Origin of the sequence: Bdellovibrio sp. NC01 (assembly GCF_006874625.1) — a bacterium.
GTDB lineage: Bacteria > Bdellovibrionota > Bdellovibrionia > Bdellovibrionales > Bdellovibrionaceae > Bdellovibrio.
Genome location: NZ_CP030034.1, coordinates 3,224,076 through 3,339,418, shown reverse-complemented (window position 1 = coordinate 3,339,418; position 115,343 = coordinate 3,224,076). Strand labels below are relative to the sequence as shown.

Here is a 115,343-nt window from a genome sequence, read left to right as displayed (position 1 = left end):
AGTATGAAGAAAAAATTAAAGCCGCTGGAATGCCCCAAGAAGCGTTGGAATTGGCAACAAGCCAGTTACGTCGTTTGGAAAGTATGAATTCGGCTTCGCCAGAATATCAAATCATTCGTACTCACTTGGATTTAATGGTGGGCTTGCCTTGGAATAAATCTTCCGAAGAGCAAGAGATCGATTTGGATGCTGCTGAAAGAATTCTGAACGAAGATCATTTCGGCATGGATAAAATTAAAAAACGTATTCTGCAACATTTGGCCGTGATGAAACTGCGTAAGTCGCATCAAGGTTCAATCTTGTTGTTCGTGGGTCCGCCAGGGGTTGGTAAAACATCTCTTGGTAAGAGTATCGCTCGTGCGCTTGGTAAAAAATATGTTCGTGCTGCCTTAGGTGGTGTGCGTGACGATGCGGAAATCCGTGGTCACAGAAGAACATATATTGGTGCCTTGCCTGGTCGAATTATTTCAGGAATTAAGAAAGCAGGCGAAAACGATCCTGTGTTCATCCTGGACGAGATCGATAAACTTTCTCGCAGCTACAATGGCGATCCTGCCAGTGCGTTGCTTGAAACTTTAGATCCAGAGCAAAACAACAGTTTCCAAGATCATTACTTGGATACACCGTTCGATCTTTCGAAAGTGTTGTTCATTGCGACAGCCAACAGCTTGGAAACAATTCCAGGTCCGTTGTTAGATCGTATGGAAGTGATCGAGCTTACGGGATATACGGTTGAAGAGAAAAAACAAATTGCTCGTCGCCACTTGTGGCCTAAGCAATTAAAAGAACATGGTATCGAAGAATCGCAGTTGGAAATCACTGACGAAGCTTTAACGAAAATCTTAACGGATTATACTCGTGAAGCGGGTGTACGTGAATTGCAGCGTAAGATTGCGACAGTTTGTAAATTTATGTCCTTGAAGATCGTTAAAGCTCAAGGTCAGAAATTAACAGTTACGATTGCAGATCTTGACGATATCTTTGGTGCAGAAAGATTCTCTGCTGACATGATTGAAAGTGTCTTGCCTCCAGGAGTAGTGACAGGCCTTGCTTGGACTCCAGTCGGTGGTGACATCTTATTCATTGAAACAGAAGAAATGCCTGGTACAGGTCAACTGCAATTGACGGGTCAATTGGGTGACGTGATGAAAGAATCAGCGAAGATTGCATTAAGTTTGCTTCGTGCAAGATTGCCGCTTCTTGATCCAAGCATTGATTTCTCGAAAAAAGAACTGCATGTGCACGTGCCAGCGGGCGCGATCCCTAAAGATGGTCCTTCCGCAGGTGTCACGATGTTGAGTTCGATTGCTTCGAAACTTTTGAAGAAACCAGTCAGTCCTAAGTTGGCCATGACCGGAGAAATTTCTTTAAGAGGTAGCGTCCTTCCAGTGGGCGGTATCAAAGAAAAAGTAATCGCCGCTCACAGAGCAGGTGTTCGCGAGATCATCTTGTGTAAGAAAAATCAGAAGGATCTTAGAGAGGTCCCTGAAGAAATTAAAAAAGATTTGGAATTCCACTTTGTGGAAAACGTCAATGAAGTACTGAAACTTGTTCTTGATGTTGATCTTCCAGATTTTGCGAAAACGAGTTACGGAAATTCAACTCCATTCGCTTCAGGTGCAGTAAACTAACTTTGACTCCTGCTCCGGTTTTCCCTCCGGAGTTCCCTTCCCGAAAAGCCAGGTAGAAATGCCTGGCTTTTTTTATTGTGCAAGAGTGCGCAGAGCATTCACGAACACATGCCAGAACGACGAATCACGAACGTTCGCAGTTTGACCGTAGCGGTTGCCACCCCAACAGTTGATTTTGCCGTTTTGTAGTAAGCCGCACGAAAAATCATTTCCGACAGTGACATCGATATAAACATTCGCACCATCGACAACGATCGGTGATGAGCTGCCAGTCAAGGCGCCGTTGCCTAATTGTCCGGAAGTATTTCCACCCCAGCATTTCAATGCGCCGGCTGTGGTAATGCCGCATGAATGGGTTGTGCCCATAGCGATGTAATTATATTTCGTTGAGCCATCGACATACGTAGGAACAATGCGACCTGTGTTGTCGCCGGTACCTAGTTGTCCTGAATCGTTTGCGCCCCAACACTTCAAATAATTGTTTGAAGTGATTGCGCACGAAGAGCGTAAGCCCGAGCTGACTTTAATGAATGTATCCGCTGTATCGATTTGCAGTGGAACGTAAGAATCCGATGTGCCGTTATCATTGTTACCCAATTTACCGTCGGCACTGTCACCCCAGCATTTTAAAATACCTGACGTCGTAACACCGCAAGAGAACAAGTAACCGGCCGAAACAGATTTGTACGTGTTGCCGTCAGAAACCGAAGTCGGCGTAATGACGTTTGCACCTGAACCGCCATTGCCAACAGCGCCATAGATATTGTTGCCCCAGCATCGAACGATGTTCGAAGAAGTGATCGCGCAAGTGTGATTGAAACCAGGGCGTACTTGAGAATAACTGACACCTGAATCGACTATAGTTGGAGACAGCATTTGTGGGTAAGTTGTTGGATCTAAAGATACCTGACCCGAATCATTTTTTCCCCAACATCTAAGTTGTCCCGAAGAAGTCAAAATACCGCACATGTGGAACTGTCCACTGGCGATGCTCGAGTAAGCGGAAGTTTTTTGCACATACTGAAGACCCGCGACAGATACCGAATCATTGTTACCAAATTGTCCAAACGTATTGTAACCGGAACAAGACATGGCACTATTGCTAGTGTTCAACGCACACATGTGACCAAAACCAGATGTGATAGAGGTGTATGTCATCGTCCCAAGCACAGATGTTGGTGCTCGCTTGTACGTCCAATTGATGTTACCCATTTGTGCTGACGAGTTACTACCAGCACAGCTTAATTCGCCAGTTGCAGTGACCATACAGACATGGGCACCACCTGCAGAGCCCGCCGCATACGTGTTTGAATTGACTTGAGTTGGAATTATTTTTTTATCAACAGTGCCGTCACCAAATTGTCCGTCTGAGTTTGAGCCCCAACATTTCAAATTATTAGAATTAGTCAGACCGCAGGCGAAGTTAGGTCCGACAAAAACGCTTAAATACGGATTGCTACCGTCAATGACCGTTGGCGTGGTTACGTTTGCCGTCGAATTATTTCCGACTTGTCCGTAATCATTTTGCCCCCAACATTTCAGATATTTGCTATTGGCTACGATACCGCATGTGAAGCCATTGCCTGCCGCAACTGCCGAATAAGCAATGCCGCCGTCAATTGTGACAAAGGTTGATGAATTTACTGTTGAACCATTACCAAGCTGGCCTTTGTCGTTAGTGCCCATGCATTTTAAAATATTTGATGTCGTGATGCCGCAGATATGATTTGCACCAACAGATACCGATGAATAATTCGTACCAGAATCAAGGACCGCTGGCGCAACGACTGAAGAAATTAAACCCCAACAGCGAAGTATTCCCGCTGTCGTGATACCGCATGTGGCACTTGGGCCCGCAGAAATAGAAGAGTATAAAATCGTACCGCTATCGACTGCGACCTGGGTGTTTGAAAGATTAGTTGAGCCTAACTGTCCGCTTTCGTTAGAACCCCAGCAATAAGCAACGCCACCCGTTGTGATACCACAGGTATGTTTTTGTCCAGCCGTGACCTTACTGAAATTCGCAGCTATCGGAGCGGTTGCGACGGCAGTGATTTTCTCTGTTGTCGTTGTCGACTGATTGAAGTCGTTCGCGCCCCAGCATTTCAGTGCACCGGTGTTAAGAACGGCACACGTATGCTGGCCTCCGGCAGCGATGGAACTGACGACAGGTTGTGTGCCTGCATAACGGATCAACATCGAAGAGCTATCGAAACTTGGATCAATTTGCAGAAGGCCGCCGCTAGGGAATGGGGAGCCATTCAAAACAAAACTTAAAAGGCCAAGGCCCGTGCGCGAGTTATTCTGCAAAATATTGACGCCGATCAAGGATGAAGTTGTACCCGCATTTATGGTTTGAATTGCTGATGAAGAATAGCCATGGTCGACATTATAGATAGTGTCACCACCGACATCCATTAAGAAGGAAACCGGATAGGCTTTCGCCGGTGTTAATATGACGTTCACGTATTGCACACCTGCACCGGTATTGACGGTTTGTTCAACACTTTCAAAACGTAAAGTCGAAAGGACCGTATCTTTCCACCATGTCGAGCTAACAGATTTAGTGTAGTCAATATTGCCGGCATTGTCTTTACCGACAACACAAAGAGTGATCTTGCCATCGGAGCCTAAGGAGACAGGGGTTGTTGTGCCGACAGCAATCCATGCGCCATAACCAGAAGCATTGTTACAAACCGTAGAACCGGCAGGGCCTAGTTTATAAGAGTAATAAACGGCGTCACCAGCGTTAACGGCGATGTTAATGGAATTTAAATTTGAAATAGAGTTCGCAGCCGGAAGGCCCGTGGCAACGATTGTTGGTGCGATCGTATCTTTATTTAAGCCAGTGCTTGTTGAAGTGGATTGATTACCCGCAGGATCCGTTTGATAAATTTCAAAAGCAAGATTGCCTTCTGGTAGCGAAGTTAAATCGACATAGTTATTGAAAGCTCCACCCGAGCACGAAAGAGTTCCAACAAAACTTCCGAATTTATAAGTGATCGTCGCACCAGTTTCGCAGGTGCCACTTAGATTAAATGCGCTTTGATTGTATGAGTTGATCCAACTTGATGCGAATGTCAAAGAACCAATGCTTGCAGGGGCAATTGTGTCTTTAATTAAAGTCGTCGTTGTTGTTGGTCCCGTATTCCCAGCAGCATCGACTTGATAAGCATTCAGAGTAACTGTGCCCTCAGCAAACGAGCTGACAGAAACAGAAAGGGACCACGCACTGTTCACGCAAGTCGTGGACTGCCCACTGAAGTAGACTGTCGCTCCAGATTCGCAGGTTCCCGAAAAAAGCATAGACGGTAATTTTGCAGCATTGATGTAACTGTTGTTTGCAGGCGAAGTGACAACCACGGCATCAGGTGGCACAGTATCGCGAATGAAGTTGTACTGAATGTTCGAAGAAACATTTCCAACTTGATCTTTCGCGAAGATGGTCAGGACGCCACCGTTACTGTATTTCGTTAAATCGAGCGTGTACGCCGCAACCGAATTTGCGCAACTAAAATCCCAAGAGGCCGAGCCATCCTGAAGTGTTAGAGTACTTCCGCTTTCACATGAAAAATTGATGACTGTACTTGTCGTCGCGGCATTATAAACAGTTCCCGCCGGTGGCGAGGTCACCATCGGAATCATGGGCGGAATGTTGTCGTGCAAAATATTCCGCGCCATGCAGTCCGTTTCATTCAAAGCGGCATCACGGAATTTGGCGTAAACCGTGTTCATCGCATTTTCGTGCTGCAAAGTGATTTGCTTTGATTGAGTGAAAGTTTCCCATGTGCCACCCGTGCTGCACGTGTCATCGGTTTGCGTGATATAAACTTCGGATGCTCCCGTCGATGTTAAATCGACTTGCACCGACACGCCGGTTGTCCAACCGATGTCGTGATTAATGACCAATGAATTATTCTCGGGCGCAGTTCTGTCGACTTGCAGAATTTTTGAAGTGGACGCTTCTGAAGCATCTTGCCAGGTTCCTGTGGCAGCAACTCGGGCAAGAGCACACACAACCCACGAGCCTTCCGATGGGGCCGGGAATGTAAAATTGCCGGAAGTGTTTTCTGTTGCTTTGGAAAAATCAGCGTTGGCGCAGTTTTGTAGTGAAGACTCCAAAGTCATCTTGTAAGCAGAAAAGCCCGAGCCATACGCTGTTATCGAAATGTCATCAACGCTGTTTGTGGGATTTTGCGCGGGAACGAAAGAATCAAAAATGACTTTGTTTGAAACCGTGGGAATTTCACGAAGCATAGCAACCTGTGGCACCACATCGGTACAACCGACAAGCGCCAAACCTGTGACCAAAACGATCACAGTGAACAACGTGCTAGCAAAACTCCCCTTAAGCATGTTTAACTTTTCGGAAATTTACTACGAAAGCTCGATGATTTTAGATCAGAAAATGTTTAGTAATTGCTGGAATGTCTCTGGATGAGACGGGAACCTTGCCAGAGCGGTAGGTTCCAAGCTTATTCCGGCGAAGCCGGAGTGTAGAACGGACTGGACCTACTCTGCAGAGCCTTTTTTCTTATCTTCAGACGTCTCTGAAAACTCAACAACGTTCACAGTGCGTTCACGTTTGATTTCATTCAGGCGCCCATTGATTTGTTCAGCCAACTCTTCAAGATGACGGAACTCATCGCCCGTGCGTAATTTCAAAGGCTTCGCAACACCGGCCAAGGCTTCATCCAGAAATCTTTCAAACGCATACAACGGACCCGCAATGCGATGAGAAATCAGTCTACCAACCGCGAATAAAATCGCACAGAAAGCGACACAAATTACGCTGAAGGTGATAATGAACGGGACTAAGAATTTGTTCATCAGGAATTGATTGTTACCAACCAGTTCTTGAATCGTCACACGCAAATAAGTGTACGAAAAAACCATGCTGATCACAGTTAAACTCAAACCAACTGCCATCAACATGAAACAATATTTCAATTGGAATGACATGTTGACCCAGTATTGTTTGCGCACATTGTTTTCAGGCCACAACAATTCACCTTCGCGAATGATGGCGTAGACAATTAAACCATAACCGACCCATTGTAACGCATCGGCCATATTGAAAGCGGGTGACGACAATGATGGAGTTCCAATCACGATGAAGTCGACAACATAACCCCACAAGATACGATCCGTGACGTTACCGATGATACCGCCAATCAGAATCGACAAACCCGAACGTAATGTCAGAGATTTAATCGGCAATAAATATTGAATCAATGCATACGTGCACAGAAGAAAAGCACCACCTGTTGAAAGCGACACAATTCTCAACACGGATGGTAAATCTGAAAACAGGCCTAGCATTGCACCGTGATTGTGGTGCAATACAAAATGAAGTGGGCCAAAAGATAAAATTTGTTTTAGATCTGCTGCCCACATTTTGGTGACGCGGTCCACGAACCAAGTTGCCAGAAGAGGAAGAATCACGATCAGCCATTCGCGTTTTTTCATGCTCTAAAGTCTATCAAGGGGCACCTTCTGTTGCGAACTGAATTTTTGATCGCTACTATCGTCCAGACGGAGGTTTTTTCAGGATGAGATTTCTAGTTCTTACGACAGCAATTCTTTGGATGTTCAATGCTCACGCCAATATCGAACCGAAAGCGGTCGAAAGCGAATTAGAAAGCTTGGCGAAAAAGCACGGGGTCCAGTTAAAAGATGTGGGAATGTATGCAACATCTGGTGAAGGGGAAAGTCTTAGAACCATCATCGACGTGAACGGTAAGATCAGAATGACGCCTGCTTCGATCACAAAAGTGGTGACAGCTTCAGCAGTTTTGGCGAATTTTCCTCCGGGTCATAAATTTAAAACGCAGCTTCTTGGCAGCGGCGATATTAAAAACGGCGTGTTGAAAGGTAACATCTATCTTAAAGGCGGCGGTGACCCGTCGTTTGTTTCTGAAAACATGTGGTTCTTGGTTAATGCGTTCCTAAGAAACCAAGTAAAAAAGATCGAAGGCGATATCGTTGTCGATGATTCGTTATTTGATAAAATGCGTTACGACGTTAGTCGCCAAAAAGAGCGTGTTGATCGCGCTTACGATGCTCCAGTGGGTGCGATGTCATTCAATTGGAACTCGGCAAATATTTTTGTTCGCCCGGGCAAGGTTGGTGAAGAAGCGAAAGTCTTTTCAGATCCAGAAAATGACTATATCCGTCTAGTCGCCAAAGCAAAAACCACAAGTGGAAACGAAAACAAACTTCTTGCCGATCGTAAAGAGGACTCGAAGTTTGATGGTGATGTCATTCACGTCGGTGGCAGTATCGGTCGCGGTAACAAAGAAATTGCGATCTTCAAAAATATCACTCAGCCAGATCTTTGGTCTGGATACAATTTGAAATCATTTCTTGCACAACGTGGTGTTCAAGTAACCGGTTCAATCAAAACCGGTGTCACACCAGAGAGTGCGGAGGTGATGGCCGAATCAGAAAGTAAAGCGATTGAACAAATTCTTGCCGACATGAACAAGTTCTCGAACAACTACGTGGCAGAAATGCTGACAAAAAATTTGGGCACGTTCAAAAAACCAAAAGGTGCAAGCTTGGCAGATGGTGTGGTGCTGATCAATGAACACTTGAAAAGTCTAGCCCTTCCCGAAGATCAGTATCATATCGAGAGTCCGTCTGGCTTAACTCGAGAAAACAAGATGTCCTCATATGTGATGTGGCGAGTGCTGCAACATCTGCGCAATGACTTTAGAGTCCAGCCAGAGTTCCTCAGCTCTTTACCAATCGCGGGTATTGATGGGACACTCAAAAAGCGCATGAAAGATTCTGAGGCCGAGCGTTGGGTCCGTGCTAAAACGGGATATATCAATAACGTCGTGTCTTTGGCTGGCTATGCGGGTTTGGCAGATGGTCGCGTGGTAACTTTTAGTTTTGTTTACAATGGTTCTACAGATGAAACAAAGGTTCGCCAATTTTTTGATAAATTGCTTATCTTCTTAGTAAAATAAGCCGAATGAGATCCATGATAGGAGCACGTTCGATGAAAGTAATGAGTGTCTCAGTATTAAGCATTTCTTTGCTTACTTCTTTTGCTGCTAATTCAGCTGAAGTTGCAACTACGACTAACACGGCAGCCGCGCCGGCGGTGGTCGCTGCGCCGGCAGCCCCAGCTCCTGTGTTAGAAGCTGCACCTGTTGTATCGACAGTTGTGCCACAAGTAGCTCCTGTCTTAACGGCAGAGAGTCGTCTTTGGCGTCAACCGAACTTTAAAGATCAAAAGAATTTCTTAGGTTATTCAGAAGGTGCGTTTGCTGTTCCTAAAGGAATGGAAAAACAAGTGCAGTTCTGGGTTGATGTTTATTCAAAGTATTCAACAACTCAAGGTGTGATCCACGATATGGATGACGTCGGTATTGTTTATGAAGTTGTTGATTTGAAAGACTTCAAAACGGACCGCGAAAAACAAAAGAAAATCGATGCGGTGAAAAAAGAAATCGCAGCGAAATTGAAATTGAATAAAGAGCAAGAAGGCCGTTTGCGTTTCCAACTTGGTCAAAAAGACCGTATGCAAGCAGCGATCTTCTATTCAGGTCGTTATATTGAAGACATGGAAAAAATCTTCCGTGATGCAAAAGTTCCAACAGAGCTGACTCGTTTGGCTTTTGTTGAATCTTCTTTCAATATCATGGCGCGCTCTAAAGTAGGTGCGAGTGGTATCTGGCAGATCATGCCGTACACAGCTCGTCCTTATAAAATGATTTCTGCGAGTGTTGATAAACGCAATCATCCGTTGGAAGCGACAAAGCTTGCGGCGAAGTTGCTTCGTCAAAACTATACAATGCTCGAATCATGGCCATTGGCTGTGACTGGTTACAATCACGGTCCAACAGGCGTGAAGAAAATGTCGAATGAGTACAAAACGAAAGATTTGGCTCACTTGATTGAAAACGTCGATTCAAGAAAGAGCTTCGGTTTTGCTTCAAGAAACTTCTATGCCTGTTTCTTAGCGGCACTTGAAGTTGAAAAGAACGCGAATGTTTACTTCGGTTCAGTGGTTTGGTCAAAACCATTGGAAGCCCAAGATTTAAAATTGCCAGTGTCAGTGAAATACAAAGACCTAGTAAAGTGGTTCGATGGTGACACAGATAAGGCCCAAATGTTTAACCCACATTTGACGTCTCTAGTAACAAGAAGAGGCTACGCAATCCCAGCTCACACAGTGATTGCAGTACCAAAAGACAAATACAACATCGCCCTTATCACTCTAGCGCACAAAGACCGCTCAATAGCAGCAGACGACAAACGCACAAGATAAAGGGTGTCTGTCGTTTTTTTGGGTCTACATCGCGTTAAAAACAAAAAGCCCGCTTCAACAGCGGGCTTTTTTATTTTCCATAATGCTACTAACGCACTATGGACCCAAAAAAGTGACAGACACCTTTTAGATGAAGTCGCCTTTTGATGGGTTGTGTTTTGTTTCGGCGTTTGGATTGATGTCCAAGTACTTGAAGAACATTTGTGTGATCTCTGCAAGCAATGTGTTGTCGTTAATGTAGTTTGGATTATCGATTGCCATTGTGTTTACAAGGCCGATGAATGCATTCACTAGCAAGTACGACACTTTCTCCATATCTTTTCCTGGGATTGGAGGAAGATTGTAACGAACAACTTCTTGGAAGAAGCGGATGAATTCAGAAATGTAAGCAGCCTCTGCTACGTAGTACTGAATCGTTGTAAGCTTCGCGCGCAATTCATAGTTACGACGGCAAATTTCGAAAGCAAGTTCGATCATTGCTTTCACACGTTGCTCTGGAGGAAGTGGAGAGATCGCACGCATTTTCTCTGTCATGATGCGCTTGTCTTCTTCCATTAAGTTTTTAACTACGGCTTGAACAACGGACTCTTTGTTACCAAAGAATTGATACAAAGAACCGATAGAAACGCCGGCTTCCTTTGCAATCTTGTCTGTAGTGATTGAATAAAAACCTTCCGAAACCAACAGGCGAGAACAAGCGTCTAAAATTGTAGAGACAGTTTGACGGGAACGTTCCTGAGTTGGTGCTTTAACAATAATCTTAGTTTTTTTCGCTTTTTCTTTTTCCATAGACTGAATCATGTTGAGTGATTCTCCCTTTCCTTGGGAATTATACGAGGCCCCATGAGGACAGATTAGGCCTCGCAGGACATGTACGCAAGTCTGGTTTTTTGCAAAGTTGTAATGAACATTACAGCTAGACCTTGGCCTAGCCGCACAGGAATTTGAAGCTATTGAAGTTCGCCCGAGCAGTATTGTTCCGCACGTTGTGCGTTCGCTGGATAAGACATCGCTTTCGCAAATACGCGGCACTGTTTTGTCGACAAGGATTTATTGAAACGACGAATACATTCCCAACGAGCTTCGTCACCCGAATCAGGATATTCGATGGCTTTAGTAATTGCTAAGCACTCTTTTGCAGAAACGCGTGAACCTAAATCATAAAGACAAACCATGCGCGCTTCATCGCCGTTTGTTGTGTACTCCATAGAAGCCGCAACACCCAAACATTGAGCAACCGAAAGCTGCGCTTTTTTCTGCTTCAAACAAGCCATGCGTGCATCGTCTCTTTGATCCATCGCAAGTTTGCTGTTCTTAGAAACCGCACAAGTGGCAGAAGATGAAGACGAACGGGGAGCCTGCGCGAAAGCATTTGCTACCGTCATCATCGCCAAGACTACTAATACTATATGTAACCAACGTGTACCCATCGTATCCCCATTGTGCAAAACGAAAACCCCGCAAAAGTACCCTAATTTCAATTTGAGACCAAGTGCCCTGTAGAGCTTTTTGACAGAGAACATACTTCGCCGTTCAAGGCATCTTGCGCACGCGTCCTGTTCCTGCGGCAAAGAGTTGAACGCGGAGAACATTTTTTTTCAAGATTTCGTTGGGAGGTCTTCAGCTTTTTTTTCCGTCACCGAAAATGAGTGCGCTCAACACAAACAATCAACAATGAGGTACAACATGTTTTCAACAACTAAAGTGAAGACTCTAATTCTGGCAGCAACTGCAATGATGGGATTGGCTGCGTGTTCTCCGGGTTCAACTCAAGTTATTAAAGGTGCGGATCTTAAAGCAGAAGCTCAATCAAACGGTGATATCTATATTAATTTGACGACACACCTTGATTCAAACAACGTTCAGATCTTGGCAGCGCAATTGCCAATCATGAATCCAAATAATCCAGCAGAGCAATTGGGTTTGATCAACATCAACACGTCAGCTCCTGGTATTACTGATATCGCTTTGGGTTTGAACTTATCTGCGGTAGCGAAACTTCCGGTTTTGACTCCAGAAACAACTTTGCCAAACGGTACTTCATTCCCGGTATGGAATACGACAGCGAAATGGTATTCACTTCCTTTGAACAACAGCAAAACATCTAAGTTGTATGTGAACATCGATTGGACCGCGCAAAAATCAATCGTTGGTTACGCGTTAACTTCAGACAGCTTGAGTGCTGGTATCGTTGCGAACATCTTCTCTGTATTTAATGCGAACGGTGTGACTGGTTACGGTGGTGTATTCAGCGGTACAACTCCAGGTACAAGCGGTCTTGCAGTATTTGCTGATGTTAGCAGCGTATTGACTGCTTTGAACCCAACGTTCTCTCCAGTTGTTACGAAGAAAATTGTTTTCGCTGACCACACGTCAGAAGTGAAACAAAAAATGTTCACGAAAAAGTTGATCGACTTGAACGTGAAAAAAGCAAAAATCAAATTTAAGTAGTCTTTTAAGATTTCTTGCCCTGACTACCCTCGGGGCAAGCTACCAACGCACGGGTTCCGGTTCGATTTCAACACCGAATCGGGACCTTACATCGTCACAGACTTGCGCCGCTAATTTCCAAACATCATCAGCATTTGCGCCGCCGTGATTTACAAGGACCAAAGCTTGTTTTTCAAACATCCCAACGGGACCAAGCTTTTTACCTTTCCAACCACATTGATCAATCAACCAGCCAGCAGCCAATTTGTGTTTTCCTTCCGTCGCAGGGAAGCTTACAAGGTTGGGATATTTTTTTAGAAGATCATCACGCAATGACGATGCAACAATCGGGTTCTTAAAGAAGCTGCCCGCATTGCCGATCACTTTTGGATCAGGAAGTTTGCTTGTACGAATAGCAATAACCGCTTTTGAAACATTCGGAGCTGTTTCAGTAAGGCCCTGACGATCTAATTCTTTACGAATGTCACCGTAGTCTAAATTCAGGTGCACGCGTTTAGGCAGACGGAAGGTTACTTCCCAGATCAAATATTTACCGGCACCGCCTTGTTTGAAATAACTGTCGCGATAGGAAAAGCAGCATTCTTGATTGTTGAATGTTTTAAGCTCGCCCGTCTTTAAATCAACGGCCGTAACTTCATGAAGAAAGTCTTTCACTTCCACACCATAAGCACCAATATTTTGAATCGGAGCCGCACCCACAGTGCCAGGAATCAACGAGAGGTTTTCAAGACCATAGTAACCATGTTGCAAAGTCCATTGCACAAACTCGTCCCACACTTCGCCGGCCGCAGCTTTAACAAAGTAATGATCCGCTTCCTCATGCAGAAGTTGTTTGCCCGTGTTGGCAACTTTGATCACAAGGCCTTCCACATTGTGGGGGAGCACAAGATTGCTGCCGCCACCTAGCACATGCCATTTGAGATTTTTAATGGATTCGTCGTTGATCAGACCATGCAAGTCGATGATGTTATGAAGCTCGGTGAAAAGTTTCGCAGAAGAGCGAAGCCCCAAAGTATTGTACTGGCTAAGATCGACGTTGGTGTGCAGTTGCATGACTGCAGACTATATTAGAACGCTCCGGCTTTGGCCATCATTCTTTCTAATACTTCTTCTTTGTTAATAAAGCAGATTCCCATGCCCATGCCTTTTGACCACACAACTTCCGCCGCTAGATTGTAGGTTTTCTTTAGGGAATCTAACGTCACTGTAAGGTTAAGCAGGTCGCCTTTTTGCGGAACGTAATCGCCGCTAGAAACTTCAAGGAAGGCCCCAGTTTCAGACAGATTGCGAAGCTGAGCACCAAGCTTACCGATGTGTCCGTACACTTCGATATCGGCTTTCTCTTTCGTCGTAAATCTCTTGGCAGAGTTGATGGCCTCATTGCTCATACTGATATTCTCGGAAAATTTTTCGGATTCTCTGAGTTAAAAAAGTATGATTCTCAAAATGAGATCGAGTTCTAGACCTTAGTTTTTGATGTACGTCAGAAACGAAAAAGGAATAGGCGTTTGGACATCTCGACGTGCAACCTGTCTGAAAACTTTTTCGTCGATTTGCGGATAAAAGGTATCGCCTTCAAAATGACGATGCACAAGTGTTAGAAGGATTTTGTCGGTTAAACCCTTCTCTAGAGCTTGCTTGTAAATCTCTCCGCCACCGATGATGAAGACTTCGTCGCCCCATTTATCAGTGTGAAGTTTCGCGTGTTCAACCGCCTCTTCCAGACTTGCGACAAAAACCACAGGGCTTTTTTCAGTTGAGGCGAAATGCTTCTGTGATGGATCACGAGTGATGACGATGTGGTAGCGATTAGGTAAGGCTTTGCCTTTGAAAGAATCAAAAGTCTTGCGACCCATGATCATGATGTGACCCTTTGTAGTGTCTCTGAAAAACTTCATGTCTTCATCAAGATGCCACGGTGGAATATCACCAGCGGCACCGATAACACGGTTTTCAGAACATGCTACAACATGGGTCAAAATCATACTGCCACCTCAGCTTTGATAGCAGGGTGCGGATCGTAACCTACGATTTCGATATCTTCGTAAGTGAAGTCGAAAATATTTTTAATATTTGGATTCAATTTCAATTGTGGAAGCGGACGGAAATCACGAGTCAATTGCAACTGCGCTTGTTCCAAGTGATTTGAATACAAATGCGCATCACCCAACGTGTGAACGAAATCGCCAACACCTAAACCGCAAACTTGTGCAATCATATGAGTCAGCAAAGCGTAGCTTGCAATATTGAACGGCACGCCCAAAAAGATGTCGGCGCTACGTTGATAAAGCTGGCAAGAAAGTTTTCCGTTCGCCACGTAGAATTGGAAGAACGCATGACATGGAGGCAAAGCCATCTTATCAACGTCACCCGGATTGAACGCCACAACCAAAAGGCGGCGTGAATCTGGATTCTTTTTGATTTGTTCAATCACGTTTGTGATTTGGTCAATCGTTCTGCCATCAGCAGTTTCCCACGAACGCCATTGTTTACCATACACCGGGCCCAAGTTGCCGTTTTCATCAGCCCATTCGTCCCAGATAGAAACTTTGTTTTCTTTTAGATAGCTGATGTTTGTGTCGCCCTTTAAGAACCACAAAAGTTCGTGAAAGATCGAGCGCGTGTGAAGCTTCTTCGTTGTTACTAGCGGAAAACCTTCTTCAAGGTTGTAGCGCATTTGATAACCGAAAACAGAAACGGTGCCAGTACCTGTACGGTCTGATTTTTTGTTGCCGTTTTCTAGAACGAATTTAATGAGATCATGATATTGCTTCATCGAGGAACCTCCGGGAGTAGTCGCCTGGATTCACTCGACAGAGTGAAGGACCTTGGCGCTCATAGATTCAGTTTATTTCGTCGCTTTTTTTTGTCTATTCGAAAAGTAGTTCCATACGAATTTGCCGCAGGGGCCTAACTCTTTCGCAGAGTGACGAACGAGTGATAATTGGGCAACCGCCGGTTTTGCGACGAGTTGGACTAAGCTTTTCTTCTTGATTTCTTCCTTAACCAAATGATCTGGCATAAGACCCCAACCTAAACCGGCCTCAAGAAAGCTTTTTTTAGTTAGGAAATCCTGAACAGCGATCACTTTGTGAGGGTTCACGATGCCCCCAGAACGATCGGACCCTTTCAATGTACTTGAAAGAATCACCTGTGGATATTGACCGAATTGTTCATCCTTAGGCTTTTTCAATTTCGCCAAGGGATGAGAGGCAGAGCACACTGGCACCATGTTCACGGTGAACAGCGGTTCGGATTGCAAAAGTCCTTTGTCGTTGAAGACATCGCCAAGCGCGATATCCGCATGATCGTCAGTCAATTGTTCATCAAGACTTAAAACGTCGTTGATGATTTTGATTTCCGTTTGCGGAAACTTAAGCGTGAACTCTTTCAGCATGGCTATGAGTTTCGGGAGGGGCCATAGCACACTGACAGCAATTCGGATTTGTGGTTCGTATCCACGTTTTAAAAATTCAGCGGTTTCTTTGACTTGATCGAATTGGACGATCAAGTCGTCAGACTTCTTCAAGAACGCGCGGCCTTGCAAAGTCAGTTCGGGGCGATAGTTATCGCGATTAAAAATTGGAAAACCCAACTCGTCTTCAAGAGTGCGAACCGCATAGCTGACGGCACTTTGTGCGCGATGCAGTTCCTGTGAAGCTGCGCGAAAGCTTCCAGTGCGAACGATTGTTTGAAGAACTTGCAGTTGATCCAATGTCATCGAAAATCATTATATCTAAAAATTAGATCATGTTAATCAAAAAATTATAATTTTTTTAGATCATTTCCTGGACCATAATAGATCTGTCGTTTTTAACGAAAAAGGAGAACGTCTCTATGAAAAAAGCAGCTCTTGCAGCGCGAATTATTTTTGGTTTATTGTGGGTCATCTTTGGATTGAATTTCTTTTTCCACTTTTTGCCACAACCACCGCCACCAGAAGCAGGTTTGAAATTCTTAAGCGGCCTTATGGCAGCCCCTTACTTCTTCCCACTTTTGAAAGTAACGGAAATTGTTGTGGGTTTGATGTTGCTAGCTAACATCGCTGTCCCATTGGCTTTGGTAGTGATTTCACCAGTTGTGATCCAGATTCTTTTGTATCACACGATTTTGGATCCGTCGGGTGCGGCACTTGCCATTGTTATGACGGCTTTGAATCTGTTCCTCGGCATCGCTTATCTGAACAGCTTTAAGCCTTTGTTCAAAAAGGTGTAGTCTTAAATCATAACAAGGAGATTGGTATGATGCTCAAACGTCCTTCCGATGATCGCGGTTTTGCTGAATTCGGTGGTTGGCTGAAGTCGTATCATACCTTCTCTTTTAGTGATTATTACGATCCGCGCTTCATGGGCTTCCGTGATTTGCGCGTGATCAATCAAGATTGGATCGGTAAGGACTCGGGCTTTCCCGCTCATCCCCATAAAGACATGGAAATCATCACTTACGTTTTAAAAGGCAGCGTTGAACATCGCGACAGCCTTGGTAACGTCGGCACAATTCACGCCGGTGAAATCCAAACCATGCACGCGGGCACAGGCGTTCGCCATGCCGAATACAATCCTTCAAAAACTGATGACCTGCAGCTGTTCCAAATTTGGATCATGCCCGATACTAATGGGGTGGCACCAGGATATACGCAGCAATCTTTTCGTCGTGAAGAAAAATTAAATACGATGCGTTTGATGGTTTCTAAAAATGGTCGTGAAGACAGTCAGAAGATTCATCAAGACGTCGACCTTTATGCTTCGATTTTAGAGCCGGGTAAAACTTTGGAATTCAAATTGCGACCTGAACGAGCCGTATGGGTGCAATTGGCCGAAGGGGAGCTTGAAATCAACGGCGAGATTTTGAAGTCGGGCGACGGCATGGCCATTCAAGATGAAAGCCTTCTGAAAATGAAAGCCAATAAAGAGACCGAGTTCCTGTTCTTCGATCTTCACTAGCTGGTCTGTCTACACTCCGGCTTCGCCGGAGCCTGGACGAATTTCCTAATTTGCTGCGCCATTGGGCTTTATAATCTAGCTCAGCTGCAAGCAATGCTACCATAAACAGATAAACCTAAATCAAAGGGTCCTATGAAAACTCTGTTTATTCTAGCGTTGTTATTTAGTTTCAAAGTTCATGCAGACGCATTGGGATATGGTGATAAGAACTGTAAAACCGATAAAGAGATTCGTGGGGTCTTGTTCGGTAAAGAGATCTGCGTGCTGAACGTAACGTGTGATCATTATCCTTTGAATAATCCAGATGAAACAACGAAGAATCAGCAAACAGTGTATTGCATGCTAGATAAATCAAACGCATGCCCTGCGGCTGATGCTTGTTATTCTGAAAAGAAAATCGATCCATCGCAGGCACCGATGATTTTGCCTAAATATACAGGCGATAGTGTTGGTCCGATTAAAAGCACGGGTTCAACAGACGGTGACGATTCTAAGACTTGCGATTGCAGCGCCGGTAAAACGGAAGGCCAATTAAAAATCGACAGACAGCAGGGTGGCAGTCGCGGCAAACCCGCAGCACCAGCACCAAGGACGCCAGAGCAAAAAACAGGTCGTGACGCTACGACAGGCCGAGGAGTTCAATAATGAAAGCACTATTTCTTGCGACGGCATTAGCGGTGAGTGGACAGGCGCACGCAACAGCGACGGATACGATGGCGATCACAGGCAAAGTGATTTCGTTGGAAGAGAAAACTCTGACTTTGAAAACGGAAGAAGGCAAAGTGCAGATTCCGAAAAAGTTCGCGGGTGCTAAATATGCAGTCGGCGAAGTGGTGACAATCGCTTTCCCGAAGTCTGAATTCAAAAATCTGGTCATCGTTCGAACGAAATAGTTCAAACCAAAACCGAGACAAATAAAAAAGGGAGCTTGTAAGCTCCCTTTTTCTTTTTCAAATGTGCTTCCGGATTATTGGAAGTTTTGAACTTGTGCGATGTATGGAAGGTTGCGGTAGTAACCTTGGTAATCCAAGCCGTAACCAACTACGAAATCATTTGGAATTTTGAAACCAACGTAATCAAGGTCGCATTTCACTTTCAAAGCTTCTGGCTTTTCAAGCAACGCAACAGTCGTTAAAGATTTTGGTTTGCGTGAAAGGATCGCGTTTTTCAGGTAATTCATTGTCAAACCAGTATCAACGATGTCTTCAACCAGGATAACGTGAACACCTTCAACCGGGCTTGCAAGATCCAAAGTCACTTTCACTTCGCCAGAAGATGAAGTGCCACCGTGGTAGCTAGCAACACCGAAGAATTCGCAAGTGATGTCAGTTTCCATGTTGCGAATCAAATCAGAGTAGAACATGAACGAGCCCTTCAAAACGCAAACAGCGACAACTTTTTCGCCTTTGAATTTCTTAGTCAGAGTCGCACCCAACTCTTTTACTTTAGCTTGAAGCTTTTCTTCAGTGATATACGGTTTAAGAGTTAAGTTTGTCATTCGAAGCCTTCCCTTACACGAAAGAGTTATTCATGATCTCGCCGAAACCGCCGCCACCGGGAACGATGTATTGCTTGTCGTTCAACCCGCGTTCTTGATCCCAATATTGGCCTGGAGTTGCCTCTAAAACTGCCTTAGGGGAAAGCCCGCGGTCAAGTCTTAAGGCATAGATTACGACCTCTGGATGCGCCCCGAGAACATTCTTCAAATACTCTGGTGTTACAATAAGATTTAAACAGATGAATTTCTTAGCGGGACCTTCAATATGCTGCTTATAGTGATTAATGGCGGTCACCATTGTGTTCCCAGTGGCCCCCATTGGATCTGGGAAGATCACATGCGCATTCTTGACGTCGCCACCGATTTTCATCCCACCTAGGTTGGCGCCTGTCACATGATCCTTGTTGTCTGTCATACGGGCCGCAAAGATGTGGTCCTGGCGAACATTTTGTGCCGCCAAAGAGTAATGCAAGAAGTTGTAACAGATGTGACTTGGATAAGTTCCGGCGCGAGCCAAATTCACGCTCACGGCTTTTTGATTTTGTGACAGGCGATGGCCATGGAGTTTTTGCTCGGGATGCATCGCAGTCATGCGCGTTTCCTGCGTGAACTGCTCACGATCGAATTCATTATTCATCGTTAAAGAAATGAGGTGAGTATAAAGCACTTCAACGATGCGATTGATTTCAGGTTGAAAGCAATCAGGGTGGCAAACTTTTGCTAATAAACCATTCAAGAAGGGGCTATCGATAATATGAACTTGGGGGCCATAATGATGGCTAAGTTCTTGTTGAAATTGTGCCATATGATTTCCTTGCGTTGGAGCCATCTTAGTTAGCCCAGGACGGTCAGGCAAGCAAGGAAGTTTGAAAGGTCTTAGTTGCCTTTTACAAATTCGATAAAGATCACGAATTCGCTGTCGCCCGCTCTGAAACGCGGTGAGTGCAAGATCTTATAGACGTCAATAGAAGTCAGTTCGTCTTCATTCTCTAGATTTGATTGAGTTGGCATAACGCCTGACATGAAAAAGCCCGTGCCCGAACCGATTTCAAAAATAGCAGGGAAGGATTTGCGTTGCACGTCAGAAGAGCCCGGAGGACCTTCGCGCCATGTTCTTTGGATTTCCAAATTACCGCGAAGATTGCCGTTTTCATCAACATCGTTCAATTCAAAAAACGTTGTGAAGCCGATTTCAACGGATGGATTTCTGCGATCTTTTAAACCGTAAAACCATTGTAAAGTTTTAGATGAATCAATCGGGCGATCTTCTTTATGAAGAAGTAAAACACCAGCACCTTTGATGCGTTTATCAACGCCTGGAAGAATGCCGGCCGTATAGTCTTTGAAAGACATAAACTGACCCGTTCCCTGGCTGGCTTCGAAAACACTATTCAAAGTTCCGCGACTGACTTCCGCATAATAAACCACTAAGTGCGGAGCAGAAACTTTCGCCGCATCTTTGCCGTCTTTTTTATCTTTATCAGTCAAAGATTTCGCATCGTCAGTCGATGCAGGAGATTTTGTCGAAGCCGCAGCACTTGCGTTTGTAACAGCAGCGCTTTCACCACCAGCTTGTTGCGAGGCCAGATCTTGAGCGTCAGTCACGCCTTCTTGACCTTGAAATCCAGCGACTTCCGGCGGCGGTGGAGGAGGAGGATTTAATTGCGACGACGCAGAATTAATTTGCACTGTCGATTTCAAATACGTCACCCGTTGTTGCAGAGTCTCTTGGCCACGTTGATAGATGTAGTAACCAACGCCACTGGCTGTGACAACTAACACGCTTAATTGAACAAGGGGATTGCCAACGACTTTTTTAAAGAATGGCTGTGCCGGCGGGCGAAAGCTTTCCATGTCGACACCGCATTGGGCGCAGTATCTATCGATAGGTTGTTGAAAGCCACATTTGGGGCACTTAATAAGCATCGAAATTCAAATCCTTTTAAATATTCGATTAGTCGCTCATTCTAGGTTAAGGCAAAGCGACTTGACCCACAATAGAATTATTCATACCTTGGAATTCTCTAGGAAATTTTCACACTGACCACTCACAGGTAAAGACTCGCAATGAAAAAGTACAAGCCGAAATCAGGCGAACGAATTGAACATCACGAAGAGATCATCCCGCCAAAGGTCGAGCTTCCAATTCAGTTTTCTCCTGAACATTATCCGGTGATGTTGCAAGAAGTGTTGGCAGCGTTTTATCCCTACCGTGAAAAGAGTGACGTAAAATATTTCGACGGGACTTTCGGCCGGGGCGGTCACTACATGTCAGTGAAATACACGGTTCCCCAGATGAAAGCCGTGGTCATGGACCAAGATCTAGCTGCGATCGCTTACGCCAAAGAGCGCTTCAAGACGGAAGTCGAGAAAGGCGAGTTAGAGGTAATTCATGGAAATTTCTCGCAGTTTTCAGATCACAATCTGCAAAACTTTGATATGATGCTCTTAGATCTAGGTGTGAGTTCTCCGCAGTTAGACCAGGCGGAGCGAGGCTTTAGTTTTTATAACGATGGTCCACTAGATATGCGAATGAATCAGCAGCAAGGTTTGACGGCTGAGGTGCTTGTGAATACGGCAACAGAGGAAGATCTCATTCGAATCTTTAAAGAGTATGGCGAAGTTTATCGTCCTTCTCGTGTTGTACGTGCGATCGTGAACGATCGTAAAACCAAGGCATTCCAGTCGACTCATCAACTTGCAAGTTTGATTGAACGCGTGGATGGATGGCAGGTGAAAGGTCATCATCCAGCGACGAAGTATTTCATGGCTCTGCGTTTAGCAGTGAATTCAGAGCTGGAAGTCGTCGGTGAAACGCTACCAAAAATGATGAAGGCCTTAAAGCCTGGCGGTCGTTTGGCAGTGATCACGTTCCATTCGCTTGAAGATCGTATTGTGAAAAATATCTTCCGAGATGCAGAAGCGCTTGGCAGACCAGTGTACAAAAAAGTAGTCGTCCCATCTCAGGAAGAGTTGGATATAAATTCTCGCTCGCGTTCAGCGAAGTTGAGAGTTTTCGAGAGGAGTGCTCAGGATGAGCTCAGAGAACTTTAGACAACTAAAACCTTTCTTTAGCATCTTACTTATCATTTCTACTTTATTTGCCATCGTGTTCTTGCAAATGGAAGAGCGCCGCATGGGTTATTCTGTTTTGAAGCTGACACGCGAATATAAAAAAGTTCTGGAAGAAAAAAGAGTGAAAGAGATCTCTTTAGCGAAGATCACTCGTCCACAACTTTTGGATCACATGGCTCAGCAAAAGTTCACACTTAAAAAAGTGCAAGCAAACCAAATCATTCACTTAACTGGTGTTGAAGCGCCTGTGAAAGTCGATGAAAAAGCGGTTGTGAATCCTGTGAATAAAGTGGCTAAAAAGGATTTGTAATTTGAAATCACGTATTGTCTTTATCTTTGTTGGTATTCTTGCGTTGTGGTCGATGTTGGTAATGCGTGCGGCTTATCTACAGTTCTTGCCGAATGATCGTTTGAACGCTCTTCAAAACCGTCAATTCCAAACGAAAGTAACATTGCAAGCGCGCCGTGGTGCGATCGTAGATCGTAATGGTCGTGATCTTGCGATGTCGGCGACTGCATATTCTTTGTATGCCGATCCCAAACTTTTGGAAAATCGCAAAGCTGTTGCAAAGAAGCTTGGTAAAATCTTAGGACAAAACCCCGATGCCGTTTACGCAAAAATTAAAGACGGTTCGAAACGCTTCGTATGGATTCAACGTATGCTTGAACAAGACAAAGCAGACGAAATCAAAGCTATGGATCTGCGTGGTTTATCGTTCGTAGAAGAATGGCGTCGTGTTTATCCAAATGAAACGTTACTGGCGCAAACTTTGGGTTTCATGGGTAGCGAAGGACAAGGCCTTGAAGGACTTGAACTTGGTTACAACCAAGCACTTTTGGGAAATCAAAAGAAGGTTATGGTGAAACGTGATGCGCGCGGCAGACCGTTGATCAATGATGGTTTGATGTTCACGGAAAATCCAGATGGTAACGAACTTCGTTTGACTGTCGATGCGGATCTTCAGTACTCGCTTGAAAGTGAACTGCAAAGTGTCGTTTCAACTTTTGAAGCGGATCACGCTGTCGCTGTTGTTCTTGATGCAAAAACTTCTGCGATCTTAGCGATGTCGTCTGCTCCGTCATATGATGTGAACAAAGCGATGTCGACGGCAGCAAATTATCGCCGTAACAAAGTGATCACAGATAGTTTTGAACCTGGTTCAACAATGAAGACGATCCTTATCGCCTCAGCGTTGCGTGATGGTGTGGTTCAGCCGAATACAAAGTTCTTCTGTGAAAACGGCAGCTTTAGAGTTGGCGATAAAATCATTAAAGAAGCTGAAGCAAAAGAAAAGTTCGGCGACATGACGGTGGGTGAAATCCTTGCGGTGTCTTCGAATATCGGTTCAACAAAGATTGCCTTCAAAATGGGTCAAGAACGTCTGCGCCAAGGTCTTTTGGATTTTGGTTTCGGACAAAAAATTGGTGTCGATTTCCCAGGTGAAGCGCGCGGTATGGTGCAAGCATTGCCATGGCGTCCACACTTATTAAGTAATATTTCTTTCGGTCACGGTGTTTCAGCGACTCCGCTTCAGATGGCGAATGCTTACGCAGCGATTGCGAATGGCGGTGTATTGAATACGCCGTTCATCGTGCAATCGGTTCGCGACGGTGACACAGGTGAAGTTACTGAAACAAAAGTAAAACCAATTCGCCGAGTTCTGACAACTGAGCAAGCCGCACAAATGCGCGCGATGCTTTTGGGTGTGACGACATTGCCGATCGGTTCAGGTAAGAATGCACGCGTTGATGGTTTCATGGTTGCTGGCAAAACGGGAACAGCGCAAAAAGTAAATCCAAACGGGCGCGGTTATATTCGTGGTGCTTACGTTTCATCATTCGCGGGATTTATTCCAGCGAACGATCCAAAATTTGTGATTTACGTTGCAGTGGATTCTCCGCGTAAAGCTTATTACGGTGCGACGGTGGCGGCGCCATTGTTCGCAAGAATTGCATCGTATGCGGTTCGTAAAGAAGGTATCGCGCCATTGATGTTGGGTGATGCTCGCACGGTGAATCCAAATACAAAACGTGCGATTGCAGCGGCTTCAGCAGCGAAACAAATCAAAGCGGAAGCTCCGCGTGTTGCGCCGAAACCAGTCTTGACGGCGCAAGAGTTGGATCAAGCCACAGTCGTGAAGACGGGTGAAACGATTCCGAATTTGATGAATATGACGACTCGTGAAGTCCTTCGCCGCATTAACGGTCAGGATCTAAAAGTAAAATTTGTTGGCCAAGGTGTTGTTGGCGAAGTCATTCCAGGAGTAGGCTCTGCTGTTCCTGAAGACAAAAACATTACAGTCATTTTGAAATAAACCACAGAGGAGATTCCCAGGAATCTCCTTCCTGCAACTATTACTGTCTAAAATTCTAACAGGCTCTTTTGTGAAGGTTGCTATGCTATAGTGCTGCATCTTTTAAAGGAGCTTTCATGAAAGCCTTAGTAACCCTTGTTCTTGCAGCACTTACATTTGCTTCAGTAAACGCTCACGCACGTTATTGGTGGGAACCAGCTTCGGCACCAGAACAAACGATGATTCCTGGTGCGACAATCACAGAGTACGACGATTCGGTCATCATCATGATTGAAGGTTACGATGTGAAATCTTTAAAACAACTTCACAGTATCATTGCGCAAGGTCTGCACTTGCCAAGCACTTATGGCGCAAACTTCGATGCGTTGTATGACGTTTTAACTGATCCAAGTGTTGTGTCTAAAAGGATCGATCTGACTGTGATCAGCGGCGAATATTTGAAACAAAATATCGGCGCGAAGAACGTTCGTAAGTTGCTTGATGTGATGAACGACGCTCAAGAAGCGGACCCAATGCATATGTCCGCTATGTACTGGCAGTAAGCCGGTCTGCGCTCCGACTCCGTCGGAGTAGGCTTACCCCAGTTCGTTGATGTACTGACCGATTTTTAGAATTGTTTGTTGTGGAATCTCGTGTCCCCCACGGAAACCACTGAGGGAACCCTTCATCCCGTTTTGGGTTAGAAGGGTTTCTAATTTTTGTGCCTGTTTAAAGCCCAACACTTGATCCATTTCCCCATGACTTTGGAAAAACTTTTGACCAGCACGAGCCGGGATCAATTTCTTCCACTCTTCCTGGCTGACCAAAGTTCCTGACATAATCACTAAACCCTTTGGTGTCTCTGGCGCGCGCAGATACAACTCGGTCGCAAGCATTGCTCCCTGACTGAATCCACCCAAAATGATTTGATTCCAAGGGACTTTCAATTGACGAATTGCTTCCATTGCCATGTCGCGGGCTTTATCAAAACCTTTTGGTACATCTTGACTGAAATCACGGTGAGTTCCCGCTTCCATCGCGCGTTGAATTTCCATCATGTCGATATTCCACCAAGCGCGTCCTGTCCACGCCGGACCAATTGGCACTTCGAGCGGCCCATTCGGAAAAAGCCAGTTATAAGTTTTCTTAGTTGAAATCATGTCACCTAATGAAAACAGATCGTTGGCATCTGCTCCGTAACCGTGGAAGAAGATGACCCACGGCGCATTATCGTCTTGATTAATTTCTTGGCAATGTAGTTTTCCGAGTTGTCTCATAGTGGCTTCATACTATACTTACCTTTATGAATCTACAGCACCTTTTTTCTGCGTTAGCAGGAGTTCCAGAAAATGTTTTTTCTCACTTAGACGTTACGGGTCTTTATAACGACGCACGTAAGGTCACTCCTGGTTCTATTTTCGTTGCGATTCCTGGTGTGAAAGTGGATGGTCACAGCTTCATTCCCGATGCGATCGCTAAAGGTGCTACGGCACTTGTCGTTCAAGATAAAGCAAAAGTTCCGGCTCATTTCCAAGGAGTGGTTCTAGCTGTACCGAATACGCGCGAGGCTTTAGATATCTTAGCCGCGCGTTTTTACGCTGAACCTGCTGAAGAACTTTTTTGTATCGGTGTCACAGGTACCAACGGCAAAACTTCTGTCACCTACATGACAGAAGCGATTTTAAATTTCGGAAAAATTCCTACAGGCGTGATCGGCACTGTGAATCATCATTTAGGCGATAAAGTGTGGCCCTCAGATATGACGACTCCAGATCCTATCTTCTTGCAAAAACGTCTGCGTGAATTCCGTGATGAAGGTGCGAAAGCTGTCGCGATGGAGGTTTCGTCGCACGCCTTGGATCAACATCGTGTCGATAGTGTACAGTTCAATACGGCGATCTTCACAAATTTAACTCGTGATCATTTGGATTATCACCAAACGATGGAAAACTATTTTGAGGCGAAACAAAAGCTCTTCACGGATCTGTTGTGGAAGACAAGTAAGAATCCCTCATTTGCGATTATCAACACCGATGATAAATTAGGTCGTCGTTTGAAAGTGGCAGATCCGGCAGTGCTGTGGACTTATGGTTCTAAAGACGCTGACTTCAGATACAAAATCAGAAGAATGGATTTTGCCCTGACACACTTCCATGTGGAAACGCCGATTGGCGAAGGTGAAATTCATCTGCCGATGTCGGGCGTACATAACGTGATGAACTCTTTGGCGGCTTTGGCTGCGGGTATGTCGGCGGGCATGCCGCTGCAAATGTGTTGTGATGCTTTATCAAACTTCACAGGTGTGCCGGGGCGTCTGCAATCCGTGCCGAATTCTAAGAATGTGGCGGTCTTTGTCGATTATGCTCATACTCCTGATGCACTTGAGAATGTTTTAACAGCGTTGACTCGCGTTCGTGAAAGTCTGCAAACGAAGTCACGCATTTGGACGATCTTTGGTTGCGGTGGTGATCGCGATAAAGGCAAACGTCCTTTGATGGCTGAAATGGCGCTTAAATATTCTGATCACGTGATTATCACTTCAGACAATCCACGCACAGAAGATCCGCAAGCAATCATCAACGACATTCTTGCCGGAGTTCACGACAAGTCGAAGTCGACTGTGATCGTCGATCGTAAAGAAGCGATCTACGATACTATAGCAAAAGTTCAAGAAGGCGACGTTGTTCTGATCGCCGGTAAAGGTCATGAAGACTACCAAATCATTGGAACAGAAAAATTTCCGTTTAGCGATGTGATCATTGCCGATCAAGCGTTAAAGCAAAGGGCTTAGTAGAGGAGACTTGTAGATGAGAGCCATGGATGTGCAAACAATCGTAAAAGCAACAGGTGCGAAAGTACTTGGTCAGAGCGCCACTTCTTTTTCTGGTATCGGCACGGACACTCGCCAGGATCTTAATGGTCAGTTGTTCATTGCCTTAAAGGGCGAAGCTTTCGATGCTCATAAATTTCTAGATAAAGCGGCAGCTCAAGGTGCGGCTGGTATTTTAGTTCACGAAGAAAACGAACAAACCAAAGCATTAGAGAAAAAAATCACGGTCCTTTTAGTGCCTGATACTTTGAAAGCTCTTCAGCAATTGGGAACTTGGGCACGTCGTCAAGCAAAGGCGAAGATCGTTGCGATCACGGGTTCTAACGGTAAAACAACGACAAAAGAATTTACTGCAGCGTTGATCGGTTCTGCGAAGTCCGTGCATTTCAATAAAGGCAGCTTCAATAATCACTGGGGTGTTCCGTTCACGTTGTTGCAACTGGATCCCAATAAAGAAGTGGCCGTTGTGGAAATGGGTATGAATCACGCGGGTGAATTGACAGAACTTGTGCATATCGCGGAACCCGATGTTGTGGTGTGTACAATGGTCGGTCGTGCCCACGTTGAATTCTTCGGTACAATTGAAAAAATCGCGGAAGCAAAAGAAGAAATCTACAATGCGGCTTCAGACAATGCGATTCGTATTTACAATTTAGATAATAAGCAAACTCACAACATGTACGTGCGTGGGAAAGAAAAATTCCCACAAGCAAAGATGTTAACTTTTTCAAGTGAAGATCCACGTGCCGACGTTCATCTTATGATCAGCAGCATGAACATGAGTGAAATCGCAGTCAAAGGTCGCATCGGTGGTGTTGACGGAACCGCTCGCGTGCAAGTCTTTGGTGCACAGAACTTAACAAACTTGATGGCAGCAGCGGCGCTGGGTTTATCCGTTGGAATGACGCCGCAACAAGTGTGGGCGGGGCTTCCGGAATGCAAAACGAACTGGGGCCGTAATCAGCTTGTGCATTTGAAATCGGGTGCACAAATGATCTTTGATGCCTACAACGCGAACCCTGACAGTATGAAAGCGTTGATTGATAACGTCAGCTTACTTACAGTGCCGGGTAAAAAAATTGGGGTCTTCGGTCAAATGCGCGAAATGGGTTCAGCCTCGGCAGAACTGCACCGCGAGTTGGGTGAACGCGTGGGCTCTGCTGGTTTTGATAAAGTGTACTTCGTCGGTGATGACGCTGAAGCGTTCACGCAAGGTTTAAAAAGCACGAGTTATAAAAATCCAACAAGCATTCAAAAAGACTACACGGATGAGGCAGGAAAAGATCTGGCGCAAAACTTAAAGAATGGCGACATCGCCGTTGTGAAAGCGTCGCGGGGAACGAAGCTTGAACGCTTCGTGTATCCGTGTGAACCGCTAGATTTTTCTGAAAAAGACTAATGACAAGAAAAAACCCGTAACAAGTACATTGCTACGGGTTTTTAGTTTCAAGATATTGTTTCTTCAATAATGCAAAAATTTTAGAAGTAATAAGTGACGCGACCACGAAGTTGCGTGAATGCCAGGTACGAGTCGTCTTTATTCACATCAAGTCCTTCTGCTTTGGCTTGGTCGATAACTTTGTCAGCAATACCGTGACGAGAATAATAATATCCTACATCAAAACCAAGATTGCGAGTAGCTACCAATCCTAGGCTTGCTTGCAAACCACCGCCGAATGCCTGAATGGCATCTGTCATGTTTCCACCGGTGATATAAGAAAGATGTGCGCCAACCATTCCATACAGACCGTTATTCAAAGCGTAGCCAACGTTGGCTTCTGGGCGGATTTGCGTGAATGATTTTGAAGACTTTAAGGAATTAGTTTCGTCCTTGTCGTTTTCAATTTTATTAATAACACCTAAGCCCACTGAAAATCCTGCGCGTGATCGTGGTAACTGGCTGTAGTTGATGGAAGCACCCAATGCTCCTGCAGCAGTGTTGGTATTCGATGACAAAGTGGCTGATGCTGATCCGCTGCTAACTTTGATTTTCATATCTCCATTCATGCCTGCGTATTCAAGACCTGTGCTCCAGCCGTTCATAACCCATGTTGAAAATTGATTCTGTTCAGGGCGTGATGCTGCCGTTGTGTTTTCGTTTACACGCGGTGCTTGTGCGAAAGCCGTTGTAGTGAAGGCCATAACAACAAGTGTTTTGAATACGATTTTCATCATGAATGATTCTCCTTAATTGGTTTTTGTTTTTCGTGTTGATAGTTAGGGATGCAACCGATGCGCCACCTAAAGTTGTTTTAGATGACTTAGGAGTTCGGGCATCCTGTGTTGTTTTGAGAAAGCGACAACCTAGGGCAGTGCTTGCAAAAATCTTTGTCGTCGCATTTTGAAATCTTCTGTGGGACCACAGTTTCTGTTCGAACAATACAAAATCGCAAACTATTGGCGAACCAATAAAAATGCACATTCTCTTGTGATTACAGTAACTTACAAAATAACTATTGTAATGAAAGGTCTAGTTGTGCTAAACCCTTAAAGTTCCTAGTCATTTCAAAATTTCCAAGGATTAAGGGGATTCGCTCAACATGCTTTATCAATGGCTCTATTCGATGGCAGATCACTTCTCGCCGTTGAATGTTTTCAGATATATCACCGTCAGAACTTTCATCGCATTCTTTACTTCGTTTTTGTTGTGCTGGATGTGGGGCCCTTATTTCATCAAACGTTTGCAGTTAAAACATTTCGGGCAAGCGATTCGCGACGACGGTCCTCAATCACATAAGAAAAAAGCAGGCACGCCAACAATGGGTGGTGGCTTGATTCTTCTTTCAACTTTGATTCCGTGCTTGTTGTGGGTGGATATGATGAACCCGCTGGTATGGGCGGTGTTGATCATCACATGGGGCTTCGGTTTCATCGGTTACATGGATGACTGGTTGAAAGTAAGCAAAAAGAATTCAAAAGGTCTTTCTGGAAAAATCCGTTTGGCTGGCGAGTTCTTAATCAGTGGTGCGGTTGTGTGGTACTTGGTTCAATATCACGGCCTAAGCACTTCAGTGACAATTCCATTCGTGAAGTCTTTGTCTTTCGATCTTGGTTATTTCTATATCTTGTTTGCAGCATTGGTTGTGGCAGGTACAGCGAATGCCGTGAACTTGACGGACGGTCTTGACGGTTTGGCGATTGTGCCTGTGATGATTTCCGCAGCGACATTGGGATTGTTTGCTTACGTTTGTGGTCACTATTCGATCGCAAGCTATTTGCAAATTCACCACGTTGTTGGTGCCGGAGAGCTGGCGCCAGTCGCTGCAACAATCGTTGCCGCAGGCATGGGCTTCTTGTGGTTCAATGCGTATCCAGCACAAGTCTTCATGGGTGACGTTGGTTCGTTGTCTTTGGGTGGTTTCTTGGGCTCGATGGCCGTGATCACACAGAACGAATTATTGATGGTTGTTCTTGGCGGTGTCTTCGTTGTTGAAGCGTTGTCAGTTATCACACAGGTTATTTCTTTTAAACTCACAGGGAAGCGAGTTTTCAAAATGGCTCCGATTCATCATCACTTTGAATTGGGCGGCCTAACAGAGACGAAGATCATCGTGCGTTTCTGGATCATTTCTATTTTATTGGCTGTATTAAGTTTGGCGACCCTGAAATTGAGGTAAGAAAATGTATAAAGAGTTTAGTGAATTAAAAGATAAAAGAATTTTGGTTGTCGGCCTTGGTAAAACAGGTGCTTCCCTTGCGCACTTCCTGACGAAGTACGGTGCTCAAGTCACAGTAACGGACCACAAATCTAAGCCAGAGTTGTCAGTTCAGTTGGAACAATTGGGCGATCTTCCAATCAAATTTGAATTGGGCGGTCACAGTCCGAAAACTTTCATCGCACAAGATCTAGTGATCTTGTCTCCGGGTGTTCCTTCGAACTTGAAGATCTTCGATTACGCAAGATCTCAAGGTATCAAGATCACAGGTGAGTTCGAGTTCTCTGCAGGTTTCATCAAAGAACCGATCATTGGTTTGACTGGTACAAACGGTAAAACGACAGTTGCACGTTTGACAGAAGCCATCCTGCGCGAATCAGGTGTTAAAACTTGGGTGGGCGGAGCAAATGAAAAACCATTGGTTGATTACTTGCGCTCTGACGAAAAAGCACAAGTTGTTATCGCGGAAGTTTCAAGCTTCATGCTTGAGCATTGCGAGACTTTCAATCCAGGTAACGTGGTATTCACGAACTTGGCTGAAAATCACCTCGATCGTTATCGCTCAATGGAAGAATACGTAAACGCCAAACGTCGTATTTTCAAAAACACAAACCAAGCCACGACGAGCATTTTGAATGCCGATGACAACGCGGTTGTTGAGTTGGCTCGTGATCCAGCGGTTCAACGTGGACGTATTTTCTACTTCTCTCGTAAACCAGCTTTGGAACCACAAATCATGAACATCGGTGGTGCTGTGAATATCGGCGACGAAATTCGCGTGCGCACAGGTCCAGAGATCGAAACGTTCTCGATCAAAAACATGAAAATGCGCGGTAAGCACTCTATTGAAAACATCATGGCGGCGATCTTGGCATCACGCGAACATGGTGCAACTCGTGAAGCTGTGCAAAGAGTGATCGAGTCGTTCGGTAGCCTTCCTCACCGTATCGAATACGTTCGTAAAGTGGGTGGCGTTCAATTCTACAATGACTCGAAAGCGACAAACGTTCATGCGGTTCTTCGTGCTCTTGATACTTTCGATGAAAACGTTATTTTGATCGCGGGTGGTAAAGACACGAACTTGAACTATGAACCTCTTCGTTCTGTGGTGAAAAGAAAAGTAAAGACCTTGATTTTGGTCGGGGAAGCGAAAGAAAGAATTAATCGCGACCTTGGTGACTTCTCTGAAACCTTCTTGATCGGTACGTTTGAGGAGGCGGTTTTGATCGCTTATCAAAAGTCGAGAATTGGTGACGTGGTTCTATTGTCTCCGGGTTGTTCATCTTTTGACATGTTTGACAGTTTTGAAGAACGCGGCGAATATTTTAAAGAGATCGTAAGAAAGTTTCATTGATACGAGTGCCAAGCAGTTGGCACTTCTCTGATAAGAAACATCGAAAAGCTCTCCAAGATGGAGAGCTTTTTTTTCGTTAAAGCTAGGAGGGCTTTGTGTTTCGTGTCTGTTCAATCGCATTATCGTCTTTATTCCTTCTTTCTGCCTGTGCCTCTGGAACATTTAAAGCACGTCAAGAACAGCGCGAAAAATTAGCTACCTCTGCAGGTTTGTACTGCGAGTTCGTTAATGGTGATCAACATCCTGACGTGGACGTTGAATTAAATATGCAAATGGCGCGTCGTTGTGATGCCAGCCGTAATTTCTCAATCATCAATTACAAAAATGCGTCGGACCAAATCGGTGTCGTTTACTGCTGCGCAATGCCAGACAAAAACGGTGGCCGTGTCGCTGCAAATCGTCGTGAACCGCGCCAAGTAGCTCCAGCGCCAATCGCTGCGAAACCGGCTCCAGCAACTGCAACTCCGGCAGCTCCTGCTGAAACTTCGACTGAAGAAGTTCTGCCAGAGTAAGGGTCCAGTTTTTCTGCAAGCCTAGACGTTGATTGGACTTCTGATTAAGCTAAAGGTCAGGAGTCCACATCATGTTGAGATATTTATCCAGCAGCTTGTTTCTTGCGATCATTACTCTTTTGGGTATCGGTCTTGTTCAAGTTTATTCATCTAGTTTTATCTTCGCGATCGAGTCTTATGGCGACGGTCTGTTCTTTTTCAAACGACAATTAATTTTCGCAATCATCGCGGTCGCGGTTTTAATCGGAACAATTCACATTCCATTCCGTTACATCGAAAAATACGGTTGGGCGTTGTGGTTTGCGGCAGCGGTTGGTGTGCTTGCGACATTCGTTCCTGGCTTGGGCGTGCGTGTGGGTGGTGCGATCCGTTGGATTCAGTTGCCTCTAGGTATTCGCTTTGAGCCGGCAGAGCTTTTGAAAATTTCTTTTTCGATCTGGTTTGCAAGTTTGATGTGTCGTAAGGACAACTCGCTTGGCAAAGTGAAATGGCATTGGTTGATCATCGGCTTGATCATTCCGTTGTTGTTACTTTTAAAACAGCCTGACTTCGGAAGCTTTGCGATCATCATGATGGTGGGTGTGGCATTGCTTTTTGCGTTCGGTTTGCAATGGAAATATATCGCCGGTGCTTTAGCGGTTTTGCTTCCTGCATTTTATTTCTTGGTGATGTTGGTCCCTTATCGTCGCGCCCGTGTCCTTGCGTTTTTGGACCCGTGGTCAGATCCAGCGCAAAAAGGTTTCCAGGTCATTCAAAGTATGCTCAGTTTCCACTCGGGAGGTCTGACTGGCGCGGGTCTGGGGCAGGGACAAGGAAAGCTGTTCTTCCTTCCTGAAGCTCACACGGACTTTACGTTAGCGGTGTTCGGGGAAGAGATGGGTTTTGTCGGTTTTGTGGCCATCTTGGCTCTTTATGGTTTCGTGGTCTTCCGTGGTATCCAAATCGCCGTCAAAGCTGAGGAACCTTTCAAGCGCGCTCTTGCGCTGGGTCTGAGCGTGACTTTTGCCCTGAGTGTATTTATTAATTCAGGCGTAGTGATGGGATTGTTGCCAACGAAAGGCCTAACTCTTCCATTCTTGAGTTACGGTGGTAGCTCCCTTGTGGCATTATGTTTTATGTTCGGTTTAATTCTGAACATTGAAAACTCGTTTGAAGAGGACACGTTCTCTCGTCGCTTCGGACAATCTACAGGGCAAAATCGTTGGAAAAGTTCGAAGGTAAAATAATGAGTACTAGAAATATTGTGATCGCTGGCGGTGGTACAGGCGGTCACATCTATCCTGGGATCGCAATTGCCCGTGCGATCCAAAAAATGGACCCTACTGTGCAGATTCATTTCGTCGGTACAGCTTTGGGTATGGAATCTAAAATCGTTCCGCGCGAAGGTTTTCCTCTTCATCTGATTGAATCCGGTCAACTCAACGTTAAAAGCCCGATTAAAAAATTAAAAACTCTTGCGAAGATCCCTTACGGTCTTTGGCAATCGGTGCGCTTGTTGATGCAACTAAAACCGCTTTATGTGATCGGTGTTGGTGGCTATGCTTCAGGTCCGTTCGTACTTGCCGCAAGTTTGATTGGTTTTAATACGGCGATCTGGGAACCGAATGCGATGCCAGGAATGGCGAACCGTTTGTTGTCTCGTTTCGTCGATAAATGTTTTGTTGTGTTCGACGACGCGAAGAAATTCTTAAAGAATAATTCAGTGATCAAAGCGGGCATGCCAGTTCGCCAAGAGATTGAAGAGGCCGTTCACGAAACGCATAAGGATGAAAAATTCCATTTGCTTGCGTTCGGTGGCAGCCAAGGAAGCCGCGTGATCAATTACTGCCTGAACGACGCTGTCTTAAAAGGTGGCGAGTGGACGAAGGATCTTTCTGTCGTTCATCAATTGGGCAAGTTTGATTTCCAAGAGGTTTCTGCGAAATACCAATCGGCACCTTGTGAAGTGCAGGTTCATGAATTTATTTTTGATATGCCCAAATATTATAAGTGGGCCGACATAATTGTCAGCCGTGGGGGCGCAAGCTCTATCGCGGAGGCTGCGGCGTTTGGAATCATTCCTATTATCGTTCCATTGCCAGCGGCGGATGACCATCAACAGAAGAATGCTGAAACTGTTGTCGCAAAAAATGCAGGCCGCATGATTTTGCAAAAAGATCTGACACCAGAACGTTTGATTTCAGAAGTACAATCTTTAAGACAAGATAAAGCGTTGCGAGAACAGATGGTTAGGAATATAAAGTCTCTTTATATCCCTCAAGCGGCGAGCACAATCGCAAAGGAAATCTTGCAATGAAATTACAAAGCGCTAAGTTTCATTTCGTAGGTGTTGGTGGCATCGGTATGTGCGGTCTAGCGGAACTTCTCCACAATATCGGAGCAAAAGTTTCTGGCAGTGACATCTCTGAAAACGCAAATACAGATCGTCTTAAAGAAATGGGAGTGAAGATCTATAAAGGTCACACTTCTTCAAACGTTGGTGATGCTGACGTTGTGGTTTACTCGAGCGCGATCCAATACGGTAATCCTGAAATTTCTGAAGCGCGTGCTCGTCAGATTCCATTGATTCCTCGTGCAGAGGCTTTGGCTGAAATCATGCGCTTAAAACGTGGTATCGCGGTTGCGGGGACTCACGGTAAAACGACGACAACTTCAATGACATCAGCGATCTTTCTTGAAAGCGGTATGAGTCCTTCAATCGTTGTCGGTGGTCGTTTCGAATTGATCAAATCTACAGCCTTGCTTGGTACGGGCGAGTGGTTGGTGGCTGAAGCCGATGAATCAGATGGCAGCTTCCATAAGTTGTCTCCGGAAATCGCAATCATCACAAATATCGACTCCGATCACTTGGATCACTACAAAACTTTTGAAAACTTGCAAAAGAGTTTCTATGACTTCGCATTGAAGGTTCCATTCTATGGAAAAGTCATTGCGTGTGGTGATGATCCAATCGTTCGTCAAATTTTCGAAAACTTCCCAAAACGTATTTTGTTCTATGGCTTTGACGAGAAAAATGATCTCGTGTTGAGCGGGGAGCAAGGTAAGTACTCTTTGTACCGCAGTGATCGTTTGCTTGGCACTCGTCACTTAGTGGGTAACTTTGAATTGAAAGTGTCAGGTCGTCACAATGCCTTGAATGCTGTGGCAGCGATCTGTGCAGGTGTCGCTGCTGGAATCCCATTCCAAACGTGCGCTGCAGGTTTGCAACGCTTCGAAGGTGTGGATCGCAGATTCCATTTCAAAGGCGAGAAAAAAGGCATCAAAATTTACGACGACTACGGACATCATCCGACAGAAGTGCGCGCAGTTCTGCAAGCCTTCCGCGAAAAATATCCTAAGAATCGTTTGGTGGTATTCTTCCAACCGCATCGTTTTTCGCGCACGCAACACTGCTGGCACGATTTCACGACAGCGTTCATGGAAGCAGATCACTTGTTATTGACTGACATTTACCCAGCGGGCGAGTCACCAATCCCAGGGGTCAACAGCGAAAAGCTTGCAACAGAAATGAAGCACGAAAACGCTCAGTACTTCCAACGCGACGACAAGTCTTCGCAAAAAATCATCTCAATGCTAAAAGACGGCGACGTCTTCATCACATTGGGAGCAGGCGACGGCTGGAAACTAGGCCTCGACGTCCTAGAAAAAATCTAGGGTGCCTGCTTCTTTTTTACAACCGATCTGCGTTAGTCCGGAGTTAGGATGCTTCGGACTTTCCTGTCACGAATGTTGTGAGTTGAGTTACCACGGACTTCATTACTAATGATTGATTATTCAGTTCCTCGCTGGCGGCTGAACATTCTTCAGCAGACGCGGAGTTCGCTTGGGTGATTTTTTCCATTCCACTTAAAGCTTGATTGATCTGCACGATGCCCTGTTCTTGCTCGGCACTGGCAGAGCTGATTTCGGTGTTGAGGCTTTCAAGCTTTTCAATCGTCGAAACGATTTCTTTTAAAGAAGCTTCACTGGATTTTACGACCTGATGTCCACGTTCAACTTTTTCAGCGCTTTCAGAGATCAATTGCGAAATCTCTTTGGCAGAAGTCGCACTTCTTTGCGCCAAGCTGCGGACGGCTTCGGCGACGACCGCGAAGCCCTTACCATGATCGCCCGCGCGCGCAGCTTCAACCGATGCATTCAAGGCTAATAAATTTGTTTGGAAGGCGATGTCGTCAATCACTGTGATGATCTCTTCAATCTTCTTAGAGCTTGCAGAGATCTCATCCATCGATGTTGTCAGTTTACTTACTTCCTGTTCACCCTTGTGAGCTTTTTCAGAAGCCGACTGTGCAAGGTCTTTGGCTTTCGCTGCGTGTTCAGCATTACGTCGAACCATGCTAGAAATTTCTTCCGTCGAAGCGGAGGTTTCTTCGATAGACGCCGCAGCTTGAACGGATGAGTTTGTTAAGCTTTGACTTGATTGCAGAATTTCTTGGCTGGCATTTGATACCTGGTCACCCGCCGAATTTAGTTTGCGAATGGCAGCGAACAAGCCCGAAAGATTGCGATTGATCAGGAAGAATGAAATCACCAAAATCGCCAAAGAAATAATCGCGGTCCACATCAAGATCGACATACTGGCATTGTTTGCAGCAGCGGAAACTTTATCCACAGAAGAAATCACAGCGAAGACACCATGAAGTTTATTGTCTTTCCAGTTTTCCATTTGAAAACCCAGGATGTCTTTGCCATTCTTCCACGGAGAAGTCGCAGGATCACCATGACACAACAAACAGCCTTGTGCTTCGGATAAGCGCACGGGGCGATAGACGACGACTGTGTTGTCATGATCTTCAACGATCTCTGGTAACTGAGGATCGGCTTCGAAGCGTTTTAAAATCTCCATTTCAGAAACCGTCGCAAGATTTTCTTTTCGGCGCGGTTCATCTGAAAAGACGCGGAATTTATAATCGTCTTTTTCAGCGCCTTCAAAACCAACTTTGATGGATGCGAAGACAGGAACTTTTCTTAAGATACGCGTCTGAATTTCTTCGCTCAGGTTGCCAGAAGGGAATGCCGTGATTGCATGTTGAACCTCGGTTTCAAGTCCGCCTTGAGTTGCCACATAAGAGCGAATTGCTTCAAGACGAGACAGAATTGCACGAGATTTTTCGATCAACTGTTCGCGACCTTGCTTGTGAATCTTGGAAGAGGAGATTCCAACTGCGGCAATAGTGCAGATCGCAATTGAGACAGCTATATTAATGATAATCTTCGTACCTAATTTCATGCCCACTCCAAATGAACATTGTTTTCGAAAAATTCCGTTCCCGAGATCGAGGCGAAATTGGAAGCAGTAACTCATCGGTAGTTAGATTTCTTACAATATAGACATGCAATCGCATTCAAAGCTTTTCCAACCCAGGGGTGGAGACGATTGCGACGACTCTGTCGCAATCGACCTAGGTCTGGTTGTGTTTGAACTGTTTCGCACGCGACTTGATGTTTGTTAGTCTAAGATCTGTAAGACACGACAGCTAAGGATTTGCAGGTCATCACAGTGAAGAAATTAATTCTAAAACTCATCGTTGCATTCGTTATTCTTCCTGGCGCACTCGCGGGCACACTTTTCTATTTGAATAAAAACGGTTTCTTTAACATTCAAAAAATTGAAGTGGTGTTGGACCATCCAGTTCCTGGCCAAGAACAATTCTTGAAGCCACAAGTGGACGAGTTGGAAGCGGCTCTTGCAAAGTACAAAGGTGTCTCGTTGTGGAACGTGAAGCTTAAAGCGATGTCCAAAGATGTTGCGAAGTTTGAGTGGATCGAAAACTCGATGATCACAAGAAGCTGGCCTGCGACGTTGTCGATCAAAGTAAGACCGTACGAAGTGAAACTTTTGTTCATGGGTAAGAACGGCAAACTTCTTCCTATTATTAAAGACGGATCGTTCTTGAATCCGGTTGAAGCAAAACAAGCACCTGATGTTGCACTTCTTGATGGCGAAAGTTTCGTGAAGAAACCAGAGCTCAGAAAAAAAGCAGTTGATGTGCTTGAGCAAATTCCTGCTGAAGGATCGTTCAGCAAAAAAACAATTTCTGAAATTCGATTCGACGATAAAGAAGGTTTTTGGATGACGATGATTAAGACCGGTGTGCGTGTGAAAATCGGCGAAGATCAAGTGTCTCTAAAGGCTGCTCGTGTAAGTCAGGTCGTCGATTATCTCGAAACTCGCCAATTTGACGCGCGCGTCATAGACGCGAATCTGTCAAAGAAAGTCCTTGTCAGGTTGCGTAAGGATCCCTAAGCTTAAGTCTGGAAGACCGATCAAAGTCGGGTCTATTTATCTTCTCAGATCTGTTATGAACTGATCTTTGGTCGAAACTGCGAAATGATTTTGCAGTGGTTTTCCTCAACAAGAAGTTAACTGCTTTTAGTTAAGGCACCCGCGAAACTTCGCGATGTGAGGCTTAAGGATGAGTACAGCAAAACCAAAAGCTCCTGTATTGGCTGGATTAGATATTGGTTCTACCAAAGTTTGTTTCGTTATCGGAACAGTCAATCAAGAGGGCAAAATTGAAGTCGCGGGCGTAGGAACTGCTCCAAACACAGGCATTCGCCAAGGTGTTGTCGTTAATATCGAAGCGACAACTGATTCAATTAAAAAAGCAAAAGAAGAAGCAGAGTTGATGTCTGGCTACACTATTTCAGAAGTGTGGGTTGGCGTTTCTGGTACGCATATTTCTTCATTTGATTCTAAAGGCATGGTTGCCATTAAAAACCGCGAAGTCACTCCATCAGAAATTGATCGTGTGATTGAAGCTGCGAAAGCAGTTGCGGTTCCTGCAGATCGTACAGTTCTGCATATTCTTCCTCGTGAATTTAAAGTCGACGGTCAAGACGGTATCACTGATCCAGTGGGCATGTCTGGTATTCGTTTAGAAGCAAATGTTCATATCGTAACTGGCAGCCAAAGCGCGATTAACAACTCAGTAAAATGTGTTGAGCGTGCTGGTTTGAAAATCGCTGGCCTTGTACTTGGACAATTGGCTTCTGCAACAGCTGTTATCTCTAACGACGAAAAAAACCTTGGTGTTGTTGTTGTCGATATGGGTGGTGGCGCAAGCAACGCTTTATATTTCGTAAATGGTTCAGTGGCGCACTCATCAACAATTCCAGTTGGTGGTCAGCACTTTACTCATGACGTTGCTGTTGGTCTTCGTACTCCGCAATTTGCGGCTGAAGAAGCGAAGAAAAAACATGGTTGTGCAATGGCTTCCATGGTGAATGAAAATGAAACTATCGAAGTTGAAGGTGTTGGCGGTCGTAAGGCTCGCGTGATTCCTCGTAAAGACTTGGCAGATGTTATCGAAGCAAGAGCAGAGGAAACTTTGAACTTGATCGCGAATGATATCCGCATGAGTGGCGTGATGCCAATGTTAGGTGCGGGTATCGTACTGACAGGTGGTGCAAGCCAACTTGATGGTTTGATTGAAATGGGCGAGTTCATTTTTGATATTCCAGTTCGTAGAGGAGTGCCTCAACACATCGGCGGTTTGACTGACGTTGTGAAGTCAGGTGAGTTTTCTGCGGCGACTGGTTTGTTATTGTACGGATTGAGTCAAAGAAAAGATTTGCTGACACAAAATCAGCAAGAGACAGAGATCAATCTTGGTGAATCACTTAACGGTATCACTAAGAAGCTCAAAGAAATGTTAGAAAAAGTTTTTTAGTTTAAGTTTTTATCACAGTCGGGGCTGGAGGCCCTTATAGAAAAATGCGGATAGTTTTACCGCTAACAAATATGTCGGGAGGGACCATGTTTGAACTAGAAGAGAATATTAATATCGGCGCTAATATTAAAGTTGTTGGTGTAGGCGGCGGCGGTAGCAACGCGGTTTCTACAATGATCGCTTCAGAAATGAGCGGTGTAGAATTCATCGTAGCAAATACTGACATTCAAGCTTTGAATGCAAACAAGTCACCGAACAAAATCCAATTGGGTCTTGATCTAACTAAAGGTTTGGGCGCTGGTGCAAATCCAGATGTCGGCCGTAGAGCTGCTATCGAGTCTTACAACGAAATCGTTGAAAAACTTGAAGGCGCAGACATGGTATTCGTAACTGCTGGTATGGGCGGCGGTACGGGTACAGGTGGTGCTCCAATCGTAGCGAAAATCGCTCGTGAGTTGGGTGCATTGACTATCGGTGTGGTGACTAAGCCATTCCAATTCGAAGGTAAAAAACGCGGCAAACACGCTGATGCTGGTTTGCAAGAGTTGAAAGAAAACGTAGACACGTTGATCGTGATCCCGAATCAAAAACTTCTTTCTATCGCTGCTGAAAAAACTCCACTTCTTGAGACTTTCAAAAAAGCTGACGAAGTGTTGTTGCAAGCTGTGAAAGGTATCTCTGATTTGATCAACATCCGTGGTTTGATCAACTTGGACTTCGCAGATATCCGTACTGTTATGTCTTCTAAAGGTATCGCGATCATGGGTACTGGCGCTGCTAAAGGTGAAAACCGTGCAGTAGAAGCTGCAACAGCTGCGATTTCTTCTCCTCTTCTAGAGAACGTAAAAATCGACGGTGCAACTGGTATCATCGTAAACATCACTGGTGGCGCGGATCTTTCATTGTATGAAGTGAACGAAGCGACAACATTGATCACTGAAGCGGCTCATGAAGATGCAGAAATCATCTTCGGTGCAGTTATCGATGAATCAATGGGTGAGACAGTTCGTGTAACTGTTATCGCGACTGGTTTCGATTCTCACGATGTGAAACTTGTGAACGACATGGCTCAAGTAAATCAAATGCAAAATTTCTTGAACCAACAAACAGCGCAATTCAACAGCATGAACATGAGCATGCCGCAAATGCCGCAATTCCAAATGCCGCAAATGCCTCAAATGCCGGCGATGCCACAAATGCCAAGCATGCCGCAAATGCCTCAGTTCCAAATGCCACAAATGCCGCAAGTTGAATTGCCACCAATCGCGACTGTGCAAACTCAAGTGATGACTTACACTCATCCAGATATGGCTCAGTCCACGGGGGGTTCCCAGGTAAACATTACTGAGACTGTTATCGTTCCTCCAGTTGCTAACGTTCCACCACAAGTGGCACAACAAGCAGCTCAGAACGTAATGCCTCAGGTACCTCCGCAAGTTCAACAAGAGGTTCCAACTCCGATCCAGCCACAAGCTGATGCCGGTGTTTCTCCTCGCGATATGTTGCTAGCTAAAGCTCGCGCTTTCAAAGAAAGCCAAGAGTTGAAAGCTCGCCACAATTCTCCAGAGCAGTTGTCTATGAACGTTGATCATGAACAACAATCTTTGGAAGAAGCTCGTCGCATGGCTCGCGAAGTATTGAGCTCTCCATTCTCTAGCCAAAACTTGGAAGTTCCTGCGTTCATCCGCAAGAAACAAGGTTTTGATCTGAACAATAAAGAGTAGTGGAAGCCTGGTTCATATCCGACATTCACTTAAAAACCGCTGAAGAGCGCAATGGGCAAATCCTGTTGCGCTTTTTGCGTTCTTTGAAGGACAAAGATCCGAAGCAAGTTCATCTGTTCATGTTAGGTGATATCTTTGATTTGTGGATTGGCCCTAGCGAATTCTTCGCACGTCAATTTCCCGAACACGTGAAAGCGTTGAAAGATCTGGTCACAGCGGGCGGTAAAGTTACCTTTATTGAAGGCAATCACGACGTTCACATCGAAAAGTACTTCGAAAAAAAACTGGGCGTAAAAGTTTTTGTCGAAGCTCAGTACGTCAATCTTGATGGTGTGAAGGTCCGTGTTGAGCACGGTGATTTGATTAATCTGAACGACGAAAAGTATTTAAAATACCGCGCCTTCATTCGCAATCCTCGTTATAAATTTCTACTGTATTTGTTCCCAGGCTGGCTGTGGAATTGGGCGGGCACTCGTGCAAGCAAAAAAAGCCGTGATAAAAGCGGTGAATACCGTGCACGCAATGAAGCTCAATTAATCACGATGATTCGCAATCACGTGGATCGAGCGTACAGCGAAGGCCCGTTTGATTATATTATTTCAGGCCATATGCATGTCTTTGACGACCATAAGGTCAATATCAAAGGTCACGAAGTTCGCTCAGTCAACCTGGGTTCATGGTTTGAAGACCAAGTTAAAGTCTTCCGTATCAAAGACGGCCAGGGCGAGTGGGTCACTCTTACTTAGTACTCTTACAGTAAAAATCTTGAGGTTTAAATTGCAGTTGCGGTTCTTGATCGCACAATGCTGCCGATAATTGTTGGCCGTTGTTGCGCGCATTCGCAAGAACCGAAAGCATTTTCAAGTAAAGCGGAGTTAAACCTTCGCGCACTTTTAAAACAACATCACGGTAAGGTTTGTTAGGATTGCCTGCTTCGTAACCGCGTGCACACATTTGCTCTTGGAAAGAATTTTTGATTGAAGATTCAGCACCACTCCAAAGTTCCCACAGGCTTGCAAGATAACCGGTACGGTCTTCGCCAACAGTGCAGTGGAAATAAATGCTGCGACCGTGGTTGGTGGCATTTTCAATTACCTGCAGGGCTTCAATCGTCATCTGACATGTGCTTTTGAAATCAGGAAGATCTTTCCATGGGAATGGAACGTTGGTGATCGCATCAGCGGCAAAGCCAGCTTTCTGAAGCTGTGCGATTTCATTTTGGACTTCGTTTTTAGTTTCATTCTTAAAGATTAAAACTTCGGATACGCCGATTTTCTTAAGCTCTTGAATTTGGGCGCCAGATTTTGGAGCCATCCCGCGAATCACTTTTGTCGCACCTGATTCAGTGACGATGTGGGAATTGGAAATGCTCAAACCAGGAACCGAGCCAGGAAGTTCAGGGCGGCCCGCCCAACTATTAGAGACCCAAAGAATCAGTGTGATAAGCGTAAGTGTTTTCATGGATCTGGGTTGTACCTAGCTTTATGGATAAAGAGAAATCCAGGGTACAAATTTAATTATTCCTGTACTGCATATGATTTGACCGTAGGTGGGCCCTTTTCTAAAGTTTCCTCTGGAAAGAGAGGGTTTTCTCTATGAAAAAACTGCTGGGTGTTGCGGCCATTGCGATTATATCTGTGTCTTGTGCTCACAACTCTATGACGTATGTGGGGATGGCGAACGAAGGCCAATCATTTGTTAAGACGGTGACTGCGAAGGATGTCGAGTGCAAATCGGTATCGGTTGAATCAACAGATAGAAAATTTTCAAGCATCCAAATGGAAAAGCTAAAGTTTGATGAATCGACGGTGTGCCAGGCTTCGTTACCAAAAGATGCAGCTGTGGTCAGAAGTACGAATGGCGTGATCAATATTCCAACAGCACCAAAGAAAATTGTCATCATGGGCGATACGGGCTGCCGTCTTAAAAATAAAAATGGCAAAGGGCCCATCCAAAATTGTGATGATGAAAAAGAATGGCCATTCAGTCGTCTGATGCGTTCAGCGGAAAAAGAAAATGCGGATCTGATCATTCACGTGGGCGATTATCACTACCGTGAAGAATGCACAGATCCAGTTAAGTGCAAAAACTTTCAAGGCACTTTGGGTTACGGCTATAAACCTTGGGAAGCAGACTTCTTAGCGCCTGCTGGAAACGTGCTTCGTCAAAAACCTTGGATCTTTGTGCGCGGTAATCATGAAGATTGCAATCGTGCCCACGAAGGCTTCGATAAACTTCTGTCTCCGGTAGGTGAGGAAAAATGCGTTGATGCCCAGGAGACACGTTACACAAGCTTTGGTGATTTCCTAATCGTGAATTTCGATAATGCCACTGTGGATGACAAACCGGTTGAGGCAAAATCAGAAGCAGGAAAAGCTTTGCGTGAACGCTACAAAAAAATGGTCGAGACAATTAATGCTCGCCCAGAAAAAGAAGTGTGGCTGGTCACACATCGCCCGATCTGGGGCTTAGCGCCAAGTTGGTCGGGCCCGGGAGTATCGCCGGTCAATATCAATATGGAAGCCATCACTCGCGAGTTGCCATTGCCGAAAAAGGTGAAGATGGTTTACGCAGGTCACGTGCATGCATTCCAAATCGCACAAGGCAATCATCCTACAGAGATGATCATTGGTGAAAGCGGTACGGCCCTTGATTACTTCAGTCCTGAAGCTATGAAGTTAGTGCCACCAGGACATACTATTTTTCCAGCAGATCACGGGTATGCATTGCTCGAAAGAGACGTGAATGGAAAATGGAAGGCGTCGATTAAATCTTATGATGGCGAAACAGATTTTATCTGTCAGATTTCTGAACCAGGGATTCCGTGTCAGATCTTTAAATAAAAAAAGCGAGAGGTGACTCTCGCTTTTTTATTATCCAGAACATTGTGAAACTTTATTGGGTGTGAAGTTGTAGATCATCACGCCGCCATCTTTCAGAAGGCCTTGTTTCAATTGATCTAAGTATTGTGGCTCACCGCCAAGTTCAGAGCGACCGCGTTTCATGGTATCGATAGTCCCGGCGACTCCTAAGCAACCTTGCGTGGGAGTGTAGGGGTCCCAGCCGTGCAGAAGAACGCCGCGACCGTAAATGTCTTTATTACCTGCTTCAAGACCGACAAGTTCAATTCCGTCACGGATATTGCCACCGCGAGGTGGACGATATGCTTTCGTCGCAATCGCACCATCCGGAGTCTTCATAGATCCCACACCTTGACCGAAACCGCCTTCACCACGCGAAACCCAAATAGGATTTTTATCAATCACATTGGCAAGAGTTCCATCCGAATTAAAGAAATACATTTTTCCCATGACTCCACCCGAAGAGAAGTCATTGAACATGAAAACATCTTTTTCAACTTTGCCATCGGCTTTCGCTTTTTTGAAAGCTTCCATAGCTTGACGTAAACCACAGTTGAACTTCGCATCGTTTTTCAAATTATCTGGAAGAGCATTTTGGCAGGCTGGAACCATCTCTTTTTGTTGGCCCAGCATTGTATTGGCTTGTTCAACCTTTTTTTCCATCGCAAAAGCAGACGCTTCTTTTGGAGTTGTTTTCGCAGCAATCGGAGTGACCAACGATTTTGGTTTTTCGCCAAGACCGAAAAGATTTAAAAACCAATTGATGAAATCAAAACCACCGGATTTATAAACGGGAATATCATTGCTCAAAGTACAGCCGCCCGATGCTGCACAATTTGAATTGCTTGCGGAAAGGTCGGACTCATTCACAACAAGTTGGTTGTTGTTAGCAAGAGCCTTTAAATCCGCTGTATCTGAAGACGTGTCAGCACTTTCAATCGATTGCACTTTATAAAGAGTATTATTATCGAGAGTTTCAAATCCTGTGTCTGTCGTAGTCGATTTTACTGCTGGATTGAAAAATGAAGATGTCGATTCGACTTTCTTCACTGTGATAGTAGAGTCTTTGCGAATCGCACCCACAGGCAACACGGCCTCATAAGATGCACTTTCAGCAAATGCAGTTGAACTCATCAATACCGGCAAAACGATCTTCGCAATATTATGTAGACTCATATTTCCAATTTACTTCAATGCTCTTCAACATATAAGGCTAGTTCGTCAGAAGTGATCCACGTCTGTACCAAGTCGAAGCTAGACATTGGGCGGGCTTAAAGTGTTTCACTCTGAGATGCTTTCTCAAAAGTTGCATAAACTATGGATTAACTATGGATTCGCTCTCAGGGCAGGGCTTTGTTAAAATATGGAAAAGGCCCCAGTTAGGAGCGGACAATGTTAAATGTGTTATTAGTCGAAGATGATCCACAGATTTCTAAAAGCCTCAGCATGAGTCTTAAATATAGTGACTATGATGTCGCGGTTGCCGAAACAATCGGTGATGCGTGGACTAAGATGGCTTCGATGACCTACGACATTTTACTGCTCGACGTGAATCTTCCTGACGGCACAGGTATCGAGCTTTGCGAAAAAGTTCGTGCTGCAGGGAAAGAAGTCCCAATTATCTTTTTGAGTGCACGCATTGATGAAGAAACTGTCGTGAAAGGCATGAATATCGGTGGTGACGATTATCTTCGTAAACCATTTGGTACGGAAGAGCTTAAAGTTCGTATGAACAAAGTGATGAAGCGCCAGGGACCTGCGACGGCGAAAAATTCTTTGTCCGTAGGTCCTTTGACGATGGACTTCAGCAAACGCACGGTTCTTTTAGGTGGTAATCCTTTGAACTTGGGGAAACGTCAGTTCGATATCTTGGCGATTCTTGCTAAGAAAGCTGGCGACGTGGTGACACGTGAAAATATTCTTCTACAACTTGATAACAACGTGGATCTTTTTGATCGCACGATCGATTCGCATATGAGTCATCTGCGCATCAAACTTCGTGATGCAGGTAATGCGATTCAAATCGTGCCTGTGTATGGTGTTGGTTATCGTCTTCAATGGAAGCAGAACTAATTTATGAAGCGTGGGACTTATATAAAAGTTTTCGTTGTGAGTATTACGGCAGCACTTGTATTAAGTTCCATTTCGCTTTTGTGTCTTATTAAATTTTCTGATCTGGCGTTTAGGGATCATCGCAAAAATCTGATGCTCTTCATCGCGCGTTCGATTGAAAATAATCCGAATGGTTTGGCATTACCACAAATGCCTTTCGGTCCACGTCCTGGTGGTCCGCCTCCGGGGATGCCAGGGGGCCACGGGCCTCACGGCCCTCCAGCAGAGGGATTTCGCGATAATTTTCCACCTCCGCCTCCACCGGGCCCAGGTATGATGGGTGGCCCTGGTGGTCCGCGCATGGGGCCTCCTCCTCCGCCTCCAGGTGGCGGTGAAGCACCTGAGTTTTGGATTATTTCTGAAACGCGTGAAGTAATTTCTGATAACAAAATTCGTAAATTGCCAGCGGAAGTTGCGAAGTTGGATTTGCCAAAAGAAGTACATGCGACAACTTCGTCAGACACGTTCTGGAATTTCTTTGATCGCACAACGATCATGCGCTTAGACCATGAAGGCACAAAAGCCTATCTGGTACTGAATGAAAGAAGAAATCCATTCCGCGGTCCATTGTTTGTCACGCAAGGGATTTTTACTTTCGCAACTGTTGTGATTGCGCTGTTCTTCGCATTGACGATCACATTCTATTATTTGCGTAAAAAATCAGACGAAGCGCGTGCGGTGTTATTAAGCCTCGAGCGCGGTGATTTGAAAGCACGATTTGATATCAAACCCTTCGACGAATTCGGGGGCTTGCTTCTGGATTTCAATCGCATGGCCAATGAAATTGAACGCCTGGTGAATCGTGTGCGTGAAACAGAAATGGCGCGCAGTAACTTGTTGAGTGAACTAGGCCATGACTTGCGCACGCCATTAACAAGTTTGACGACGTCATTTGAAACTTTGAAGTTCCATTTCAATAAAATGACTCCCTCGGATCGCAACGAAATTTTCACGATGATCACAGCAGAAGTGGAATATTTCAAAGAGCTGCTAGAAAAACTGATGACGATCGCAGAACTCGATGAGCCCCACTATAAAAAATCGACCGACGCTGTGGACTTGGCGACATTGATCGGCTCGGAAGTTCGTTATCGTTCAAGTTCAGCTCCGCAATTCCGTTGGACATTTAACGACGAGGGTATGCACGGTCAGCCGCCGATGGTGTTGGGTGATTCGTACTTGTTGTTACGTTTACTCAAAAATGCATTTGATAATGCCACTCGCTATGCGAAGGAAGGCATTCACGCTTCGTTGACGGCAAATGATGAATATGTGCAGATCACGATTAAAGATGATGGACCGGGAATGGATGCAGATGCGCTGGCGAACTTCGGTAAACGTCAAGAGCGCCGTAAACGTCGCGAAGAAAGCCAGGGTCTGAATTTTTCTTTGGGCTTGGGTTCAGTCATCATGCGCACGATTGCAGAGCTTCACGGTGGAAGTCTTGAAGTTGCAAATCGCGCGTCAGTCGATGGCGTTTCCGGAACAATCGTTCGAGTGAAAATTCCTAAGTTTGAAACGACTTAATTTAGTGAGAGCAGATGCGATTCAAAGCTGCGTCTGTCTCTGTAATTTGTTGCAGAAGTTCAGTGCGGGCTTCAGAGGCACTTGCATCTTCAATCGGGCAATTTTCGTTTAAAAGTCTTAGACCTTCTTGATAAATAGTTTTTTCAACCTTCGCTGCTTCACAAGGTGAAAAGCAGATGGGTTGTTCATCAATGAACGATCTCATGGCTTCAGTGATGCCCTCTGCTGTGCATGGAATCGTTGCGAATGAAAGTGAAGACGTTAAAGTTAAAAATAGTGCTGTGATGAATGCTTTCATCAATCCCCCTAATTAGTGACAACATGCGAGCGGTTATAACTATCGGGCCGCGAGTGCGGACTCAAATGACAATCGTGAAATGTCATCTTTGGACGAAGGCCGAGACTAAGATTTACATCCTTAGTTAAGATGCGACAAAGCGACATCCCTATGAGACGCTGAAAACATATGAAGCATCTTTTTGAAAAAGTTCTTTCCACTCGCCAAGTTTTCCGTGGCCGTTTCCTTAAAGTTGAACAAGATGAAGTGCAGGCTCCTGATGGCAGGACCTATGTTCGGGAATATATTAAGCATCCCGGGGCTGCGTTGATGATTCCGCTTCTTCCGAATGGCAAAGTGGTGATGGTGCATCAATATCGCCATGCTTTGAAGCAAGTGTTTTTGGAATTCCCTGCGGGAAAACGCGATAAAGGCGAGGAAAGTATCGTGACCGCACGCCGCGAACTAATGGAAGAAACAGGTTATGAAGCCAAAGATTGGACCTTCTTGACCACGATTCATCCCGTCATCGGCTATTCGGATGAACACATTGATTTGTACCTTGCGAAAAATTTAACTCATGTTGAACAAAAGCTCGATCACGGAGAATTTCTTGAGGTCACCGAAGTTGATCCCAAAGACCTTATGCAAATGGTGCGTGACGGAAAAGTGACGGATGTGAAAACCCAGATCGCTGCCTTTTGGCTTGATAAATTCCTTCGTGGGGAGTGGAATTGAGAGCGGAGGCTCTCATGTTGGTTCAATCTAAAGATAGTTTCAAAACTAAAGACAAACTCAAAGTCGGTTCCAAAGAATACATCATCTTCAATCAGAAAAAGATATCGCATCCAAACTTGAAAAAGTTGCCGATGTCTTTGCGTGTGCTTCTTGAAAACTTGCTTCGTCACGAAGACGGTGTGCACGTAACAAAAGAAGATATCGATTCTTTGTTAAGCTTAGACAAATCTTCTTTATCTCGTGAAATTTCATTCTTCCCTGCGCGCGTCTTGATGCAAGACTTCACCGGCGTTCCAGCGGTTGTTGACTTAGCAGCTATGCGTGACGCGATGAAAGCGTTGGGTGGTGATCCAACGAAAATCAATCCACTTGTACCGGTAGATCTTGTGATCGACCACTCGGTGATGGTGGATTCATTCGGTTCTCCGTCATCGTTTGAAGAAAACGTGAAAATGGAGTTCGAAAGAAATAACGAACGCTACAACTTTTTGAAATGGGGGCAGAAAGCTTTCCGTAATTTCAAAGTGGTTCCTCCGGGCACAGGTATTTGCCATCAGGTAAATCTTGAATACATCGCAAAAACAATCTGGCACGCAAAAGGTCACCTTGGAGATTATGCCTTCCCAGATACTCTTGTCGGAACGGATTCGCATACGACAATGGTGAACGGTATGGCGGCTCTTGGTTGGGGTGTCGGTGGTATCGAAGCGGAAGCGGTGATGTTAGGTCAACCGTTGACGATGTTGATCCCTGAAGTGATTGGCTTCCGTTTGGAAGGCAAACTCAACGAAGGTGCCACAGCAACCGACTTGGTTCTGACTGTGACTCAAATGCTTCGTAAAAAAGGTGTTGTTGGTAAGTTCGTAGAATTCTATGGCCCAGGTCTTGCCGGCCTTTCGCTTGCTGACCGTGCAACCATCGCCAACATGGCTCCAGAGTACGGCGCAACTTGCGGTTTCTTCCCAATTGATGAAGAAACAATCAAGTACTTGAAATTAAGCGGCCGTGATAACGAAACTGTTTCCATCGTAGAATCATACGCTAAAGAGTGCGGCATGTGGCGCACAGACGACGATGAACACTTCGCATTCTCTGACACATTGAAATTGAATTTGTCTGAAGTGGTGCCTTCACTTGCAGGGCCGAAGCGTCCTCAAGACCGTGTGCTTTTGACGGATGCTAAAAATGATTTCCATAAACAATTGACTGCGGGTTTTGCAGTGGATGCAGGCAAAGCTTCTAAAGAGGCGTCTGCTGCCACTGTCGAAGGTGAAGCTTACAAAGTAGGTCACGGTGATGTTGTAATCGCCGCGATCACAAGCTGTACGAATACTTCAAATCCTTCAGTGATGATCGGTGCCGGTTTAGTTGCGAAGAAGGCAGTTGAAAAAGGTTTGAAAGTAAAACCTTGGGTCAAAACGTCTTTAGCTCCGGGCTCACAAGTTGTTAGCGATTATTTGGAAAAATCAGGCGTACAAAAATATCTTGATCATTTGGGCTTTAACCTTGTGGGTTATGGTTGCACGACTTGTATCGGTAACTCGGGTCCACTTCCGACACCAATTGCTAATGCAGTTGAAAAAGGCAACTTGGTTGTGGCGTCTGTCCTTTCTGGTAACCGTAACTTCGAAGGTCGTATCAATCCGAATGTAAAAGCCAACTATTTGGCGTCGCCAATGTTGGTGGTTGCCCACGCGATTGCGGGTAGCATGCTGGTTGATATCACTCGTGATTCTTTGGGACACGATAGCCACGGCAACGATGTGTATTTGAAAGACATCTGGCCGACAAATAAAGAAATCCAAGATGCTGTGAACCATGCGGTTGAAGTTCGCCAATTCACGTCTCGTTACGGTAACGTATTCGATGGCACTGAAGATTGGAAGAAAATCAAAACAACAGAGTCACAAACTTATTCGTGGGATGAAAGTACATACATCAAGAATCCACCGTATTTTGCGGGCATGCAGAAAGCTCCAAGCGCATTGAAAGGTATCAATGGCGCAAGAGTTCTTGCGGTTCTTGGCGATTCAATCACGACAGACCATATCTCTCCAGCGGGCAGTATTAAAAAAGATTCTCCTGCAGGTCGTTTCTTGATTTCAAAAGGTGTGCAACCGATTGATTTCAACTCGTACGGTTCACGCCGTGGTAACGATGAAGTGATGGTGCGTGGTACTTTCGCTAACATCCGTATTAAGAATGAAATGTTGGGTGGTGCTGAAGGTGGCAATACGAAATATGCGCCAACGGGTGAGACGATGTCGATCTATGATGCTGCAATGAAGTACAAGGCAGATCATACTCCGCTTGTGGTTATCGCAGGGAAAGAGTACGGCACGGGTTCTTCTCGTGACTGGGCAGCTAAAGGTACAAATCTATTGGGCGTGAAAGCCGTATTGGCTGAAAGTTTTGAACGTATCCATCGTTCGAACTTAGTCGGTATGGGTGTGTTGCCGCTGCAATTCACTGGCGGCCAAGACAGAAAATCTTTGCACTTCGACGGCACTGAAACTTTCGACATCCAAGGTGTTGAAACAATGAAGCCGCAAGAAGAATTGAATGTCGTGGTGACTCGTGCGAATGGCTCTAAAGAGACAATCAAAGCAAGATCACGTATCGATACAGCCGTTGAGTTGGAATACTACAAAAACGGTGGCATCCTTCAGTACGTATTGCGCAAATTGATGTAATCAAACTGTTCAAAAAGAAAAAAGCCCTCTTCTTTGTCGGAAGAGGGCTTTTTTTATTTCTCAAGCATCAAGATGAAAGCATATTCGGTTGCGGTTTCTTTTAACTGATCAAAGCGTCCCGAAGCTCCACCATGTCCTGCATCCATATCGGTTTTTAGCAGAATCACGCTGTTGCCCTTATTGTGTTCACGTAACTTCGGTACCCATTTCGCGGGCTCCCAGTATTGCACTTGGGAATCGTGTAAGCCCGTCGTCACTAGCACATTCGGATATTTTGCATCGACCACGTTATCGTAAGGCGAATACGTTTTGATGTAATCGTAATACATCTTTTCATTCGGATTACCCCATTCATCGTATTCACCCGTTGTCAGCGGAATAGAGTCGTCAAGCATCGTTGTGATGACATCAACGAAGGGCACTTGTGCGACCACGCCATGATAAAGATCGGGACGAAGATTCATAACCGCACCCATCAACAAACCGCCTGCACTGCCACCCATGGCATAAAGCTTTTTGGGATTCGCATAACGTTCTTTCACCAGCGCATCCGTTGTGTCGATAAAATCAAAGAACGTGTTTTTCTTATGTAAGGTTCTGCCAGTGTCGTACCAGTCACGACCCATTTCAGAACCGCCACGAATATGCGCGCGAGCAAAAACAAAACCGCGATCTACAAGGCTGAAGACATCTGAGCTAAACCATGGGTCCATGTTCGCGCCATAAGAACCATAACCATAAATCAACAGGGGTGCGGTACCGTCTTTATGAAAGTCTTTGCGCATGATGAGCGACACCGGAACTTTCACACCGTCGCGAGCTGTGATGAAGATTCGCTCGGTACGATAGTGCTCGGGATTATAGTTCGGAACTTCGTGCGTTTTTTTAAGCTCTTGTTTATGAGTGACCAAATTAATATCAAATACCGACGGTGGTAAACGCATTGATTCATACTCGAAACGTAGCGTCTCGCTATCGTATTCGCGATTATCACCGACGCCAGCCATGAAGCTTTGATCGGCAAATGGGATATAATAAGAATTATTGCCATGGCGATCGGTCACATGGATTTGCGTCAGTCCATTCTTGCGTTCATCCAGGATCAAATATTTTTTAAAGACGGTCACATCTTGCAGATAGGTATCGTCACGATGAGGTATCACTTCTTTCCAGTATTTACTGTCAGTGTGTGCAAGATCTGTCGTCATTAAACGGAAATTTTTGGCATTGCTGTTTGTGACGATGTAAAAGGCATTGTCACCATCGCTGACCGAATATTCGTGACCACGTTTGCGCTTAGAGAAGACTTTGAATTTATCAAAGGGTTTGTCAGTTGCGAGGTACTGCACCTCCGTTGTCAAAGTACTGTACGAAGCAATATAGATGAATTTTTCTGACAATGATTTATAGACGTGAACTGAATAAGTTTCGTCCTTTTCAAAATACACTTCTTCAGATTTGTGCGTTTTTAAACTATAGCGAAATACTTTTTCCGTTCGCAAAGTTTCTGGATGTTGTTGTGTATAGAATACCGTTTCATTATCGGCAGCCCATACCAAGTTTGGACTGATATCTTCAATTTTGTCGGGAAGCATTTTTCCTGTCTTCAAATCTTTGAAATACAGAGTGAAAAAGCGGCGACCGACAGTATCCACGGCATAAGCCATGATGTTCTGATTCGGACTCATCATCGGACCCGTGCTTTGATAGAAGCTGTGACCTTTTGCAAGCTCTGGCACATTTAAAAGCATTTCTTCTGCGGCTTCTAAAGAACCTTTTTTACGTGCATACAGGGGATACTGTTGGCCCACTTCGTAACGGCCATAGTAATAGTACCCATGGCTGCGCACGGGAACTGAAGACTCATCCTCTTTGACTCGTGACTTTAATTCTGTGAACAGTTTCGCTTCTAAATCTTTGACGGGTGCCATAACACGATCGGTGTAATCGTTTTCAGCTTTCAGATATGAGATGACCTTTGGATTTTCGCGCTCTTTCAGCCAGTAGTAATCGTCTTGACGAACGTCGCCGTGTTTCTCTAACCGGTGTGGATTCTTGTCAGGATGAGGATGGTCTTGTGGAAATTGGTGCATGCAGGAAACTCCTAGAAAACACAGTGGAATCAGAAGAAATTTGTTCATTTGTTAATGATAGTGCAACGATTTGCTTCTATGCAAGTCCACCTAGTAGGTCTATGTTAGCAACAGAGGGGAAATTTTTGGAGGTCTGTCATGACAGATGTACTTGCCGCGCGTTCGACGATGGCATTTTCTCTTGGCTTTCATATTATCTTTGCCGCTATCGGCATGGTGATGCCGTTTCTTATGGCGGCAGCTCACTGGTTGTTTTTAAAACACAAACGTCCTGAAGATCTTGAACTGACAAAACTGTGGATGAAAGGTGTCGCGATTTTCTTCGCCGTTGGCGCCGTATCGGGAACCGTTCTGTCTTTCGAATTAGGTTTGTTATGGCCAGGCTTCATGAAATACGCGGGACCCATCATCGGCATGCCTTTTTCCTGGGAAGGAACTGCGTTCTTCCTTGAAGCTGTCGGCATCGGCTTATTCCTTTACGGTTGGAAGCGCATGTCACCGTGGGTGCACTGGTGGTCGGGTTTAACAGTCGGTATTTGCGGTTTTGCTTCTGGTATTTTCATTGTTGCGGCAAACAGTTGGATGAATGCGCCTCAAGGTTTTGATTGGGTGAACGGAGAAGCGTTAAATATTGATCCCGTTAAAGCGATGTTCAATAAAGCCTGGCTTCATCAATCAGTGCATATGCAAGTCGCCGCTATTCAAGCCGTCGGTTTCGCGGTTGCAGGTATTCATGCATTGATTATCTTGCGCAAAGGTCCTTCGAAACTTCATGCACGCGCTTTACAAATCGCACTGATCTTTGCTTCAGCGGCATCCATCGTGCAACCATTGATTGGTCACTTCGCCGCCCAGCGTGTCGCCACTTTACAACCGGCAAAGCTTGCCGCGATGGAAGCACATTTTGAAACGGCTCCGTATGCGCCACTTTATATCGGCGGCATTCCCGACGTTGAAAAGCAAACTGTTGAATACGGAATTAAAATTCCTGGAATGTTAAGTCTGCTAGCGCATGATGATTTCAAGGCACCAGTGAAAGGACTGAATGAATTCCCACGCGAAGAATGGCCGAATGTTACAATCGTACACTTTGCCTTTCAAATTATGGTGGGCTTAGGCACATTGATGGCACTGTTTGGTGCGCTTTATATTTTCTTTGTAAAAACCAAACGTGAAATTCCGGATTCATTCTTAAAAGTTTTAGTGATCTTCACGCCGATGGGCTTTTTAGCTCTGGAAGCCGGATGGGTCGTGACAGAAGTGGGGCGTCAGCCGTGGATTATATATGGCATCATGAAAACCAAAGATGCCGTAACCCCCATGCCAGGAGTCCAATTCCATTTCTATCTTTTCCTGGTGTTGTATCTGTTATTAGCAGCCGTCACTGTGTGGTTGTTCAAACGCCAGGTGCAAGTCGCCCAAAATAATTTACAGAAGCAGGAGTTATCATGATTGAAATTCTTCTGTTCTTTATCGCAGCCTCATTATTGCTTTATGTCGTCCTAGGTGGTGCCGATTACGGTGCGGGGATACTTGAGCTGTTGCCCAGTGGGAAATTTAAAGACGAACAACGTCGAGTGATAAATCATGCTATGGGTCCCGTGTGGGAAGCGAACCACATGTGGCTGATCTTAGTGATCGTGATTCTGTTCATGGCATTTCCCACAATCTTTAATACCATCATGACTTATCTGCATTTACCAGTCGTCGCACTGCTTGTGGGAATTGTCGTGCGCGGAACCGCTTTTACATTTCGTCATTACGATGCCATTCATGACGAAAAATCGCAGAAGATTTATTCGCGCCTCTTCGGTATTTCCAGTCTTTGGAGTGCGATGTGGATCGGAATCATTGCGGGCAGCCTGGGTCGCGGCACTATTAATATGGAAACACGTGATTTCGTCGAAGCGTATATCCATAGCTGGTGGGGCTGGTTGCCGTTGATGATGGGATTTTTCACCGTCAGTATATTTGGTTTTCTAGCCAGTGTGTATTTGGTGGGTGAAACCAAAGATCCGGAGTTAAAGAAACTATTCTGGAAGCGCGGTTATTACTTCAACATCGCGGTCATCGCAACCGGTGGTTTGGTGTTCTTCGCTTCCTGGCTTGAAAATGCCAGCTTCTTTTTGAACTTCTTAACGAATCCGTTTGCTTTGGCAATTCTGGGAATGGCCACGGCGGCATTCTTTGCGTTGTGGTACTTTGTTAGAAGAAGTAAATCATTGATCGTAAGAATCATCGCCGCTGCCCAAGCAAGTTTGATTCTGTTAGGCTGGTATGTTGCGGAAGCACCGAATGCGGTGATCACAAAACAAGGCGCGATCACGTTCTATCAAGCTGCGGCACCGGCTGCGACCTTGACACAATTAACGATCGCATTGCTAGTGGGAAGTGTACTTATCTTCCCAAGCCTAGCAATGCTCTTGAAAGTTTTTAAAATCAGATAGCTACATACGCGCTTCATCAGGTGGATAAGAGATTGTACGATGCATACGATCTTTTTCCATCGCAGCCTGATAGGCGTTCTTAAATGTTGTACGAGCGAAGTCTTCAATCGAAGTCGCCGTTGTATTTAACTTATCGCGTGTGACTGTCGCGTGAATAGTTCCATTGGCAATCGCGCGATCTAATTCTACTAAATTGTTGGCAACATCTTCACTCATGCCGGCGCCGACAAGATAATTATAAATTTCTTGTTCGGGGGCTTCCATATATTCCATATCAGGCTTTTCAACGGCTTCTCCCAACGCGCGAATCACTTCGTTGTAGGTCAAAGTGCGCTCGCCTAATAGGTATTCAACTGTGTGACCTTTGAACGTTGGATTGATAAGTAAGAACGCCGCCCGCGCTGCAATATCACGAGTCGCAATCAGATCAATCGGTGTTTCACCTGAAGGAATTCCATAATAGCGATTCATTGAAACCATCGCAGGAATTCCCGCCAATAAGTTTTCCATGAACGAAACGGGACGAAGATGAACGATATCAGCATCGAGTTCATTCAAACGCAGTTCTTGATCATGCAACGCCAGGATGGGACCGGTGCCAGCGTTTAAATCGGCCCCGTATGAACTTAAGTTGACGACTTTGCGAATGCCAGACTCTTCAATAGCTTCGCCGATGACTTCACCGATTTTGTTTTGGGAAAAACGCATCTCGTGCGCCTTCATGTTAGGAGGGATCATCGTGAATGCGGCCGTACAATGCCTCATGCAATCTGTGACCGTGGCCACGCTGTTGGCGTCGCCTTCGATCAGCTCTGCACCTTCATATGCATCTTTATCGGGGAAATGACGGGCAAGACAGCGAACCTCTTGTCCATTCGCCAAAAGATGAGTCACGATCTTTGAACCAATATGCCCAGTTGCTCCCATGACGAAGATCATAAAAAAGCCTCCTTATTCATAACCTTAGCTTAAGGTCAAAATAAGGAGGCTTCGACTTACAATTATTTAAAAGACTAGACTGCGACTACTTCGCTTCCACCAAGAGCTGTTCAGCGTGAGCAAGCGATGTTTTTGAAATTTTCTCGCCACTGATAAGACGAGCAATCTCTTGAATACGATCTTTTTGTTTGAGTTCTGACACAAGCATCGCCACAGAATCTTTCTGCGGAGATTTTTGGATAAAGAAGTGGATATCACCGAAGGCAGCTACTTGCGGAAGGTGAGTCACGCAAATAACTTGCTGTCCTTTAGCAATCGTCTTCAATTTACGACCTACTTTTTCAGCCGTTTCACCCGAAACGCCCGTATCAACTTCGTCGAACAAATAAGTGCGCGGTTGGTTGCTCGAACCGACAACACGTTTCAATGACAATAAGATACGAGACAATTCACCACCGGAAGCAAACTTCGCAAGTGGTCGTTTCATGTCTTTCGCAGAAGTTTGTGACAAGAATTCGACATCGCTCATGCCCGTAGGAGCAAGCGCTGTCATTTTTTCGATGTGTACGTGGAACGTCACACCTTTCATATTCAATTCGGCCAATTCTGCATTCACACTGTCAGCCAAAAGATCGGCACCTTTCAAGCGACGTTTGTGAAGGTCTGCACCCAATGTTTCAAGCTCTTTCAAAAGAACAGCCGATTCTTTTTTCAAAGAGTCGATTTTAACATCTGAATTTTGTAAGTTAGAGATTTCAATTTCCATCTCCATCAAAGCTTTCAAGATATCATCAACGCTTGTGCCGTATTTCTTTTGCAGCTTACGCAAATCGCTTAAACGGCTTTCCATTTCTTCAAGACGTTGTGGATCGGCGTCGATCTTCGAAGCGTATTGACGAAGTTCATAGATGCTTTCATCAATCAGCGTTTTTGCTTGTTCCAGGTTTTCAAGTTTGGCTGCGATTTGTGGATCAAGGTTTGAAAGCTCCATACCTTTTTTCAAAATCGCGTTTAAACGGCTGATTGCTGAATCGTCGTCTGTGTAAAGCGCTGCTTCCGCTTGGTCTACGAAAGAACCAATGCGTGAAGAGTTCTTCAATTTCTTTACTTCAACTTCTAATTCGTGATCTTCGCCCGGTGACAAATCCAACGCCGTGATTTCGTCACGTTGATAGATCAAGAAATCAAGACGTTGCGCTTTTTGTTTGGCATCGCTTTCCAACTTTTTGATCTCTTCAAAGATCGCGTGGTAGCGGTTGTACTTTTCAGTGAAAAGCAAACGCTTATCCCAGGTGCCCGCATACTGGTCGAGCAAATCCATGTGATAAGCTTTCGACATCAAGTTGCGGTTTTCATGTTGGCCTGTCATTTCAATCAATGGTGCCGAATGACCCGCAAGTTCCACCAGGGGAGCCACAACGTCACGCAAACCACCAACCGTGCTTAATGAACCGTTCAAATAGATTTTAGATTTATCACCGGCGCTTAGGACACGGCGAACGATCAAAAGATCTTCATCGACTTCAATGCCCATGTCTTTCAACGCAGCTAAAACGTCGGGACGTTTGCTAAGATCGAAAGAGCCTTCGATTGTTGCGACAGAAGCTCCCGTACGAATTGTATCGGAAGAACCTTTTCCGCCCATCAATAACGACAAGCTTTTTAAAAGCACAGATTTACCGGCACCCGTTTCACCAGAAAGAATGTTCAAGCCATCTTTGAAAGTGATGTGCAGGTTTTCGATAATTGCGAAATTAGAAACTTTAAGCTCTAGCAACATGGTTAGCTCCGATCACCGAATTTCAATTTGTCACGCAAAAGGGTGAAGTAATTATGATCTACTTGGCGAACCATCCAATGGTCATAGCAAGAGCGAGTAATCACAACCTCGTCATCAGCAGAAAGCTCTGTGGCCTTCTGACCGTCAACGATGAAGTGCGCTTTCACTGTCTTTCCATCCAATTTGAAAGACAAAGTACTGCGGTCAGGAACGATAAGCGGGCGCGAAGTCAAACTGTGCGGAGCCACAGCCGTCACTACAAACACCGGACTTTCCGGGTGTAGGATCGGGCCGCCAGCAGCCAAGTTATAAGCTGTCGAGCCAGAAGGACTTGAAACGATGAAACCATCGGCCTTCACTTCACTTACTAAAAACTTATCAGAATAAATAGCGGTGTTGATTAATTGAGAATTCGAGCCTCTTTCAATCACCATATCATTCAACGCATGGAATTCGCCGCGGCTTTTTCCTTTACGCAGAATTTTAGCAAAGATCATTGAACGTGGGCGCAATTCCATCTTGCCTGACAAAGCATCATCGATAACTTTGAAAGCCGTGTCCGATGGGTGAGCTGTTAAAAAGCCCAATGAGCCCATATTGAAACCAAGAATCGGAACACTACGGCCTTCCATCAAACGCACGGCACGCAAGTACGTACCGTCACCGCCAAGAACGATCACCAATTTCAAAGCATCCAATTGCTTTTTCGTTTTTGCGGCTTTCGTTCCGGGAATCAGCTTTTGATCAGGACCTGTGAAAACCTCATAGCCCTTGTCTTTCAAGTGCTCGGCCACTTTTTTAGCAAGGCTGACGGCTTTGTCCGTTTCAAGACGGTAAACCAAAGCGATGCCTCCGCTGTCGGCAAGTGTCAGTCTGGTGTTTCCTTGGCTCGTGTTTCTTTGCTCGGTCTTTGCCATTAAATCAATCCATCTCTTCTTAGCAAAGCTTGTGGATCTGGTTCGCGTCCGCGGAAGCGTTTGTACAATTCCATCGGATGTTCAGTACCGCCACGGCTTAAGATGTTCTCTTTGAACTTCGTAGCGACTTCAGGGTTGAACAAACCTTTTTCCATGAAGTACTCGAATGCATCGGCATCTAGAACTTCAGCCCATTTGTAAGAATAATAACCTGCAGAGTAACCGCCAGCAAAGATGTGGCTAAAGCTAACTGAAGTATTTGCGCCTTCGATTTTAGGGAACAGACGAGTTTCGGCAGTGGCCTCTTCTTCGAAGGAATCCACATTATGAATCGCTGTTGGCTCCGCCGTGTGCCATGCCATATCCATCAAACCGAATTGGATCTGACGGCAAGACATGTAACCTGCTTGGAATTTTTGTGACGCTTTTAATTTTTTGATCAAATCAGCCGGCATTGCTTCGTTCGTTTCGTAATGACGAGCGAACAAATCCAAACCTTCTTTTTCGCCAACCCAGTTTTCCATAATTTGTGATGGAAGTTCTACGAAATCCCAATACACGTTTGGACCGCTTAATGATTGGTAAGTCACGTCTGACAGCATACCGTGCAAAGCATGGCCGAATTCATGGAACAAAGTGCGCACTTCATCGTAAGTCAAAAGCGACGGTTTTGTCGGAGTTGGTTTCGTGAAGTTACAAACAATGCTGACGTGAGGACGTTTTAAAGTTCCGTCGCTCAAGCCTTGATTGCGGAACAACGTCATCCATGCGCCACCTTTTTTTGTCTCGCGCGGGAAGTAGTCCGTGTAGAACAAGCCCATGTACTTGCCGGATTTTTCTTCGAAAACTTCGTAAGCTTTTACTTCTGGGTGATAAACGGGGATGTCTTTGTTTTCTTTGAACGTCAAACCGTAAAGTTGTTTTGCGTGCGCGAAGACACCGTCAACAACGTTTTCAAGTTTGAAGTAAGGACGAAGATCTTCTTCATTGAAAGCGTATTTTTCTTCTTTCAATTTTTCAGAATAGAACGCGAAATCCCACGGCATGATTTCATTCAAACCGTCAGTCTTCTTCGCGAAGTCAGCAACTTCTTTCACATCACGTTTGCCGGCCTCTTTAGAAGCCGTCAAAAGTTTGCGTAAGAAATCGAATACCGTTTGCGGCGTTTGCGCCATACGTTCTGCCAATACGAAATCAGCATGCGTTTTGAAATTCAAAATTTTTGCACGTTGCGAACGTAGAGTTACAATTTTCTTTACGATCTCTTGATTGTCGAATTCGCCTTTGAAAGCGCGAGACGCGTAAGCTTTCCACATTTTCTCACGAAGAGCGCGATTTTGTGCATAAGTCATGAACGGCAAGTACGAAGGCGTTTGCAAATTGAAAAGCCATTGGCCTTTTTTGCCTTTTGCTTCCGCAGCCGCCGCGGCACCTTCAAGAATGCCTTCAGGGATTCCGGCAACGTCTTCTTTTTTATCCAAGTACATTTCAAAAGCGTTTGTCGCTTTCAAAACGTTTTCAGAATATTTTGGTCCAAGCACTGAAAGCTCTTGGTCGATTTGACGAAGTTTTTCTTTGTCTTGTTCGTTCAACAAAGCGCCGTTACGTGCGAACGACAAATAAGTTTTTTCAAGCAAACGAGATTGCTCTTTAGTTAAAGTCAAAGAAGCGCGCGAATCATAAACCGCTTTCACGCGTTGGAAAATCACCGGGTCCAACGAGATGTCTGAAGAAAGGGCTGTGAACTTTGGATAGATTTCTTGCGCCAAAGCTTGCAACGCTTCATCGGCATTTGCCGTTTCCATGTTGCCATAGATCAAACCGATTTTTTCAGCCAACTCTGCCGCCGCTTCAAGAGCAACAATGGTGTTGTCGAAGTTTGCTGGTGTTTTATCAGCTTTGATTTTTGCGATGTTTGCTTGTGCAATTTGGATCGACTCGTCGACGGCTGGAAGATAGTCCGAAACTTTGATTTTATCGAAAGGAACGGCCTCATCTTTTGCTAAGGACTTCGTCAGTAAGGGATTGTTAGAAGTCATAAAACTCTCCTAGTTTTTACGAGGTAAAAGACTCCAATTTTATCTCGCGAAACCAGGAAGAAATAAAGCTAAAACGCCCCATAGAAGCCGCGTTTGAGGGATTGCAAAGTGCGTCAGTCTTTAGGTGGGGATGGCTCGGAAAAAGGAAAGGGCCCTCGGTGGTTTTTACCTCTCGAGGGCCCAGGATAATGCGGCATATTAGACCGGTAAAAACCGGTGAGAAGCTGCCGCTCTTCTCGATTTACCAACGATAGTAACCGTAACCCCAGCCAGTGTTGTTGTAAGTCTGATAGGGATTTGTACAGACTCCCAAATTTGATCCGCCGATCACTTGGCGGCAAGTCGCCCCGACACCGCAAGAGTTCGCCTGATCAAGTAGACAGCTTTGAGTTACGTTGCGTGCGCAAGTTCCTGTGTTCGGTGAACCAGGAATATTTGAAACTTGAGGGATGTTGATAGTCGCACCACCACCGCCCCAAGATGTATAACTGCCGGCGCCGAAAACCATGAACACCGCGTAGTTATAAACGGGTTGCAAGAATTGATTGCTGATGCAACCAAGACCCATCGTTCCGTTATACGATGGAGAATATCCCGAAGGACATCCGCAGAAACCATATTGATTGAAATAGTTTGTGTAGTTGTAAACGGTGTTACCGTAAGGCATCGAGTATGTTGTCCAACCCGCGTAGTTACCGTACGCAGTCGTATTACAAGTCGCTGAGCCGTTAATACAACGCATGTCTGTTGGAGTGACCGCCACAGTGGTGTTACCACCGCCGCCACCATTGCTACCGCAGGCTGCAACGAAAAGCGCAAAAATGAAAAATACTAGGCGTTTCATGGGTTCCTCCATCAATGCTCCATATTCCAAGTTCCGTGCCTTTCCGAGACAGTCTCAAACCAGCTTTATTTCGTTTTCAGAGGTATTTCTTTTAAAAAGAGTGACCAAAAGGGGCACCGTGCGCCGCAAAGGGCGATTTTTTCTGGAGGCATCTACTAAGTCATGGCACTCTTGAATGGTAAATCGAAAGGAGTCGATTATGAATTTCATCGTGAGTTTTACAGCCTTGCTATTGGCTCTTCCAACTTTTGCAGCGGTTCCTCAGAAAAAAGCTGCTCCAGTCGTTCCAAAAATTTTGTCGGGAACAGGCGCTACTTATGGTGGCTTGGCAGGTTCTGGTTTTACGTTGATGGATTTGCGTAGAACAGCAGACAAAAATATCGAACGTTTGGTTTTTGATATCGGCGATAAAGAAGGCGCAGCGATGCGTGGCTGGCCTGGTTACTATCACGCCGAATTGAAAGACAACCCACAACGTCTTGTTATCGATTTTGCGCAAATGCCGGGTTCACGTTTGGATCAAGCGGCTTTGAACAATCGTCTGAAAGGTTCGATCGCCGTAAAAAACACAGTGATGAGTCTTGAGCCTGTCGACAACACTTTGAATTTGACGATGGATTTGAAAAAGAACACGAAAGTTCGCGTGTACCAAGTGATGGGAAAAAACACGACAAGTAAAGTTGTTGTGGATTTGATCACGGAGTAATTTTCTGAATGCTTAGAAAAAGTCTTCTGCTATCAGCTTTAATTCTTTCTGCGTCTGCGGCGCAAGCGCGCATCTTCGATCTTGGTAAAGAGTCGTATGCGGCGTATTTCAGTTTTGCAGGCGGGCCTTCGAATGTTGGCAAAGATGCGTTCCAGAACGAAGCGGGTACAGGAGTGACTTACACGAATGAAGTCAAATTCAACTATGCAGGGGAGTTTGGCTTCGTTTATTCAAAACCAGCGGCTAGCATTCGTTTCGGTTTGGAATTTTTGAAGCCACAAAATTTAGATAACTTAGTGGGGCGTTCGGGCGCCACGGATTTGTATTCATCCTCTTCCGAAATGATTGCCTTCATTCCTAAATTTGGTATCGATTTTAATTTGCGCACGACAAATGAAAGTCGGTCGTTTATTGGTGCCAACATCGGTTATGCAACTATGACCTTGAAAAATTCCTACACGTTAACGGCGGCAGGACAAGCGGCTTATCCGGGTATGGATGACAAGATGGAGGCTAAAGGCACGGGTATCATGTATGGCGTGACTTTGGGACATGAGATGTTGTTGTCAGACACGACGACGTGCAGTTTTGAATTGGGTTATAGTCGTTTGAAGGTCACGGATCTTAAGTATTCGCGCTCGGGCAGTTATTTCGGCACGACTCATAATGATGGAGATGCCGTTCTTAATAACGGTGCACAACGTGAAATCGATTTGTCAGGTTTGATGATCGGTATCGGCTTCCGCTTCTATCTCTAGAAGCGGAGTGATTTAGTATAAGCTCTCAATTTGTTCAGAGAATTTCTTATCTAATACTTTTCTTTTTACCTTCAAAGACGGCGTCAATTCACCAGCTTCAACTGTAAATTCATTGGGAAGAATCAAATATTTTTTGATCGACTCATAGCTTGCAAGCTGTGCGTTTGCATCGGCCACGGCTTTTTTGATGATGTCGTTCACGAATGAACTTTTCACAAGTTCATTCCAGTCGCTGAACGCAAAACCTTTGTCTTTTGCTAACTTTTCAAGACCTGGGCGGTCGACAGTCAACAACGCCACGATGTATTTCTTTTGATCGCCATGGATCAAAACATTCGTGATGTATGGGCACAGTTTCAGCAGATTTTCCAAACGTTGTGGCGCTACGTATTTGCCGCCCGCAGTTTTGATCAAATCCTTTTTACGATCTGTGATTTTCAAATCGCCACCAGGCAAGATTTCGCCGATGTCGCCAGTATGATACCAACCATCCGTGAAAGCTTCTTTCGTCGCTTCTGGATTGTTGTAGTATTCTTTCATCACTTTATCGCTCTTCACCAGGATTTCGCCATCTTCAGCGATTTTCAATTTCACTTCACCAATAGGGCGCCCCACGCTGCCAAATTTATAATTGAACGGCGTGTTCACTGTGATGGCAGCTGTTGTTTCTGTCAGACCATAGCCTTCCAAAATCAAAATGCCTGCGCAGTGAAAGAACATCGCGATATCTTGTGAAATCGGTGCGCCACCGCTGATTGCGAAACGCAAGCGACCACCAAAGGCTTCAGTGATTTTATTCAGAACTAATTTCTTTGCACCTTCGTATTTGATCAAAAGATCCAACGGAATGCTTTCGCCTGAAAGTTTGTATTCACCAACTTTTTTACCCACGGACAAAGCCCACTCAAAGATTTTCATCTTCAATGGTTGCGTTTGAACTTGGGCCCAAATAGCTGCATAGATTTTTTCAAAGATACGTGGAACCGAAACCATGATCGTCGGACGAATCTCTGTCAGATTACCGCGGATTTTTTCCAGGCTTTCTGCGTAAGCCATCGTGTAACCGATGTACAAGTGACCCCAGTGTTCAATACGACCTAAAATATGGGCGTAGGGAAGGAAGCTTAAAGAAACGTCTTGATCGTTTGCGCCTGCAAACGGGAATGCTTCGGAAACTTCACTGATCGCTTGCAGGTGAGTCAGGATCACGCCTTTCGGGCGGCCTGTCGTACCTGAGGTATAAAGAATTGTTGCTGTATCAGACGGCTTTAAGGTCTCACAAAGTTCTGTGTAAGCTTGCGGATGTTGTTGGCGATAAGTTTTGCCAATTTCATTCACAGCTTTCCATGTCAAAACATCAGCAGCCGATGATGTTTCTTCAAACACCAAAACTTTTTCAACAGCAGGGCATTGATCTTTCACGGCCATGTATGTTTTTAAAGGACCGCGCGTTTCCGTGATAAGAAAACGAGCGCCTGAGTTATTTAAAATATACTCAACGTCTTCTGGCGTGTTGTTTTGATAGATGGGAACTGTGATGGCTTTAATACCGAAAATCGCCAGGTCCGTGACCGACCACTCATAGCGAGTGTTGGCCATGATCGCAACGCGGTCACCGGGTTTAATGCCTAACGCAAGAAGAGCACAGGCAATCGTTTCGATGTCCTGATAATACTCAGACCAAGTTTTTTGCACCCACGTATTGTTATCTTTGTATTTGATGGCGATTTTTTGCGGATCGCGAGAACGCATTTCTAAAATAGAATTGCCCAGTGTGGCTGCTTTGATCATGATGTCGAACTCCGTAGGGGCATTATTACTTCAAATACAGCTCAACAGTGTCTTTTTGATCAGCGTGAATGATCACAGTCTTTTCAGCAGAAAGGCCTGTCAGCTTATTGAATGCCTGAATTTTTACACCGACTTCAGCTTGGATGTAATAAGGTTCGCTTTCACCCTTGATCGATACTGGCACGCCAGAGATTCGCAATTCAGGATTCGCACCACCGTTAGCAATTTTGATATACAAAGTTGCGACTTTCACAAGTCTTTGCAAATTGCCTTCGATAGAACCTACATCTGTTGTTGGTGTATATGTAGTTACATAATCGGAATAACCTTCTCTGACAAGACGGATGTTGGCAGGGACGTTAGCTCTGAGTGTTTTTCGCATCGGAGTGTAACCACCAGTATCAACACCGTTGATCACAACACGTGCTTTGTCAGGAGTACTCTTGATCATCACAGTGTACTCTGGAGCCGTTGCTGCCATATCTGCTTGTTGTGGTTGATCAACCGATGCTGGAGCTGCTGTTTCATTTGGCAAAGCAGCGGCTGCACTTGTCGGAGGAAGACCCACAGAAGCCGGAGCTTTTGGAGCTCCTTTTTTCGCAACGAAATTTGTGTAGCCGAACCAGCCACCTGCAACAATAAGAATACCGATCACTCCGCGCATCGCAAGAGCCGTATAGTCTTTTGAAGGAGCTGTGCTACGAATCGCCGTGCGAGTTCCCATCGGAACTCCGCCTGAAGACGGTGTGCGAGTCATTGTGTTTTGATTCGCAGCAAATGTACCCGTACCTGCAGACGTGCGAGTGTGCGTGATGTTTGTATCTGTTTTAGGACCCGCTGGTTTTGGCGGAGCCTTCAAGTTATCCAAGTTCACGCGAATGTCAGTTGACGTATTGATATCAAGCTTTTCGTTTTCAACATCATCTTCTTCAGCTGCCGCGACCGGAGCTTTAGGTACATTCTTTGGCGGAATGCGAAGATCTGTTTGGGTAACGATCGTTTTGTCCTCTTGTGTAGAGCCTTGAATTTTTGCAAATTCAACAAGCTTACGGCGTTGATCAAGGAACGCTTGTGAGAAAGCATTCTTCATGAACACGCTGAAATCGTGAGGAGAAAACTCTGGATAATGTGTATTCAAGAATCTGTTCAAATCACGGTGCAAAGCCGCCGCAGTTTGATAACGCAGACTTCTGTCTTTTGCCAAAGCCTTATTCACAATGCGTTCTAATTCCGGAGGAATAGACGGATTGATCTTACGAATAGAAGGAACTTGGCATTCACGGATTTTACGCAAGATCGCAGCTTCACTGTTTGAAGTGAATAGACGATCATTCGCTAGCAACTCCCACAACACGATACCCATAGAAAAGATATCCGTACGTGGATCGATGTTTTGACCATCTGCTTGCTCTGGAGACATGTAGCCGTATTTACCTTTTAAGGTGCCGGCTTTTGTGGCTTCCATTTGCGTTTCAGCTTTTGCGATACCGAAGTCGATGATTTTTACTTCACCTTCAAAACTCACCATGATGTTCTGAGGAGACATGTCACGGTGAACGATATTCAAAGGACGACCCGTCGTACCGTCAATGCAACGGTGAGCGTGGTCCAAACCAGCCGCAACCTCTTTAATCATGTACACGATCTGTTCAATCGTGAATTGCGTGTTGGATTTTTTAAGTTCATTAAGGATTTGGCGAAGGTTACGACCTTCAACGTATTCCATCACTAAGAAGAACTGGCTTTTTTCGACACCGAAGTCATAGATAGAAACAACGTTACCGTGATTCAAGTTCACGGCAATCTTTGCTTCCTCTTTGAACATTTCGATGAATTCTTGGTGATCTGAATATTGGGGAAGGATACGTTTGATTGCGACAAACTTGTTCACACCAACAGCGCCAGTAGATTTAGACAGATACACTTCCGCCATACCACCTGCGGCAAGGCGCTCTAGAAGGATGTATTTACCAAACTGCTCTACCGGTTGAGACATGAAAATGTGTTCCCCTTTGAGAAGACTATCGGTAAAATAAAAAGAATCTTTAAGGAGATTCGCATATGAAGTGGCTAGGACTGACCGGAGGTATTGCTTGTGGCAAGAGCACCGTAAGTCGTATGCTCGTGGAACGCAGCATTCCTGTCATCGACGCCGATCTAATTGCAAAAGAGATTGTATTACCAGGTTCTTCTGGACTTAAGTCGATCGAACGTGAGTTCGGTAGCGATATTATCCTACAAGATGGCAATCTTGATCGTCGCAAATTAGGACAGAAGGTTTTCGGCAATCCGGATCTGCTTCATAAACTAGAGGAAATCACTCATCCACTTATTCGTGCAGAAGTTCGTCGTCGCAGACGCGCTCTTGAAGACATGAACGAGCCGCTTGCGATTTACGACATTCCGTTATTGTTTGAAACGAAAGCGGAAGAGCAGTTCGATGCGATCATTGTCGTGTCCTGTACTCGAGAACAACAACGCGAACGCCTTCGTCGTCGCAATCAGTGGAGCGAAGAAGAAATTGAAATGCGCATCGCTTCGCAGATTCCGATTCAATTTAAAGAGGAAAAAGCAGACTTCGTTCTTTATAACAATAAAGACGAACAACACCTGTTGAAGGAAGTTCAGCGTCTAATGCAGTGGCTAGAGACGCTGAAAGCTTAGAAATTAAAATTATAACCCAGTTGTGCGAAAAAATCGGGGCCAGTGACGGCAATGCCAAGGCCGGCTTCGAAATTCAGACGATCACCGATTCCCAATGAAGCGCGTGCACGCCATCTTTTAATTTCGACTAAATTGCCCAATTGATCGTGTGAATCGAAAAAGCTTCCGGCGGCAACGCGGGCATAAGGGCGAAATTCATCTTCTTCGACATACCAACGACGTCCCACGAATAAACCGAAGATATTGTCTTTATTGATCTCACCACCAAAATCCCATTTTACATTTTCATGAATGTCGATCGGTGCGTAGCGAATCGAAACCAAAGGGCCTTGTGCCCACTCGTCATTTTCTAAAAGATTTCCTCCGACATAACCAAGGGCTAGTTGCACTTGTGAAGTTGGAGCGGGCGAGCGTAAATCGGCATTTGCTGTCGCCAAAATAGGATCGTTTGATGAATCCAACTTCGTTGGATCCATCGTTGTTTTTGTGTCTGTCGCAGCAGCACAAATGTGAGCGCTCACGACTAAGGTCAAAAAAAGAACAAGACGGGTCAATCGCATACGACAAAGTATAAATTATCTTTACAATGTTGTTAAGCATTTCGGAGGCATAAATATGTTATTCAGGGGACTTCTTCTCCTCTCTGGTCTGTTGTCTGTTGTAAGCGCGCAAAAAACTTTTGCGGCAGACACATCAGTCAGCACAACCATCCACCATCAATATCAATCGCCTCGCGCCTTGGGAATGGGTGACGCTTTCACTGCCGTAGCAGATGATTACACTGCGATTTTTTATAATCCAGCCGGTTTAGCACGTCGTGAAGAAGGACAAATCAATCTGTCAATTTCAGCGGAAGGCACACCTGGCGCGAAAGATTTCTATGATGAGTATAAAGACATCGAAGAGTCGGGCTTAAGTGATAGCGACAAGACAACTAGGTATCTAGACATGATTCAGAACCACTATGGTGATGTGTACTCTGTGCGCGTGACTCCGGTGGAAGCGGTTTGGGTTCGTCCTAAATGGGGTGTTGCACTTATTCCAATGGATGTGTCGGTTGAAACAGCGATGCATCAACAATTAGGTCCAACGATGAACACGACTGTCTATGCGGATACAACACTGGCAGTTTCGTATGCGAGCGATTTGAATTGGTTTGATTACGGTCGCTTTTCAATGGGTATCACTGGGAAATTCGTGAATCGTGGTTTCTTCAGTAAAGGTATCAACGCGGTCGATTTAGCAGCAAGCAGTCAGATCGTGCAACGTGAAGACTTGCTTGAAGGTTACACTGTGGATGCTGATATCGGGATGTTGTGGACGCCGGAACTTCCTGATGAAGGTTTTTGGTCGTTACTAAAAGCCGCTCGTCCCACGTTTGGTTTAACAGTCCATAACGTTGCTGAAACAGGTTTTGGTCAGTCTTTGAAATTGATTAATAAAGACGTGCAACAAGCGGGGACTCCGGAAAAACTTTATCGAGTCGTCGACGTTGGTACAAAATGGGAATACCCAGCAGCGTGGATTTTCGGTGGTCGCGGTGTTTTAGATGTCCGCGATTTAGGTCATCCTGATTTCAGCTGGAAAAAAGGCATTCACGCCGGTCTTGAGTTTGATTGGACGGTGAAGAGCTGGTGGAAAGGTCACTATCGTGGCGGTATCAGCGAAGGCTATTGGACAGCGGGTCTTTCAGCAGAGCTTGGTATTTTCAACTTGGACCTTGTGAGTTACGCGAACGATGTCGGCACGAAGAACACTCCTGTCGAGAGCCGCGTTTACGGCACACGCATGAGTTTGGATTTCTAATTTAGAATTGAAATGATGAAAAAGAAAAAGGCTCTCGGAAGAGAGCCTTTTTTATTTGTACTTAAACTTGCGAAACTAGTTTTGCGACTTCCAATATTCAAGCAGCGTCTGCGCAATTTCTTTTGGATCCGTACTTGATAGATCGATGCTATCGCCTGGTGGCAATGAAGCATTCAGACTTTCAAGGCCTTTATCGATCGATTTACAAATCTCTGAACCCGAATTGTTCGTGCAAGTTGAACCGTAGACGGTTTCAATTGCAGTTCCGATGGCTTCAAGTGAAGCCACAGTGCTGGCACTCGGAGTACCTGATGAAGCATCTGCCACAAGATCGTCTAGCGCACCTTTTAAATCGTTCATGTCAGGCAATTGACCAGAGTCGATATCGAAACCAGGAATTAAACCAACCAATGTCGTCGCAGATTTCGCCATCGCTGCAACCAAAGCCATACCTTTACTGTTCGAATTTACACACGCAGTGAAAGTCGACTCCATGTTGGAACCAAGATTCAAGAATGAAAGCATTGTCGTTACATTCGAAGAACCATTGTTACTGTCTTTAATAGCAGTCAAAGCTTTCGCTAAGTTTTCAGTCTTAGTCACACCAGCACCAATAAAGCCGGCAGAGCAGCGAAGCGCATTTGCTTGTGGCGTCTGAATGCTTGCGATCTTCGCTACACACGAGTTAGCACTTGATGCGTCCGTAGCACCATCAAGACAGTATTGTGCTTCAGCGATTTGGTCTTTTTCCGTTTCTTGCTCGCAACCTGCAAGCACAGCAGTAAGACCCATCATTAGAGCTATCATAGCTTTTTTATTCGTGAACATGTTGTCCAACTCCCTTTGAATTTGCGACGGATAACCCCTAACTTATCGGCGTCCAAAGCTTCTGTCTTAACTCAGATCTTACTGTTTGCGCCTAACGAATCCTGGCCTCGACTATCGACCGTATTTTTATGAGACGTCTCAATGTGAGCCTATAAATACCGATAAAGAAGATGGAGATTGGCTATGAAAAGGATTTTGTGGATCGCTCTCATTCAAATCGCACTGATGTTGGCTTTTGTAGCTGATGTGAACGCGCGTGAATTGCATGACTTCTATAATGGAGTTCGCTGCCTAGGGATGGGTGGTGCGTGTGCAGCCGTTGTGAATGATGAAACAGCATTGTTGGTGAATCCTGCAGCTTTAGGAAAGCTGCGTGATTTCTATGGAACTATTATTGACCCAGAGGTCGAAGCCAATACAAATCTTCCAGGTATGTATTCGGATTCTTCATTCTCAAATCCCTTCAGTCTTGATGACGTTAAAGGCGCGTTGGATAAAAATCGCGGCTCTTACTATCACGCGAAGGCGCAAGTGTTTCCATCATTTGTCGGTCGTAATTTCGGTATTGGTCTTTACGGTAATTCGATGTTGGATGCGCAAATGGCTGAAGACGGTACAACGATTGATACGTTCTATCGCAGTGACTTGGCGTTAGTTCTTGGTTTCAATTTCCGTTTCTTTGACGGTCGTTTGAAAATCGGTGCGAATACGAAATTGGTCGACAGACAAGAAGTGAATGACGACAAAGTCAGTACCGCAAGTTCGACTTCATATAGTGACATCGCAAAATCTGGTTTAGGTCTATCAACCGATGTGGGTGTGATTTTATCTGCGCCGTGGGTGTTATTACCAACTGTCTCAGCCGTTCTTCATGACGTCGGTACGACCTCATATAATTTGGGTTCAGGTTTGAGAATGTCGACAGCTAATCATCCCGATACAGTCGATCAAAGCTTAGATGTCGCTGTTGCAATTTTCCCGATCCACACTAACTACGTGAGATCATCATGGACTATTGAATACCGTGACTTATTGTCCACAGAAGATGACAAAATGAAACTGCTTCATGCTGGGATGGAGTTCAACTTCGGCGATGTGTTCTTTATGCGTGCAGGTTATAATCAACGTTATTGGACAGCAGGTTTAGAACTTGCCTCAGAGCACTTCCAATATCAGCTCGCAAGCTACGGCGAAGAAGTCGGCACCAAAGACGCAACTAAAGAAGACAGACGTTACGTTTTCAAGTTCGCATTTAGATTCTAGGCTGGTTAGCACTCCGACGTTGTCGGAGTAGGGTTTAGCACTTCGACGATGTCGAAGTAGGGGTAAATATGAAGCGCTTTAAAAACATTCTTATTCTGATGGTGTGTCTGGGGTTAACAGCCTCATGTGACAAGCCGAATGTTTTTGAAGATTTCTCTTCGAAAGATTCCGACGAGGCGTTGTACATTGACGCCCAAAAAGACATCGACAATTTAGATTGGGATGGCGCGATTGATATTTTAGAAAATCAATTGTCATCAACATTTAAAGCACGTCGCGATGTTATTAATACTCGTGCGGGTGCTTATGCCGGAAAATGCGGAATCAAATTTTCTACTTTGGTAAACAGTTTGAAAAACGCTTCAGGCTCTGCTTCCAACATCTTTCCGTTCATTATGCAGATTTTTTCCGGAGTCAGCGTCACGCCGTCAGCTTGTGATCAAGCAATCACACTGATGCAATCGATCGGTGCTGTTGGAGTCCGAACGGCTGATGAAAATCTTTTTATATCCGTGTTAGGTTTGGCGCGCGTAGCAACAACGTTGGCTTCAAAAATTGACGTGAATGGTGATGGCTCCGCAGACGCTGGCACAAATGTTTGTGACGATTGGGTTGCCGGTGTCGCACAGAATCCGTGGACCGCAGCAGATGCGCCACTGGATTCGTGGCTGCCTTCACCGGCTCAGCCCGCGCACTTTTTAACGGATGCGGAAATTAAAAAAATCGCGGCAGGTTTGGGATTGATCACTGAAAACTTAACCGCTTTGGGTGATGTGATCGGTGGAAGTAATAACTTAATCACCGCAGTTGATACGATCAATACCGCATGTACGGGTTTGGGCATTACGTGTACTTCGACGGACCCAACCGCAATCACGGCACAGGTGGTTTATGGTTTTAGAATTTTACTAGATACAAGCGCGCAAGGATTTGGTTCTTGTAGCACATCGACAAGTTTACCGGCGGCACCTCCGGGTGCGACTCCGGCACCACCGGCGTGGTATGCGGGTGTGTGTTGTCCATTTCATAAGTTTTAGGATGATTGAGTGTTAAAGGGATTTTTAACTTTCATTTTATTATTCACAGCCCAGGCAGCGATGGGTCAGCAGTTGTACGAAACAGCTCGCTCGATTCGTTCATTGGGTATGGGTGGGATGTATATTCCCGTCGTGAATGATGTTGATGCTTTGTTTTACAATCCAGCGGCTTTGGCGAAACAAAAAGGTTTTAACTTTTTATTGGCCGACGTGGCTTTAGGTATTAACAGCGACGCGATTTCCGATATCGATACTTATAAAGATTTTGATCCTAACGATCCGACATCCTACGACAGTCTTTTTGGTAAACGCTTGTATGCGCAAGGCATGGGTAAGGCTGGTTTTACGATGCCTTATTTTGGTGTCGGTTATTACACCAACTACGACGTGTCCTTGGAACTTCATAATCCCGCTTATCCACAATTTAAAACTTATTTCTTGAATGACTCTGCCTTTGTGTTGGGCGGCGCTGTTCCGATCACAGAAAATTTCTCTGTTGGTATGAACTTAAAACGCATCACTCGCTGGGGTGGTGAAGAAAAAGATCTGGGACTTAGCACAATTGCGAACGGCACAAGTTTCGACGAGATCGGTAAAAACTTTGATAATAAAGGTGTCGGTTACGGAATCGACTTGGCGTTAGAGGCGACTCTGCCAACTCCATTCAGTCCAACATTCGCGCTGGTGTGGCAGGATGCAGGTGGTACTGCGTTCACAAAAACGTCGGGGACAGATGCTCCGCCGATGATTCCGCAAAATTTAAGCGCCGGTTTTGGTTTGGGTTTTGATTTGCCTGGCATCGATTGGACGGCGGGGATTGAGGCGCGCCATTTAACGGACTCAGACGTGCAGTTGGGTAAGAAAATTCACTTGGGTACAGAGCTTTCTTTACCACTTATTGACGTTCGTGCCGGTATAAGCCAAGGCTACCTCAGTTATGGTGTAGGCGTGAATTTTCTCATATTTCATCTTGATGCTGTTAGCTATACCGAAGAACTTGGCGTTTATCCGGGACAAACAGCAGAGAATCGCTATGCGGTGAGCCTAAGTATTGATTTAAGTTTTGATGCAGCCTTCAAATTCACGGATAATGACGGTAAGAGAAGAAAACTAAAACAACGTCGGTAATTCGTAGATGCTGCATATCCTTTCCATAGAAAATCGCTCGCAAGTCAACGAGCTGTTCGCGAAATATAATCCGCGTGAACAATCATGGCTTGTTTCTGACTTGCGCACGAAGTTCGAACTTCAGCAAAAAATTCTTGCTCGCGATGGTCAATACATCGACGAGTCAGTTCTACGTGCCAGTGACTTATGGAAGATGTTGTTGAAACGTCTTGAGCCCCGCTTGCGACTGGTCAGTGATCCGTTCGCGCGTTCGTTATTACGCACGATCATGGATGACAATGCGGATGTGCTGGGTGTGAACTCTTCTGCTGAAGACACTGTTTTTTCCTACATTGATCAATTGGCGGCCATCATTTTCCATCCCGATGGCAGTAAGCGTTTGGATGAGTGGTTTGAAACTCACGAAGAAGCAAAGAATCGTTGGCGCGATTGGTATTTGCGCGCGCGTTTCTGTGCGATCAAGTTGATTGAAGAATACAATGTCATCACTTCGGATTGGATCACTTCGTACTTACAAAACTTCAACGAACTTGAAAGAGTTTGGAATATTCCCCTGATCGTTGACCTAAGTGGAGAGATCTCACGCGTTGAAGCCGAAATCTTGCGCGTGATTTCACGTTCGATTGATGTGATTGTGTTAGAGCCTTCTCCGGAATGGCGTAAAGACTTCCACTTCTTGCTTCGTCCTTACGAAGATCTGCGTGGACAAGCGGCAAGTGTTGGAAAGTTACAACCTGTCGCTAAAACAGAAAAGAAAACGGACGTTTTGCGTTTTTCTGGAATGCTTGCAGAGATTAAGAACTCTGTCGGTCAAGCCCGTGAATGGTTAAGTTCTGGCATTGAAGCCTTATCTATTGCGATTGTGGCTCCTGATATCGAAACATACTGGCCGGTTCTGCAATCATTCTTGGCTGAAGAGGGTATTCCTTATCAAAAAGATATCACTCACAAAGCGCAAAGTTTGCCGTCTGTGACAAGATGGCTTGCGACCTTACGTTCAAAAAGTGGTCGCTTGTCTTCTTCGGATCTGGAAATTTCATTCTTTGATAAACACGAATCGCAACAAGTACGTTACGAAGAATTTAAAGCCTTGTTTAAAAGTCTTTATGTGAATGAAGACTTAGCTCGTAACGAAATTGTGCATAAGATCTTTAGCGATCAGTTGGATGTCACAGGTCTTGTGACTCGTGATGAGTTCGTTTTAAAAGCTCTGAGCTATTGGAATTCCAATGAAACAGAAATCGTGCAATTGGTTTTGCGCGAACTTCTGCAAAATGCAACAGCCAACACCAAGCTGATTTGGAAAGAATGGCTGAGCTATCTTGAAAGCATTGTTGCGGCAAAAGAATTCTCTTTAGAAAAAGGGGAGCCCTCTGGAATTCTTGTGACAAAGCTTATGTCTGCGCACAGTGAAAAAGCGTTGTATCGAATTTTCCTGGGCATGACAGACGAAGCATTGAAAGTGAAAAACAAAACTCAACTTTCTGGCCAAGATTATTTTGAGTTAGCGAAAGACATCGGTTTTTATCTGGATAATCCGGATCAAAGCGATCTGGAATTTGAATTGCGCCTGTTGGCTGAAGCGAACTCTAAATACGATATCTATTGCTTTGGCGCGACGGACTTAAGTGGTTCTTTGTGTTCGCCTTCCACTTTCTGGATGAGTTTAAGTGGTGAAGACCATGAACATCTGACTTTGCCGAAAGAAACTCGTTGGGATGAATTACAATATTCAGAACTTGCGTCGGGCCGTCAGTGGTTGGATGCACGTCGTTCTGAAGTTGAAGCGCGTATTGATATGGATTTAGGTCATCAACCCACGCCAGCAATTGTGCTTAAGGATTTACCGCGTATTTCAGCGTCAGCGATCGAAAGCTTCCTGGAGTGTCCGTTTATCTTTGCGGCACAACGATATTTCAAATTAAAAGATCTTCCTGATATCGATTTAGATGTTGATCATCGTACTCGCGGGCAATTAGCCCATGCCTTGTTTGAGCGTCTGACGATCGAACCGATGCGTTTTGATTGGACCGTCAGCGAGCTTGATGAATTATTAGAATCAGCACGCAAAGAAAAAGAATTAATCTTTGCTGATGAACGCCTGTGGCAGCCGCTTAAGAAAAAGCACATTCAATTGGGCACACGTTTCTTAGATTTTGAAAAGAAATGGCGTGAAGAGTTCAAGAAGACTAAAACGTTAGCGCGTGAAAAACGTTTTGAGTTTTATCTTGATCCCAAAACCGAAGAGCTAAGCCGTGAACCCATTGCGGGGGGCTTTAGAATCTCGGGACAGATCGACCGTATTGATGGCAACGATCAGAAACATCTTATTGTTCTGGATTATAAATCGTCAGCGGGTGGTATCACGTCACATTCTTCTTGGCTTAAAAACAATCAACTGCAATTACTTTTCTATATGTGGGTTTTAGAAAAGGCCCTGATGGAAGACGTTAAAGGCGAAGTGATTGGTTTGTTCTATTATATCTTCCGTACATTTGATCGTAAGGGTTTTAAAATTGAAGATTTGGCAGGACATCTGTATCCGGCTTCAAAACGCAAAGATAAAAATGCAACCTTTGAAGCCAAAGAATTGTACCTGACAGAGTTTTCAAAAGTTTTGATGATGACCCTAGATCGCATCCGTCAAGGTGAAGTCAGTCCGGTTCCAGCTGATGACCAAACCTGCAATACCTGCGAGTGGAGAAGGCAATGTCGAGCGCCACATCTGAATTAAAAAATACCATTCTGCGCGCGGGCGCAGGTGCAGGTAAAACAACGACGCTGACAAAAACATTTTTGCAGTTCGCGGATGACTTTAAAACGAAGCACGGCAAGTTCCCGCGCATCGTTGTCACAACATTTACGCGTAAAGCGACTCAAGAACTTAAAGAACGTTTGCTTAAAAAGGCGTTGGAAGAAAAGCGCGACGATCTTTTTCAATTCGTAAGCTCGCGTTCGCAAGTTCAGATCTCAACAATCCATGGGGTGTTAAGTCTGTTTTTGTCACGTTATGGTGCTTCGATAGGTTTGACTCCAGATTATTCGATCTTAAGTGATGTCGAAGTGCGCAGGCACGCGCGTAAAATCATGCGTAAGTACATTTTGGAAATCCCGCACTTGCAGGATCTTTTGGAAGAATACGAATTCCAAACTTTGGAAAGCGCTTTACTGCAATACTTCTCGGAAAAGATTATTTTTCCGCATGCGACGTTTATTCCTGAAGCGGATTTAGGCAAAGAAACTTTGAAGATCATCCAAGATATCGGCAGCCGTATTAAGCGCGTATGTTTGGAGATCGAACAGGAAGCATCGAATGATAAATGGCGCGATTATGCGTCAAGCCTGCGTAACTTTGATTGGTCGGTGAATGAAACTAATGTCGAGACCTTCTTTGAGCGTTTGCTTTCATTCTGGGAATTTACGACGAAGCCGCAATTTAGAAAAGCGACGCCGCCATTTAGTTTAAGTCTGAATGAAGAATTGGAAGAACTGCGCGGCCGTATCGATAAGCTTCTTGAAGAACCGCGCTATCGTCCCCAATTCTGGAAGAAGCATCAAAGAAACTGTGAACTCTTTGAAGAGCTTGCGGGCAAATTCTGCGACGATTTCTTAGTGTTGAAACTTGAAAGCGGTTTCTTGTCGATGGCCGACCTGGAAACACTTTCGTACAAAATTATTAAAGACTCTCCGGATTCGGCCCAGAAGTTCTCACATGAGTGGGACTTCTGGATGGTCGATGAGTATCAAGATACATCTCCGATTCAAGTGGAACTTCTGCGCAATTTGGTCGGCGATCGCCCTGCCTTTGTGGTGGGTGACCCGCAACAAAGTATTTATCTATTCCGTGGTGCGCGTTCTGAAGTTTTCCAAGAGAAAGTAAATGAAATCCAAGCCCAAGATGGCGATGTCCAAGTGAAACTTGTGAATTATCGTTCATCGCCGGAAGTTTTGGAGTTCTTTAATCATTACTTCACTAAATTAAGTTCACAATTCGCGGCCATGACTCCAGATCCAGCGAAGGAACGTAAAGGTCCTGCCGATCCGGTAGTGCAAGTGATCTTAAGCGAAACGGGTGATGAAGATGAAACGTCTGCGGAAATTCTTGCGACGGTTTCGCGTATTCAAGAATTACTGAAAGACGGCGTCAGCCCTGAACAAATCTGCGTTCTAAGTCGCACACACAGAACTTTAGAAGATATCGCTAAAGTTGCACAAGAATACGGTGTGCCTTTACAACTTCATAGCGGCAGTGGTTTTTACGAGCGCCGTGAAGTTCTGGATTGTTTGGCGATTTTAAAATTCTTAGTAAACCCGCACGACAACGCAAACTTTGTGGCGTTGTTACGTTCGCCATGGGTGCATATTAGCGATACGGAATTACTGACTTATTGTCACAGCTTCAAACACTCCTTCTGGAAAGAGGCTTTAAAGACTCTTGCAGAAAAGCCGGAATCTCATCCCTTGCATGTACTAAAGCAGTTGCACGCTTGGAGTGAAGAAAAAGGTTTGTCGTGGACTTTAAAGAAGGCCCTCGTTGAATTGGGTTTGTTCGATTATTCGGCAAGAATCGATTCAACCGGCCGACGTGAAGCGAACTTGTGGAAAGTGGTTTCACTTTTAAGTTCTGAAGAACGTCGTCCTGGATTTAACTTCCTGGATTTCTTAGATACCAGCCTTGATACTCTTTCAACCGATGAAGGTGGTGAAGATTCAGACGCAACCCCGGTGATTGAACCAAAGCGTGTGAACTTCATGACCGTGCATGCTTCAAAAGGTTTGCAGTTCGATCAAGTGCTATTGCCAGGTATGGGAAAAGATCCGCGCGCAAGTTTTGCGCCGATGATTTCTTTCCATGAAAAGACCGGGCAGTGGACTTTGAAAGTGCGCGATGAAGAATCCCAAGCGATGGCCGGCAGTATTCTTGCCGATCAAATCGTTGAAGAATTGCGCCAACGTGAATCCGAAGAGTTCAATCGTGTTCTGTACGTGGCCTTAACTCGTGCAAAACATGGTGTGACGCTTTTGTGGGATAAAAAGGTCGGTAAGAAATCCTGGGCCGCTCAATCGCCATTAAACTTGGAAGAGGGTCTGCACGAAGAAAAAGATTTCTCTTACGTGGTTCGCAGTGAAAATCCTCAGCCAGAAAAGATGACGGCTGAAGATCTGCAGAAAAAGAAACTGCGTGATCTGTGGAAAGCGCCGCAAGCGGAAGAAAAGCGTAAGTACATTTCAGTAACGGAACTTGTGACGCCTGAAGGTGTCGCGGGTGCCGAATACCAAGCGTCAGTAAATCAGTTGGCTCCGGGATTAGCACGCGCCCAACAAGGAACGAACGCTCACAGATTGTTTGAAGCTTTGAAGTACACGCCTTACGAAAGCTTAAAAGATATTGCAGACGAAGATTTGAAAAAGCCATTAGAGTTTTTGGCGACGACGGATAAAATCCCAATGCTAGAAATCATTAACAAAGGTTTCGTAGAATGGGGTTTTGCACTTTCCTATCAGAACTCACTGATGCAAGGTCAGATCGACTTGTGGGGCATTGTTAATGAGACATTGTGGATGGTCGACTACAAAACCGGTTCACAAAGATATTCAGAAACGGCGTTCAAACAATTAGAAGCCTACACATGGGCTTTGAATCGTATGAAGTATTTAACCGCAGTCAAAGAAGTAAAGCTCGCGGTCGTTTATCCGATCGATGAAGTGGTCAAAGTCCAAGATATCAAAGATCTGAATGCGCTTGATCAAAAGCTTGGAAATCAAATTCACGCCTATTTGCAGAACAAATAAAAAAAGGGCAGAGTTTTTAGCTCTGCCCTTTTAGGAAGTAACGTTCAGTCGTTTAGATTAGTAAACGTATTCTGGATTCAAGATCGAAGTGTAACGAGCAAGGTCTTCGATCGAGTACATCAAGTTTTGGTGCGATGAAGTCAGCGCGCCACGAGTCATCATGATGCTCAACACTGCACTTGCTGGAACCGGACCACGGTCCTTCAAGTTGATTTGCATGTTGCTTGTCGCTTGCATCAACACTTCTTGAGAAAGTGCGATCAAGTCAAGTTGTGCCAACTGATCGTTTTGTGCTTTCAACTCACCAAGTTGTTGCAACAAACCTTGAAGTTGATCAAGAGGTACTTGCTCAAGGTATTTTTTCGCTTGAGTCAAGTATGACAATGATTGAGCCATCATCACTCTTGCCATCTTAACTTGGCCATCCAAAGACAAGTTAGGATTTTGTTTCACTTCAGCATCTGATACCAACAAACCGTTTACGTTGATCGCAGTCAATGCTTTCACTAGTTCCGCTTGAGCTGCATCCGCTTTCGCAGACAAAGCTTTCAAGTCTTCGTTAGAAGCGATGATCTCAGGCAATGATTTACCTTTCAATTTCTCGTCTTTCGCTACTAGTTCGCCAGCTTTCGCTTGGATTTGCATATCCATGTTCAACAAACCAATCAAACCTTGACCGATAACTTGTTTGTTATCTACCAACGCTGCCTTACGAGCCGCCATAGAGATCAACACGTTTGCACCACTTGCGTTGTCAGCTGCGAAGAACTTCACCGCAGTTGAAGATGTCGAGCTTTGACCGTAACGAGTCGCTGTGAAACGATCGTTCAAGCCTTTGCCACCTTTCAACGTACCTACTTTGAAGAACTCAGCGAAAGTATCCAAACCAGTTGCACGGTATTGGTTCGTGTCAGCCAATGAACCCAAAGTCGCAGCATCTAGCAAGTTTCTGTTGATCGTTACTGGAGCTTCAGCAACTTGTACAAAGTTGTGACCAGCATCGAAGAAACCTGACGTCAAGCTGCCTGACATGATCTCTAGCAGAGTCATCATGTTCAATGATTGAGCCGCGTTGTCTACACCCAAGAAGTATTGTTCGAACTCATTGTAAGAGATCCAACCAGTTTGAGAGTCATCCGTCATCGCGCGAGGATTCGCGTTCAACAAGAAGCGTACTGCAAACTGTTTGTCAAAACCGATACCAAGAGTATCAAATCTGTCTTCTGAAGGAGCTGGAGCGTAATCGTATACACGACGAGCTTCCAAAACTTTCACATCAGCTTTTTGTTCAAATACTGGGTTTCCTTTTGAGTCAACTGCTTGAGACTCTGTGCCGTCAGCATTTTTCTTCATTACAGGAATTTGCGCCGTGTAAGGGTAAGCGATCAAGCGTTGTTTGATCTCTTCTTTCGAGTTACCGAAAGGCAAGTTCGTGTTAGGGATACGGATCACTTCGTGGAAGAAGTCGTAACCAAGACGAGCAGCTTCTGCGAAGTCGTTTTGTTCAGCTTGGTTCAAAGCGTTTTCATAGATAACCATTCTGAAGTAGTCATCAAGGAAACCACGGATCGTTTGGAACTCACCAATCGCACGGCTTACCATCGAAACTTTTTGTGACCAGCCGAAGTTCAATCTGTCAGCAGCATGGTAACCGTTGATGTACAATCTGTTGTAGTCTTGGATCGTGTTTTTCACGATATCAGTCGCAGACACACCCGAATCGTATGGAGTACAAGCTGGCTCGATACCAACAAGACCATCATGACATTGACCGTAGTGTCTCAACAAACCAGATTGGTTCACCAATTGTTTTTGCATGTTTGACCAGTATGGGAAGCCCAACAAAGTCTTCACATCAGACAAACCGATGAATTTACCATTCATAACTTTAGCTTGTGCGCCATCTTTAGAGATTTGCAACACACCATTCGATTTTGCAGCCATGTCTTGCGCCGCTTTGCTCAACTCAACACGACCTGTGTAGATCGCACGAAGAGCGTGTACGTCGTAAGTACCAGGACCCGCGTATTCCATTTCTGGAGCCGCGATATAATCCATGATCGAAGTATAGTTACGTTTTGTGTTTTCACCTTCGAATGCGAAGTTATCGCGGTCGAAAGAAGCTTTAAAGTTATGTACTAGACCCAATGCGTGACCAACTTCGTGCAACAATGTTGCTTTGATCTCTTTTTTGAAAAGAGTGTTGAAGTCAGTTTCTACGAAACGGTCGTTGTAGTATGCACGGCTGTACATGAAGCAACCGCCACGCAATTTCGATGCTTTATCGAATTTCGCAGACATTGCAGTCATTTCAGCTTTTTTCTCTAACAAAGCTTTGATGTTTTCAGAAAGACCGTCTTGGCGAGCCATTTCGCGAGAAACGATAGCTTCCAACATCAAAGGATCATTTTTAAATTCACCAGACAAAGCTTGTTCAAGAACACGTTTCGCGAAGTCTTTGTTCGCCGCTACTTTAGTGTCAGAAACAAGAGTTCTCGCTTTAACTTGGCGACCTTTTGCTTTCGGGTTGCCAGCTTTTTTTGCTTCAACTGCACCAGCATATTTAGAAGTCATGCGAGTGTTTACTGCAGGGCGAGCAGACAAAGCCAATTTGCTGATGAAAGAACCGTAGTGTCTTGTCATTTCAGCAGCTTTATCAGTAGCCGCGTTACCAGTTGCCGCAGAACCTTGACCTGCTTCGCCAGCTTTTTGCGCAGCGATTTGTTTTTGCAAGTCAGCCAAAGCTTCAGTTTTAGCTTCTTCCAACATTTTTTCGTATTCGCGTGAATCTTTGTAAGAAGCCATCATGCCGCGAACTTCTCTTTCAGAGTTACCAGAGTAAACGATAACGTTGTTCGCCATGATTGTACCAGAGTATGGATTTGGTGCAGGTTGCGCTACACCCAAAAGACCGTTTTCAGCCTCTTTATCCATGAACCACAAGTAGTTGCGATCCAAGTCACCCAAGTGACCGCGAGTCGCGTCGTCTTCTTTATTCAATACGATGAAGTCACCAGCGCGATCCAATTCAGTACCTTTGAACGCTTTGTGGAAAGCTTCATTCCATTCAGCAACAACCTCAGCAGCAGCTTCTTCAATCAAAGCTCTTCTGTCAGCTGGAGCATCAGCCAAACCACCAACCCAGTAGTTCAAAACTTTACCGTTACGGAAGTCATGGATCACTGGATGGTAAACTTCAGAGTTTTCACGGCCTGCGCGAACATCTGGTTTGTTAACAGCGTCAGCCAATGTGAAGATTGCGAAGTTCATAGCATTTTGCGCATCTGGAGAGATGTTTGGTGCAAATTGCATATCGTCGATATCGGCGTGCGTTCTTTTCTTGAATGATAGACGCTCAACAACGTTGTAGTTGAATTGCGCATTCAAGCTGAAGTATGCACCGTTTGTTTTTGCTTGGTTCGCACACTCTGGTCTTACAGTGTAAGAACCAGCGATAGAGAAGTTCAAGATACCGTCAGCAGACAAGCGGTTGTCTGGATCAGTAACTTGTGAAGAAGACTCTGCTTGCCAGCATTGACCAGCTTCGAAGAATGCAAGAGGTGAGTTCGCAACTGGAACTGTGTTTTTAGTCCAATCAAGCTCTACGTATTCTGCGTCTTCTTTTTTAGCGTCGATCAATTTAGGAACTTGCAAAGCCACGCCGTCAGCATCAACTTTTTCAAGTTTGAAGTACTTAACCGGCATGCTCATCAATTCTTCTTTATCTTTCGGACCTTGACCCACGAATTGGATCAATGCTTTTTGGTTGCGAACTACAACGCGGTCTCTTTCGAATTCGAATTTAACAACCGCAAGGTCACCAGAAGTACCAGTTTTACCAACAACCATCATGTTCGAAGCGTCTTCGAATGTTCTGCGGTAGTAGAACTCACCTTGAAGATCAGAGATCTTAAGAGTGTTCAATGGATCGATGATACCTGTAGGACGAGCGCGCTCTGCACGTTGATCGCGAGCGATTTCAACTAGGCCTTGAGATTGAGCTTTAGTTACTTTGCGCAATTCCAAAGAGTTTGTTGTGTTGTCTTTGTTATCTGCAAGGTTCAAAAGGATGTTTTTATAAGTTACTGGAACTTTCGCTACAAGGCGAAGTACACAGTTTTTGTCTTGAGATACAGAAGCATCACAAGTCAGGATTTCACCGTTAGCTGAACCCGTTTTCAAAAGACGGCGTTCATCGTCTGACAAAGCAGACAACGTCGTCAATTCGTAAACTTTCATGTCTTCAGCATCAAGTTTCGTCATAACTTTTGAATCGTCAGCAACGAACTTCATGTTGAAGTTGTAGCGTGCTTGAAGTTCCGCAGCAGTTGAAACTTTGTTATCCAAAGATTCCGCTGTGAACAATTGATCCAATTCTTTCTTTTGCTCTGCAGAACCGATGTCTTTACGAGAGTCCGAAGACGTGTTCAATCTGATGTGAGTCGCTTGGCTGAACTCAGTTTCACGCATCGTCAAAGTAGACGTGCTTTCGCGAAGCTCATTTTTAGTTCTTTCAAGAACGCCTTTAGCCAAGATGTCATATTTAAATAAAGGAACTAGAACGTTAACAGCTGCACGGTTCGTGAGAGAAAGCGAACGTGCTTTTTGAGCTTGAGCCATTTTTTCAGCGATTTGTTTTTTCGCTGCTTGGCCTGAAGCTTTTTGCAACTCAATAGAAAGTTGAACTTCGCTTGGAGATACAGCGAGTTGTTTTTCAAACTTTGACAATGAGTCGATGGACGCCAATTTATAAGCCGTCACGAATTTAGAATCGATACCGAATACGATTTTGAAGTTGTCTTTTTCAGTGCCTGATACTTCAAGGTCGTTGAACATGAAGCGAAGGCGAGATGGGATTGAAGAATCATCCGCATCGACTGCAACCAAACCTTTTTCTTCAGTAGCTTTGCTGTTTTGAGAACCAACAAGCGCTTGTGAGCGCACGCTAGCTTTCATATTAGCTTTGAAGCCGCTGTTTTCTGATACTGTACCAAAATCAGAAATTGCAAACGTTTGCAATGCCTCTTGGTCTGACAAAGCAGCATCACGCTTCTTCGTACAACCTGACGCAACTAGCGCGAAGGCCAACAAAGCTGTGAACGCTTTTGTATACTGAGGTTTGTGAGCCATTTTTCTCTCCATTCCTTTATTGTCACCGCCGCAACCCCAATTCAAATACACTGAGGGCGCTGGCAGAGACTCTCTCTTAGGGAACTTAAATGCATTGAAAGTGCCATGTAGATATTTCGCCAATGTCGATAAATTGAATTTGAGCAATATTTACTGTACAGATTTTTAACAGGGGACAATTCGCGGATTCGCGAAGTGAGACGCACACTTACAGCGCAAAGACAGTACGGCAAAGAGCACGAGAAGACTTCTCGGCCCATAGTTGCACAACGATTTCAGAGAATGATTTCTCGGACTTTTGTGAGCGCTCCATCGCCTCTTCAATCAGCGATTGCCACATCAAAGCTTTATCTCTTTCATGCTTCCATGCGAACTCGTCAGAGGGCATATACGGAAGATTTACACGTTGTGCATCAAATTGAGACTGAAAATTATAGTTTCCTAAAGAGGGCACGGCTTTCAATGGTGCTTTGGCAAATTGGATTTGATCATCGATCAAGATCGCACGTTTCGCATCAAAGCCAGGAAGTAGGTTCGCAGGATTTTTCTTAAAGCGATCAGAAAACTTCAAAGACTGATCTTGAGAGACAGTCTCAAGATCGCCCTTCGAGAAAACGGCGTGCACCACGCTTAATGCATTTTTGCCATTGGGAAGAATCACTTTTTCTAACAGTGCATTGTTGCGCGAAGCTTCGCCGCCGCTAAAAAAGCTAATGCGCACATCGGGATTTTTTGAAAGGGCGAACAACACTTCACCAAGATGATCTGTGGGACGGTAGAATTTGCCTTCTACCTCCAGGATCGTCGCATCTTGTTTTGAGACAGCGGCAGTTTCGGGAGCAATCGAATAAAAAGTCGTCCAATCAATATCGAAAATAACATCAATCGGAGCGGCGAGAGCTCTTCCTTGGAGTGCTAGAATGCAGAGCATGCTTGCAAAGAAGAGCTTCATGAAACCTCTTAGAATGCGACAGTTAAAGACGCGTAGATAAGAGAGTTGTTGTCATCAAGAAGGGCAATATTTGAGTCTTGGCCATTGGCTTTCAAAGCCGAACCCGAGTTGGTGTGACCAATAGCTGCAGAAATAGCGTCTGTGAAAGAGTAGCCGATTTCTTCGCTGTGCTCGAATGATTCTTTGATGTTGTTTTGGTAAGTCAGACCATTTTTGTGAATGAATTCGCCTGACAAGCTTACGCCGCTTGCGAAGTCATAAGAAATAGAAAGCGATTGGTTTGATGAATACGCCGTATTCACAGTGCCATCAAGTGCCGTATCGTATTGGTGGAAGTTCTTGCGCAACGAAATTGCCGACACGATTTGCAATCCCGGAATGAGACGATCTGGATTAATCATCGCAGTCAATGAACCCGAAGTCGCACCTTGAAGATTTTGACGTGTGTGTGAGTCTTTAGAAGTTGGAGCCACAGCACTTAAGCTATAACCCAACATAAACACGCGGCCCAAAGCGACGGGCTTTCTAACTAAGCTAAGGGTTGTATCAGAGAAGTCATCGGCCTCTGAATTTTTAAGATCTTGAGAATAGCCACCTTGTAAGCGGACAGAATAGTCTTGCGAAAGTTTCAAATTGAAACGCGCAACATAGTCCATTCCTTCTTTTTTAGTTCCGTCTTGGAAGTCATAAAGACTTTGCGAACCAGAAGCTTGAAGAAAGCCACTAAAGATAGAGCCATGTCGCGGATCTTGTACAACTGTCGTAGATGAAGCGACGGAAGCATTGTTGTTGTTCGCAAAAACTTGCGTTGCCAACAATAGAGTCGCAACAAAACCAGCAAAAGATGACGTGTTCAATTTCATAGACAGGCCTCCGATTTGGAAATTATTGCGAAGGAGGTGCCATTCTTTGTGTGTCTAGGTTGAAATATAAAGCTTTTAAGCCTGCCGGGATGTTTAAGCATTAGACACCAGGCCCCAACTGGGTCTACGATCAGTCGGTGAAAAACATGAGAGATTATATTCAGATCTTTTCCGACGGCGCATGTTCAGGCAATCCCGGCCCAGGTGGTTGGGGTTCAGTTATTTTATTTCCGACTGATCAAGTGCTTGAAATTGGTGGCGGCGATCCGCAAACGACAAACAACCGTATGGAGATGCAAGCCGTTCTTGAAGCCTTGCGTACAGTCGCAGACCATTCAGGCACTGTGCGTTTCTACACGGATTCGACTTATGTGATTCGCGGAATTACGCAGTGGATTTGGGGCTGGCGTAAACGCGGTTGGAAAACGGCCGAAGGCGGCGATGTTTCTAACAAAGACTTGTGGGAAGAAATCGCAGAGGTCGTTCAAAAGCGCGGAGCTGCGAATAAGATCGAATGGCATTACAGCCGCGGTCACATCGGTATTCCTGGCAATGAACGTTGCGATGAGATTGCGGTCGCGTTCTCGAAGCGTGCGGGCATTGACTTGTACGAGGGTTCACTCAAAAATTATCCGGTTAACATTTTGGAAGTTCCTGCTGATACCAGTCTGCCAGAAATGCGTTCACCAACAGAAAAGAAAGCTGCGCACAGTTATCTTAGCAACATTGGTGGACTTGTTTATCGTCACAAAGATTGGCCATCGTGCCAGCGTCGAGTGACGGGGAAATCAGGAGCAAAATTTAAAAAGTCGACTTCAGCGTCTGACGAAGTTGAAATTTTAAAATCATGGGGCCTACCAGCTTCGACACCTATCAAAGAGGGCTAAATGGAAATCGTAAATCGCCAAGTTCTTATTACTGGAGCTAATCGCGGAATCGGTCGCGCCTTTGCAAAAATCTGCGCGCAAGACAAAGCCTTCTTACATCTGGTTTTGCGCAAACACGATGCAGAACTTATCAAAGAAATGGAAGAGGCGGGTGCAAAGTCCGTCACGATTTACGAAGCTGATTTAAGTTCGCGCGAAAACGTGCAAGAGCTTTTGCATAAGCTTAAAGACACACCTATTGATATCTTGTTCAATAACGCCGGTGTTTTAACAGGCGGCTTACTTGAAGAACAACCTCTTGATGATGTTTATCGAATGCTGCAAGTAAACGTGAACTCGCTGATTCAAATAACTCAAGGATTGTTGCCCGGAATGCTTGCGCGCAAGCGTGGTAAGATCATCAATAATTCAAGCGTCTCAGCATACATGAATTTTCCAAGTGCCTCTACCTATGCGGCATCGAAAGCGGCGGTGGCTGCATTCACGAATTGCCTGCACCTTGAGCTGAAAGACACTTCTGTGTCGACTTTGCTATTGATTACTCCGGCAATTAAAACGCGTATGTTTGAAGAGATTGAAACTCTGTACGGAAAAAATCTTGTTGTACCAACCGACGGAATTTCTCCAGCGAAATATGCAGAGATGATTCGTGAAGCCGTACTTCATGATTTGACGGTGCTCGAGCCTTCTGGACTAACAGGAATTAGTTTAAAGTTGGCGCGCTTTGCGAAGCCGTTGTTCGATTTTGAGATTTCACGACGTTTTCGTCGAGGATAAGTTTTGCCGCGGTAAAAATCCTTCCTGCAAATGTTAGAAAAATCATGAATTAGATTTTGAAATAAACTAATTTCAGGACCCAACTTTATATCCTTGTAATCATCTGTAGATTCACAAGCTTTTCTAAAGAGGAGTCCCTAGAATAACTCTATGAAGTTTTTGGTTTTAGCCCTGTTATCTGTAGCGATGTTATGGGCGCGTACTGATGATTCACCCAACTGCCAAAGAAAATACGTAGTAAGTGTGAATGACTATGCGCCTTTAGCTTACCGTGAAAACGGTAAGCTGCGTGGTCTTGCCCACGACATTGTTTCCGAGATTTCGCTCAGAACTCGTTGTCCTTTCATGGAAAATGAAGTCTCACGACCAGCTTCAATCGATGAGCTGAAGCGGGGGCATTCCGACATCGTGGCGCTGGTTCCTAAAACTCCTGAATTCGAAGCCAATGGCACTTTTATTCCTGTTTATAAAAGTTCTCGAGTACTGCTCGTTTCAAAATCCGTATGGGCTGCGAATAAGAAAATTTCCGATTACGTGAACGATGACAAAATTAAGTTCGTACATATGATTGGAGCAAAGCTTTCGGTAATTGGTGTGGATGAAAACAAAATGGTGGTCGGTGGTCGCTTGATCGGGACACCTCAACCAGAGGGATCTTTCCGTTTGTTTCAGCAGGGCAGAGTGCAGGCGGGATTTTTCACGGCACTTGTTGCTGACTATTATGTGAAGAAATTTAAATTAGAAGATAAAGTCGTGCAAATCAGTGATGAAGGCCTGCCAACAGAAGTAGGCTTTTACACTTCGAAACGTCGTATGTTGAGTGATGATGATCGTAAGCTTCGCGAAACGATTGAAGACATGAAAAAAGACGGCACGCTTTATCAGATCTTTCGCAAATATATGAGCGAAGATGAAGCGAAACGCCGTCTTAAGTAAGAATCTAGTTAGCCAATTTCGGGAAATTCAAAACAGCTGAACCCACAGAGCCTGTGATAGTCATTTTCATTGGCTTATTTTCCACCAATCTCATCGGTACGTTAAATACCACAGAGTACGGCGTATAGAAGCGGTTAAATGACGGATATAAGCTTACCAATTCAGGAAATGCGATTTTGATCTTTGTGATCTTGCCGTCGTAGCGTTTACCATCAACATCAAGGAAGATTCTCCATTGCGTGTTGGGTTTGTTAAGATCGTCTGATTTACGCTCTGGAGTATAGAAGGCTAAGAAGAATTCAGCTTCTTTGTTTACACGGCCTTCATTCTTAGCTTTTTCTTCTTTGAACTTATTCTCGTCCCATTGATAGATGCGTGTCAGCTGGTCCATTTGTGCCAGCAAAACTTTTGAAGTCAAAGCTGTGCCTTGCACGTCTAAAAGATTGTACAAGCCAGAATAACGAGTCACTTGATCGGAATTTTGGTCAACGATTTCAAAATACTGATTTTCAGTTAAAATCGCACGGCCTGCAGGAGTCACTTCGTAAGTAGCGCACGCTGAAAGAGTAAGTAGTAAAAGAGCTGCAAGGTATCTCATTATTTAGACTCCACAAAACTGTCTAGGTACTTTTTCAAATCGGCAAATACAGAAGATCTCATCACGTCGTTGAAGACTTCATGTTTTGCATTCGGGTAAATGTAAATTTCTTTTCGTGAGCTGCCCAAGTGGTCATAGAACTCTTTGGCATGAGGCGTACTGCATACTGGATCGTGCTCTGGCAAAAGGAACAACGCTGGTTTCTTGAGTTCATTCGCGCGGGGGCGAACATAATCCCAAGATTCCATCATGCCTAAGAACACGCCTGAAGACATGCGTGTGTGGCGCAAAGAATCTTGTTCGAATTCTCTGATCACGTCGCGATCGCTTGTCAGCATGTTATTGTTGATTTCGTTGCCAAGAGTCAGTTGCGGAAGAAGTTTGTTCAACACGCCTGCCGCTTTGGCTTTGATCGCGGGAACTTCCATCGCAAGACCCAAGAGTGGGGAGCTAACGACGATGCCTGTGTATTTTAAATCTGGATTTCTAATCAAAGTGCGAAGTTCAATCAATGCACCCATTGAGTGACACAACAAAATCACAGGACCGTTTTTAACTTTTTCATCTTTAAGAACCATGTCCAAAAAGATTTTGTAGTCATCGCAATATTCAGAAAATGAATTTGCAAAACCACGGCGACCTTCTGAGCGACCGTGACCACGAAGATCCCAACCGTAAAAAGTCCATGAATCGTTTTTGAATGCATCAACAACGCGGTGATAGCTGCCAGAGTGTTCACCATGTCCGTGAGTAATGATGATTGTGCCTTTCGCGTTTGGATTGTTCCAAACTTGAAAGAACAGCTTCATGCCATCGTAACCGTTAAAAAAACCTTCTGATCTGTTGTACATGCGAATAGATTGCCGTCAAAAACGGACTAGATCAAGCCGCGAACGACAATAGTGTCTTGGGGTACTGGTTCTTTATCGGGAAAGTCGATGTTGTAATGGATGCCGCGTGATTCTTTACGGCGAAGCGCACACTCTACCGATAGATCCGCGACGATCGCGATATTACGGAGTTCTAAAATGTCCGAGTGCATTTTCATGTTGGAGTAGTACTCTTTCACTTCTTCCAAGATGTTTTTCAGACGGTGCTGGGCGCGTTCTAGACGTTTGTTAGAGCGGACAATCCCCATATAGTTCCACATCAAACGGCGAATCTCTTCCCACATCGCAGTGATAACGATCATTTCGTCATCATTCGATTCTTCGGGATGCGACCACGGCTTAGGTTCTTTTTGTGTCACTTTTAAAGAATTCCAATTGATACTTAATTGCTCAGCACAGTTATGAGCTGTCGTCAGGCATTCAAGTAAAGAATTTGAAGCCAGGCGATTTGCTCCGTGCAGACCTGTGCAAGCAGTTTCGCCAATTGCCCACAAGCCCGGAACATCGGTGCGACCATTCGCATCCGTGACAACGCCACCGCATAAGTAGTGTGCTGCTGGGACAACGGGGATGGGTTGTTTGGTGATATCAATCCCGAATTGCAAACACGTGTTGTAAATTGTCGGGAAGCGATGGCGAAGGAATTCGGCATCAAGTTTTGTCATGTCTAAGTACACGCATTCAGAACCTGCACGCTTCATCTCTTTATCGATGGAACGGGCTACTATATCACGTGGAGCAAGCGAACCAAGTGGGTGATACTTTTTCATGAAAGCTTCACCTTTGGCGTTGATAAGTTCGCCGCCTTCTCCGCGCAAGGCTTCCGAAATCAAAAAGTTGCGAGAGTCTTTGTGATAAAGGCAAGTCGGGTGGAATTGCATGAATTCTAAATTCGCGATTCGTGCGCCCACACGGTAAGCCATCGCAATGCCGTCGCCAGTCGCGCCACTCCAGTTGGAAGTGTATAGATAAACCTTGCCGGCTCCGCCTGTCGCAAGAACCGTCGCTTTTGCCACAAAAGTGTGCACTGCGCCGGTTTCGGTCTGAAGAGCATAGCAACCCACGCAAGTTGTTGGAGTCATATCTGAAGGATCGACTTCTTTATTCACGATCAAGTCGACCGCATTGAAGTGATCCATCAAAGTGATGTTGGAATTTTCACGCACGCGCGCCAAAAGTTTGCGATGGATTTCTAAACCTGTCTGATCTTCGAAGTGTAAGATGCGACGGAAGCTATGCCCGCCTTCGCGCGTCAAATCAACTTCGTCAGTCTCTTCGCCACCTTTTTTGCGAAGGTCAAAATGAACACCCCAGTTTATCAAATCCTGAATGCGATCAGGGGCTTGATTAACATAATCGCGCACCACAGTTTCGTGGCACAGACCCGCTCCGGCAACCAAAGTATCCTGGACGTGAGAGTCATAGCTGTCTTGATCCGACATAACGGCAGCAATGCCCCCTTGGGACATCTCGGAATTGCTATCTGTGATTTTCTCTTTAGCAAGAACAATGACTTTTCCAAGTGGAGCCATTTTCAGAGCGAGAGCAAGTCCGGCAGTGCCAGAACCAATGATCAAAACGTCGCAGCGGTGAGTACTCATAATTCCTAGTGTTTACGCCCTTTAAATCTGTTTGGCAAAGGTAGTCTTGCTTGATTCTTACCAGTTTCTAAAACTACAATAAAATCAAAGGCTCACACAGGGAATATGGTGTGGCAATGTTTAGGAAGGAACAGCCTCGATGAAAGTAAAACTTCTCGCAGTCTTGATCGCAGTCGCTGCCATTTTTATTGGCGCGGTCTTGTGGCGTACAGACAGCTTCGTTTACAGCGATCGCATGAGCTGGGTTGAAGCACAAACACGAACGCAACTTGGTTCCATGAACAATGCTTTAAGCACGGAACTAAAATCTCTGCAAAGAGTCGTTTCAACATTCAACGCTGAAAATTTCCATAAAGACAAATTCAATTGGACTTCAGTGGCGCCGTACTACGCCGCAGGTTCTTTTCTTGTTACAAACGGTGAGTTCGAACCACAAAATTTATTAACGAAAGAAAATTCTAAAGCAGCCAACTGGACAAAAGAGTTCGTTAAATCCGCTCTTGGTAAAATCACGGATCGCACAAATGATTTGCGCTATTTCGTAAAACCATTCCAAGACAATAACCGCGGTCGTTATGTGGCGTTGGTTTATCTGGAAGGCAACAAAGCCTACGCACTTATTGGCAACGGCGAAATTTTTCAATCATTGATCGATGCCCAACGTGGTTCATTGAGTTCGTTTTCAATCGTGACGTCGACAGGTTTGACAGTGGGTCACTCTGTTCCTGAATACTTGGGCACAGTGATGCGCGATGATCCGTTTTTCAAAGAAGCACAAAAAAGTTCTGCAAGCCACGGTGGCGGAACTTTCAAATTAGCAAACGGCCAAGAACTTTACGGCATGTTTGAACAAGTGCCTGGCAGTAACTTGTTGGTAATCAGCTCAGCACCTCTGGCGGAAACAATGAAGGGTCGCACGGGCTTGTGGTGGCAGTTCTTGTTGATGGGTTGTGGTCTGGTGATGGTTGGTATTGCTGGCATCTTGTTGGTTGTATCGCCGGCTGAAAAAGAAATCGAAAGTCTTGAAGAACAATTGCAAGCCGCAAAAATGAAAGCGCCTGCAACTGTGCCGGTTGAAAAAACGGTGACGATTGACCCCGAAGCAACACAAAAAGAAAAAGTACAAACGTCAATGCGTGTGGCTTCGGCATTAGCGCATGAAATGCGCGGGCCTTTGACTTCGATCTTAGGTTATTCGCAAATGATCCTAGCAAAAGCATCTGACAGCGAAGTGACGTCAAGCACTGATTCGATCTTACGCGAAACGCGTGCTGCTCGCGATGTGCTTGATAAATTGTTGGGTTATGCGGGTGAAGAGATCATGGATAAAAATTCTACGAAAGTAGAAGGTCCACTTTCTCGTGCACTTAAAAATCTTGATCCCATGTTCGTCAGCAAAGGTGTCAAAATCACTCGCAACTTTGCAGAGACTGCTCCTATCGATTTGCATATTGAAGCCCTGGCCAAAGCTTTCGAAAACATTCTTACGAACAGCGTAGAAGCGATGGAAAGAATGCCGAAGAAAGAAATCAAAATCGATTTGGCAGAAGACGATACGTTTGTGACGTTGTCAGTTGAAGACTGTGGTGAAGGAATTGAACCACAAAATCTGCAAAAGATTTTCGATCCGTTCTTCACGACACGCTCTTTCCATAATCACATGGGCTTGGGTCTTTCCGTGGCGTTTGGTGTTTTGAAAGAACACAACGCCGAAGTGACAGTGGATTCAGAGCGCGGCAAAGGAACGAAAACAACAATTCGTTTCAAAAAACCAGAAGCCGCTATTGCCCCAATGAAAGCCCCAGCCCACGAGGAGCCAGAAGTGGAAGAAGTTGTGATCGCACAAACATTGCCACAGTTGAAAGAAGAATCTCCAGCACGCGAAGAAGCTGTTGCGCACTTTGAAGAAGTTCAAGAGCAAGCCGCGGCCGCCGAAGTGGCGAAAGCTTCGAATTCTCCGCTTGATGTGAATATTGAAAACCTCTTGGAGCTTCCAGCGATGCAAGAACTTCCTGAAACGCAAAATGTTTTGAATGATGATAAAACTCCTGTCGTAGAATTTGCTGAAGCAACGGCGGAGCTTGCTGGCGCAAATGCACCAGCAGGGGCTTCTGCAAATCTGATGGTTGATGATGAATTGACACCTGTAAATTTCGTGAATGCACCGACGATGACGGCAAAACCACGCACTTCAAAATTGGATACATACCAAGTTGAAATTCGTCGTCCTGGAAAGAGGATTTAAATTTGAACATTCGTGATCATAGTTCTCAGTTTACGATTTATGTCTTCACCACAGATGTGGATCAGGGGGCTTCTGCGAAAGTGTACCTTTCGCAGGCTGGCTATGATGCGTTCTTTTTCCAAGATCCAGAAGCTCTTGAAACACGTTTGAAAGAAAATCCGCCACACATCCTGGTGTTTTCAACGGCCGCTTTGGGTGGTTCACTTTCTGATTTCGTAACTCATGTTCAAGGTATCAACGATGAAATTCGTTTCATCGCAATTTCCGCAATCGGGCAGTTTGATATTCTGGCTCAGTACAATAATTTCGGTTTTGTGGATGTCATCGCTGATGAACCAGCGGCATTAGAATCGCGTATCGTGTGGTCTGTGGATCGTGCTTGCGAAAAATTGTATCTGACTTATCAAAACGAACAGCTTTTTGACGATCTTCAATCTAGCAAACAGCAGGTGGAAGAAGTTCACAAAGCCGCTGTGACAAGCATGAAAAATCAGCCGGAAGTTGAAAAAGACAACGCGGCTTTTTCAACGAAACTTGGGCAGTACCGTTCGGCCCAAAGCAAAGAAGACATGATTCAAAAATTCCTGAACAATATTTCAGGAACGATGTGTGTGTTTTTCAAATATCTTCCTTCAGTTCGTTCTTTCGTCGCGACTCACGCAAATGGAATTCCTGCCTCCGATATTCAGGGCGTAGGCTGTCAGCTTGAGCAACCCGATACAAAAGAATTGGGAACTCAGCTTGCGATGGGACTTTTACCAGCACGCTTTAATGGGATGTTGGTCGAGGCTTTTCATTTCAATCCACCGAAGGCGTTGCCTTTGTATGCAGTTCAAAATCTAGAAGGCGTGTTCGTTTATTCTGGGTCCTTAGAAAAATCCGAGACAATGCACCTGACGGAAGAGTTTTCTTTATTCTCGCTGTGTTACTCACATTTGGCGCTGGAAAGAAAAGTTGATTCCTTAGAGGTCCAAGATTTCGTTACAGAACTTCATAACCGAAATTACTATGTTAAAATTCTTGCGGATGAAGTTTCGCGCGCGCGTCGTTTGAAGCAACCGGTTTCAGTTGTAAAAGTCGCGATGGATGACTTTTATGAGATCGAATCATCTTTGGGTGAAGCGGTCAGAGACGAATTGCTTAAATCAGTAGCGACTGTCATTGCTAAGACAAGTCGTTCCAACGATCAAAGCTGCCGTACTGCTGCGAATGAGATGGCGATGATTTTGCCTCATTGCTCCAAAAAGGGAGCCGCTCTTCGTGCAGAAAGACTTCGTCGCATTATTGAGGGGACATCCTTCATGGAAAACGGTATGAAGGTTTCCATTAGTTTGGGAATCAGTGAATACCCTTCGTTGTGTGATTCAGCGAAGTCATTGGATGAATCCGCAAGCAAAGCCTTAAGCCACATTGTTGATAAAGGTGGCAATAAGATTTGCTTGTACAAAGCACCAGAAACTCACCGCCCGGATTTTGAAGTCCCGGCGGAATAGCCGGAATAGGATAGAGCAAGTTTTTAGATGGATATGTTTCGAAGAACCTTCGCGGAAATTAACTTAGATCATCTGGCACACAACATTCGTGTGTTGCAGAAGTCATTTCCTGAAGCTCCGTTCTTGTGCCCGATGGTGAAAGCAAATGCTTATGGTCACGGCGACGTGCAACTTGCACGCTTTCTTGAAACTCTTGGAATCAAACATTTAGGTGTCTGTCTGATTGAAGAAGGTCTTTTACTTCGTAACTTCGGAGTGAAAGCAGAAATTTTGGTCTTCCGTGGTTTTGATCGCGAAGGTGCCGAAAAAATTCTGCAATACCGTATGACTCCGGTTGTGACGACATGGGAACAACTTGACCATCTTGAAGCGGTTGCGGATTCAGCAGTCAGTATTCATTTGAAATTTGATACAGGTATGAATCGTTTAGGATTCCGTCCTGAAGAAGCGCAAAAACTTTTTGATCGTTTATGGCAGAATAAAAAAATTCGTGTCAAAGCCTTGGTGACTCACTTGTATAACGGTGAAGATGCCATCAGTGAAAACGGTGATAGCGCGACTCAATTGCGTGCCTTCAATCAGGCTGCGCAAATTTTTAAACCTTTCGATATTTTCTGCCACGCTTTAAATAGCGCCGGCATTTTAAGTCTTTTGCAGTTGAATCAAGATCCCAACAGTTCAAAAACGCATCCACTGCGTTTACAAAACTGGGGTCTTCGTCCTGGTCTGATGATTTACGGTTACAACCCGTTGAATGATCCAAAACTTGTCGATTTAAAACCTGTGATGAGCTTGAAGTCCGTCGTAAACACATTCCGCCAATTAAAAGTGGGCGAAGTTGTTTCTTACGGTGGAACTTGGAAGGCGCAAAGAGACTCTACGATTGCTGTCGTACCGATAGGGTATGCAGACGGCTATCATCGTGTGCTGTCGAACCAAGCTTATGCTTTGTTCAACGGTGTGCGCGTGCCACTTGTTGGTACAATTTGTATGGACTATTTAATGTTGGACGTTACGGATGCAGTGAAGGGTAAAGACCTTTCACACTTCAAAGACCAAGAAGTCATCTTATTTGGTTACGACTCGACTGGAGCTTTCTTGTCGCCTGAAGAATTAGCAGGCAAGGCGAAAAGCATCACGTGGGAAATGCTCACGAGTGTCGGGGAGCGTGTGCCTCGCGTTTTCGTCGGCAGTGACGCCAACTTTGTGTATGAAAATGTCGGGGGAGAATAGATGACAATTGCAGAACGCGCTGTCGGTGTTGTCGCTTGGGTCGGTGATGTCGTGATTACGACGATCAGAAATTTTATTTCTGAAACGGGTAAGATCATGATCTTTTTCCAAGAAAGTGTGCGCCTTATTTTTGCAAAGCCTTCACGTTTTGCCGAAATCATCAAGCACATGGAGTTTATCGGTAACCAATCTATCGGTATCATCAGTTTGACAGGGGCCTTTACCGGACTGGCTCTATCGCTGCAAATTTACTTGGGCTTTAAAATGTTCAACGCTGTGAACATGGTTGGTCCCGTCGTTGCGTTGGGGATCACTCGCGAACTGGGGCCGGTATTAACTGGTTTGATCGTTGCTGCTCGTGCGGGCGGAGCGATGGCGGCGCGCTTGGGAACAATGCGCGTGAATGAACAGATTGATGCGCTTGATGTGATGGGCGTAAATACCAAACAATATTTGATCTCTCCACGTATGGTGGCAGCAGTTATCTGTATGCCATTGTTGACGGCGGTATTCGATTTCGTCGCGATGCTTGGTAGTTGGTTCTTATGCGTGAAGATGGTGCAACTTGATGAAGCCGTTTTCTGGCAGAAAATTAAAGATCTTATCGAAGTGAAACACATCAACGAAGGCTTGTTCAAAGCAGCGATCTTCGGTTTGTTCTTTGCTTTAATTTGTACGTACCGTGGTTTCAATACAACGGGCGGTGCAAAAGGTGTCGGCGATGCGACTAACCAAGGCGTCGTACAAAGCATGGTTTCAATTATTATTCTGGATTATTTCTTAACGAATTTGATCCGTATGTACTATTTGTTGATGGGGATCTCGTAGATGAAACAAGAATCAGCCGTCATCATGCAAGATGTGAAAAAATCTTTCGACGGAGGCAAAGACTTCGTATTGAAAGGTATTAATTTAGAAATTCCAAAAGGTTCGCTGACAGCGATTATTGGTTTCTCAGGAACTGGTAAATCGGTGATGCTAAAGCACTTGTTGGGATTGTTTAAACCCACTTCGGGATATATCGAAGTTCTGGGGCAAGACATCAGCAAACTCAATGAAGATCAATTGACTAAGTTTCGTTGTAACTTCGGAGTTCTGTTTCAATCAGCAGCATTGTTCGACGATATGACTGTGATAGAAAACGTTTGTTTTCCTTTGTTTGAACATCGTCGTGATCTGTCTGAATCCCAAGTCTTACGTATTGCCGAACAAAAACTGCAAGACGTTGGTTTGGACCCAAAACATTATAAAAAACTTCCATCACAAATTTCGGGCGGTATGCAAAAGCGTACTGGTTTAGCACGTGCTCTCGCCCTAGATCCAGAAATTCTGATCTACGATGAGCCGACGACTGGATTAGATCCCATTCTGACTGAAATGGTGGATAATTTGATTCTGAGTACTCACAAATTAAGACCTGGAACGACGTCAATCATGGTTTCACATGATTTGTCCGCTGCGTTTAGGATTGCCGATCATATCGCGATGTTGGATAGTGGCCGGGTTTTACTATTTGGAACTCCAGAGGATTTCTTCAATACCGATATAGAACTGGTGAAGAGGTTCGTGAATAAAGGGATGAAACATCAATGAATTGGCTTCGTGCAGCTGAATTTAAAGTTGGCCTCTTAGTGATCGTCGTGGGATCTCTGATCGCCGTGATGTCGATGCAAGTCAGTGATGATCCGTCTTATCTTGGCCGTTCAAAAAAAGCTTGGTTCTTACTTCCAAATGCAGGTGGTCTGGTAAAAAACTCTGCGGTTCGTTCTGCGGGTATTCCTGTGGGCGTGATCAAAGACATCCGTTTGCAAGATGGCCAAGCTCGTATCGATATTACTGTTAAATCTGATATTCCGCTGACGACTTCAGCAGCCATCGAAATCAAAGCTCAAGGTATCTTGGGGGATTCTCACGTTGAGGTTTATCCAGGTTCACCAACAGATCCGCCATTAAGTGACAATTCGCAAATCATGAACATCAAATCCAAAGGTTCTTTGGACAGTTTGATGGCAGAAGTTGGCGAAGTCGCATCTTCTTTAAAAGTCGTAGCAAAAAATCTTGAAGAGGCGACATCAGAAGACGGGACTCGTAAACACATCTTGGGTCGTATCGTTAAAAACATCGAAACGATCACAGATGACTTGGCTCACGTGACGTCCCAAAACAAAGACAAGATTGGCCAAATCGTAGACGAAATCCACGACGTGACATCTTCGTTGCAAGCTATCGCCAACGACAGCAGCGACAAAGGTTTCAAAAAAACGTGGGAACATTTGTCAGCGACAGTTAAGAACTTGGACGAAGTCACAGCGAAAATTAATCGCGGTGAAGGTACGATCGGTAAACTTGTCAGCGATGAAACGACTTCAGAAAAAGTTGAACAGGCAATCGACGGCATCAACGACCTTGTGGGTGCTGCAAGCCGTATTCAAACAGCAATGGATTTCCGCACAGAGTACTTGGGTACGGTGGGCAGCTGGAAATCGACGATCGGTGTTTACATTCAGCCAGGTCTAGATCGTTTTTACTATCTAGGTGTTGTTGATGATCCAGCCGGTGTGGTTGAAACGACTCGTACACAAACTTCAGGTACGACGACATCTGACATCACTGAAAAGAAAACTTACGAAAACAAAATCAAATTCACTTTGTTGTTCGGTAAGAATTTCTGGGACCTTACACTTCGTGGCGGTATCATCGAAAACGGTGGTGGTTTCGGTATCGATTACTACTTCTTCCGTCGTAAGTTGAAACTTTCGACAGAGTTCTTCGACTTCACAAGAACGAACTGGCGTACATTTGCCACTTATTACTTCTATCGCGGTCTTTATGTTGACGTAGGTTTGAACGACGCTCTTGATAAGAACGGTTCTAGATCCGGTTATGTGGGAGCAGGTCTTTATCTTACCAACGACGACCTCAAACTTCTCTTAACCAAAGGCCTCTAGAATATGACACCGCAGACCGCCAACCCTTCAGAGAAGAATTGGCTCGTAAAATCTTCAACACGGATTTTAGGGCCTTACACTTTGGATGAAGTGACGGCGATGTTGGCGAGCAAGCAAATCTCTATTATTGATGAGGTTCGCCAGCCACAAGGTCGATGGGCCTATATTCGCGAAAGTCAGTTGTTCATGGATATCGTTAAAAATATCCGCGAAGAACAAGACAGCTCTTCTGAAAATACCATGACTCAATCGATCGCTCAGCACACGGTCACGAATGTCACTAAAACTGACACTGTGACTTTGACGATGTCTGACGATCTGACACCGACACCAGTTCCGCATATTGATATGCCACCTCCGCCACCGGAAGTTGGTTTTAAAGATGTGACTCCTTCAGTTGAAAGAGCCACATCTCGTTCTTTGGCCACTGATAATACAGCGGCAAAGAGCTACGGTTCTGCTGGCGACAATCGTTTGCAAGGTAAGCTTAAAAAACAAAGCAATACTTTGCGTTGGGGTCTAATTGGTGCTGCTGCCGTTGTTGCAGTGGGTGCCGTTCTGACTTTAACTTTAAAAGATCACAAAAAATCTGCCGGTTACGAAGAGCTTTTGAATCAAGCGGTTCGTTATAAAAGCTTAGGCCTTTATGAAAAATCATTAGCTGCTTATAAAAAAGCCGCAGCGATGAAAGAACCAGATGCAGATACACAAACACAAATGGCGCCGGTTCTTATTTCTGAAGACCGTCAAAGTTTGCAGGGCCGTCGTATCTTGGAAAGATCTTTGATGCAAGAAGGCCGTTCGCGTGAAGATCTTGTCGACGCTTATCTTGGAATCTCTGTGTCCTACATGATGGACGGGGATTTGAAAGAGGCTGAAGACACTCTTCAAAAAGCGATCGGTCATGAACCTTCAAATATCGCGGCTCTTTTAAATTTGGCGATCGTACAAATGAAAAAGGGTAACTACGCCGAAGCGATGCGCGAATTCGAAGGCGTTTACCGTAAAAATCCAAACTCAGTTCTAGCGTTGTTTGGTCGTGCGATGTCTGCGATGGAATATTCTAAGACAGCACCGGATCGTTCGTTTTTGAAATCACTTATCACGGATATCAAAGCGACTTTAAGCCGCACAGGTTACTTGCGCCAGGAATTGAATTTGTTCTTGGTTTACGCGCAAAACCTTGTGGGTGATGCCGATGGTGTGAATCAAGCAGTCGTGCAATTCCTTGATACCCAAGCGAAGATGGCTGAACGCTATACTCATCCTCTGACTGTCGACTGGCGTTTTACTCAGTGGGATTACCTGGAAAAGTATTGCTCTGAATTGTTCGAAAAATCTGTGCAAACGGCAGAGATGAAAGCACTTCGTGCGATCTGCTTGATGGAAGTAAACCGCGATTCAGATGCGAATAAGATGTTGCAAGAGGCTTTAACGGAAGGACCGAAAGATCCTTATGTTTTGGCAGCGCAAGCAAGTTATCTTAATAAAGCAGATCGTTTGCCCGAAGCGATGGCCATCCTAAAGATGCCAGAGCTTACAAGCTTAAGCGTACGCAATCACTTGATGGGCGATATCTGTATCGCGACAGGTGATGTGGCATGTGCCGAAAAAATATTCTCGCAAGTTTATCAAAATAATCGTGCTGATGTACAAGCGTTGTACGGTCTTGCATGGATTTCGATGAAAAAGAAAGATCGTCCTGCGGCTTATGAGTATGTACGTACGGGTCTTGAATCTGAAGCGAACTACGTTCCATTGTTAGAGCTGCGCGATCAATTGGAGTCTGAATAATGAAAAAATTCGTCCAGATATTTTCACTCTGGATGTTTTTTCTACTGGGAGCCTGCACCAAGGAGCCCGGTTATCACGTTGAGCACTACAAAGAAATTAAAATTGAAGACATTCCTGCTGACATAAAAGTTCCCAGCAAAGTTTGGGACCTGCTTGAATTCAAACCCGTGACGGCTGAATCTCACGAAGAAAAAAAAGCTGAAGGCCACGGTGAAGCAAAAGCCGAAGGCGAACATGGCGGCGGAGAAGAAAAGAAAGAGGGCGGCGAGAAAAAAGAAGGCGCCGGGGGAAAAGATATCGTCTTTTCTGAACTGTCCGTTTTCTTAGTCGAAAAAAATGACGACATCGTTAAAGGCGAAGCTGTGAAAATCAGTTTGCCTAAAGGTGGCGGCGAAATCGATCTTGCTCAATACATCACTACGAATAAAGGTTCTTTCTATGTGGGATTTGATTTCCCGCAATTTACAGAATCAACTGCGCAAAAAGTTGTGTTCTTAAGCAAAACCCGCAAGCGTCGTATCGACGATAAAGTTTTGGGTGCAGGTTGCAATCAGTTCCTGGATATCACAACGACATACACGAAAGAAATGGCGAAAGCCGGTCTTAAAGTAAACACAGTTCGTGAGCGTTACATCACTGTTTTGGGCGGGACTTTCTTCTTCTCGGCACAAAAAGCGGGGACAACATACATTTCGCAAGTGACGTTCAAGGACTCTCGGTATCAGAATCTTTTCTGTGAGGTGCCCTAATGGATAAAAAAACCGTTCACAGCCTTCAAGACAAAGACAATGTCGATCACTTGTTCTTAGTTAAAGAAAAGACGGTGGCCACTGGTAAAAATGGCCGACCATTTATGGGTCTGCAATTAGGTGATGCCACTGGCAACATCGATGCTCGTTTGTGGGACCGTGTTGAAGAACTTTCTCGCGAATTTGAAATTGGCGATATTTTAAAAGTAAAAGGCCAAGTTCAACTTTTCCAAAATCGCAAGCAGTTGATCGTGCATCGCTTAGAGCGTGTCGATTCTTCGACTGTAAATTTTGAAGACTTTATTCCAAAGACATCACGCAATTCTGAAGACATGTTGGCAGAGCTGACTGTCCTTGTGCGTTCGATGAAGAACGATAATCTTCGTCAGTTAATTTTAGACACTTTGGAAGATCCAGAAATTCGCCCGAAACTGATGCGTGCTCCAGCAGCGAAATCAATCCATCACGCGTGGATTGGTGGTTTGCTTGAACATATCTTGTCGATTGCGAAGATCATGGATTTTATGGGCAACCATTATCCATTCTTGAATCGTGATTTGCTTTTATTCGGCGCGATCTATCACGATATCGGTAAGATCTGGGAACTGTCTTACGACAACGGAATTTCATACACAAATCGGGGGCGCCTGATTGGTCACATGGAAATTGCTTGTGAACTGATCGATAAAAAAGCGTCACGCATTTTGGGGTTCAGCGAAGAGCTTCGCGATATCTGTAAACATATTATTTTAAGTCACCACGGAAAACTGGAATACGGTTCTCCGAAGCGTCCTAAATTCCTAGAGGCGATGGTGATTGCAATGGTCGACGACTTTGATAGCAAAGTTGCGACGTTAAAGACACTGATCGAGGCCGAACGTGGTTCCGGCGAGAAATGGTCTCGCTATAATGAACTCTTCGACCGTTATTTCCTACTCGATGATCTGAATGAGAAGTTTTAATGTTTAAACGTATTTCTGAATTGCTTCACACATATAAAAACTACGATCCGGCAGCGAAATCGTTGCTGGAGATCGCGCTTTTATATCCGGGCCCGAAGGCGTTGTTATGCCATCGTGTCGCACACTTTTTCTATGGCAATAAATTGTTCTTCTGTGCTCGTTTGGTTGCGGAAATTTCGCGCTGGATGACGGGCATTGAAATTCATCCGGGTGCGACGATTGGTCGTCGTCTGGTGATCGATCATGGTGTGGGTGTGGTGATTGGTGAAACGGCTGTGATCGGTAACGATTGCATCATCTTCCACGGCGTCACTTTGGGTGGAACAAAATTCAATCCGATCAAACGTCATCCAACTGTAGGAAATAAAGTTCTTATCGGAACAGGCGCAAAAGTTTTGGGTCCACTGACTGTCGGTGATGGCGCCGTTATTGGTGCAAACGCCGTTGTCGTGAAAGACGTTCCAGCCGGTGCTGTGATGGTCGGCCCGTTGGCGCAAGCAAAAGGATAATCACAATGAAAACTCTGGAGCAGTGGTACGCCGAATACAGTGAAAGCCACCAAAACCCTTTGAATCGCAAGATTCATAAAGTGTGCGTTCCAGCGATTTTCTTTTCGATTGTGGGTCTATTGATTCAAATTCCTATCAGTCTTGGTCCACTCCGCTTAGGTGAGGTGATCCTTGCTATCGCGCTCGGTTGGTACATGACTTTGGGTAGAAAAGCCTTCCTGATGATGGTGGGGCAAGTCATTGGCAGCTATGTTTTGCTCTATATTTTAGGACATTTGATGCATCCGGTTTGGCCGCTTCTGATTGCGATCTTTGTTGTCGCATGGATCGGGCAGTTCTATGGGCATAAAGTAGAAGGTAAAAAGCCTTCATTTTTCAAAGACTTACAGTTTCTTTTGATCGGTCCGTTGTGGGTGTGGACTCATTAGGATTCCGCACCAAGTCCGCACGCGTTATTATCAACGCATTTTCATGATCGAAAACTAATTATAAAAGCTTCGCTTTACGCTCTGTGTCTCTGAGACACTATAGATGTCCTTAATCTAGCACGAAAGGAGTTCGGCTATGAAACAGGTAGAGTTAGAAGCGACTCCCGCGAACACAACTCAAGCAGAGAGCACTAGTACAAGTGCTCCAGTTCGCAAGAAGAATCGCCGCCGCCGTCTTGCAGCTTGGTAGCTGAGTGAGACTGGCTAAGTGCCTACTCCACGCATTCCGCGTGTGAGTAGGTGCGATAGTCACCACCGTGTACAAGCACTTCCCAGTCGCCGCCTTTTTTGCGGATCAATGTGCGCTCTCCAGCGTCCCCATTACTCAAATTGATATAACCATCTTTGAAGTCTTTGATAGAAAGAGTTCTGATTTCTTGATCGCCGTCTGCGTTTGATTCTTGGATTTCCACGATTCCGCGAGAGCGTTCTGATTCGATTTCTCTGACAACGATGTCTTTAAGGTCGTCTTGATCGATATTTTTACAGAACAAAAGAGTCTTCGGTTGTTGAGCGTGTGCCAGAGTCACGTGTGCCAGTGTCGCTGCAAAGAAGAAAATCATCGCTGTTGAAACAAGCTTCACTCAAAACCTCCAGTCTGTCTGAAAACCCGTTCTAGCAAAGCGTTCGCCGGGATGAAAGCAAAATGATAAACAACGCGCTATGTTTTGAGCGCGCAGGCTCGGAGTAATTCGGACATAAAAGTAATCGCTTCGTACTGTGGAACTTCGTGGAAACTTTTATCACCAGGTTTTCATTCTCAGTAGCTTCTCACAAGGCTTTCAATCGTTTCTCACCATGAAAGAATTCCGCGGAATCTCTGTTCAACAAAAGAAGTTAGCCTTATCACTGTGCTCTCTTTGAAAAAAGGATCATAGAAATGAACAGAAAAGGTAAATCACCTCGTTTCAAAAAACAAAGACGTCTTCTGATGGAACTTCCAGGCTTGGGTAAAGCGGGAGCCATGGAAAGAAAGCCTTATCCTCCAGGTCAACACGGGCAACGTCGCCGTAAATATTCTGAATTCGGTTTGCAACTTGAAGAGAAACAAAAACTTCGTTTGCACTACAACGTGCGTGAAGAACAATTCCGTCGCTTCATCAAAAAAGCTCAGAAGTCTTCAAACACGAACTGGGTTGATTCATTGGTTAACTTGCTTGAAAAACGTTTGGACAATGTTGTTTTCAGATTGGGCTTTGCGCCAAGCATTCCTGCTGCGAAACAAATGGTTTCTCACGGTAAAGTTTTGGTTAACGGTAAAAAAGTTAACATCTCTTCGCAAATCATTAAAGTGGGCGATGTTATCTCGTTGAAAGCGGATGCTTACGAAAACCAAGTTTATCTTCAAGCGAAACAAAACCCACGTCTTCCATTGCCATCATTCATGTCAAAAGAAGAAAAAGGTGGAGTTGAAACGGGTCGTTTGACGGATGAACCAAACATTGAAGCAGTGCCGTTCACATTCGACGCAGGTCTTGTGATCAGCTACTACTCTTTACGTGGTTAATAGGAAATTTCCCTATGAAAAACACAAAATTTCTTGAAGCTGAAGAGATCACACTCGAAGAAGTAAACAACGAGTTTGTCTCTGTCACAATGGCTGGCGAAAAATTTGTCTTCGATATGGATACTTTGTATGACATTTCTTTTCGCTTCGCCTCGTTCTTGGCTTACCTAGAGCAAAAAGAAGAACAAGACGCAGACCAAATCTGCGCCGACTGTTCACGCACTAAAGTTCACTAGATTTTTTGTACCTTCCGCCGGCTCACATCTCTGCAGCTCGTGAGTCGGCGGTCCCTTTTCGAGGGTGCCTGCTTCTTTTTTACGGCTACAATGCATTAACAATTCTATTAGTGACGTCGGCGACCTTTGGCTTCGGGCGTTCCGTCGGCCGGATCTTCGGGCCATTGGTGTTTTGGGTATTTGATACGCAATTCTTTGCGCACTTCCGGGTAACCGTTTTTCCAAAAGCTTTCTAAATTTGACGTGACTTGCACGGGGCGGAAGTTTGGTCCCAATAAGTGGAAGGTTACTGGAATTTTTCCGTTCAGTAGCTTTGGTGTTTCTTGTAGGCCAAAAACTTCTTGAATGCGCACTTCTAAATATGGAGCTTTGTCTTCTGGGTAGATGACTTTGATGCGGCTACGACTTGGAACTTCGATTTTGTCGGGGAGTTCTTTTCTTAAGGTCTGCACGAAATCAGAAGGAAATACATTTTCAAAAAAGAAGACGAGGTCTTTTTCGAAGATCGTTTGCAGTTTGCTTTCGCCCATCGCAGCTTGCGTGAAGGCTTCAAGTTTTAATTGTTCGATTTTGTTTTCGAAAGAAAGTCCTTCATGACGGCGATAAAACTCTAAGCGTTGCCACCAGCTTGCAAGGCCGTCGTTATTTTTTAAAACCAGATCCCATTTTTCAACTAAGACTTGGGGCAACTTTTCTTCGACATCTTGTTTTGAGGCTGGCGACAGACTGGGTTCTTCTAAAGGAAGGCCGAACAAGGATCTGTATTCGCGAATGAAAAATTGACCTTTTTCCTCTAAGAAAGTGACGTCTTTGACTTTTTCGATGTCTTCTTTAAAGTGCGAAAGGATGAAATCTTTGCTAAAGCCACAAGCAAGGCTGACCATGGTTTCCGCATCGCTAGAACCTTCCACGCCATTTAAAGCGACGAAGAATTCAGATGTTTTAACGAGCGAATCTTGTTGCAGTTTCACACCGCGACCACCAACCATCAGGGCACGTTCAGAGCTTCCTCTGCGACGGCATAGGCGATCGGGGAAGGCTTTTAGCAATAACGTGCGTGTTTCAAGATCGTCAGATTCTTTTTGAGTCTTGGTGCTTGCGATTTTCTTTGCGAGCGCCAGAATTTGTTTCGCGGATTGATCGACAGTCTGCAAAGAAAAGAATCCAGCTTCTTTGGGGGCTTTGCCGGATTTGCGATACTGTTGCAAGATTTCTAAACGTACAGTCAGATCACACTCCGTTTTATCTCCCAGGAACGCATGGGAGGAGTCTTTACGAAGAATATCGCGTTCTTGCAGTAAGGCCGCAAGGTCGGCGCCCAAAGCAGGGCAGTCACGTTGAATCGAAACTAAAACAAGCTTTGCCAAACGCACAGGAAGAGGAAAGTGCAGAATTTGTTTTCCCAGATCCGTAATTTTATTTTCTGCAGTCAGTGCTTTTGCCAAACGCAAATACTGCAAGGCTTTTTCAATCGCGATGCTGTTGGGCTTTTCAAACCACGAGAAATTTTGGAAATCACTGACACCTTGAGCGGCAAGAAACAATAAACTTTCTGTCAGATCCACACGCTGAATTTCAGCGGTTTCACTTTTTGTGAATGAAAGTTCATCCATTTTATTCCACATACGGTAACTGACACCAGGAAACTGTCTGGCGGCACGGCCCGCACGCTGAATGGCGCTTGATAAACTAATGCGACCTAACTCAAGACGAGAAAAGCCGGTGCGATAATCTTGTTTCATGTTTTTCGCAAGACCCGAATCAATAACCGTATTCACACCATCAAGTGTGACCGAAGATTCTGCGATGTTGGTTGATAAAATCACTCTTTGCGATGATGTTTTCTGTAAGGCTTTTCGCTGATCTTCCAAGCCTAATGTTCCATGCAAGATCACAAGTTCAATGCCGCGACCGCTGGCCCAATCCTCTAAGAGATTTTTAGTGCGCTCAATTTCGCCAACGCCAGGCAGGAACACAAGGACGTCTTTGTCTGTTTTGCCAGTCGCTTCTTTTACTGTTGCAACAAGATTGTCATAAAAAGCCGGTGAGGTTTGCAGCACTTGCGAGTTTTTTTGATAGATCGTATTTAGCTCAAACAATTTTCCGGGAACGGAAATCACAGGGCAATCCCCGAGATAGGCAGAGATTTTTTCCGCTTCGAGTGTCGCCGACATCACAAGCAACTTAATATCGCGACCCAGTTCTTGCAATTCTTTGAGTAAACCTAGAGCTAAATCGACGTGCATGGAACGTTCGTGAAACTCATCAAGAATAACCAGATCGACATCACTTAATTCAGGATCGTCCAACATCTGTCTGGCCAATAAAGCTTCCGTCATAAAAATCAGACGAGTTTTTGCAGAAGTTTTATTCGCAAAACGAACTTGGTAACCGACTTCTTCACCAACCTGCCAACCATTTTCTTCAGCAATACGATGGGCGGCGGCAATTGCAGCCATACGACGTGGTTCAAGGACAATGATCTTCTTTGCGACGATCTGTAACAAAGCGGGCGGTAAGCGAGTTGTCTTACCCGCACCCGGTGCGGCAGTAATGACTAAGTTATTACCACTGCGCAGTTTGTTTTGGATCTCGTTGATGAAGTCATCAACGGGCAAAGTAATCTTGTTCATATTAAGCAGGATAAATCAGCAGCATGAATTCTGCTTTTTCAAAAGGATTCTTCGCGATCAATGAATCGATATTGCCATCAAGAACCGTTTCGTCTTCTTGTGATAAATTCAAAGTCAGAAGGAAGCGGCGATTAGAAAAATGCTCTTTCATATCGTTCAAGGTTTTTTTCAAACGATAAGGAGTATCCATGATAATCGTCGCGCGCTTTTCTTTCGTCAATTCACGCAAAGCTTTACCACGAGATTCCGTTTCGGCCGGCAAGAAGCCACGAAACACAAATTCGTCTAAGCGTTGGCCACTTAAAGACAACAAACCCATAAGGGCCGAAGCACCCAAGACTGATTTCACCTGAATATTCTTTTGACGACACAAACGCACAAGATCAGCGCCTGGATCACAGAACCCCGGAGTCCCACAATCAGTCACCAATGCTACTTGCTTTTCTGCACACAAAGGAACCAAAGCCGCTTTATCATCAGCAGTCGAGTGTTCATCAAGAACTTCGTACTTCTTGCCAGTGATGCCGTGCGAGCGCAGAAGCTTCGAAGCTTCTTTCGTGCTTTCGCAAATGATGATTTCACTTTCGCGAAGAATATCTAGAGCACGCAATGAAATCTCATTCGTGTCGCCGATAGGTGTGGCAACTAGGTATAACATTTAAGACCCCTTTGGGTTGCGCAGAAAATTCAACAGGCGCGGAAGATTTTCTGGCGGATGAGCTTTACCTGAATGAGTCGTATCAAGGAAATAAATTTGCACCTGCGGGCATTTGTCATTCATGCGGTGAAGAATCACCGGCTCGTTATCAAAGAAATAAATTTTTTCGAACTTGTTCTGATTCACTTCGCCGACGATCCAGTCGGTTTTGAATTCCGCGTCGTCCATCGACTTGTGCGGTTTCAAAATCAAACGGGCGCGATCATTGATAGGAAAATTCCATTTACGCAAAACAGATTCAGAACCAGGTCCCATGCGTTGCACATCACGGCCGGTAAGGTACGCGATTTCGGCGCCGGCTTCGACAACGTCCTTTACAAACTCGACAGCGCCTTCAGAAGGATGATCGAATTCAAGATATTCGTTGGAAAAGAAACGCTCATACCAATAATCATGAAGAGCTTCTTCGAAATCGGGATGCTTTCCATCTAGACCAATTCTTTGTAAAGCATTGGTAAAGCCCCAGTCTGTGTGGCGAGTCTTAATGCCTTTAAAAAGTGCGACTTGTTCGGGAAAACGTTTTTGAAATTCGGGTTCAGCAGCGAAATCAAGCAGGATACGCTCTAAACGTGGACTCACGTCGAAAAGTGTTGAATCCAAGTCAAAGACCGCAAGGCACTTTGCTCCCTTGGCTGAAATATTCTGAATATTGACAAGAAGAGCCTCTAGCATAGGGGTTTATTCTAACTTTTAGGGTCTGGTTAAGGCAAAGACTTTTCTTGCTCTGTCAGAGGGAATTTCTATAATGATTTTGGAGGCTTCATGGTGAAACATCTTCTTGCGTTACTCTCTGTCGGCGGCGGTCTTTTGCTTGCTGGATGTCATTTGAAAAAAGAAGCGCTGGGCTCTGCAGAAAATCCGATCAAATTTCATTTGGTGCCGTCAGTCGACGCAAAGGTTTTGTCGGATAATTCAAAAATCCTCAAAGACTATCTAGAGAAGAATACTCCTTACAAATTTCAAATTACTATTCCGCAGTCGTTCGTTGCAGTCGTTGAATCTTTTGGGACACAACGTGCGGATGTCGCTGCAATCAACACTTACGGATACTATATGGCGCACAAGGCCTATGGTGTTGAAGCGCGTCTAACCGTTATTCGCTATGGCCTTGCCACTTACCAGTCTGAATTCTTGGCGCGATCAGATAGTAAAATTAAAACGCTTAAAGATCTGCATGGTAAAAAGATGGCGTTCGTTGATCCGGCATCTATGTCGGGATACTTGCTGCCGTTAAAAACTTTGCACGACAAAAAGATTGAACCGAAGGCTACAGTGTTCGCGATGAATCATGATGCTGTTGTGACGATGATCTACCAAGGTCAAGTGGATGCAGGGGCGGCTTACTATTCGCCACCACAAGATGGACAAATCGAAGATGCGCGTCGTTTGGTGAAGTTGCAATATCCTGATGTCGAGCAAAAAGTAAAAATCATTGAATTGTCTGAACCTATTCCTAACGATCCAATCGTTTTCCGTAAAGATATTCCTGAAGAGATGAAGGAAAAGATCAGCGACACGCTTTTGCAGTTTGTGGCGACTCCAGAGGGAAAAAAGGCCATGGACTTGATGTTGGGTGCGACGAATCTTAAGAAATCAACGGATGCAGATTACGACACAGTTCGTGAGATGTTGAAAACGATGGTTCCGGAGAAAAAATAGTGAGCACGACTTTATTGGCCGTTAAAGATTTAAAGAAAACTTATCCGAACGGAGTGCAGGCTCTACGCGGAGTCAGTTTTGATGTGCAACAAGGAGAATTCCTTGTTGTGATCGGTCTCAGTGGTTCCGGTAAATCTACATTAATGAGATGTCTGAATCGTTTGCAAGAGCCCACATCAGGCAGCATTCAGTTCCAAGGACAAGACATCGGCAAAATTGAAAAGCGCGAAGAGATCCGTTCGCTTCGCCGCAAAATGGGGATGATCTTTCAGCATTTCAATTTGATTCCACGTCAGAGCGTTTTGAAAAACGTTTTGATGGGCAAGCTCGGGCAGAAGAAAACTCTGCAAAGTATTTTAGGAATTTTCTCGCAAGCTGAAAAAGATGAAGCGCTTAAGAATTTAAAACTTGTAGGGATCGCGGAAAAAGCGCACCTGCGTGCCGATCAACTTTCAGGCGGGCAGAAACAACGTGTCGCTATTGCGCGTGCACTGACGCAGAACCCGACATTGTTGTTAGCGGATGAACCGGTCGCTTCATTAGATCCCGCAACTTGTCATGTCGTGATGGACTATCTGAAAAAAGTAAATCAAGAGTTGGGTTTAACGGTCATAGCGAACCTGCACTTTCTGTCGTTAGTTCGTAAATATGCAACTCGCGTGATTGCTTTGAAAGACGGCGAAATTGTCTTCACAGGTAAACCTGAAGAAATCACGAATGAATGGTTCCAAAAAATTTACGGGGAGGGCGCACAAGATGTTTCGACGGACGGTCTTTGATAGCGTTCTTGGCGCTTTTGTATTGGGAATTATCACAATCGCTGCATTCGCGATCACGGATGAGCAGTTGTTGAATCTGACACGCGACTTGCTTTACGTGATTTTATTTTTAGGAATAAGTGCCGCTGTCAGTCTTGTACTGCGCTCGCGCAAAGTTGCAACTTTGGGTGATGTTTTATTTAAAACAGTTCCGGTGAATGAAATCCATTCGTGGTATCGCAGCTTCTGGGGGTGGCAACTGGTGATCAGCTTGCTGCTGGCCTTCGTCGTGGCCTTAATGAAAACGCAGTTTTCGTTTATCGAATTGTTTGATCAAAACGGGTTTGCAGGAGCTGTCAGACTTTTTAAAGGTTTGCTCAATCCAAATTGGGACGTGCTACCTCGTGCAGTGATTAACATCATTGAAACAATCTTCATGGCGTTCTTAGCAACCGCTTTCGCAATTCCGGTGGCGTTTGTATTGAGTTTTTTTAGCGCAAAAAATATCATGCGTGGACCTGCGGCTTATTCGGTGTACTTAGCTTTAAGAACATTGTTGAATGTGACGCGTTCGATTGAAGCATTGATCTGGGCGATTATTTTTTCCGTGTGGGTCGGCATCGGACCGTTCGCAGGAATGCTGGCATTGATGATTCATTCTGTGGCCTCCTTAGCAAAACAGTATTCTGAAATGGTCGAATCCGTTGAAGAGGGTCCGCTTGAAGCAATCGAGTCCACGGGTGCAAATAAACTGCAAACAATTTGGTATGCGATTGTTCCTCAAGTGCTATTGCCGTATATTTCATTTACGGTCTATCGCTGGGATATCAATGTGCGAATGGCGACAGTGATCGGGCTTGTCGGTGGTGGCGGTATCGGCACAATGCTGGTGCAGTATCAGGGACAAGCAATGTGGCGCGAAGTGGGATGTATCATCGTCGTGATCGCAGTTGTGGTGTGGGCGCTTGATCAAGCCTCCGCTTACATCCGCGAAGCACTGAAGTAAGAAGGTCAACATGGCAGAAGTTTTTCAATACAAAGTTCAAATCAAAGAAACACATATCGATTCATATGGTCACGTAAACAACGCGACGTACTTGTCCCTCTATGAAGAAGCTCGTTGGGAATTGATCACACCGCGTGGTTACGGTTTTCAAGCTATTCATAAAATGAAAAAGGGCCCTGTGATCTTAGAAGTGAATTTGAAGTTCTTGCGCGAAATCAAGCTGCGCGAAAACATCACGATCACGGTTGAGATGTTGGATTATAAAGGCAAGATCGGGCACATGGTGCAACGTATGATCAAAGACGATGGCACAATCGCCAGCGAAGCGGTCTTTACTTTCGGTCTATTCGACATGGAAGCAAGAAAGTTGATCGAACCAACACCAGAGTGGCGCAAAGCTATCGGCATGGAATAAATAAAAAGAGCGAGTTTGATACTCGCTCTTTTTTTACCTTCTTATTTTAATTTAAAAACTAAGCCGCTTTAGCAACGGGTAGAGCTACCACGTTGATATAGAATTTACCCTTGGCTGTTGAGAATGGAATAAGCATTCCCGCAGAACCCTGGGCGCATGGAACTGATTGATTGGCACCTAAGATCACTCTAGGCACTGTCATCTTCACGCCAAAGTTCGAGATTTCGGCCTTCGCGTTACCGAAGATGATATTATTGATTTCTCCGACAGCGTCTTGGTTGTCAGCGTTTAATTCAGTTTGCTCTTCCATCAACATGACGGAAACAACTTCAAGGTAACTGCCTTTATCAAAAGACACTGACAAATAACCTTGGAACGCCTGACTTTGAATAT

The 115,343-nt window shown here is 44.9% G+C and carries 99 protein-coding genes (2 of these 99 cut by a window edge); 60 read left to right on the top strand and 39 right to left on the bottom strand.

Going from position 1 to position 115,343, the window contains the following annotated elements; all coding sequences use genetic code 11:
• Positions 1-1,631, top strand: partial view of an endopeptidase La gene (gene lon, locus DOE51_RS15915; protein ID WP_142697520.1) — the 3' portion only. Its footprint begins 748 nt before the window's first position; the window shows 1,631 of its 2,379 coding nt (coding positions 749-2,379); its start codon lies off the left edge, out of view; its stop codon occupies positions 1,629-1,631.
• A gap of 72 nt (positions 1,632-1,703) precedes the next feature.
• Here lon and DOE51_RS15910 read toward each other — a convergent pair whose 3' ends face one another.
• Positions 1,704-5,987 carry a hypothetical protein gene (locus DOE51_RS15910; RefSeq protein WP_142697519.1) on the bottom strand — a complete coding sequence of 1,428 codons (4,284 nt, stop codon included), beginning with the start codon at positions 5,985-5,987 and terminating at the stop codon, positions 1,704-1,706.
• A 156-nt stretch (positions 5,988-6,143) separates the two neighbouring features.
• Positions 6,144-7,100, bottom strand: coding sequence for a signal peptidase II (locus tag DOE51_RS15905; RefSeq protein ID WP_142697518.1), 957 nt, complete (start codon positions 7,098-7,100; stop codon positions 6,144-6,146).
• An 83-nt stretch (positions 7,101-7,183) separates the two neighbouring features.
• Between DOE51_RS15905 and dacB the strand changes: the two genes are divergently transcribed.
• Both dacB and DOE51_RS15895 read left to right on the top strand, forming a co-directional pair.
• On the top strand, positions 7,184-8,605 hold the full coding sequence (gene dacB, locus DOE51_RS15900; protein WP_142697517.1) for a D-alanyl-D-alanine carboxypeptidase/D-alanyl-D-alanine-endopeptidase: 1,422 nt from the start codon (positions 7,184-7,186) through the stop codon (positions 8,603-8,605).
• 32 nt (positions 8,606-8,637) lie between these two features.
• Positions 8,638-9,912: a lytic transglycosylase domain-containing protein gene (locus DOE51_RS15895; protein ID WP_246845130.1), complete on the top strand. Its 1,275-nt coding sequence runs from the start codon at positions 8,638-8,640 to the stop codon at positions 9,910-9,912.
• 126 nt (positions 9,913-10,038) lie between these two features.
• On the opposite strand, the gene DOE51_RS15890 is transcribed toward DOE51_RS15895, so the two are convergent.
• The gene (locus tag DOE51_RS15890; RefSeq protein ID WP_142697516.1) at positions 10,039-10,713 is read right to left on the bottom strand and encodes a TetR/AcrR family transcriptional regulator; all 675 of its coding nucleotides are present in this window, start codon (positions 10,711-10,713) and stop codon (positions 10,039-10,041) included.
• A 149-nt stretch (positions 10,714-10,862) separates the two neighbouring features.
• Positions 10,863-11,342, bottom strand: a complete 480-nt coding sequence (locus tag DOE51_RS15885; RefSeq protein WP_142697515.1) for a hypothetical protein — start codon at positions 11,340-11,342, stop codon at positions 10,863-10,865.
• A 256-nt stretch (positions 11,343-11,598) separates the two neighbouring features.
• On the opposite strand from DOE51_RS15885, the gene DOE51_RS15880 reads away from it, so the two are divergent.
• The gene (locus tag DOE51_RS15880) at positions 11,599-12,363 is read left to right on the top strand and encodes a hypothetical protein (RefSeq protein WP_142697514.1); all 765 of its coding nucleotides are present in this window, start codon (positions 11,599-11,601) and stop codon (positions 12,361-12,363) included.
• Between the two features lie 39 nt (positions 12,364-12,402).
• Here the strand turns inward: DOE51_RS15880 and murB are convergent, their stop codons facing one another.
• The 5 genes from murB to DOE51_RS15855 all read right to left on the bottom strand — a co-directional run bounded on the left by murB (position 12,403) and on the right by DOE51_RS15855 (position 16,084).
• On the bottom strand, positions 12,403-13,416 hold the full coding sequence (murB, locus tag DOE51_RS15875; protein WP_142697513.1) for a UDP-N-acetylmuramate dehydrogenase: 1,014 nt from the start codon (positions 13,414-13,416) through the stop codon (positions 12,403-12,405).
• Between the two features lie 14 nt (positions 13,417-13,430).
• On the bottom strand, positions 13,431-13,751 hold the full coding sequence (locus tag DOE51_RS15870) for a PilZ domain-containing protein (RefSeq protein WP_142697512.1): 321 nt from the start codon (positions 13,749-13,751) through the stop codon (positions 13,431-13,433).
• A gap of 78 nt (positions 13,752-13,829) precedes the next feature.
• Complete coding sequence (locus tag DOE51_RS15865) at positions 13,830-14,348, bottom strand: dihydrofolate reductase (RefSeq protein ID WP_142697511.1); 519 nt, start codon at positions 14,346-14,348, stop codon at positions 13,830-13,832.
• A complete protein-coding gene (locus DOE51_RS15860; protein WP_142697510.1) occupies positions 14,345-15,139 on the bottom strand; it encodes a thymidylate synthase in 795 nt (264 codons plus the stop codon). Before DOE51_RS15860 ends, DOE51_RS15865 begins: the two co-directional genes overlap by 4 nt.
• 72 nt (positions 15,140-15,211) lie before the next feature.
• Positions 15,212-16,084 carry a LysR family transcriptional regulator gene (locus DOE51_RS15855; RefSeq protein ID WP_142697509.1) on the bottom strand — a complete coding sequence of 291 codons (873 nt, stop codon included), beginning with the start codon at positions 16,082-16,084 and terminating at the stop codon, positions 15,212-15,214.
• Between the two features lie 116 nt (positions 16,085-16,200).
• Here DOE51_RS15855 and DOE51_RS15850 point away from each other — a divergent pair, with 116 nt between their 5' ends.
• The 4 genes from DOE51_RS15850 to DOE51_RS15835 all read left to right on the top strand — a co-directional run bounded on the left by DOE51_RS15850 (position 16,201) and on the right by DOE51_RS15835 (position 18,199).
• Positions 16,201-16,578: an acyltransferase gene (locus DOE51_RS15850; protein WP_142697508.1), complete on the top strand. Its 378-nt coding sequence runs from the start codon at positions 16,201-16,203 to the stop codon at positions 16,576-16,578.
• 26 nt (positions 16,579-16,604) lie between these two features.
• Positions 16,605-17,306 carry a pirin family protein gene (locus tag DOE51_RS15845; RefSeq protein WP_142697507.1) on the top strand — a complete coding sequence of 234 codons (702 nt, stop codon included), beginning with the start codon at positions 16,605-16,607 and terminating at the stop codon, positions 17,304-17,306.
• Positions 17,307-17,438: 132 nt separating this feature from the next.
• Positions 17,439-17,951, top strand: coding sequence for a hypothetical protein (locus DOE51_RS15840; protein ID WP_142697506.1), 513 nt, complete (start codon positions 17,439-17,441; stop codon positions 17,949-17,951).
• The gene (locus DOE51_RS15835; protein WP_142697505.1) at positions 17,951-18,199 is read left to right on the top strand and encodes a hypothetical protein; all 249 of its coding nucleotides are present in this window, start codon (positions 17,951-17,953) and stop codon (positions 18,197-18,199) included. Before DOE51_RS15840 ends, DOE51_RS15835 begins: the two co-directional genes overlap by 1 nt.
• Before the next feature lie 74 nt (positions 18,200-18,273).
• Here the strand turns inward: DOE51_RS15835 and hpt are convergent, their stop codons facing one another.
• From hpt to DOE51_RS15820, 3 genes are all read right to left on the bottom strand, one after another.
• Positions 18,274-18,804 (bottom strand): hypoxanthine phosphoribosyltransferase, encoded by a 531-nt coding sequence (gene hpt / locus DOE51_RS15830; protein WP_142697504.1) that lies wholly within the window; start codon positions 18,802-18,804, stop codon positions 18,274-18,276.
• A gap of 13 nt (positions 18,805-18,817) precedes the next feature.
• On the bottom strand, positions 18,818-19,609 hold the full coding sequence (locus DOE51_RS15825) for a uracil phosphoribosyltransferase (protein WP_142697503.1): 792 nt from the start codon (positions 19,607-19,609) through the stop codon (positions 18,818-18,820).
• Between the two features lie 71 nt (positions 19,610-19,680).
• Positions 19,681-20,658 carry a hypothetical protein gene (locus DOE51_RS15820; RefSeq protein WP_246845129.1) on the bottom strand — a complete coding sequence of 326 codons (978 nt, stop codon included), beginning with the start codon at positions 20,656-20,658 and terminating at the stop codon, positions 19,681-19,683.
• A gap of 213 nt (positions 20,659-20,871) precedes the next feature.
• Here DOE51_RS15820 and rsmH point away from each other — a divergent pair, with 213 nt between their 5' ends.
• The 4 genes from rsmH (at position 20,872) to DOE51_RS15800 (ending at position 24,736) form a co-directional block, all read left to right on the top strand.
• A complete protein-coding gene (gene rsmH, locus DOE51_RS15815) occupies positions 20,872-21,858 on the top strand; it encodes a 16S rRNA (cytosine(1402)-N(4))-methyltransferase RsmH (RefSeq protein ID WP_142697501.1) in 987 nt (328 codons plus the stop codon).
• On the top strand, positions 21,839-22,189 hold the full coding sequence (locus tag DOE51_RS15810; RefSeq protein ID WP_246845128.1) for a histidine kinase: 351 nt from the start codon (positions 21,839-21,841) through the stop codon (positions 22,187-22,189). The genes rsmH and DOE51_RS15810 overlap by 20 nt, the downstream gene beginning before the upstream one ends.
• Before the next feature lies 1 nt (position 22,190).
• Positions 22,191-24,194: a penicillin-binding transpeptidase domain-containing protein gene (locus tag DOE51_RS15805; protein WP_142697500.1), complete on the top strand. Its 2,004-nt coding sequence runs from the start codon at positions 22,191-22,193 to the stop codon at positions 24,192-24,194.
• A gap of 116 nt (positions 24,195-24,310) precedes the next feature.
• Positions 24,311-24,736 (top strand): barstar family protein, encoded by a 426-nt coding sequence (locus DOE51_RS15800; RefSeq protein ID WP_142697499.1) that lies wholly within the window; start codon positions 24,311-24,313, stop codon positions 24,734-24,736.
• 33 nt (positions 24,737-24,769) lie between these two features.
• Here DOE51_RS15800 and DOE51_RS15795 read toward each other — a convergent pair whose 3' ends face one another.
• Positions 24,770-25,450, bottom strand: coding sequence for an alpha/beta hydrolase (locus DOE51_RS15795; protein WP_142697498.1), 681 nt, complete (start codon positions 25,448-25,450; stop codon positions 24,770-24,772).
• Between the two features lie 26 nt (positions 25,451-25,476).
• Here DOE51_RS15795 and DOE51_RS15790 point away from each other — a divergent pair, with 26 nt between their 5' ends.
• Together DOE51_RS15790 and murF are read left to right on the top strand one after the other, a co-directional pair.
• The gene (locus DOE51_RS15790; protein ID WP_142697497.1) at positions 25,477-26,964 is read left to right on the top strand and encodes a UDP-N-acetylmuramoyl-L-alanyl-D-glutamate--2,6-diaminopimelate ligase; all 1,488 of its coding nucleotides are present in this window, start codon (positions 25,477-25,479) and stop codon (positions 26,962-26,964) included.
• Between the two features lie 16 nt (positions 26,965-26,980).
• Entirely contained in the window at positions 26,981-28,402 is a 1,422-nt protein-coding gene (gene murF, locus DOE51_RS15785; protein ID WP_142697496.1) for a UDP-N-acetylmuramoyl-tripeptide--D-alanyl-D-alanine ligase, read from the top strand.
• A gap of 80 nt (positions 28,403-28,482) precedes the next feature.
• Here murF and DOE51_RS15780 read toward each other — a convergent pair whose 3' ends face one another.
• On the bottom strand, positions 28,483-29,178 hold the full coding sequence (locus tag DOE51_RS15780; RefSeq protein WP_142697495.1) for a hypothetical protein: 696 nt from the start codon (positions 29,176-29,178) through the stop codon (positions 28,483-28,485).
• Positions 29,179-29,543: 365 nt separating this feature from the next.
• On the opposite strand from DOE51_RS15780, the gene mraY reads away from it, so the two are divergent.
• From mraY to murC, 6 genes are all read left to right on the top strand, one after another.
• Complete coding sequence (gene mraY / locus DOE51_RS15775) at positions 29,544-30,620, top strand: phospho-N-acetylmuramoyl-pentapeptide-transferase (protein ID WP_142697494.1); 1,077 nt, start codon at positions 29,544-29,546, stop codon at positions 30,618-30,620.
• 4 nt (positions 30,621-30,624) lie between these two features.
• Positions 30,625-32,013, top strand: a complete 1,389-nt coding sequence (gene murD, locus DOE51_RS15770) for a UDP-N-acetylmuramoyl-L-alanine--D-glutamate ligase (protein ID WP_142697493.1) — start codon at positions 30,625-30,627, stop codon at positions 32,011-32,013.
• Positions 32,014-32,108: 95 nt separating this feature from the next.
• Positions 32,109-32,525: a hypothetical protein gene (locus DOE51_RS19250; RefSeq protein WP_210415540.1), complete on the top strand. Its 417-nt coding sequence runs from the start codon at positions 32,109-32,111 to the stop codon at positions 32,523-32,525.
• Between the two features lie 71 nt (positions 32,526-32,596).
• Positions 32,597-33,751: a putative lipid II flippase FtsW gene (ftsW, locus tag DOE51_RS15760; RefSeq protein ID WP_142697492.1), complete on the top strand. Its 1,155-nt coding sequence runs from the start codon at positions 32,597-32,599 to the stop codon at positions 33,749-33,751.
• Positions 33,751-34,821 (top strand): undecaprenyldiphospho-muramoylpentapeptide beta-N-acetylglucosaminyltransferase, encoded by a 1,071-nt coding sequence (gene murG, locus DOE51_RS15755; protein WP_371726446.1) that lies wholly within the window; start codon positions 33,751-33,753, stop codon positions 34,819-34,821. The genes ftsW and murG overlap by 1 nt, the downstream gene beginning before the upstream one ends.
• On the top strand, positions 34,818-36,179 hold the full coding sequence (murC, locus tag DOE51_RS15750) for a UDP-N-acetylmuramate--L-alanine ligase (protein WP_142697491.1): 1,362 nt from the start codon (positions 34,818-34,820) through the stop codon (positions 36,177-36,179). Before murG ends, murC begins: the two co-directional genes overlap by 4 nt.
• A gap of 43 nt (positions 36,180-36,222) precedes the next feature.
• On the opposite strand, the gene DOE51_RS15745 is transcribed toward murC, so the two are convergent.
• Entirely contained in the window at positions 36,223-37,755 is a 1,533-nt protein-coding gene (locus DOE51_RS15745) for a methyl-accepting chemotaxis protein (RefSeq protein WP_142697490.1), read from the bottom strand.
• A gap of 270 nt (positions 37,756-38,025) precedes the next feature.
• On the opposite strand from DOE51_RS15745, the gene DOE51_RS15740 reads away from it, so the two are divergent.
• The 4 genes from DOE51_RS15740 (at position 38,026) to DOE51_RS15725 (ending at position 42,668) form a co-directional block, all read left to right on the top strand.
• Positions 38,026-38,772 (top strand): cell division protein FtsQ/DivIB, encoded by a 747-nt coding sequence (locus DOE51_RS15740; RefSeq protein WP_142697489.1) that lies wholly within the window; start codon positions 38,026-38,028, stop codon positions 38,770-38,772.
• A 169-nt stretch (positions 38,773-38,941) separates the two neighbouring features.
• On the top strand, positions 38,942-40,198 hold the full coding sequence (gene ftsA, locus DOE51_RS15735) for a cell division protein FtsA (protein ID WP_142697488.1): 1,257 nt from the start codon (positions 38,942-38,944) through the stop codon (positions 40,196-40,198).
• An 86-nt stretch (positions 40,199-40,284) separates the two neighbouring features.
• On the top strand, positions 40,285-41,922 hold the full coding sequence (gene ftsZ / locus DOE51_RS15730) for a cell division protein FtsZ (protein WP_142697487.1): 1,638 nt from the start codon (positions 40,285-40,287) through the stop codon (positions 41,920-41,922).
• Entirely contained in the window at positions 41,922-42,668 is a 747-nt protein-coding gene (locus DOE51_RS15725) for a UDP-2,3-diacylglucosamine diphosphatase (RefSeq protein WP_142697486.1), read from the top strand. Before ftsZ ends, DOE51_RS15725 begins: the two co-directional genes overlap by 1 nt.
• On the opposite strand, the gene DOE51_RS15720 is transcribed toward DOE51_RS15725, so the two are convergent.
• Positions 42,661-43,383 carry a tyrosine-protein phosphatase gene (locus DOE51_RS15720; protein ID WP_142697485.1) on the bottom strand — a complete coding sequence of 241 codons (723 nt, stop codon included), beginning with the start codon at positions 43,381-43,383 and terminating at the stop codon, positions 42,661-42,663. The two genes, DOE51_RS15725 and DOE51_RS15720, sit on opposite strands and share 8 nt — an antisense overlap.
• A 134-nt stretch (positions 43,384-43,517) precedes the next feature.
• Here DOE51_RS15720 and DOE51_RS15715 point away from each other — a divergent pair, with 134 nt between their 5' ends.
• Positions 43,518-44,765 (top strand): metallophosphoesterase, encoded by a 1,248-nt coding sequence (locus DOE51_RS15715; protein WP_142697484.1) that lies wholly within the window; start codon positions 43,518-43,520, stop codon positions 44,763-44,765.
• A gap of 30 nt (positions 44,766-44,795) precedes the next feature.
• Here DOE51_RS15715 and DOE51_RS15710 read toward each other — a convergent pair whose 3' ends face one another.
• Positions 44,796-45,959 (bottom strand): hypothetical protein, encoded by a 1,164-nt coding sequence (locus tag DOE51_RS15710; RefSeq protein ID WP_246845127.1) that lies wholly within the window; start codon positions 45,957-45,959, stop codon positions 44,796-44,798.
• Positions 45,960-46,175: 216 nt separating this feature from the next.
• Between DOE51_RS15710 and DOE51_RS15705 the strand changes: the two genes are divergently transcribed.
• Both DOE51_RS15705 and DOE51_RS15700 read left to right on the top strand, forming a co-directional pair.
• On the top strand, positions 46,176-46,856 hold the full coding sequence (locus DOE51_RS15705) for a response regulator transcription factor (protein WP_142697483.1): 681 nt from the start codon (positions 46,176-46,178) through the stop codon (positions 46,854-46,856).
• 3 nt (positions 46,857-46,859) lie between these two features.
• Entirely contained in the window at positions 46,860-48,422 is a 1,563-nt protein-coding gene (locus tag DOE51_RS15700; protein WP_142697482.1) for a HAMP domain-containing sensor histidine kinase, read from the top strand.
• 1 nt (position 48,423) lies between these two features.
• Here the strand turns inward: DOE51_RS15700 and DOE51_RS15695 are convergent, their stop codons facing one another.
• A complete protein-coding gene (locus DOE51_RS15695; protein ID WP_142697481.1) occupies positions 48,424-48,720 on the bottom strand; it encodes a hypothetical protein in 297 nt (98 codons plus the stop codon).
• A 168-nt stretch (positions 48,721-48,888) separates the two neighbouring features.
• On the opposite strand from DOE51_RS15695, the gene DOE51_RS15690 reads away from it, so the two are divergent.
• Complete coding sequence (locus DOE51_RS15690; RefSeq protein ID WP_142697480.1) at positions 48,889-49,437, top strand: NUDIX hydrolase; 549 nt, start codon at positions 48,889-48,891, stop codon at positions 49,435-49,437.
• Between the two features lie 14 nt (positions 49,438-49,451).
• Positions 49,452-52,130, top strand: a complete 2,679-nt coding sequence (gene acnA / locus DOE51_RS15685) for an aconitate hydratase AcnA (protein WP_142697479.1) — start codon at positions 49,452-49,454, stop codon at positions 52,128-52,130.
• Positions 52,131-52,183: 53 nt separating this feature from the next.
• On the opposite strand, the gene DOE51_RS15680 is transcribed toward acnA, so the two are convergent.
• Complete coding sequence (locus DOE51_RS15680) at positions 52,184-54,223, bottom strand: S9 family peptidase (RefSeq protein ID WP_246845126.1); 2,040 nt, start codon at positions 54,221-54,223, stop codon at positions 52,184-52,186.
• A 138-nt stretch (positions 54,224-54,361) separates the two neighbouring features.
• On the opposite strand from DOE51_RS15680, the gene DOE51_RS15675 reads away from it, so the two are divergent.
• Positions 54,362-55,675: a cytochrome ubiquinol oxidase subunit I gene (locus tag DOE51_RS15675; protein ID WP_142697477.1), complete on the top strand. Its 1,314-nt coding sequence runs from the start codon at positions 54,362-54,364 to the stop codon at positions 55,673-55,675.
• On the top strand, positions 55,672-56,670 hold the full coding sequence (locus DOE51_RS15670) for a cytochrome d ubiquinol oxidase subunit II (protein WP_142697476.1): 999 nt from the start codon (positions 55,672-55,674) through the stop codon (positions 56,668-56,670). The genes DOE51_RS15675 and DOE51_RS15670 overlap by 4 nt, the downstream gene beginning before the upstream one ends.
• Here the strand turns inward: DOE51_RS15670 and DOE51_RS15665 are convergent, their stop codons facing one another.
• The 5 genes from DOE51_RS15665 to DOE51_RS15645 all read right to left on the bottom strand — a co-directional run bounded on the left by DOE51_RS15665 (position 56,671) and on the right by DOE51_RS15645 (position 63,189).
• Complete coding sequence (locus DOE51_RS15665; RefSeq protein WP_142697475.1) at positions 56,671-57,609, bottom strand: NmrA family NAD(P)-binding protein; 939 nt, start codon at positions 57,607-57,609, stop codon at positions 56,671-56,673.
• An 85-nt stretch (positions 57,610-57,694) separates the two neighbouring features.
• Positions 57,695-59,389: a DNA repair protein RecN gene (gene recN / locus DOE51_RS15660; protein WP_142697474.1), complete on the bottom strand. Its 1,695-nt coding sequence runs from the start codon at positions 59,387-59,389 to the stop codon at positions 57,695-57,697.
• Positions 59,390-59,391: 2 nt separating this feature from the next.
• Positions 59,392-60,306 carry an NAD(+)/NADH kinase gene (locus DOE51_RS15655; protein WP_142697473.1) on the bottom strand — a complete coding sequence of 305 codons (915 nt, stop codon included), beginning with the start codon at positions 60,304-60,306 and terminating at the stop codon, positions 59,392-59,394.
• Positions 60,306-62,345 (bottom strand): M3 family metallopeptidase, encoded by a 2,040-nt coding sequence (locus tag DOE51_RS15650; RefSeq protein WP_142697472.1) that lies wholly within the window; start codon positions 62,343-62,345, stop codon positions 60,306-60,308. The genes DOE51_RS15655 and DOE51_RS15650 overlap by 1 nt, the downstream gene beginning before the upstream one ends.
• 241 nt (positions 62,346-62,586) lie before the next feature.
• Positions 62,587-63,189, bottom strand: a complete 603-nt coding sequence (locus DOE51_RS15645; protein ID WP_142697471.1) for a hypothetical protein — start codon at positions 63,187-63,189, stop codon at positions 62,587-62,589.
• Between the two features lie 199 nt (positions 63,190-63,388).
• Between DOE51_RS15645 and DOE51_RS15640 the strand changes: the two genes are divergently transcribed.
• Positions 63,389-63,895, top strand: a complete 507-nt coding sequence (locus DOE51_RS15640; protein ID WP_142697470.1) for a hypothetical protein — start codon at positions 63,389-63,391, stop codon at positions 63,893-63,895.
• An 8-nt stretch (positions 63,896-63,903) separates the two neighbouring features.
• Positions 63,904-64,653, top strand: coding sequence for a hypothetical protein (locus DOE51_RS15635; protein WP_142697469.1), 750 nt, complete (start codon positions 63,904-63,906; stop codon positions 64,651-64,653).
• Positions 64,654-64,665: 12 nt separating this feature from the next.
• Here the strand turns inward: DOE51_RS15635 and DOE51_RS15630 are convergent, their stop codons facing one another.
• Both DOE51_RS15630 and DOE51_RS15625 read right to left on the bottom strand, forming a co-directional pair.
• Entirely contained in the window at positions 64,666-66,444 is a 1,779-nt protein-coding gene (locus tag DOE51_RS15630; RefSeq protein ID WP_142697468.1) for a long-chain fatty acid--CoA ligase, read from the bottom strand.
• Between the two features lie 25 nt (positions 66,445-66,469).
• Positions 66,470-68,440, bottom strand: coding sequence for a serine/threonine-protein kinase (locus DOE51_RS15625; protein WP_142697467.1), 1,971 nt, complete (start codon positions 68,438-68,440; stop codon positions 66,470-66,472).
• 65 nt (positions 68,441-68,505) lie between these two features.
• Between DOE51_RS15625 and coaE the strand changes: the two genes are divergently transcribed.
• A complete protein-coding gene (gene coaE / locus DOE51_RS15620; RefSeq protein ID WP_142697466.1) occupies positions 68,506-69,108 on the top strand; it encodes a dephospho-CoA kinase in 603 nt (200 codons plus the stop codon).
• Here coaE and DOE51_RS15615 read toward each other — a convergent pair.
• Positions 69,105-69,629 (bottom strand): hypothetical protein, encoded by a 525-nt coding sequence (locus DOE51_RS15615; RefSeq protein ID WP_142697465.1) that lies wholly within the window; start codon positions 69,627-69,629, stop codon positions 69,105-69,107. The two genes, coaE and DOE51_RS15615, sit on opposite strands and share 4 nt — an antisense overlap.
• Before the next feature lie 94 nt (positions 69,630-69,723).
• Here DOE51_RS15615 and DOE51_RS15610 point away from each other — a divergent pair, with 94 nt between their 5' ends.
• On the top strand, positions 69,724-70,914 hold the full coding sequence (locus DOE51_RS15610; RefSeq protein WP_142697464.1) for a hypothetical protein: 1,191 nt from the start codon (positions 69,724-69,726) through the stop codon (positions 70,912-70,914).
• Between the two features lie 75 nt (positions 70,915-70,989).
• Here the strand turns inward: DOE51_RS15610 and DOE51_RS15605 are convergent, their stop codons facing one another.
• Positions 70,990-71,742, bottom strand: a complete 753-nt coding sequence (locus DOE51_RS15605) for a hypothetical protein (protein ID WP_142697463.1) — start codon at positions 71,740-71,742, stop codon at positions 70,990-70,992.
• 183 nt (positions 71,743-71,925) lie between these two features.
• On the opposite strand from DOE51_RS15605, the gene DOE51_RS15600 reads away from it, so the two are divergent.
• The 5 genes from DOE51_RS15600 to DOE51_RS15580 all read left to right on the top strand — a co-directional run bounded on the left by DOE51_RS15600 (position 71,926) and on the right by DOE51_RS15580 (position 80,963).
• Entirely contained in the window at positions 71,926-73,005 is a 1,080-nt protein-coding gene (locus DOE51_RS15600; protein ID WP_246845125.1) for a hypothetical protein, read from the top strand.
• Positions 73,006-73,073: 68 nt separating this feature from the next.
• Positions 73,074-74,042, top strand: coding sequence for a hypothetical protein (locus DOE51_RS15595; RefSeq protein ID WP_142697462.1), 969 nt, complete (start codon positions 73,074-73,076; stop codon positions 74,040-74,042).
• 9 nt (positions 74,043-74,051) lie between these two features.
• Positions 74,052-75,170 (top strand): hypothetical protein, encoded by a 1,119-nt coding sequence (locus DOE51_RS15590; RefSeq protein WP_246845124.1) that lies wholly within the window; start codon positions 74,052-74,054, stop codon positions 75,168-75,170.
• Positions 75,171-75,177: 7 nt separating this feature from the next.
• A complete protein-coding gene (locus DOE51_RS15585) occupies positions 75,178-77,904 on the top strand; it encodes a PD-(D/E)XK nuclease family protein (protein ID WP_142697461.1) in 2,727 nt (908 codons plus the stop codon).
• On the top strand, positions 77,880-80,963 hold the full coding sequence (locus DOE51_RS15580) for an exodeoxyribonuclease V subunit beta (RefSeq protein WP_142697460.1): 3,084 nt from the start codon (positions 77,880-77,882) through the stop codon (positions 80,961-80,963). The genes DOE51_RS15585 and DOE51_RS15580 overlap by 25 nt, the downstream gene beginning before the upstream one ends.
• A gap of 57 nt (positions 80,964-81,020) precedes the next feature.
• Here the strand turns inward: DOE51_RS15580 and DOE51_RS15575 are convergent, their stop codons facing one another.
• The 3 genes from DOE51_RS15575 to DOE51_RS15565 form a co-directional block, all read right to left on the bottom strand.
• On the bottom strand, positions 81,021-86,093 hold the full coding sequence (locus DOE51_RS15575; protein WP_168196472.1) for a zinc-dependent metalloprotease: 5,073 nt from the start codon (positions 86,091-86,093) through the stop codon (positions 81,021-81,023).
• 208 nt (positions 86,094-86,301) lie between these two features.
• Positions 86,302-87,045, bottom strand: coding sequence for a hypothetical protein (locus tag DOE51_RS15570; RefSeq protein ID WP_142697458.1), 744 nt, complete (start codon positions 87,043-87,045; stop codon positions 86,302-86,304).
• Between the two features lie 8 nt (positions 87,046-87,053).
• Complete coding sequence (locus tag DOE51_RS15565; RefSeq protein ID WP_142697457.1) at positions 87,054-87,908, bottom strand: hypothetical protein; 855 nt, start codon at positions 87,906-87,908, stop codon at positions 87,054-87,056.
• A gap of 146 nt (positions 87,909-88,054) precedes the next feature.
• Between DOE51_RS15565 and rnhA the strand changes: the two genes are divergently transcribed.
• The 3 genes from rnhA to DOE51_RS15550 all read left to right on the top strand — a co-directional run bounded on the left by rnhA (position 88,055) and on the right by DOE51_RS15550 (position 90,508).
• Positions 88,055-88,795: a ribonuclease HI gene (gene rnhA, locus DOE51_RS15560; protein ID WP_142697456.1), complete on the top strand. Its 741-nt coding sequence runs from the start codon at positions 88,055-88,057 to the stop codon at positions 88,793-88,795.
• Positions 88,796-89,572 carry an SDR family oxidoreductase gene (locus DOE51_RS15555; protein WP_142697455.1) on the top strand — a complete coding sequence of 259 codons (777 nt, stop codon included), beginning with the start codon at positions 88,796-88,798 and terminating at the stop codon, positions 89,570-89,572. It abuts the gene before it with no gap.
• A 150-nt stretch (positions 89,573-89,722) separates the two neighbouring features.
• The gene (locus tag DOE51_RS15550) at positions 89,723-90,508 is read left to right on the top strand and encodes an ABC transporter substrate-binding protein (protein ID WP_142697454.1); all 786 of its coding nucleotides are present in this window, start codon (positions 89,723-89,725) and stop codon (positions 90,506-90,508) included.
• A 4-nt stretch (positions 90,509-90,512) separates the two neighbouring features.
• Here DOE51_RS15550 and DOE51_RS15545 read toward each other — a convergent pair whose 3' ends face one another.
• From DOE51_RS15545 to nadB, 3 genes are read right to left on the bottom strand one after another with little or no spacing between them, the layout of a single operon-like run.
• Positions 90,513-91,106 carry a hypothetical protein gene (locus DOE51_RS15545; RefSeq protein ID WP_142697453.1) on the bottom strand — a complete coding sequence of 198 codons (594 nt, stop codon included), beginning with the start codon at positions 91,104-91,106 and terminating at the stop codon, positions 90,513-90,515.
• Entirely contained in the window at positions 91,106-91,957 is an 852-nt protein-coding gene (locus DOE51_RS15540) for an alpha/beta hydrolase (protein ID WP_142697452.1), read from the bottom strand. Before DOE51_RS15540 ends, DOE51_RS15545 begins: the two co-directional genes overlap by 1 nt.
• A gap of 26 nt (positions 91,958-91,983) precedes the next feature.
• A complete protein-coding gene (gene nadB, locus DOE51_RS15535) occupies positions 91,984-93,597 on the bottom strand; it encodes an L-aspartate oxidase (RefSeq protein WP_142697451.1) in 1,614 nt (537 codons plus the stop codon).
• Between the two features lie 139 nt (positions 93,598-93,736).
• Between nadB and DOE51_RS15530 the strand changes: the two genes are divergently transcribed.
• The 11 genes from DOE51_RS15530 to DOE51_RS15480 are packed head-to-tail and all read left to right on the top strand — an operon-like array spanning position 93,737 to position 105,958.
• Complete coding sequence (locus DOE51_RS15530; protein WP_142697450.1) at positions 93,737-95,842, top strand: ATP-binding protein; 2,106 nt, start codon at positions 93,737-93,739, stop codon at positions 95,840-95,842.
• A gap of 2 nt (positions 95,843-95,844) precedes the next feature.
• A complete protein-coding gene (locus DOE51_RS15525) occupies positions 95,845-97,335 on the top strand; it encodes a GGDEF domain-containing protein (RefSeq protein WP_142697449.1) in 1,491 nt (496 codons plus the stop codon).
• Positions 97,336-97,362: 27 nt separating this feature from the next.
• A complete protein-coding gene (gene alr / locus DOE51_RS15520; RefSeq protein WP_142697448.1) occupies positions 97,363-98,568 on the top strand; it encodes an alanine racemase in 1,206 nt (401 codons plus the stop codon).
• The gene (locus DOE51_RS15515) at positions 98,569-99,396 is read left to right on the top strand and encodes an ABC transporter permease (protein ID WP_142697447.1); all 828 of its coding nucleotides are present in this window, start codon (positions 98,569-98,571) and stop codon (positions 99,394-99,396) included.
• On the top strand, positions 99,397-100,161 hold the full coding sequence (locus tag DOE51_RS15510; protein WP_142697446.1) for an ABC transporter ATP-binding protein: 765 nt from the start codon (positions 99,397-99,399) through the stop codon (positions 100,159-100,161).
• Complete coding sequence (locus tag DOE51_RS15505; protein ID WP_142697445.1) at positions 100,158-101,516, top strand: MlaD family protein; 1,359 nt, start codon at positions 100,158-100,160, stop codon at positions 101,514-101,516. The genes DOE51_RS15510 and DOE51_RS15505 overlap by 4 nt, the downstream gene beginning before the upstream one ends.
• A gap of 3 nt (positions 101,517-101,519) precedes the next feature.
• On the top strand, positions 101,520-103,310 hold the full coding sequence (locus tag DOE51_RS15500) for a lipopolysaccharide assembly protein LapB (RefSeq protein ID WP_142697444.1): 1,791 nt from the start codon (positions 101,520-101,522) through the stop codon (positions 103,308-103,310).
• The gene (locus tag DOE51_RS15495; RefSeq protein WP_142697443.1) at positions 103,310-104,059 is read left to right on the top strand and encodes a hypothetical protein; all 750 of its coding nucleotides are present in this window, start codon (positions 103,310-103,312) and stop codon (positions 104,057-104,059) included. Before DOE51_RS15500 ends, DOE51_RS15495 begins: the two co-directional genes overlap by 1 nt.
• Complete coding sequence (locus DOE51_RS15490) at positions 104,059-105,021, top strand: 3'-5' exoribonuclease YhaM family protein (protein ID WP_142697442.1); 963 nt, start codon at positions 104,059-104,061, stop codon at positions 105,019-105,021. Before DOE51_RS15495 ends, DOE51_RS15490 begins: the two co-directional genes overlap by 1 nt.
• Positions 105,021-105,530 carry a serine O-acetyltransferase gene (gene cysE / locus DOE51_RS15485; RefSeq protein ID WP_142697441.1) on the top strand — a complete coding sequence of 170 codons (510 nt, stop codon included), beginning with the start codon at positions 105,021-105,023 and terminating at the stop codon, positions 105,528-105,530. Before DOE51_RS15490 ends, cysE begins: the two co-directional genes overlap by 1 nt.
• Before the next feature lie 5 nt (positions 105,531-105,535).
• Entirely contained in the window at positions 105,536-105,958 is a 423-nt protein-coding gene (locus DOE51_RS15480) for a DUF962 domain-containing protein (protein ID WP_142697440.1), read from the top strand.
• A gap of 272 nt (positions 105,959-106,230) precedes the next feature.
• Here the strand turns inward: DOE51_RS15480 and DOE51_RS15475 are convergent, their stop codons facing one another.
• Positions 106,231-106,602: a hypothetical protein gene (locus DOE51_RS15475; protein ID WP_142697439.1), complete on the bottom strand. Its 372-nt coding sequence runs from the start codon at positions 106,600-106,602 to the stop codon at positions 106,231-106,233.
• A 296-nt stretch (positions 106,603-106,898) separates the two neighbouring features.
• On the opposite strand from DOE51_RS15475, the gene rpsD reads away from it, so the two are divergent.
• Positions 106,899-107,525: a 30S ribosomal protein S4 gene (rpsD, locus tag DOE51_RS15470; protein WP_142697438.1), complete on the top strand. Its 627-nt coding sequence runs from the start codon at positions 106,899-106,901 to the stop codon at positions 107,523-107,525.
• A 14-nt stretch (positions 107,526-107,539) separates the two neighbouring features.
• A complete protein-coding gene (locus DOE51_RS15465) occupies positions 107,540-107,761 on the top strand; it encodes a hypothetical protein (protein WP_142697437.1) in 222 nt (73 codons plus the stop codon).
• 107 nt (positions 107,762-107,868) lie between these two features.
• Here DOE51_RS15465 and hrpB read toward each other — a convergent pair whose 3' ends face one another.
• The 3 genes from hrpB to DOE51_RS15450 are packed head-to-tail and all read right to left on the bottom strand — an operon-like array spanning position 107,869 to position 111,784.
• Positions 107,869-110,394 carry an ATP-dependent helicase HrpB gene (hrpB, locus tag DOE51_RS15460; RefSeq protein ID WP_142697436.1) on the bottom strand — a complete coding sequence of 842 codons (2,526 nt, stop codon included), beginning with the start codon at positions 110,392-110,394 and terminating at the stop codon, positions 107,869-107,871.
• A gap of 1 nt (position 110,395) precedes the next feature.
• Positions 110,396-111,052 (bottom strand): SAM-dependent methyltransferase, encoded by a 657-nt coding sequence (locus DOE51_RS15455; protein ID WP_142697435.1) that lies wholly within the window; start codon positions 111,050-111,052, stop codon positions 110,396-110,398.
• Positions 111,053-111,784: an HAD family hydrolase gene (locus DOE51_RS15450; RefSeq protein WP_142697434.1), complete on the bottom strand. Its 732-nt coding sequence runs from the start codon at positions 111,782-111,784 to the stop codon at positions 111,053-111,055.
• Positions 111,785-111,874: 90 nt separating this feature from the next.
• On the opposite strand from DOE51_RS15450, the gene DOE51_RS15445 reads away from it, so the two are divergent.
• From DOE51_RS15445 to DOE51_RS15430, 4 genes are read left to right on the top strand one after another with little or no spacing between them, the layout of a single operon-like run.
• Positions 111,875-112,771 carry a phosphate/phosphite/phosphonate ABC transporter substrate-binding protein gene (locus tag DOE51_RS15445; protein WP_142697433.1) on the top strand — a complete coding sequence of 299 codons (897 nt, stop codon included), beginning with the start codon at positions 111,875-111,877 and terminating at the stop codon, positions 112,769-112,771.
• Positions 112,768-113,550, top strand: a complete 783-nt coding sequence (gene phnC / locus DOE51_RS15440; protein WP_371726717.1) for a phosphonate ABC transporter ATP-binding protein — start codon at positions 112,768-112,770, stop codon at positions 113,548-113,550. The genes DOE51_RS15445 and phnC overlap by 4 nt, the downstream gene beginning before the upstream one ends.
• Entirely contained in the window at positions 113,528-114,535 is a 1,008-nt protein-coding gene (gene phnE / locus DOE51_RS15435) for a phosphonate ABC transporter, permease protein PhnE (RefSeq protein ID WP_142697431.1), read from the top strand. The genes phnC and phnE overlap by 23 nt, the downstream gene beginning before the upstream one ends.
• Before the next feature lie 10 nt (positions 114,536-114,545).
• A complete protein-coding gene (locus DOE51_RS15430; RefSeq protein ID WP_142697430.1) occupies positions 114,546-114,950 on the top strand; it encodes a thioesterase family protein in 405 nt (134 codons plus the stop codon).
• A gap of 58 nt (positions 114,951-115,008) precedes the next feature.
• On the opposite strand, the gene DOE51_RS15425 is transcribed toward DOE51_RS15430, so the two are convergent.
• A protein-coding gene (locus DOE51_RS15425; protein ID WP_246845123.1) for a chemotaxis protein CheX crosses the window boundary here: on the bottom strand, positions 115,009-115,343 show its 3' portion. Its footprint extends 622 nt past the window's final position; 335 of the gene's 957 nt are visible here — the last part of the coding sequence; the start codon falls outside the window, past its right edge — the gene reads right to left on this strand; the stop codon is at positions 115,009-115,011.

What these genes read in the sequence shown, in the direction of transcription:
- DOE51_RS15510 (WP_142697446.1), top strand. Translation starts at nt 99,397, where the DNA reads ATGAAACAAGAATCAGCCGTCATCATGCAAGATGTGAAAAAATCTTTC.
- murB (WP_142697513.1), bottom strand. Translation starts at nt 13,416, where the DNA reads ATGCAACTGCACACCAACGTCGATCTTAGCCAGTACAATACTTTGGGG.
- dacB (WP_142697517.1), top strand. Translation starts at nt 7,184, where the DNA reads ATGAGATTTCTAGTTCTTACGACAGCAATTCTTTGGATGTTCAATGCT.
- DOE51_RS15575 (WP_168196472.1), bottom strand. Translation starts at nt 86,093, where the DNA reads ATGGCTCACAAACCTCAGTATACAAAAGCGTTCACAGCTTTGTTGGCC.
- DOE51_RS15850 (WP_142697508.1), top strand. Translation starts at nt 16,201, where the DNA reads ATGAAAAAAGCAGCTCTTGCAGCGCGAATTATTTTTGGTTTATTGTGG.
- murF (WP_142697496.1), top strand. Translation starts at nt 26,981, where the DNA reads ATGAGAGCCATGGATGTGCAAACAATCGTAAAAGCAACAGGTGCGAAA.
- DOE51_RS15555 (WP_142697455.1), top strand. Translation starts at nt 88,796, where the DNA reads ATGGAAATCGTAAATCGCCAAGTTCTTATTACTGGAGCTAATCGCGGA.
- DOE51_RS15630 (WP_142697468.1), bottom strand. Translation starts at nt 66,444, where the DNA reads ATGATCAAAGCAGCCACACTGGGCAATTCTATTTTAGAAATGCGTTCT.
- DOE51_RS15795 (WP_142697498.1), bottom strand. Translation starts at nt 25,450, where the DNA reads ATGAGACAACTCGGAAAACTACATTGCCAAGAAATTAATCAAGACGAT.
- DOE51_RS15855 (WP_142697509.1), bottom strand. Translation starts at nt 16,084, where the DNA reads ATGACATTGGATCAACTGCAAGTTCTTCAAACAATCGTTCGCACTGGA.
- DOE51_RS15800 (WP_142697499.1), top strand. Translation starts at nt 24,311, where the DNA reads ATGAAAGCCTTAGTAACCCTTGTTCTTGCAGCACTTACATTTGCTTCA.
- DOE51_RS15500 (WP_142697444.1), top strand. Translation starts at nt 101,520, where the DNA reads ATGACACCGCAGACCGCCAACCCTTCAGAGAAGAATTGGCTCGTAAAA.
- ftsW (WP_142697492.1), top strand. Translation starts at nt 32,597, where the DNA reads ATGTTGAGATATTTATCCAGCAGCTTGTTTCTTGCGATCATTACTCTT.
- DOE51_RS15650 (WP_142697472.1), bottom strand. Translation starts at nt 62,345, where the DNA reads ATGACTTCTAACAATCCCTTACTGACGAAGTCCTTAGCAAAAGATGAG.
- hrpB (WP_142697436.1), bottom strand. Translation starts at nt 110,394, where the DNA reads ATGAACAAGATTACTTTGCCCGTTGATGACTTCATCAACGAGATCCAA.
- ftsA (WP_142697488.1), top strand. Translation starts at nt 38,942, where the DNA reads ATGAGTACAGCAAAACCAAAAGCTCCTGTATTGGCTGGATTAGATATT.
- DOE51_RS15880 (WP_142697514.1), top strand. Translation starts at nt 11,599, where the DNA reads ATGTTTTCAACAACTAAAGTGAAGACTCTAATTCTGGCAGCAACTGCA.
- DOE51_RS15605 (WP_142697463.1), bottom strand. Translation starts at nt 71,742, where the DNA reads ATGTTCACGAATAAAAAAGCTATGATAGCTCTAATGATGGGTCTTACT.
- DOE51_RS15490 (WP_142697442.1), top strand. Translation starts at nt 104,059, where the DNA reads ATGGATAAAAAAACCGTTCACAGCCTTCAAGACAAAGACAATGTCGAT.
- DOE51_RS15645 (WP_142697471.1), bottom strand. Translation starts at nt 63,189, where the DNA reads ATGAAACGCCTAGTATTTTTCATTTTTGCGCTTTTCGTTGCAGCCTGC.
- murD (WP_142697493.1), top strand. Translation starts at nt 30,625, where the DNA reads ATGTATAAAGAGTTTAGTGAATTAAAAGATAAAAGAATTTTGGTTGTC.
- mraY (WP_142697494.1), top strand. Translation starts at nt 29,544, where the DNA reads ATGCTTTATCAATGGCTCTATTCGATGGCAGATCACTTCTCGCCGTTG.
- DOE51_RS15585 (WP_142697461.1), top strand. Translation starts at nt 75,178, where the DNA reads ATGCTGCATATCCTTTCCATAGAAAATCGCTCGCAAGTCAACGAGCTG.
- DOE51_RS15840 (WP_142697506.1), top strand. Translation starts at nt 17,439, where the DNA reads ATGAAAACTCTGTTTATTCTAGCGTTGTTATTTAGTTTCAAAGTTCAT.
- DOE51_RS15450 (WP_142697434.1), bottom strand. Translation starts at nt 111,784, where the DNA reads ATGCTAGAGGCTCTTCTTGTCAATATTCAGAATATTTCAGCCAAGGGA.
- DOE51_RS15860 (WP_142697510.1), bottom strand. Translation starts at nt 15,139, where the DNA reads ATGAAGCAATATCATGATCTCATTAAATTCGTTCTAGAAAACGGCAAC.
- DOE51_RS15655 (WP_142697473.1), bottom strand. Translation starts at nt 60,306, where the DNA reads ATGGCAAAGACCGAGCAAAGAAACACGAGCCAAGGAAACACCAGACTG.
- DOE51_RS15845 (WP_142697507.1), top strand. Translation starts at nt 16,605, where the DNA reads ATGATGCTCAAACGTCCTTCCGATGATCGCGGTTTTGCTGAATTCGGT.
- DOE51_RS15505 (WP_142697445.1), top strand. Translation starts at nt 100,158, where the DNA reads ATGAATTGGCTTCGTGCAGCTGAATTTAAAGTTGGCCTCTTAGTGATC.
- DOE51_RS15635 (WP_142697469.1), top strand. Translation starts at nt 63,904, where the DNA reads ATGCTTAGAAAAAGTCTTCTGCTATCAGCTTTAATTCTTTCTGCGTCT.
- DOE51_RS15790 (WP_142697497.1), top strand. Translation starts at nt 25,477, where the DNA reads ATGAATCTACAGCACCTTTTTTCTGCGTTAGCAGGAGTTCCAGAAAAT.
- ftsZ (WP_142697487.1), top strand. Translation starts at nt 40,285, where the DNA reads ATGTTTGAACTAGAAGAGAATATTAATATCGGCGCTAATATTAAAGTT.
- DOE51_RS15870 (WP_142697512.1), bottom strand. Translation starts at nt 13,751, where the DNA reads ATGAGCAATGAGGCCATCAACTCTGCCAAGAGATTTACGACGAAAGAG.
- DOE51_RS15710 (WP_246845127.1), bottom strand. Translation starts at nt 45,959, where the DNA reads ATGAGTCTACATAATATTGCGAAGATCGTTTTGCCGGTATTGATGAGT.
- DOE51_RS15665 (WP_142697475.1), bottom strand. Translation starts at nt 57,609, where the DNA reads ATGATCTTCGTCATGGGAGCAACTGGGCATATTGGTTCAAAGATCGTG.
- DOE51_RS15835 (WP_142697505.1), top strand. Translation starts at nt 17,951, where the DNA reads ATGAAAGCACTATTTCTTGCGACGGCATTAGCGGTGAGTGGACAGGCG.
- DOE51_RS15780 (WP_142697495.1), bottom strand. Translation starts at nt 29,178, where the DNA reads ATGATGAAAATCGTATTCAAAACACTTGTTGTTATGGCCTTCACTACA.
- DOE51_RS15565 (WP_142697457.1), bottom strand. Translation starts at nt 87,908, where the DNA reads ATGAAATTGAACACGTCATCTTTTGCTGGTTTTGTTGCGACTCTATTG.
- DOE51_RS15515 (WP_142697447.1), top strand. Translation starts at nt 98,569, where the DNA reads ATGACAATTGCAGAACGCGCTGTCGGTGTTGTCGCTTGGGTCGGTGAT.
- DOE51_RS15445 (WP_142697433.1), top strand. Translation starts at nt 111,875, where the DNA reads ATGGTGAAACATCTTCTTGCGTTACTCTCTGTCGGCGGCGGTCTTTTG.
- recN (WP_142697474.1), bottom strand. Translation starts at nt 59,389, where the DNA reads ATGTTGCTAGAGCTTAAAGTTTCTAATTTCGCAATTATCGAAAACCTG.
- rpsD (WP_142697438.1), top strand. Translation starts at nt 106,899, where the DNA reads ATGAACAGAAAAGGTAAATCACCTCGTTTCAAAAAACAAAGACGTCTT.
- DOE51_RS15905 (WP_142697518.1), bottom strand. Translation starts at nt 7,100, where the DNA reads ATGAAAAAACGCGAATGGCTGATCGTGATTCTTCCTCTTCTGGCAACT.
- DOE51_RS15700 (WP_142697482.1), top strand. Translation starts at nt 46,860, where the DNA reads ATGAAGCGTGGGACTTATATAAAAGTTTTCGTTGTGAGTATTACGGCA.
- DOE51_RS15530 (WP_142697450.1), top strand. Translation starts at nt 93,737, where the DNA reads ATGAAAGTAAAACTTCTCGCAGTCTTGATCGCAGTCGCTGCCATTTTT.
- DOE51_RS15825 (WP_142697503.1), bottom strand. Translation starts at nt 19,609, where the DNA reads ATGGCACAATTTCAACAAGAACTTAGCCATCATTATGGCCCCCAAGTT.
- DOE51_RS15720 (WP_142697485.1), bottom strand. Translation starts at nt 43,383, where the DNA reads ATGAAAACACTTACGCTTATCACACTGATTCTTTGGGTCTCTAATAGT.
- acnA (WP_142697479.1), top strand. Translation starts at nt 49,452, where the DNA reads ATGTTGGTTCAATCTAAAGATAGTTTCAAAACTAAAGACAAACTCAAA.
- hpt (WP_142697504.1), bottom strand. Translation starts at nt 18,804, where the DNA reads ATGACAAACTTAACTCTTAAACCGTATATCACTGAAGAAAAGCTTCAA.
- DOE51_RS15625 (WP_142697467.1), bottom strand. Translation starts at nt 68,440, where the DNA reads ATGTCTCAACCGGTAGAGCAGTTTGGTAAATACATCCTTCTAGAGCGC.
- rsmH (WP_142697501.1), top strand. Translation starts at nt 20,872, where the DNA reads ATGAAAAAGTACAAGCCGAAATCAGGCGAACGAATTGAACATCACGAA.
- DOE51_RS15495 (WP_142697443.1), top strand. Translation starts at nt 103,310, where the DNA reads ATGAAAAAATTCGTCCAGATATTTTCACTCTGGATGTTTTTTCTACTG.
- murC (WP_142697491.1), top strand. Translation starts at nt 34,818, where the DNA reads ATGAAATTACAAAGCGCTAAGTTTCATTTCGTAGGTGTTGGTGGCATC.
- DOE51_RS15680 (WP_246845126.1), bottom strand. Translation starts at nt 54,223, where the DNA reads ATGCACCAATTTCCACAAGACCATCCTCATCCTGACAAGAATCCACAC.
- DOE51_RS15890 (WP_142697516.1), bottom strand. Translation starts at nt 10,713, where the DNA reads ATGATTCAGTCTATGGAAAAAGAAAAAGCGAAAAAAACTAAGATTATT.
- coaE (WP_142697466.1), top strand. Translation starts at nt 68,506, where the DNA reads ATGAAGTGGCTAGGACTGACCGGAGGTATTGCTTGTGGCAAGAGCACC.
- DOE51_RS15580 (WP_142697460.1), top strand. Translation starts at nt 77,880, where the DNA reads ATGTCGAGCGCCACATCTGAATTAAAAAATACCATTCTGCGCGCGGGC.
- DOE51_RS15695 (WP_142697481.1), bottom strand. Translation starts at nt 48,720, where the DNA reads ATGAAAGCATTCATCACAGCACTATTTTTAACTTTAACGTCTTCACTT.
- DOE51_RS15705 (WP_142697483.1), top strand. Translation starts at nt 46,176, where the DNA reads ATGTTAAATGTGTTATTAGTCGAAGATGATCCACAGATTTCTAAAAGC.
- DOE51_RS15690 (WP_142697480.1), top strand. Translation starts at nt 48,889, where the DNA reads ATGAAGCATCTTTTTGAAAAAGTTCTTTCCACTCGCCAAGTTTTCCGT.
- alr (WP_142697448.1), top strand. Translation starts at nt 97,363, where the DNA reads ATGGATATGTTTCGAAGAACCTTCGCGGAAATTAACTTAGATCATCTG.
- DOE51_RS15430 (WP_142697430.1), top strand. Translation starts at nt 114,546, where the DNA reads ATGGCAGAAGTTTTTCAATACAAAGTTCAAATCAAAGAAACACATATC.
- DOE51_RS15455 (WP_142697435.1), bottom strand. Translation starts at nt 111,052, where the DNA reads ATGTTATACCTAGTTGCCACACCTATCGGCGACACGAATGAGATTTCA.
- DOE51_RS15480 (WP_142697440.1), top strand. Translation starts at nt 105,536, where the DNA reads ATGAAAACTCTGGAGCAGTGGTACGCCGAATACAGTGAAAGCCACCAA.
- murG (WP_371726446.1), top strand. Translation starts at nt 33,751, where the DNA reads ATGAGTACTAGAAATATTGTGATCGCTGGCGGTGGTACAGGCGGTCAC.
- DOE51_RS15810 (WP_246845128.1), top strand. Translation starts at nt 21,839, where the DNA reads ATGAGCTCAGAGAACTTTAGACAACTAAAACCTTTCTTTAGCATCTTA.
- phnE (WP_142697431.1), top strand. Translation starts at nt 113,528, where the DNA reads ATGTTTCGACGGACGGTCTTTGATAGCGTTCTTGGCGCTTTTGTATTG.
- DOE51_RS15885 (WP_142697515.1), bottom strand. Translation starts at nt 11,342, where the DNA reads ATGGGTACACGTTGGTTACATATAGTATTAGTAGTCTTGGCGATGATG.
- DOE51_RS15745 (WP_142697490.1), bottom strand. Translation starts at nt 37,755, where the DNA reads ATGAAATTAGGTACGAAGATTATCATTAATATAGCTGTCTCAATTGCG.
- DOE51_RS15820 (WP_246845129.1), bottom strand. Translation starts at nt 20,658, where the DNA reads ATGGAAAGCTTTCGCCCGCCGGCACAGCCATTCTTTAAAAAAGTCGTT.
- DOE51_RS15595 (WP_142697462.1), top strand. Translation starts at nt 73,074, where the DNA reads ATGAAGCGCTTTAAAAACATTCTTATTCTGATGGTGTGTCTGGGGTTA.
- DOE51_RS15675 (WP_142697477.1), top strand. Translation starts at nt 54,362, where the DNA reads ATGACAGATGTACTTGCCGCGCGTTCGACGATGGCATTTTCTCTTGGC.
- DOE51_RS15550 (WP_142697454.1), top strand. Translation starts at nt 89,723, where the DNA reads ATGAAGTTTTTGGTTTTAGCCCTGTTATCTGTAGCGATGTTATGGGCG.
- DOE51_RS15545 (WP_142697453.1), bottom strand. Translation starts at nt 91,106, where the DNA reads ATGAGATACCTTGCAGCTCTTTTACTACTTACTCTTTCAGCGTGCGCT.
- nadB (WP_142697451.1), bottom strand. Translation starts at nt 93,597, where the DNA reads ATGAGTACTCACCGCTGCGACGTTTTGATCATTGGTTCTGGCACTGCC.
- rnhA (WP_142697456.1), top strand. Translation starts at nt 88,055, where the DNA reads ATGAGAGATTATATTCAGATCTTTTCCGACGGCGCATGTTCAGGCAAT.
- DOE51_RS15865 (WP_142697511.1), bottom strand. Translation starts at nt 14,348, where the DNA reads ATGATTTTGACCCATGTTGTAGCATGTTCTGAAAACCGTGTTATCGGT.
- DOE51_RS15610 (WP_142697464.1), top strand. Translation starts at nt 69,724, where the DNA reads ATGTTATTCAGGGGACTTCTTCTCCTCTCTGGTCTGTTGTCTGTTGTA.
- DOE51_RS15670 (WP_142697476.1), top strand. Translation starts at nt 55,672, where the DNA reads ATGATTGAAATTCTTCTGTTCTTTATCGCAGCCTCATTATTGCTTTAT.
- cysE (WP_142697441.1), top strand. Translation starts at nt 105,021, where the DNA reads ATGTTTAAACGTATTTCTGAATTGCTTCACACATATAAAAACTACGAT.
- DOE51_RS15640 (WP_142697470.1), top strand. Translation starts at nt 63,389, where the DNA reads ATGAATTTCATCGTGAGTTTTACAGCCTTGCTATTGGCTCTTCCAACT.
- DOE51_RS15465 (WP_142697437.1), top strand. Translation starts at nt 107,540, where the DNA reads ATGAAAAACACAAAATTTCTTGAAGCTGAAGAGATCACACTCGAAGAA.
- DOE51_RS15540 (WP_142697452.1), bottom strand. Translation starts at nt 91,957, where the DNA reads ATGTACAACAGATCAGAAGGTTTTTTTAACGGTTACGATGGCATGAAG.
- DOE51_RS15570 (WP_142697458.1), bottom strand. Translation starts at nt 87,045, where the DNA reads ATGAAGCTCTTCTTTGCAAGCATGCTCTGCATTCTAGCACTCCAAGGA.
- DOE51_RS15895 (WP_246845130.1), top strand. Translation starts at nt 8,638, where the DNA reads ATGAAAGTAATGAGTGTCTCAGTATTAAGCATTTCTTTGCTTACTTCT.
- DOE51_RS15715 (WP_142697484.1), top strand. Translation starts at nt 43,518, where the DNA reads ATGAAAAAACTGCTGGGTGTTGCGGCCATTGCGATTATATCTGTGTCT.
- DOE51_RS15600 (WP_246845125.1), top strand. Translation starts at nt 71,926, where the DNA reads ATGAAAAGGATTTTGTGGATCGCTCTCATTCAAATCGCACTGATGTTG.
- DOE51_RS15910 (WP_142697519.1), bottom strand. Translation starts at nt 5,987, where the DNA reads ATGCTTAAGGGGAGTTTTGCTAGCACGTTGTTCACTGTGATCGTTTTG.